Genomic DNA, 112,112 nt, shown 5'->3' on the forward strand with positions numbered 1-112,112 from the left:
TGATCGTGGTCGGTGCGGTGATGTGGCTGGGGATGCGCAAACGTTGAAGGTGTTTTGAGATATCCCTACCCCTTGGGTGAGGTTTCGAATTGCGGGGAGCGGCTTCCGCAAGGCTATCCCGGTCGGAATCGTCAGCGCCAGGGGCTGGGCTGGTGCGGCGGCGGGATCGAGACACCAGCAGAGAGCCTTCATGGATGGCTTGGGCAGCGAAGAGTACATGCCGGCTGTGAGACCTTTCGTGCTGTCACCTGCTGAAAGCTGAGCTTTGGCGCGACGTATCAAGCTGCGTCGGGCACGGCGTGAGCCGTTCTTGCGCCAGATCAAGCTTTGACTATGCCGGAGGGGCCATATTTGATCCAGCGCAAGACCGGACAGTTCAGCCGGGCCCAAGCTCGATTGCATCTCAACTCCCGAAACCTGGAGAACCTGTATGCAGACTCCGAATTCCATCCTTCTTCATCTCGATGGCTCTGCGCGCATAGGAGAAAGAATCAAACTGGCATGCCGGGTGGCAGAGAGTTTTGATGCCGAGGTGACCGCCAAGCCCTGTACCTATTCGGCGCTGATGCGCTACCCGTTCGCGATAGACGCGGGGTCGGAGGCGATCGAAGTCATGCGCAAAGTTGACCAAGAGGCGCGCGACAAGATGCATGGTATTTTTCTGGCGAACAGCGCGGGCTCGGCGCGGTTGCATTGGGAGGAGGCGGACGTCGAAGGGCCTTGGGGATTCGGCCGGCGCGCGCTTTATGCCGACCTCCTGATTCTTGGTCAGCGCGACAAGAATGATGCTGCGGATGCCGAGCTGCCAACTGATTTTCTACCCAGTGTGTTGGCGCAGAGCGGCCGGCCAGCCTTGGTCATGCCCTATGCGGGGCCGGTAGAACCGTTAGGCCGAAACATCCTCCTGGCGTGGAAGGAAACGCGCGAATCCGCGAGGGCCGTGACCGCTGCCCTCCCTTGGCTGTCCAGGGCAACGCAGGTACATGCTGTGGCGTATGGCGAAGATGCGCAGGCGTCGCTGCAGTCCTTGCGGAGTTATTTGCAGAAGCAAGGTATCCGGGATCTCTCACTGCATCGGGGCGACAGGGATGACGACGACGTTGGCAACAAGCTGCTGTCCCTGGCTTCCGATCTGGGATCGGACTTGCTTGTCATGGGCTGCTATGGCCATAGCCGCGCGCGCGAGTGGATTCTTGGTGGAGCCACACTGTCCATTCTTCAGTCGATGACATTGCCTGTATTGATGTCACACTGAGCGAGCTTGCCATGCGCATTGATTTCCTGGGCGGGACGGGTACCGTGACGGGTTCGAAGTATCTGTTGACCCACGAAGGCCGCCGGCTGCTGATCGATTGCGGGCTCTTCCAGGGGCTGAAGCAACTGCGCCTGCGCAACTGGGATGCGCTGCCGGTCGACCCTGCAAGCATAGACGCCGTACTGCTGACGCATGCCCATATCGATCACAGCGGCTTCGTGCCTAGATTAGTTCAGCTCGGCTTCAAGGGCAGGGTTTACTGCAGTGAGGCGACACGTGAGCTCTGCGAACTCTTGTTGCCCGACTCGGGCCGTTTGCAGGAGGAAGATGCCGACTATGCCAATCGTCATGGACATTCCAAACACCGGCCTGCTCTTGCGCTTTACACGGAGAAAGAGGCGCGCGCCGCACTCAAGCGCTTCGAGGTGGTTCCATTCGGGGAGGAGTGCTCCCCGTGGCCAGGGTGGTCATGGCGTTTGCGCAAAGCGGGTCATATCCTCGGAGCTGCCAGTGTGCGTGTGGGCTGGAAAAGTTCAAGTCTTCTATTTTCAGGGGATCTCGGACGCAGCAATGATCTCTTGATGCGTCCACCGGAGGCCGCCGAACCCGCTGACTATGTGGTGGTGGAATCGACCTACGGCAATCGCAAGCATCCTGCGGCAGACACCCTCACTGAACTGGCAAGCGTCGTCAACCGCACGGCTGCGCGCGGCGGTATTGTGCTGATTCCGGCGTTCGCTGTCGGGCGTGCGCAGACCCTGTTGCACTGCATGCGGTTGCTCAAGCAGGCGCGGCGCATTCCTGACATGCCGGTATACCTGAACAGCCCGATGGCAGCTGATGCAACGCGCCTTTACAGCAGGCACCTCGACGAGCACCGGTTGAGCCCTGAGCAATGTGACGCTACGAGCCTGAAGGCCGTCATTGTCAACTCCATCGAAGAGTCGCAGCGGTTGAATTCGCTGCAGTTTCCATCGGTCATCATATCGGCCAGTGGCATGGCGACGGGCGGCCGGGTTCTGCATCACCTGAAGGCTTATGCGCCAGATGCCAGAAATACCATCCTGTTTGCGGGATTCCAGGCAGCGGGCACGCGCGGCGCAAGCATGATGTCAGGCGCCGACAAGATCAAGGTCCACGGCGCCTACATACTCCTCAGGGCGGAGGTCGCTAGCCTGGAGACATTGTCGGCCCATGCTGACTGCGATGAGCTGTTGGCCTGGCTGGACGGCCTTCAGGCACCAAAGCGAGTCTTCGTGACACATGGAGAGCCCGTGGCGGCCGACGCATTGCGATTGGCCATCGAGGAACGCCATGGTTGGCCGTGCACAGTACCCGACTATCGTGAATCACAGGAACTCTGATGCGAGTCCGTGCACGCACGGGCGCATGTAGCAAACCTTAAGTTTCGCGGTGACTGGTTGGGTTTCGATGGCATTGCCAGCGGCCACTACGTTATCGGCCGATGCCTGGGGGGCCGATTTCCTGCGTTACTGGGTGGAGGCATTGGCTGAGCGCGGTATGCGAACGTCATCAGCAGGCCCGCCTGGTTTCGTTTCGTCACGCCTTCGATTGCGCTCGTTCTCATGGTTATCCCTACTATTCTTTCTATCTTGTTTATTAAATAGATAGTTGTAGTAGATGTCTGTTGATTTGTGGAAAATATCAAAAAACGATTCATTTTCAACGAATTGCGACAGATTCGCGGGTGTGCGGAACGTGTTCGGCACAGCCATCGCCAGCAGGAATCACTTGGGCCATCCGCCGCAGGCTGTGGATAGCGCCCGACTTGCCCGTTTCTTTTCCACAGACTTGCCAGGAGCCTGTGCCCGATTCAGGAAACGGCACGCGCCTGTCCGTGGCCCAAGGGCAAAAAGCTGAGGCATCAGCCCGCCCTGTACTACGATCTCGGCCATGAGCTCAATTCCCACATCTGATTCTTCTCACGGCACCGACGAACCGGACGACGTCGCCCTCGCGACGATCGAGGCGCTGGACGACGTGCTGGATGAACTGGCCGAACACCACGAGACCCTGCCGTCCTGGGAGTACTGCGAAGGCGCCATGACCGCCTTGCTGTGCACCCGCCGCCCGGTGCCGGAAGCCGAATGGTTGCCGCGCCTGCTGGATCTGGAGGCGGACACCCTGGATGCCGCCACCGGCTTTGCCAGCGAAGCCCAGCGCACCCGCTTTCTGATGAACTGGCTCGCTCGCGAGTCCCAGATCCGTCAGGCCCTGGAGTCCCCGGTCGAATCGCTGGACGATCCGCAGGCGCTTGACCCGGCGATCATGGACTTGCGCGGCCTGTACGCGTCACAGCCTGCCGAGGGGGAGGCCTTCAAGCTCGATGAAGGGGAATCTCTGCCGGCCTTCGCCACGCCCTGGGCACAAGGCTTCATGAGCGTGGTGGAGCTCTGGGAAGAAGACTGGGCGCCGCCGCGCGACAAGGAGATTGCCGCCAACATGGCCGACGCGCTGGAGTGCATTGAAGCCCTGTGCGCCGATGACACCGATCCGCCCACGCTGAACCTCTACGACGGCGACGGGCCGCCCAGCGTGAGCGAGCAGCGCATGGAGGCGTTCGGCGAGGCCATGTGGGCGGTCTATGACCTCTACACCATCGCCAAGAGCCTCGGCCCCCGCATCGACCCCGTGCGCAATGACGCCAAGGTCGGGCGCAATGACCCGTGCCCTTGCGGAAGCGGCAAGAAATACAAGAAGTGCTGCGGGGCATAGCCTAGTACGCCAACACGGAGGGCCGGCTCCCGCCTTCGCGGGGATCGCGAGAAAGAAAACAACGCGCAAAAGATCCACATGGTCCTGAACCTCGTCTGGCTAGGCTTCTTCCTTAGCGCCTTCATCGCGGCGCTGGTTCAGCTCGCTCAGGGCGATCTCACCGTGCTGCCCCGGCTGCTCACGGCCATGCTCGATTCGGCCAAGACCGGGTTCGACATCTCGATCGGCCTGGTGGGCGTCATGGCCCTGTGGCTCGGATTCATGAAGGTCGGTGAGCGCGCCGGCATGATCGATGCCTTCGCGCGCGGCGTGAATCCCGTTTTCCGCCACCTGTTTCCCGGTGTGCCCCCGGGGCATCCGGCCCAGGGCGCCATGACCATGAACATGAGCGCCAACCTGCTGGGCCTCGACAACGCCGCCACTCCGCTCGGGCTGAAAGCCATGCAGGAGCTGCAGTCGCTCAACCCCAAACCCGATACCGCCACCAATGCGCAGATCATGTTCCTGGTGCTCAACACCGCCGGGCTCACCCTGATCCCCACCTCGGTCATCGCCATCCGCCAGACCATGGCCGTCAAGCAAGGGCTGGTGGGCTTCAATGCCGCCGACATTTTCCTGCCGACGCTCCTGGCGACGGCTGGTTCGCTGCTCTCGGCGCTGATCGCGGTGGCGGTCGTGCAACGCTTGCCGCTGTGGCGTGCCGGCCTGTTGCTGCCCATGATGGCCGTCGCATTGCCGGTGGCCGCGCTGGTGATGTGGCTAGGGCGGTTTCCGCCGGACCAGGCCGCGCAGTGGATGGGCGTGATTGGCGCCGGTTTCATCGTGGCGGTGGTGGCCCTGTTTCTGATCGGTGGCGCGGTGCGGCGCGTGAACGTATACGAGGCCTTCGTCGATGGCGCCAAGGAAGGCTTTGGGGTAGCGGTCCAGATCATTCCTTACCTGGTCGCCATGCTGGTGGCCATTGCCGTGTTCCGTGCCGCCGGGCTGATGGAGATGCTCATGAGCGCCATCGGTGCCGGTGTGGCCGCACTCGGACTGCCGACCGACTTTCTGCCCGCATTGCCGGTAGGCTTGATGAAGATCCTGTCTGGCTCGGGCGCGCGCGGATTGATGGTGGACGTGATGCAGACCTATGGCGTTGATTCCTTTGCCGGCAAGCTCGCTGCCATCATCCAGGGCTCGACCGAAACCACGTTCTACGTGCTGGCCGTGTACTTCGGCAGCGTGGGCGTCAAGAACACACGGCATGCGTTGTCATGCGCGCTGTTCGCGGATGTGATCGGCATGGTGGCGGCCGTGTTGGTAGGGTACGCGTTCTTTAAGTGATCCTGTCCAACTGAGCCATGGTTTCAGTCCGGCTTCAATGGTTCACCGGACTTGTGTCCTGAGCCGAAAAATGGCGCTCGAACAAGGCTACCGTCTCGGCCAGGGCCTCGGGGGTCTCGATTCCACGGTGTGCTACGCACTGAGCCTGTGGCACCAATGTGCTCAGCTCGGCGAGATACTCATGAAGCATGTCATCGATTCCGCAGGTGAGCAACGTGGGCACGCGCAACAGGGGGAGCCGGGCTCTCTTGTCGTGCCCGAGTGCGGCGCGGTAGGGAATGTGGAAGGTTCGTGCCGCCTTCAGGACTTCCACCAGCTTGTCGTGCAGCACATGGGCGTTGGGCAGGCCTGCGGGGCGGCGGTGGGTCTTGTCCTTCCTGTACCACGGCCAGAATAGATAGGCATCGCGCACGAAAGACCAGATCAGGTGCAGGTGGCTGCCGTTCTGGTCGATGGTGACCTCAGGCACATAGTGCGCAAGCAGTTCGGCTTGCTCCTGCTCGCCGTAGAGGCCGACGCCGTCCAGAATCAGTGCCCGCACACGTGCCGGATGCGCGATGGCCAGTTCGCTGGCAATGCTGGCGCCCGTGTGAGTGCCATAGAGATCGAAGCGCTCGATCCCCAGTGCATCGAGCGCGTGCCTGTGGGCTTGCGCAAGATAGGGCACACCGACTTCGTGGTGCGCAGGCGCCGATGAATCGCCATTGCCCAGCGTGTCGGGCGCGATCACGTGCCGATGCCGGCCAAAGGCCCTCAACAAGGGCGCAAGCGTCAGCGCTGACCCCGGGGACGCGTGAATGAGGATGAGCGGCGGCGCATCAGGCACCGGCTGGCCGGCTTCGCGATAGTGAACCTGGCCGTCAGGCGTGTCGACGAATCCTCGGCGGATGCGAGGCGAAGCGTGCTCAAGGGGAGGGCTCTTCTGCATCAAAGCCCCAGTTCCCGCGCGATCAGATTCCGCTGCAGTTCGCTGCTGCCCTCGCCGAAGGTGTAAAGCCCTGCGTCCCGCCACATGCGCTGCATATCGCTTTCCATCGAATAGCCGGCGCTGGCCATGATCTGAAGGCCGGTCCGGCTGACGAATTGGAACGCCTCGGTGGCCACCAGTTTGGCCTGGGCCGCTTCAAGCCTGCATGGGCGGTTGGTGGCAATGAGCCAGGCCAGGTGGTACAAGGCCAGCCGTGCCTGGTTGACACGTACCTGCATGTCCGCCAGTTTGTGCTGGATCGCCTGGAACGATCCAATGGGTTTTCCGAACTGGCTGCGCTCCTTGGCATAGGCCACCGTCAGATCGACGGCTTTCTGCGCCTGGCCCACCGCATTCGCTGCCTGGCTCGCACGGCTGTAGTGCAGTGTCGACATCGTGTGCTTGAAACCCTGGTCAACTTCTCCCATGACGGCACTGTCGGCCACCTCGACATCCTCGAAGGCGATGTCCCAGGAGGGCATGCAGTGGTGCCCGACCTTCGCGAGCGGCGTCATCGCAATACCTGCCGTATGCCGCGGCACAAGCAGCATGGTGACGCCTTTGGAGCCTTGGCTGCCGGGCTCGGTGCGGCACGCCACCACCAGGTAGTCGGCTGCATCGGCGTTGCTGATCCACGTCTTGCGGCCATTGATGCGCCAGCCATGGCTGGTGCGGCGCGCTGCCGTGATGATGGCACCCGCGTCCGTGCCGGCCCCGGACTCTGTCAGCGCCAGCGCGAAACGCGCCTGGCCTGCCATCAGCCGCGGAAGCAGTTCGCGTTTCTGCGCCTGCGACCCATACTTGAGCAGGGACATCCCGCCGAACGAGACCGTGGTGCCGAACAGCGTGGCCGCGATACCCGCGTGGTAGGCAAGGCGCTCGATGACCAGCACCGCGCTGCGCCAGTCCTTGCCCAAGCCGCCCCACTCCTCCGGAATCGGGAGGGCAAAGAGGCCTAGCTCACCCATCAAAGGCAGCAACTGCCACGGCGTCTCGTGGCTTTCGTCGGCCTTGCGCAATTTCTCTGGCGGAAACTCGCGGGCCATCATGCGGTCGACCGAGTCGAGCAGTGCGCGGTCTTCCTCGGGAATCTCGAAGTCAATCATGGACGTGCAGGGAAATTTTTCAGAGCGGGCTCAGTCGGCTGACCAAGTCAGCCTTCACGATCTTGCCGGACGAATTTCGGGGCAGGTCATCGACGAAGAAGATCTCGCGCGGGACTTTGTAGCTTGCCAGGGCTTGCCGGCAAAGCGCAGTGAGGCTGGCCTGGTCCACTTCGCCCTTGCGTATCACGAACGCCGCGACTTCTTCGTTGAATTCGCGCGACGGCCATCCCACCACGGCGGCCTCGAGTACCGCAGGATGGCCTCTGAGCGTGGCTTCGATTTCCTGCGGATAGATGTTGACCCCGCCTCGGATGATCATGTCCTTGGAGCGTCCCTTGAGGAAGAGATACCCTTCGTCGTTCATTTCACCGAGGTCACCCGGGTAGAACCAGCCATCGCGGAAGGCTTCCTGGCTGGCTTCGGTGTCTCCGTAGAAGCTTTCGGCCATGGAGGCGCTTCGATAGCGAATATGTCCGATCGTCCCGGGGGGACTGGCTGGTGGTCGCTATCGACCACCGAGACTTCGACACCAAAGGCCGGACGGCCGACGGAGTCGCTGTAGCGCGCTTGATCACTGGGCGACAGCACGGAGATACCGCCGCCTTCCGTGGAGGCGTAGTACTCCGAGAAGTTGGCGCACAGGCTCTCGCGGATCTGGCGGCGTTCCTCGGGGGCCAGCGCCGATCCCGAGGAGATCAAGGTCTTCATGCGGCGCAGCGGAGCCAGCACCGACGGATCGCAATTCAGCAGCCGCCTCAGGAGCGTCGGCACCAGGAACATCACGCTACCCTGCGTACGCTCTACCTCGGCGGCGAGTTCTTCTGGCGTATAAGGTGGCGGGCACAGCACGGCCGTTCCGCCCGCGTACAGAGTGGACATCGTGAAGGTGCGGCCTCCGCCGAAGTACAGCGGCGTCGCATTGACATAGCGTTCCCGGCTGCCGAAACCCAGGTCGGCCCATTGGGTGTAGAAGCGGTTGATGAGCCGCTGGTGCGACAGCATCGGTCCCTTGGGGCGTCCTGTCGTGCCCGAGGAGAGCGACATGACCAAGCCTCGGTCACCATCCGGAAACCCGCTGCGCGGCTGAGCCTCGCCCACGGCGTTCAACCATGCGGTGTCCGCCTCCTGGCAGACCTGGCCATCGAATGATTCACCGGGTTCAACCATGGTCAATGACGCCTTGAAATGCTCGGCGACCCTCTGCTTTTCAAAGGGCTTCCATCGGCAATCGATGGGCAGCACCACCGCGCCGGCGCGCGCTATGGCAAAGAGCATCAGAACATGCTCGATCGTGTCCTTCAGTGCCAGACCGACCACCTCGCCGGGCCGTGTCCGGTGCTGCAGCCATGCGGCGCGCTGCGTGACTTGCGCATCGAACTGCGCGTAGTCCAACGACTGATCGCCTTGGATCAGCGCTGGCTGTGTCGGGCGCTGGCGTCCGTGCAGCGCGATTTGGTCCGCGATGTTCGGGATGCGGGTGCTCATGCTTGATCACCCTTGTCCAACCCGTAGATGCGCAGCGCATTGTCTCGCAGCAACTTTTTCTTCGCGGCGGGCCGCAGTTCCAAGGCCTCGATCTCGGCTCGTGTGCGCTCGAAGCCCAGCACCGGAAAGTCCGTGCCGAAGATCACCTTGTCCTGGCCGAAGGTGTTGATGTAGTGAACGAAGGAGGCTGGCCAGTACTTGGGGCTGTGCGCGTCGGTGCCGATATAGACGTTCGGGTGCTTCCAGGCCATGGCGATCATTTCCTCGGTCCATGGGATCCCTACGTGTATGCCGATGAGCTTGAGCTCGGGGAAATCGCAGGCCACAGCATCCAGCGCGATCGGCCGCCCCACACTGCGCAAGCGGTAATTGGGATCGTAGAGCATGGACTGGCCCACCTGCAGCTGGACCGGCACGTCGAGTTCGACGCACTTGGCATAGAAGGGGTACCACTTGGCATGATCAGGCGCCAGTTCGAACCAGTGCGGATAGAAATGGGCGCCGATGAAGCCGTATTCCTTCACGCCCTTTTCCAGCAGGCGTACGCCCGCCATGCCTTCCGTGGGGTCGAGGCCCGCGAGTCCCGAGAACCGGTCCGGGTACTGGTTGACTGCTTCGGCCACCATCTCGTAGGGAATGTGATAGGCCGCGCGGTGCTGGTAAGGGCCATTCTTGGCGGCAATGAGGAAGGAGCGTTCGATGCCGGCGACGTCCATGCGGCGCAGCATGTCTTCGTGCGTCAGCCCCTGGAGGGTTTCTTCGCTCACCTTCATCTTTCCGCCGTAGAAAGCATCCCGGGGAGGCCGGATGGCGCGGACTTCCGGAGTCCAGATATTGACGACGGTGTCGATCGCGAGGATGTCGTAGCTCATGTGTTTCCTTGGTGAAAGGGCGAGCCGCTCCGAGACCGCGCGCGGCCTGGGCTGCTCTGGATGGGGGGACAGCACCATGCCGCCTTCCGGCAGGAAGGCGGTCGGGAGGGGCTATGTCAGTTCAGTGGGCGCGGCCGTTTCAGGCGGCGCAGTGTCAGTCGAGGTGCGCCGCCTTGGCTGCGGCGGCCCACCGCGGGATCTCGGACTTGATCATGGCTGCATAGGCCTCGGGCGTCAGGGGCGCCGGCTCCATGCCGCCGTCTTTCAAGCGTGAGACGATCTCTGGCATCTTGAGGATCGCGGTGACCTCGGTATTGAGTTTCTTGATGATCTCCGGAGGCGTATTCGCCGGGGCCATCAGGCCGTACCAGCCATTGACCTCGAAACCCGGCAGTGTTTCGGCCACGGCGGGAGTCTGAGGCAGGGCGCTGGAGCGTTTGGTGGTGCTCACGGCCAGGGGGCGCAACCGGCCTTGCTGGATCAGACCGAGCGCCCCGCTGAGATTGACGAAGGCCGAGCTGATTTGGCCACCGAGGATGTCGGTCTGAATGGCACTCGATCCCCGATAGGGGACGTGAACCATCTCGACCTTGCCCGCGTCGGCAAGCATCGAGCCGGCCAGGTGCGTATTGCTGCCGATGCCGACGGAACCGTAGGACACCTTGTTCGGATTGGCTTTGGCGTAAGCGAGGAACTCCGCCAGGTTGTTGGCTGGAAAATCGCTGCGCACCACCAGAACGGCAGGGCCTGAAGCGATCAGGGTGATGGGGGCGAAGTCCTTGACGGAATCGTAGGGTGGCTTGGGCTGCAGCGATGGTGCAATGGCGATCGGGTTCAGGTGCGAGAAGAACAGCGTATAGCCATCGGGTTTGGCGCGGGCGACATAAGTGGCGCCGATGGTGCCGTTGGCGCCGGACTTATTGTCGATCACCACCGGTTGCCCAAGGCGTGTGCCCAACTCCTGGGCGATCGGCCTGATGAATGAATCCGACGGCCCGCCAGCGGCCCAGGGATTGATGATCGTCACCGCCCGCGTGGGGTAGGCGCCATTGGCGGAGGCGCCCACGCTCGCGGCCAGCAGGGCGAACAGGATGCCCCGGCGTTTCAATCCATCAAATGTGAAATTCAGCAATGACACGGAAGTCCTTTCATTAAACAGAACAGATCCAGGCAAGGCTTGCTTCAGGGGAAGGTGCCTTTATAATTCATCTAGTGAATAGCTATTTCTATAGATGAATAGTTAATTCATTCTGAGGCGAAAGATATGCCAAGTCAAGGCTTCGTTGCGAAGTAAGCTGAGAGACCTATGAGAAAGAAAACCAATGCGGGCCCTTCCGGCGCCCAGGCAGCACCCGAGACAGTGCTTGAATCGTCCAGGCCGGCTGACGAGGCAGAAGATGCCGCGGAAGCTGAAGAGCCTTTTTTGGTGACTGCGCTGGCTCGTGGCCTGAGCATCCTGCAATGCTTTACCGCGGAGCGGCGGGATCTCGGTACTAGCGAGATTGCACGGCTCACCGGGCTGCCGCAGCCCACCGTCTGGCGCCTATGCAGGACCTTGTCGCATCTGGGCTATCTGGTTCCGGGTGTGATGCCTGACCGGTTGCGTGTGGGGGCTGGTGTCCTGAGGCTGGGGCACGCGGCCATCATGCGCACAGGCATTGCGCCGGCCGCGCTGCCCTCCATGCGCAAGGTGGCTGACCGCTTCGGTATCTCGGTGTCCTTGGCCGAACGCCAAGGAAATGACATGGTGGTGATACAGCGTGTCGAAGCGCCCAGCATCCTGCATCTCAGGTTGCATATCGGTTCGACGCTTGAGCTGGGCGACTCTTCCGTGGGTTGGGTCTGGCTGGCGGCGCAATCGGCTGACAACCGCGAGGCCGCGCTCAAGCAACTGCGCAAGCACTATGGCGCCAACTGGCCCGAGATATCCGGCAAGATCGACGAAGCCCTGAAGGAGTATGCAAAGCACCGCTTTGTCTTCAACTTCGCGAAATCCCATCCCGACGTGAACGCGATCGGCGTACCGGTGATTTCTCCTGATGGTCGCCGAATCATGGGGCTGACCTGTGGCGGAACCAAATCCTCGCTTTCACCGGAGAAACTGATCGACGAAGTGGCGCCAGAGATGCTGGCGTTGGCTGAAAAGATCGCTCCGCTGCTGGATCTGTCGGTCGATCAATGAGATTCAGTCAGGGCCCTGGGGCGAATCTGATCCAAGATCCAGTGGACGGGTGCAATGCTCTACCATCCAAACTTTTGCTCCGGCAGGATCCATCCGTGAAAGTTCGAGAACGGCTTACTCCTCAATTCCTTTCATTGAGCCCTGCGCCGCAGGTGTTGGCATGACCGAGGGGGAGGATCGCCTGCCGCCATTGCCGGAGGCGGAATGGAGCGAGGCGCAAAGACGCGAGGCCCTCGAAGTCATCCAGGGCCCCCGCGGTGCGTTGATTTCCCCATTCGTTCCCCTGCTGCGCAGCCCGGAGCTCATGGGGCATGCGCAGCGGATGGGCGAGTATCTGCGCTACCGCAGCAGCCTGGGGCTGAGGCTTTCCGAGTTCGCCATTTTGCTGGTGGCCAAGGAGTGGGCGCAGCAGGTCGAATGGACGATCCATGCGCCTATTGCCGAGCGCGAGGGTGTGTCACGGACCACCATCGAATCCATCGCAGCGGGTGAGCGGCCGCCGCGGATGGCCGAAGATGAGGCGGTGATCTATGAGTTCGTGATGGAGTTGCGCGCGGCGAAGGCGGTCAGCGACCCGACCTGGCGCCGGGCTGTCGAGCTTTTCGGCGAGCCTGGTGTGATGGACCTGACCGGCATCGTGGGTTACTACACATTCCTGGCCATGGTGATGAACGTGGCGCGCACGCCGCCGCCCGAAGCCGGGAGAGATTGCCCGCCCTTGAGGCCCACGCTCCCACTATCCTGAGTTATTCGTCGCGCCACTGCAGCGCCCGCTGATACAGGGCGTTGCGCGGCTGTCCCGTGATCTCGGCGGTCAGCTTGACGGCGGTTTTGAGAGGGAGCTCGGCCAGCAGCAGGCGCAGCACCCGGTCGTCATCGCCCGGTGCGTTGCTGGTTTCGGCCGGATGCAGCACCAGTGCGAATTCGCCGCGTTGGCGCTGCGGGTCTTCGGCCAGCCAGGCGGGCAGGCCGTTGCAGGGCAGGGTGGCAATCTGTTCGAACTGTTTGGTCAGTTCCCGACCCACGGTCACGCGCCGTCCGCCCAGCGCGGCCAGTGCGTCGGCCAGTGCCGTGATGCGGTGCGGCGCTTCCAGAAGAACCACGGCCCGCGGCTCCTGTGCCAGCGCGTCCATGGCGGTGCCTCGTTCGCCAGCCTTGGCGGGCAGAAAGCCCGCAAACACAAAACCGCCGTCGCCCAGCACCCCGGCGGCGCTCAAGGCACAGATCACGCTGCTGGCGCCGGGCAAAGGCACGGCGCGCAAGCCAGCGGCATGGGTGGCGGCCACCAGCCTCGCCCCCGGGTCGCTGACCGCGGGGGTGCCGGCATCGCTCACATAGGCCACGCGCTGGCCTTCCTGGAGCCGGGCAATCACCGCCTGCGCGGCTTCGGCCTCGTTGTGCTCATGCAGCGCGATCAGTTCGTTGCCCGCGCGGTGCAGGCCCACGGCGCGCAGCAATTGTTGTGTGTGGCGGGTATCTTCGCAGGCAATGGCGTCCACCATGGAGAGCACGTGCAGGGCGCGCAGTGTCATGTCGGCCAGATTGCCGATGGGGGTGGCCACGACATACAGGGCGCCGGATGGATAATCCTGCCCCCCGGCGGCGGCGTGCGCTGCCTCCAGCGCGCGCTGGAACGATGGCTTTCCGATGGGTTGGGATTCGGGGGCGGATACGGACATTGTTTTTTAGAAAGCGGAGACAGCTTGGATGGCGCTGTGGACACAAAAACGGCCTAGCACCCGTGAGCGCGGCGAATCGGCCGAAGACACTGCATTGGCACGCCTGGAGGGGGCCGGACTGCGTCTTCTCGAGCGCAATTATCGGACGCCCGGGCGCGGTGGTGGGGAAATCGACCTCGTGATGCGGGATACGGGGGGAACGCTGGTGTTCGTGGAAGTGCGCGCCAGGGCGGGGGCCGGTCACGGCGGCGCGGCGGCCAGCGTGAGCGCAGTCAAGCAGCGGCGCATCATTTTCGCGGCCTACCATTACCTGAGGCGCTTTCGGGCTCCCCCGCCATGCCGCTTCGACGTGGTGGCGATCGACGGCGAACGCATCCAGTGGCTGCAAGGGGCGTTCGATGCGGGTTGAAGATGGACCTCTGGGGGCTGATGCGATTTGAAACGCATGCTCCTGAATTTGAACTGGCTGGCTGAGCTGAGCGCCATGTCCAGCGTTATGATTCATCCTCAATGCTCGCGCAACGCATTCAACAGCAATTCATAGACAGTGCCGACCTCCAATACCAATGGGCGGAGTCGTTGGCTGCCCCCGTGGCTGAAGCCGCGCAGGCGCTGCTCGCCTGTGTCACTGGTGGTGGCAAGATCCTCATATGCGGCAATGGCGCTTCGGGAGCGCTCGGGCAGTACCTCGCCGCCTTGCTGATTGGCGGGTTCGAGCGTCCGCGTCCGGAGCTGCCGGCCATGGCGCTGGGGACTGATGCTGCCACCCTGACGGCGGTTGCGCGGCGGGGTGAGTACGCCGATGCCTTCGCGGCCCAGGTGCGTGCGCTGGGCAACGCCGGCGATGTGCTGCTGGTTCTTTCTTCCAATGGCCGCGCCAGCAACCTCGTACGGGCTGCCCAGGCGGCGCACGAGCGCGAGATGAGCGTGATTGCGCTCACCGGCGCGGGCGGAGGCGATCTGGGAATGCTGCTGCGCGAGACCGACGTACACGTCTGCGTGCCGCACGAACGTACATCGCGCATCCATGAGGCACATCAACTGGTGCTGCATTGCCTGTGCGATGGTCTTGATATTCAACTTCTGGGCGAACAGGAGAGCTCTGGATGACTTTTTCCGTGAATCGGTTGGCAGGTGCCTGCCTGCTGGCAGCAGCGGCTGGCGCGGGGCTATCGGCCTGCGTTCCGTTGGCGATCGTGGGAGGGGCAGCGGGTGCCGGCACCCTGGTGCTGACCAGCGAGCGGCGCAGCAATGAAACCCAGACGGCCGACAACACCATCGAGCAGAATGCGCAGCAAAGCGTGATCAACGCTTTGGCTGGGCGCGGGCATGTCACGGTGACCAGCTATTACCGCAAGGTGCTGCTGACGGGGGAGGTGCCCACCGAGCAGGACCGGCAACTGGTGGAGTCTGTCGTGAAGGGCACACCCAGCGTGACGAGCATTGTCAACGAGCTGGCCGTGATGCCGAACTCGGGGCCCACGCAGCGCTCCAACGACACCTACATCACAGGCAAGGTCAAGGCCCGCTTCCTGGATGCCAATGGCGTGCCCACCAGGGCTATCCGGGTGGTGACCGAACGTGGCAGCACCTATCTCATGGGGCGCTTGACCGCGCAAGAGATGGCGGTGGCGACGGAGGTTGCCCGGCAGACGGCTGGGGTACAGAGGGTGGTGCGCGTGATCGACCTGATCGCCGATCCGGCTGGGGGAAGTGTCAGCCCCGCCGCATCTCCCGCCAGCGCGGCTACAGGTGCCGTGGCACCCGTTACCGGGGAGGCTGCGCCCGGGGTCGTGACTCAGCCGGTGGTGCAGACGACTGTACAGGAAGCGCGTCCGCCCATTGAGGTGCAGACGCTGCCGCCAGCCAAGTAGTGTTGGGTGCGGGACCTACTTCAGGCGCTTGATCAAGCTTGAAGTATCCCAGCGTCCGCCTCCCATCTGCTGCACATCGGCATAGAACTGATCCACCAGCGCGGTCACCGGTACGCGGGCGCCGTTACGTTTGGCTTCATCGAACACCAGGCCGAGGTCCTTGCGCATCCAGTCGACGGCAAAGCCGAAGTTGAATTTGTCCTGCGCCATGGTGGCGCCGCGGTTGTCCATCTGCCAGCTCTGCGCCGCTCCCTTGCCAATCACCTGCAACACTTGCTCGATGTCCAGCCCGGCACGCTGGCCGAAGGCGATGGCTTCAGACAGACCCTGCACCAGGCCGGCGATGCAGATCTGATTGACCATCTTGGTGAGCTGGCCGGCGCCGCTGGCACCCATCAGCGTGAAGGCGCGGGAGAAGGCCATGGCCACCGGCTTCACCTTGTCGAACACGGCTTCGTCGCCGCCGCACATCACTGTGAGCAGGCCGTTCTGTGCGCCAGCCTCGCCACCTGATACTGGCGCATCGATGAAGTGCAGGCCGCGGGCGCGAGCGGCCGCATCCAGTTCGCGTGCCACGGTGGCCGAAGCGGTCGTGTGATCGACGAAGACCGCATCCGGTTTCATTCCCACAAGGGCGCCGGTATCGCCCAGCACCACCGAACGCAGATCGTCATCGTTGCCCACGCAGCAGAACACGATGTCGGCATGGGCGGCAGCCTGTGCGGGGGTGTCGGCGCGCTGCGCTCTGCCGGTGGCGGCCAGTTGCGCGCAGAAGGCTTCAGATTTGGCGGGGGTGCGGTTGTAGACCGTCACGCTGTGGCCGGCCAGCGCCAGGTGGCCGGCCATGGGGTAGCCCATCACGCCCAGGCCCAGGAAGGCCACCTGGCGGGAAGGGGTGGGGTCGTAGGTTTTGGAGTTGATTGGCGTGCTCATTGGGATAAAGATGGATCAAGGAGATTCGTCATTCCCGCGCAGGCGGGAATCCAGAGGGCGTTGGCGGGGCTGCACGGGATTCCCGCCTGCGCGGGAATGACGGAGGAGAGGGTTGCCGAGTTAAAAAACATCGTTCTTTGAACACGCCTTTAGACAATTTGCAGGTGTTCGGTGCCCGCGGCCAGATCCTGCGATTTTGCACGCTTGCTGGTCAGCTTGATCTGCAGGCGGAGGTCGTTGGCCGAGTCGGCGTTGCGCAATGCATCCTCGTAGGTGATGAGGTGATTCTCGAAAGCGTCGAAGAGCGCTTGATCGAAGGTCTGCATGCCGATCTCTCGGCTTTTCTTCATGATCTCCTTGATCTCGGAGACTTCGCCTTTGAAGATCAGGTCGGAAATCAGCGGCGAATTCAGCATGATCTCGACAACCGCCGTCCGGCCTTTGCCGTCCTGCCGGCCGATCAGCCGCTGAGACACCAGGGCGCGCAGGTTGAGAGAAAGATCCATCAGGAGCTGCGGGCGCCGCTCTTCCGGGAAGAAGTTGATGATGCGGTCCAGCGCCTGGTTGGCTGAGTTGGCGTGCAGGGTGGCCAGGCACAGGTGGCCGGTTTCGGCGAATGCCACGGCATGTTCCATGGTTTCGCGGTCGCGGATCTCGCCCATCAGGATCACATCGGGCGCTTGCCGCAGCGAATTCTTCAGGGCGACTTCCCAATCGTCGGTGTCCAGGCCGATCTCGCGCTGCGTCACGATGCAGTTCTTGTGCGGGTGCACGAATTCAACCGGGTCTTCCACCGTGACGATGTGCCCCTGGGAGTTGATGTTGCGCCAATCCACCATGGCTGCCAGCGTGGTCGATTTGCCGGAACCGGTGGCGCCCACCAGAATGGCCAGCCCCCGCTTGGACATGGCCACGTCCTTGAGGATCTGGGGCATGCCCAGGTCGTCGATCGTCGGCAGCTCGGAGGGGATCACCCGCATCACCAGGCCGATCTTGCCCATTTGCACGAAGGCGTTGCAGCGGAAACGGCCGATGCCTGGCGGCGAGATCGCGAAATTGCATTCCCTGGTGCGCTCGAATTCGGCCGCCTGCTTGTCGCTCATCACCGCGCGCACCAGTGCCAGGGTATGCGCGGCCGTGAGCGGCTGCGCCGACACCTTGGTCACCTTGCCATCGACCTTGATCGCCGGCGGAAAGTCCGCGGTGATGAACAGGTCGCTGCCCTTGCGGGTCAGCATCAGCTTGAGCAGCTCATTGATGAATTTGCTGGCCTGATCGCGTTCCATGTGCGTTCCTCATTCAGTGATCATGATGATCCAAAGTCAAACTGATCCAAAGTCAAACGGCCGCGGAGCAGGCCTTTCGGGGCTGCCGCGGAGCTGGCTTTGCCCGGCCGCTGGCGGCGTCCCCTGGGGGAAGGCGCGAAGTGCCTCAGGGGGCACGTCACCCTGGGAAGTTTTCGGGGGTTTTGGCTTTGCCCCGCGCTTCTGCCACACTGATCACATTGCGCTTGACCAGATCCGTCAGGTTCTGATCAAGCGTCTGCATGCCGGCGCTGCCGCTGGTCTGGATGACCGAATACATCTGCGCCACCTTGGCCTCCCGGATCAGGTTGCGGATGGCGCTGGTGCCGAGCATGATCTCATGCGCCGCCACACGGCCCTGGCCGTCCTTGGTTTTGCACAAGGTCTGTGAAATCACCGCCTGCAGCGATTCCGAGAGCATGGTGCGCACCATGTCCTTTTCTTCCCCGGGGAACACGTCGACGATACGGTCGATGGTCTTGGCGGCCGACGAGGTGTGCAGCGTGCCGAACACCAGGTGCCCGGTCTCTGCCGCGGTCATGGCCAGCCGGATGGTTTCCAGATCGCGCAATTCCCCCACCAGAATGGCGTCCGGGTCTTCCCGCAGGGCCGATCTCAGCGCGGAGGAGAAGCTCTGTGTCGTCGAGCCCACTTCACGCTGGTTGATCAGGCATTTCTTCGATTCGTGCACGAATTCGATCGGATCTTCCACCGTGAGCACATGGCCGTATTCGTGCTCATTCAGATGGTTCACCATGGCCGCCAGGGTGGTGGATTTGCCGGAGCCCGTGGGGCCGGTCACCAGCACGAGGCCTCGGGGCTTGAGAGCCAGATCGGCAAAGATCCGGGGCGCTCCCAGCTGTTCCAGTGTCAGGATCTTGCTGGGAATGGTCCGCAGCACTGCCGCGGCGCCGCGGGCCTGGTTGAAGGCGTTGACCCGAAAACGCGCCAAGCCCTGGATTTCAAAGGAAAAATCGATCTCCAGAAACTCTTCGTACATCTTGCGCTGGGTATCGTTCATGATGTCGTAGATCATGGCGAACACCTGCTTGTGCTCAAGCGGCTCCACGTTCAGGCGCCGCACGTCGCCATGTACCCGGATCATTGGCGGCAGCCCCGCGGACAGATGCAGGTCGGACGCCTTGTTCTTGACGCTGAAAGCCAGAAGTTGCGTGATGTCCACGGGATTCCTCGATCGGGTTCGTAGTTTCAGTTTGATACGCTGTAGGGATTATGACGACGATTGCAGACAGTATTCAAAAAGTACGCGAACGGATTTCGGCAGCCTGCGAAAGCGCGGGGCGGAACGCGGCGGATGTGTCACTGCTGGCGGTGTCCAAGACCTGCGGGCCCGAAGCCATACGGGAGGCCCATGCGGCGGGGCAGCGCGCCTTTGGCGAGAACTATGTGCAGGAAGGCGTCGAGAAGATCGCCGCGCTGCGTGATCTGCCGCTGGAATGGCATTGCATCGGGCCGATCCAGAGCAACAAGACACGGCTGGTGGCCGGGCATTTTGACTGGGTCCATACGATCGACCGGCTGAAGATCGCGGAGCGGCTGTCGGCACAGAGGCCGGAGGGCATGGCGCCGCTGCAGGTCTGCATTCAGGTGAATGTGGATGGCGGGGCGACGAAATCGGGCGTGGCGCCGGGTGAGGCGCTGGAGCTGGCGCGGGCGGTGGCGGCGCTGCCTCGGCTGCGTTTGCGGGGCGTCATGAGCATTCCCGAGCCGGTGTCTGATTTTGCCGAGGCGCGCGCGGTGCATGGACGGGTACGCTCGGTGTTCGAGCAGCTTCGCGGTGCGGGCTTGCCGCTGGATACCCTGTCGACGGGCATGAGCGCAGACCTTGAAGCGGCCATCGCCGCTGGCAGTACCATGGTGAGAGTCGGCACGGCCATCTTTGGCGCCCGCGGCTGACACACTTGAACCTAGGTTGAAAGCTACCTATGTCCCATGCTCCCACTGTCAGTCTGATTGGCGCGCCGACCGATATCGGCGCCAGCGTGCTGGGGGCTCGCATGGGGCCGGAGGCACTGCGGGTCGCCGGGCTGGCCGAGGCGCTGGAACGCCGGGGTTGGCGCGTGGCCGATATTGGCAACCTGTCCGGGCCGTCCAATCCCTGCCTGCCGCCGGAGCACGGTTTCCGGCATCTGCCTCAGGTGGTGGCCTGGAACCAAGCTGTGCATGAAGCCGTGCACGGCCAACTGAAGATGGGGCGCCTGCCAGCGCTGCTGGGCGGCGATCATTGTCTGGCGGTCGGGTCCATTAGTGCCGTGGCCCGGCATTGCCGTGCCCAGGGCCGCAAGTTGCGTGTACTCTGGCTCGACGCCCATGCCGATTTCAATACTGCCGCCCTGACACCCAGCGGCAACCTGCACGGCATGCCCGTGGCATGCCTGATGGGGCAGGGGCCTGCGGAACTGGTCGGCCTGGGGGGCTTCAGCGCCGAGCAGCCGGCGCTGAAGCCCAAGGAGTTGCGGCAGATCGGCATCCGCAGCGTGGATGAGGGCGAAAAACGCCTGGTGCACGAGGCCGGTATCGAGGTGTTCGATATGCGCTTCATCGACGAGATGGGCATGCGCCATGCCATGGAGCTGGCCCTGGCGGGAGTGGCCGAGCACACCCATGTGCATGTGAGCCTGGATGTGGATTTTCTCGATCCGGACATCGCACCAGGGGTTGGCACCACCGTGCGCGGGGGCCCCACCTACCGCGAGGCGCAACTGTGCATGGAAATGGTGGCTGACACCGGCCGCCTCGGCTCGCTCGACATCGTCGAACTCAATCCCGCGCTGGATGTGCGTAACCAGACGGCGGAACTGGCGGTGGATCTGGTGGAAAGCCTTTTCGGAAAAAGCACGCTGATGCGCCAGAGGGGGTAGGTAGGATCCGGCGCGCTCAACAGCCGTTCAGATTGAAAAACTCAGTTGATTTCGCGCAGTAGCTCCATGATCCCCGTCCAGAGAATCTGCACCCCGATACAGAGCAGGATGAAGGCCGACAGGCGCAAGAACACCACCAGGCCCACTTCGCCCAGGGGGCGCAGCAGGCGGCCGGCATAGCGGTAGGTCAGCAGCACCAGCAAGCCGGTGACCAGCATGGCGGCGACGCCGCCGCCGAAGTTGGCCAGGGAATCGGACCAGCGCTGGCTGTGCAGTGCAGCGCCCACCGTGATCGCGGCGGAGATGCCCCCCGGGCCGCAGGTCAGGGGGAAAGCCATGGGATAGAACGCCTGGATACGCACGTTCTCCTGTGTCAGCGTTTCGGCCATCTCGGCCTTGTGGTCGTTCGTTATCTGCGGCGCATACAGCATGTTCCAGGCGGTAAAGGCCACGATCAAGCCGCCGGCCACACGGACAATGGGCAGCGAAACACCAAAGAAATCAAGCACGTAGGTGCCGATCAGCATGGCCCCCGTCAGCATGAGCGCCACGTTCAAACCCACGCGCCGGGCCAGCATGGCACGCGTGGGCCGGTCGAGCCCTTGCGTCAGGTTGACGAACACCGGCGCCGAAGCGGGCGGATTCACGATCGGCAGTACTGCCGCCAGGGCGAACAGGAAGCTCTTGCCGAAGGCCAGGGCGAGTGCGGGGATTTCCATGTTGTCAAAGTATGGCGGCGCTGCATGATAAGCTGAGTTTGAACGAGCTTACAAAGGTTTTGCTCTGCCGGACTTCACCGGTGGGGCGGCCTTGTGAGTCCTGCTTATTTTCTGATGGAGGCCTTCATGCCAGCCTTGTTGCCCAATATCGATCCCGATGGCCTGCTCGAATTTTCGGTGGTCTACACCGACCGCGCGCTCAATCACATGTCCAAGCGCTTCCAGGGCGTGATGAAGGACATTTCTGCGATCCTGAAAGAGGTTTACGGAGCTGACGGCACAGCCCTGGTGCCGGGCAGCGGCACCTTCGGCATGGAGGCGGTGGCGCGGCAGTTTGGCAACGATCAGAAGGTGCTGATCCTGCGCAACGGCTTTTTCAGCTTCCGCTGGTCCCAGATTCTGGAGATGGGCAAGATCACCGCACCGGAGAACATCACGGTGCTGAAGGCCCGCCGCGTGGGCGAAGGGGCTCAGGCGCCTTGGGTGCCCGCTCCGATCGAGGAAGTGGTCGCCACGATCGCGCGTGTCAAGCCGGCGGTGGTATGCGCGCCGCACGTGGAAACGGCCAGCGGCATGATCCTGCCCGACGACTACATGAAGAAAGTTGCCGAGGCCACCCATGCCGCCGGCGGCTTGTTCGTGCTGGATTGCATTGCTTCGGGCGCGATGTGGGTCGATATGCGGGCCATCGGGGTTGATGTGCTCGTGAGCGCGCCGCAAAAGGGGTGGAGCAGCTCGCCGGCCTGTGCCATGGTGGGCCTGTCCGAGCGCGCGCTCAAGGTGATGGAAGGCACCACGAGTACGAGCTTTGCCTGCGATCTGAAGAAGTGGTATCAGATCATGCAGTCCTACGAAACCGGCAGCCATGCTTACCACGCCACCATGCCGACCATGACGTTGCTGGGCCTGCGCGATGTCATGCAGGAAACGCGCCAATATGGCTTCGACAAGGTGCGCCAGGAGCAGATCGATCTCGGCCGCAAGGTGCGTGAACTGTTCGAAAGCCGGGGCTTCCCCAGCGTAGCGGCCGAGGGCTTCAAGGCGCCCGGCGTGGTGGTCAGCTACACCACGGATCCGGACATCCAGAGTGCCAAGAAATTCATCGCCGCGGGCGTGCAGAGTGCTTCCGGCGTGCCCCTGATGTGCGACGAACCGGCGGATTTCCGCACATTCCGCATTGGCCTGTTCGGTTTGGACAAATGGCACGACGTGGACCGCAGCGTGGGCCATCTGGCCGAGGCCCTGGAGCGCGTCGCGCCAGAGCAGGCGACGGCATGACACAACCCCCGCCCTTAGTCGCTTGCGCGCCTTCCACCGAAGGGGGATGGACCTAGCGGCCTGGCAAAGCCAGCTCCGCGGGTGCCCTGAGACGGCCTGCTCCGCGGCCCTTCGAGCTGTTGTGTTTCATGCGGCGTGGATGGCGCGCTGCGCCGTGGACAAGTGAGGTATCTCATGGATCACCGGAATCCCACACCCGAAGAGGCTCCACCGCGGCCGGATGAGCCGTTGGAGCCACAGAAAGGGCCGCCCGAGGAACCGGTGGTGCCGGGCGAGCCGGAGGTTTGATGTCATCCTGGGACCGCCAAGCTCCAGCTTGGCATGCAGCGTTTGCAGAGCCCCTCGATGCCAAGCTGGAGCTTGGCGGTCCCGGAGGGCGACCTCAGACCAGCAGTGCGTTCACCCTGCGCACATAGGCCGCAGGATCTTCGGGCAAACCGCCTTCAGCCAGCACGGCCTGATCAAGCAAGATGTGCGCCAGGTCCTCGAAGTGCGGGTTGCCTTCGAGCTTCTTGACCAGCGGGTGCTCGGCGTTGATTTCCAGCACGGGCTTGGCATCAGGCAGCTTTTGGCCGGCCTGCTTCAGCATGCGGGCCAACTGCATGCTCATGCCGGCATCCTTGACCACCAGGCAGGCCGGTGAATCTACCAACCGAGTGGTCACGCGCACGTCTTCCACCTGGTCTTTCAGCACGTCCTTCAGGCGTTCCAGCAAGGGCTTGACCGATTCGGCTGCCGCTTCGGCGGCTTTTTTCTCGGCTTCATCCTGTAGATCGCCCAGATCGACCGCGCCCTTGGCCACCGATTGCAACGGCGTGCCGTCAAACTCCTGCATGAACGAGAGCGACCACTCGTCGACCCGGTCGGTCATCAGGAGCACCTCGATGCCCTTTTTCTTGAACACTTCGAGCTGCGGGCTGTTGCGAGCGCCGGACACGGTGTCGGCCGTGATGTAGTAGATGGCCTTCTGGCCGGGCTTCATGCGGGTCTTGTAGTCGGCCAGCGATACGTTGACGGCCTCGCTGGCGGTCGAGGCATAGCGCAAAAGCTTGGCGATGCGTTCGCGGTTGGCGAAATCCTCGCCCAGGCCTTCCTTCAGCACGGCACCGAATTCACGCCAGAAAGTGCTGTACTTGCCTTCGCGGGCGGCGTCTTCGGCGAACTTGGCGGAGGCATCGGCGGCAGTGGGTGCGGCGTTCTTGTCGACCACGTCGGTCACGTCATTGCCTGCCAGCTCGGTGGGCTCGGGCGCGGGCGTGGAGTCGCCTGAGCCCACGTCCACCTTGCCATCGTGGCCGTTTTCGGCGACAGCGGCTTCATGCTGGGTGCCAGGGGCGGTTTCCGCCGAAGCTTCGGTCTTGGCCAGATCCTCCAGCATGGAGAGCACGCGCCGGGTGTTGCCTTCGCGGATGGAGCGTACGTCGCGGCTTTCCTGCAGCAGCTCGCGGCTCACGTTCAGTGGCAGGTCGGCTGAATCCACCACACCCTTGATGAAGCGCAGATAGCGCGGCATGAGCTGCTCGGCGTCGTCCATGATGAACACGCGCTTCACATAGAGCTTCACACCTGCCTTCTTCTCGCGGTCCCAGATGTCCTGCGGCGCGTGGGAGGGGATGTAGAGCAATTGGGTGTACTCGGTGGAGCCTTCCACGCGGTTGAGCGACCAGGCCAGCGGATCTTCCCAATCATGGGCGATCTGCTTGTAGAAATCCTTGAACTGCTCGTCGCTGATGTCTTTCTTGGGGCGTGTCCAGAGCGCGGAAGCCTGGTTCACGGTTTCCCATTCGCCGGTTTTCACCATCTGGCCGGGCTGGCCTTCTTCCTGGGCGTCTTCCCATTTCTCGCCTTCCATCTTGATGGGCAGGCTGATGTGGTCGGAGTATTTGCTGATCAGCTCCTTGAGCCGCCAGCTGTCGGCATACTCCAGCGCATCGTCGCGCAGATGCAGGATCACGCTGGTGCCGCGTTCGGCGCGCGTGATGCTTTCTTCCTCGAACTCACCTGCACCGGTGCTGACCCAGCGCACGCCCTGGTTCTCTGGCAAGCCGGCACGGCGCGATTCCACGGTGATCTTGTCCGCCACGATGAAGCCGGAGTAAAAGCCCACCCCGAACTGGCCGATCAACTGAGAATCCTGCTTCTGGTCGCCCGAGAGGCGCGAGACGAATTCCTTCGTGCCGCTCTTGGCGATGGTGCCCAGGTGCGCGATGGCTTCATCGCGGCTCATGCCGATACCGGTGTCGGTCACTGTCAGCGTCTTGGCGGCCTTGTCGAAGCTGATGCGCACCTCGAGGTTCGGCTGGTTGCCGTAGAGCGCGGGGTCGGCCAGCGCATCGAAGCGGAGCTTGTCGCAGGCGTCGGAGGCATTGGAAATCAGCTCGCGCAGGAAGATTTCCTTGTTGGAATACAGCGAGTGTGTGACGAGGTGCAAAAGCTGTGCAACCTCGGCCTGGAAGGAGTGTTTTTGCTTGCTCATGGGAGAAGGCGTATTGATAAAAAGCAACGCACAGACTGCGCACTCCCTATTTTGGGGCCAGAGCGATGATTTCAAGCTCTCCTGAGCAATAACCGGGACACCCTAGTCCAACGTCACGCCCACGGCCTTCACCAGCGCGCTCCAATCGCTCAGGTCCTGGCGGACGGTGGCGCCGAATTCCTGCGGTGTGTTGACTGGCAGGTCGGGGATATTGAGATCATTCATGCGCTGCACTACCGCCGGGTCCTTGAAGGCGGCGTTGACCGCTTCGTTGACCCGCCTGATGATGTCGGGCGGGGTGCCGGCCGGGGCAAAAAGACCGTACCAGCCGTAGTTCTTGAAAGGAAAGCCCGCCTCGGTCATGGTGGGCACGTTGGGGAGAGAAGGCAAGCGGGAGGGGCCGCTGTAGGCCACCGGCTTGACGCTGCCCGCGCGCACCACGCCCACGGTGCTGGACACGTCGGCAAAGGCCGCATCCACCTGGCCACCCATCAGGTCCTGCACGCAGGGCATGCTGCCCTTGTAGGGGATGTGCGTCATCTTCAGTCCGGCCTGCTTGATCAGGCTTTCCATGGCTAGATGGCCGCCAGAGCCCGCGCCCCAGGAGCAGTAGTTCAGCTTGCCGGGATGCGTCTTCGCATACTCGACGAATTCCTTGAGGTTGTTCACAGGCAGGTTCTTGCGTACCAGCAGCAGATTGCCGGCGCGGCCGATCTGCGCGATGGAAGCGAAATCCTTGAGCGGGTCGAATGGCAGTTTCTTGTAGAGACTGGGGTTGACCACCATCGCCGCGGCGTAGGTGAACAGGAGACGATAGCCGTCAGGCGCGGCGCGGGCTGCCTGCTCCGTGCCCAGGATGCCGTTGGCGCCGGGCCGGTTGTCGATGACGAAAGGCTGGCCTAGCGACTTGCTGAGCGCTTCGCCAAACACGCGGGCCAAGGTGTCCGTGCCACCGGCTGGCGCGGTGGGCACGATGATCGTCACCGGCTTGCTGGGATAGCGGGTGCTGTCTTGCGCCTGGGCGGGAGCGAATGGCAGCATCGCGCTGAAGGCGGCGAACGCCGTGGATGCCAGCGTGGGGCGCCGGATGTGCTTGATCTGCATAGGGAGTCTCCTTGTTTTTGATGGGTCAACTGATGCCGAATCGCGTTTGGGTGCCGTTGTCGATCATCTCGGCGCTGACGCGGTAGAGGTTGCGCGAGACGTAGCTGGGCACTTGGCGTGCGCGCGCGCGCAGCCAGGCCGCCTTCAGCCGGCGTGCCTGCGTGAGTTCCGGCGCATCGCCCGGCGCGATGGCGAGCAAGTCGATCACATGGAGCGCCATCTGCCAGCGGCCGGCGTCGGCGTGGGCGCTCGCGGCGGTGATCAATCCGGCCTTGTCCGTGATGGGGCTGGCCACTGCCTCGCCAATGGCGTCCGGCGCTTCGGGGTGCAGGGAGGTGGGGTTCCGGTCCCACCAGCCGTTTTCGGAACGATAGATGTCACGCACGATGTAGCCGGGGTCGCCGTAGGTGGGCTTCATCCACTCGACACCGAAGAGCTCGTCCGGAAAGCGGATGTCAGCCAGGATCTGGCGCTCGTTCAAACCTTCGTTCATCATGCGGACCACCTCGGCACGCAACCAGCGCAGGGCGCGCGCAGTGTGCGTGAGCACATGCCGGACATCATCCTCGCCTTCGATCGTGGGGCCGAATTCGCGCACGGCCTTGCACGCGCCCAGCGCGGCCAGCGACTCCAGCGTGCCCGCCCAGCGGACCGTATCGCGCAGGGTGCGAAAGGGCGTACCGATATTCGGAATGGAATCCAACAGTGCCGCACCGCCATACAACACGCGCTGCACGGGGCTCCACAATGCGATGGCATCGTCGGTTTCGGAGGGGGCCCACAGCAGTTCGATGCGCTGCTCGCCGCTGCCAATGGTCAGGCGGTCCTCAAAGGTTTCCGCGGGTTCATGCAAACTGAGGCGTTTGTCGAAGAATCCGGCCGGGCGGTTGAACTGGATTTCAGCCATCCGGTTTTGCAGGGGCTGCGTTTCACGGTAGCGCGCATAGCGGCGAGGCACATTGCGGTGCGCGATGACGCGCGGCGGCGGATCGCCCCGCTGCGCGGCATGCGCCAGCCATTGAGGCGCGCCGGAGTTGTAGCCGATATGCCCGTGGCTGTAGCACAGGGCATGCAGCGGGGCATCGCTGAGTTCGCGGACAGCCTCGATCATGCCCTGGGTGATGGAGCCGCCAGGACCGGCGTCGATCACCACGAGGCCGGCATCGGTCTCGGCCACGAAGGACTGGCCCTGGCCTCGCAGGATGTGAAGTCCTGGTGCCACCGTTTCAGTGCCGGTGCCTACAAGCAGGAAGGGCTTTTCGTCGTCATTGCGGGTGCTCATGAGTTCTCCTTGTGTTCATCGTCCGGGCGGGCAAGAGGCGGCCAGGGCTCAGTCCAACTGCGCCTGCAGCGGCGGAATGCGCCAGCTTCGTACGCCCTCGCGCGGGTAGTACATGCGCAGGATCAGATAGAAGCGGCCTGCCGGCGTGGGCAGCCAATTGGCGCCGTTCGCCGGGCGGGCATGGCTGAGCGTGATTTCCAGGCTGCCGTCGGCTGCGCGCCGCAGGCCTGGCGTGCGGTCGCCAATGGCGTGGCGCCGGATCTCATTGGGGTAGAGGAAGCGGTCGCTGTCGTACAGCGTGACGGACCAGAAGGCGTCGGCGGGCGGCATGTCGTCCGCTTCAAAGCGCATGATGTAGCGCTGGTGGTCACCCAGGGGCTTGTGGGCGGCATCATAGTGCGCGGCGGCGTAGACGGCCTCGCTGGTAGCCAGGGCCCCTAACCCGAGATAGGCGGTGCGTGCGCGGCCCAGGAATTCACTGCCGTAGCGGCCAGTGGCAGGGGTCATGGCCCAGGGTTGGGGGCGGTGGTTGCGGCCGATGGCCGCCACGGCGCGCACGCCTTCCGCGAAGCCTTCGATCAGTCCCGAGCGCAAAGGCTCTTCCAGAGCCTCCCAGGAGAAGGCGCGGTCCGCCTTCAGCCCGGCCTGGCCGAACCAGGCCACCAGGCCGCGGTCTTCCACGCGGCCCGGCGCCTCCGCGAGCGCATGGCAGAAATTGCTGAAGAAGGCCGGCGCTACCTGCGCGGCCGGTTCACCGTTTTCGAAAGCGGCGGCCATGGCATCCACGGTGTTTCCTGCCCACTGCTCGATAGCCGACGGGCGGCCGCCCAGCACGGTTCCCGGCGCGGGTTCCAGCAGGATGTCGGATTGCAGCGCGCGCGCGGCTGGCCAGTCGCTCTCATCTCCCGCCAGAATTCGGCCGATCAGCCAGACGAGATTCGTAGGGCATTGCACCACGCGATACTGAAGGAGGGCATCGGGGACGATGCCTCCGGGGCCAAGCAATACCACGGTTTCGCCTTCGGGCTTGCAGTTGCGCGGACCCAGGTTCTCGAAGTTTTCGGTATAGGCGTCATACAACGGCAGCACGAAATAGCGCCCGAGATGGCGCGCAGACGAGGGAACGGTGAGCAGCATCGGGCCTTGAGTGAGATCCAGCCATGCCATCGTGTAGAGAAGATCGTTGGCGGGTGTCACCACGTCGCGGTCTTCATGGGTCGATGGACGCGGTGCGTGGTGCAGGGTGTTCATGGGGGCGCGCACGTCGGAGCCTGCCGAGGCGCCGGGGCGGCGCTGTGCGCGCGGTGCCGTCTGCATGGCGCAGGTGCGGTAGATCTCGGTCAGCGGATAGCCGTAGACGAAGGCGGCCATGCCGATGGAGCGGGCCAGGGCGCGCTGGGCTTCGGCTCGTGAGAAGGTGTTTGAAGTCATAGGGTGGAGTTCCTGAAAGCAGCCTCAGTCCAGCGTCACGCCGGTGGCCTTGGTCAGCTTGAACATGACGGGGAGATAGGCTGTGTAGGCAGCCGCGGCTTCGCCGGGCGTGTTGCCTATGGGGTCGGCGCCCAGTTCCTCGATGCGGCGTCTCACGGCAGGTTCATGCAGAACGGCGGCTACCTCGCGGCCCAGCCGCTCGACGATGGCATCCGGCGTCTTCGCCGGCGCCATCAGCGAAATGGGCGCCGTGACCATGTAGATCTCGTCCTTGTAGCCCTGCTCGGCGAAAGTGGGCACATGGGGCAGCATCCTGGAGCGGGTCGGGCCGGCCATGGCCAGAGCGTGCAGCTTTCCAGAGGTGATATGGGGCAGCAGCGTGGTGACCGATCCGATGGTCATCTGGATCACGCCGCTCATCAGGTCCACGGCCATGGGCGCTTCGCCCTTGTAGGCGACGTGCATGGTCTTCAGGCCATAGGCCTTGTCCATGTACACCTGAGCCTGGTGCGGCTGGGTGCCTGGCCCCCAGGAGCCCATCGCGTACTTGCCCGGCGCGGCCTGGATGGCCGCGATCAGTTCCTTGAAGTTGCGCACCGGCACGGAGGGCGTTACTGCCAGCACCGTACGGGGGAGCGCAATGTCAGAGACCATGCGCAGATCGGTGCGCGGGTCATAGGGCAGATTCTTGTACAGCGCCAGGTTGGCCGTGATGGGGCCTGGCACTGTCAGCAAGAGCGTATAGCCGTCGGGTGTGCTCTTGGCCACATAGTCCGTGCCGATGATGCCGCCGGCGCCGCTCCGGTTGTCGACCAGTACGGGCTGGTGCAGCCGTTCGGCCAAACCTTGGGAGACGATCCGGGCCATGGTGTCGGCCGAGCCGCCGGCCTGGTACTGCACGACCAGGCGGATCGGCTTGTCGGGATAGCCGTTCTGGGCATGGGCGGGGCTGGCAGCCATGCCGAGGGCAGTGAAGGCGCAGGCGGCAGCGATGTCTATCGGTGAAGAGGGCATGGATGAATTTCCTTGGTGTGTTCGGGCCCGAAGTCCCGGTCAGGTGAGAGCGGTTGTTCCTTCCTTGGGCCGGGGTCGGCCGACGACCAGCGCATCTGCCGCCAGGCAGCCTCCCTGCTCGCGCGGGCGGGCGATCAAGGGGTTGATTTCCACGCTGTCGAGCGTGTCGCCAGCCGCCAGGGCGAAGCGTGCCAGGGCGCAGAGCGCATCGGCGATGGCGCCAAGGTCGGCGGCTGGACGGCCGCGGGCACCGGCCAGGATGGGAAAGGCGCGCAACTCGCGCACCATGGAGAGGGCTTCCTCGTGCGTGACAGGCAGCACGCGCAGGGAGACGTCGCGCAGGGTTTCGACGTGAATGCCACCCAGACCGAACATGAGGACAGGGCCGAATACCGGATCGTGCCGTACGCCAGCGATGCACTCCACACCGCCGTGCACCATGCTGGCGACCATCGCACCTTCCAGGCAGGCGCCAGGCCGTGCGGCGAGCGCGTTGGCTTGCGTCTCCTCGAAGGCGGCGCGTACAGCCTCCGCTCCTGCAATGTCCAGCACCACGCCGCCCACGTCAGATTTGTGGGGAATGTCGGCGCTCACCACTTTCACCGCGACCGCGCAGTCCAATTGCCGCGCCGCATCAGCGGCTTCCTTGGCGCTTCGCGCCAGATAGTGCGGTACTACCGGTACCCCAGCTTGGGCCAGCAGCTTGAGCGCGGCGGGCTCACTGAGCGTGCCGGCAGGCAAGACGATAGCGTGGGACGTGGCCGTGACGGCGTGGCCGGCATGTTCCTCGGAGGCAGGCTGCTTTGCCAGCGCGGCCAAGGTGCGGATGCCTTCGGAGGGATCTTCGAATACCAGGCAATGCATGGCTTCGAGCTCGGCACGGCGCTGGGGCGAGAGCAGCGTGCTCAAGGCCAGCACCGTGTCCGGAAAGGCGGCGCGCAAGGATCCGACCAACTGCTGCAGTATCGGCCAGGAGGTATCGGATGTCCCGGCGGCGGCCAGGAAACCCATCCAGGAATCGAAGCCCTGGTCTTCCAGCATGACGCGCGCGCTGCGTTCCAGCAGAGACATGTCGTTGGTCACCTGAGCTGTGATGTCCACAGGATTGCGTGGCGCCGAGAAAGGCACCCATTCCCGCAGTTGCGCTTGAGCCGCGTCAGTGAGGGCGGGGACTTCCAACCCGTGCGAGGCCGCGTCGTCGGCCATCATCGCGCCGACTCCGCCGGAAACCGTGAACAGGCCGATGCGGCGCCCGCGAGGCCGGCCGGCCACTCCTGCGCTGTGGGCCAGATCGAAAAACTCCCTCACGGTGCGCGCGCGTATGACGCCGTAGCGGCGTAGTACGGCGTCATACACGGCGTCGTCGCCGGCCAGCGCGGCAGTATGCGAGGCCGCGGCTTGAGCGCCCAGTTCGGTGCGGCCGATCTTGACCATGATCACCGGCTTACCGTTGGCCTGCGCCAGAGCCAGTGCGGCGCGCAGGCGGGGGCCATCGCGGCAGCCTTCCATGTAAGCCATGATCACATCGGTCTCGTCATCCTGTGCCAGCCAAGCGAGGCAGTCCGCCAGTTGCACCTCGGCCTCGTTGCCGGTGGTGACCCAGGTGGAGAAGCCCACGCCGCGCGCATGAGCCAGCGCATAGGCGTAGACCCCGAAGGCGCCTGACTGGCTCACCAGGCCAATGCGCCCGGGTTTGACCCGGATGGCGCTGGCGACGGGGGCGAAGGTGGCATAAATGTGTCGCTGGAGGTTCATGATCCCGAGGCAATTCGGGCCCACCAGGCGCAGCCCGGCCTCGCGTACACGCTGGCTGAGACGCTCCTGTGCCAGGATGCCCTCGCCGCCCACCTCCGCGAAGCCGGCGGAAAACAGCACGACGCTTCGGGCTTTGGCGGCGATGGCGTCCTCGATGGCCCCATGTACGGCAGCCGCCGGCACGGCCAGGATGGCCAGGTCTACGGGCTCCCCGATAGCCTGGAGGCTGGCATGCGCGCGTAAACCCTGGACCTCCGATGCGGTGGGGTTGACCGCATGCAAAGTGCCGCCAAAGCCGAAGCGCAGCGCATAGTCAATCGGGATGCCTCCGATCTTCTGGGGGTTCGAGGACGCGCCCACCACGGCAATGGAGCGAGGCGAGAAGAGGGCGGACAGATCGTCCAACTTGAAATCGAAGTCGTTCATGACAGGGGGCGGTGTAGTGAGCGCTCAGGCGGTGTACCGAAGCCATCAGCGCTCTACGTTAAGAAGAACGCTCGCCGAAATCTGTCAATCGGTGTACAAATTCGGCCAGATGTCTACGCGCTCCCCTGACCCCAAGCCTTCTCAGTCACTTCCGCGACGCATGCAATGCCCTGCGGGGACGCGTGACGAGGAACTGATCGAGCGTGCACTGAGTTGGAGCGAGCTCTTCGCGCAGTGGCCCGATGCAAGGCGCCGCGCGCTCGTGAAGTCCGCCCTTCTGGAGCGCCATCGCAAGGGCGCATTGGTGATGGGGAACGGACCCAAGTGGCGTTACATGCTTCTGGTGGTCTCGGGCAGCGTGGAGATTGGCAGCCTGAGTGAGGGCGGGCGCAAGTATCTCAACGCCTTGCTAGGGCCGGGCCAGGTGGCCCCGTTGGTACGCTTGATGGAAGATCAGCCGCTGGGCTACGAATACCACGCGCATGAGGATTCAGTGGTGATCCGTCTGCCGGTCGATGCGGTGGTGGCAGAACTCGATGCCGAGCCTATTCTTTGGCGCGAGGTGGCCCGGCTGGCATTGCATCGCCAGCGGGTCAGCATCACGATGCTGCAAGGCCTCACGTTGGGGACAGTGCGCCGCCGCGTGGCGGCCACGCTGATCAACCTGGCCGAGTTTTACGGCACCCCGCAGGACTCGGGGCTGGATCTGCGCGTCAGTTTGCCCCAGCAGGACTTCGCGGCCCTGTTGGGGCTGTCGCGCCAGACGGTCAACAAGCAGTTGCGCATGCTGGCCGATCTCGGCGTGATAGAGATGAGCTACAAGCGCCTGGTGTTGCGCGACGTCCTGGCGCTCTCGCGGTTTGCATCAGAGGACTAGTGTCCTGAATTGCAAGTTCGTTGAATAAATCTACCGAGAATCAACACCATGCGGCGTTGCAAAGCCTCGCGATACCACTCGGTATCGCTGCGTTTTGCGCCTTGCCTGATGTCGATTTCGGCAGATTTATTTATCAACGAACTTGCAACTCAGGACACTAGGGGATACGCGTCAGATCGTGGTTCTGTGCTCAGAACAGCTCGCCCTGACCGAGATAGCGCCACTGCCCTACCGGAAGCTGGCCCAGCACCACCCGCCCGATGCGCACGCGCTTCAGGCCGATCACCTTCAGGCCAACCAGTTCGCACATGCGGCGGATCTGCCGTTTCTTGCCTTCGCGCAGCACGATGCGCAGCTGTTCTTCGTTCTGCCAACTCACCTTGGCGGGTTTGAGGGGCTGGTTGTCCAGATGAAGGCCATGGCGAAGCAGCGCCAGCTTCTCTGGCGGCACGCGTGCCTGCGTGTTCTGCGGCTGCGCTTCGGGCGCATCGAGCAAGGTCACGCGCACGAGGTATTCCTTTTCTATTTCGGAATCCTGCCCGATCAGGTGGCGGGCGATGCGCCCGTCCTGCGTCAGGACCAGCAGGCCGACGGAATCGATGTCGAGCCGGCCCGCAGGTGCCAGGCCGCGCAGTTGGTGGGGCCCGAAGCGGATCTTCGAGCGGTCTTCGCGCCAATGGCTTTGCGCGCCGATCAGGCTGGCGGCTGGGGCATGGCCATCTTCAGCCTGGCCGCTCACGTAGCCTACTGGTTTGTTCAGCAGGATGGTCACGCGCTCGGCCTGCTCGCCTTCGGCCTGCTTGGCCACGGTGATGCGGTCTTGCGGCGACACTTGCTGGCCCATGCGCGCCACTTCGCCGTTCACGCGTACCCACCCACGTTCGATCCAGGCGTCGGCCTCGCGCCGCGACGCCAGGCCGAGTTCGGCCATGCGCTTGTTCAGCCGGGAGGTGGCGGCGGCTGGGGCGGCGTCCGGCGCGGGAGCGGGCGCGCGGCGGAAACGGGGTGGTTCGGACATGGGGTGACTATTGAATGAATAGCGTCAACGGTTTCGTCATTCCCGCGCAGGCGGGAATGACGAGACTTGAAGCGAAGCATCTATTCTAAGAAACCGCTCGGCGGCCTCAGCGGTTCATTCCGATCCCCAGGCGCGCAGAGCCGCCAGATCGAGGATGCGCAGGCCGCCGTACTCCACGCGAATCGCGCCGTGCGCATCCAGGGCGCGAAGGGCCTCGTTCACGCGTTGGCGCGACAAACCCACGAGGTAGGCCAGTTCTTGCTGGGTGATGCGCAGCAATTCACCCACCCCTGGAAACAGCACCGGGTTGACCAGTGCCGCCAGGTTGAGTGCCACGCGTATTTCGGGGTTGCGGCTGCGATCGGCCTCGCGTGCGCCAATGAACTGGGCCAGGCGCTCGTTGAGCTGGTTCATCACGAAGCGGTTGAAGCCGAGGGAATGGTCCAGCAGCCAGTGAAAGGTGTCCACCGGCAGGCCCGCCACCAGGCTTTGGCGCAGGGCCTGCACGTTGTAGCGGTAGGACTCCCGCTTGAGCGCGGTGCCCTCGCCGAACCAGCCACCGGGCGAGAGGCCGGAGTAGGTCATGGTGTGCCCCTGCGCGGTGTCGGTGGTCATCTTGAGCAGGCCATCGATCACGCCGAACCAGTAGGTCGCAGGCCGGCCCACGCGGAAGATCAGATCGCCCGGCTGCGCTTCGGTCACGCGAAGCTCTGATACCACGAGTTCGGCCTCTTCAGGTTTGAGGTGAGAAAGCCATGGCACACCGGTCAGCTCCTGCGGTGTCAGCAGCCGGCGGCGGTCGTGCAAGGAAGGTGGACGCATAAAAAAGCTAAGGGAAATACCCTAGTCAAATCATGATGAATTGTCGTCCAAACGACAACATGGCGTCAAAGTATCGCCTTACTATTCGCAACATGCAAGGTCCCGGCATCCCCGAGATCACCATAGTGGAGACAAAAAAACACATGGCCAACACCTTTCCCCGCCTGCTGCAAAAGCATGCTGCCGAGCGTCCGAAGGCGCCCGCATTGCGCGAGAAAGAATTCGGAATTTGGCAGACTTGGAGCTGGCAGCGCGCGCTGGATGAAGTGCGTTGGATGGCCGGCGGCCTGGCGGCGCTGGGCTTCAAGACAGGCGACAACTTCGCCATCGTTGGCGACAACCGTCCGCACCTGTATCTGGCTTTCATGGCCGTCCAGGCGCTGCGCGGTGTCCCTGTGCCCATGTACCAGGATGCAGTGGCTTCCGAGATGGCCTTCGTCCTGCAGGATGCCGAGGTGCACTTCGCCTTCGCTGAAAACCAGGAGCAGGTCGACAAAATGCTGGAACTGCGCGAAAGTGCGACCGGCCTGGCGCACATCATCTACGACGATCCGCGTGGCCTGCGCAACTACACGCAAAGCGGCTTGATCAGCGTCGATGAGCTGTTCGAGCTGGGTCGGCAATATGAGCGCGAGCACCCGGGTTTCTTCAATGCCGCCGTGGCCGAGGGCCAGCCTGAAGATGTCGCCGTCATTCTCTATACCTCGGGCACCACCGGCAAACCCAAGGGGGTGTGCCAGACGCACGCCAGCTTCATCGGCTCGGCTGAGGGCGGTGTGCGTACCGATGGGCTGAACGGTTCGGACAACGTGCTTTCTTATCTTCCGCCGGCATGGGTGGGAGATTTCCTGTTTTCCATGGCGCAGTGGATGGTGGCAGGCTTCACCATCAACTGCCCCGAATCGGCCGAGACCGTCAGCATCGACATGCGCGAGATCGGGCCTACTTATTACTTCGCGCCGCCCCGCATTTTCGAAGGCATGCTGACCTCCGTCTCCATCCGCATGGAAGACGCGGCCAGGCCCAAGCGCTGGTTGCACGAGAAATTCATGGCGGTGGCGCGGCGCGTGGGCTCCGACATTCTGGATGGCAAACCGGTGGGCCTGGGCGACAAGCTGCTCTACGGGCTGGGCAACTTCCTGGTGTACGGGCCGCTCAAGAATGCCATGGGCTTGTCGCGCATTCGCGTGGCCTATACGGCCGGCGCGGCCATCGGGCCTGATCTGTTCCGCTTTTTCCGCTCAATTGGCATCAATCTGAAGCAGCTCTATGGCCAGACCGAAACCTGCGCCTATGTCTGCATCCAGAAGAACGGCCGCGTCAAGCTGCATACCGTGGGCGAAGCCGCGCCGGGAATCGAGTTGAAGATCGCCGATTCCGGGGAGGTGCTGGTGCGCGGCGTTTCGGTGCTGAAGGAATACTACAAGCGGCCTGACGCCACGGCCGAGGTGATGGATGCCGAAGGTTACTTTCACACCGGCGACGCCGGTGTGATCGATGCCGACGGCCATCTGCGCATCATCGATCGCGCCAAGGACGTGGGCAAGATGGCCGACGGCGCCATGTTCGCGCCCAACTACATCGAGAACAAGCTCAAGTTCTTCCCGCAGATCAAAGAGGCGGTGTGCTTCGGCCACGCCCGGGATACGGTTTGTGCCTTCCTCAACATCGATTTCGAGGCCGTGGGTAACTGGGCGGAGCGGCAGGGTCTGCCTTATGCGGGCTATGTCGATCTGGCAGGCAAGCCCGAGGTGCTGAAGATGATGGCCGAATGCGTGGAGAAGGTGAACGCCGATCTGGCCGCCGAAGAGGGCATGGCCGGCACGCAGGTGGCGCGCTTCATGGTGCTGCACAAGGAGCTTGATCCTGACGACGATGAACTCACGCGCACGCGCAAGGTGCGGCGCGGTTTCATCGCCGAGAAATACGGTGTCCTGATCGATGCGCTGTACTCAGACAAGCGTGAGCAGTTCATCGAGACGGCCGTGAAATTCGAGGATGGCCGCACCGGCAAGGTCAGCGCCAATCTGCAGATCATGAACGCCAAAACGTTCGCACCATTGAAGGCCGCTGCATGAGTGCCGCATTTGCATCCACCGCGAGCGAGTTCCGGGGCGAAACGCTCTCTGTCGTCGCCGGTTCACATTCACAGGATGGCCCGGCCGGACTCAATGCCCGGCGCATTGGCGATGTCGTGCTCGAGGTGAAGAATATCAGCCTGCGCTTTGGCGGCGTCAAGGCGCTCACCGACATCAGCTTCAACGTGCGTGAGCACGAAATCCGCGCCATCATCGGTCCCAACGGTGCTGGCAAGTCCTCGATGCTCAACTGCATCAACGGGGTCTACGCGCCGAGCGAAGGCAGTATTACCTTCCGCGGCAAGACCTTCAGCCACATGAACTCGCGCCAGGTGGCTGAGATGGGGGTGGCGCGCACGTTCCAGAACCTGGCCTTGTTCAAGGGCATGAGCGTGCTCGACAACATCATGTCGGGCCGCAACCTCAAGATCAAGAGCAACCTGTTCATGCAGGCGCTGCGCATCGGTCCTGCCGAGCGCGAGGAGATCAGGCATCGCGAATTCGTGGAACGCATCATCGATTTCCTGGAAATCCAGGCGCATCGCAAGACGCCGGTCGGCCAACTGCCCTATGGCCTGCAGAAGCGGGTCGACCTGGGCCGCGCGCTGGCAATGGAGCCGCAGGTGCTGCTGCTCGACGAGCCCATGGCGGGCATGAACGTCGAGGAAAAGCAGGACATGTGCCGCTTCATTCTCGATGTGAACGACGAGTTCGGCACCACCATCGTGCTGATCGAGCATGACATGGGCGTGGTCATGGACATCTCCGACCGCGTGGTGGTGCTTGATTACGGCAAGAAGATCGGTGACGGCACCCCTCTGGAAGTGCGCAACAACGAAGACGTGATCCGGGCCTATCTCGGCACCAGCCACTGAAGAGAAAAAATGGCATTCTTTCTTGAAACACTTCTTGGCGGCCTGATGACAGGCATGCTCTATGCGCTGGTCGCGTTGGGCTTCGTGCTGATCTTCAAGGCCAGCGGCGTCTTCAACTTCGCCCAGGGGGCCATGGTGCTGTTCGCCGCCCTGGCCATGGCCCGCTTCGCCGAGTGGATTCCGGAGTGGACAGGCATCAGCAACCCCTGGTTCGCCAATGGCACGGCTTTCGTGCTGGCCGGTGTGCTGATGTTCGCCGTGGCCTGGGTGATCGAGCGCCTGGTGCTCCGGCATCTGGTCAACCAGGACATTGCCACGCTGCTGATGGCCACGCTGGGCATCACCTATTTCCTCGAAGGCCTGGGCCAGACGATTTTCGGTAGCGACATCTACAAGATCGACATCGGCATGCCCAAGGATCCCGTGTTCATTCTTGAATCGGTTTTCGAAGGCGGGGTGCTGGTCAACAAGGAAGACGTGGTGGCGGCGATCATCGCGGCGGCCCTAGTGGCCGGGCTTTCCATCTTCTTCCAGAAGACCAAGACTGGCCGGGCCTTGCGTGCCGTGGCCGACGATCACCAGGCCGCGCAGTCGATCGGCATTCCGCTCGGGCGCATCTGGGTCATCGTGTGGTGCGTGGCCGGGGTGGTGGCGCTGGTGGCGGGAATGATCTGGGGCAGCAAGCTGGGCGTGCAGTTCTCTCTCGCCACGGTGGCCCTGCGCGCCCTGCCGGTGATCATTCTGGGCGGCCTGACATCAGTACCGGGCGCCATCATCGGCGGGCTGATCATCGGTGTGGGAGAGAAGCTTTCCGAGGTGTACCTGGGGCCCTTTGTAGGGGGCGGCATCGAGATCTGGTTCGCCTATGTGCTGGCGCTGGTGTTCCTCTTATTCCGGCCGCAAGGATTGTTCGGCGAAAAGATCATTGATCGCGTATGAGAACCCCCTGAGTCGCTTACGCGCCTTCCCCCCAGGGGGACGCCTCTGGCGGCCGGGCCAAGCCCGCTCCGCGGAGGCACGCGGATGGCTTGCTCCGCAGCCGGTCGAATCCTGACGGTTTTTGGATAACTGATATGTTCTACAGAGAAAACGGACAGTTCAAGACGAGCTACCGGGCCGATCAGCAGATCTTCCCGATCGCGCAGGACCGGTGGGCGATTGTGCTGCTGCTGGCGTTGGCCTTCGTCGCCGTGCCCATGTTGGCCAGCGACTACCTGTTCCGCGCCGTGCTGATTCCCTTTGCGATCATGGCACTCGCAGCGCTGGGGGTGAACATCCTGGTGGGCTATTGCGGGCAGATCTCGCTGGGCTCAGGGGCGTTCATGGCGGTGGGTGCCTATGGGGCCTACAACTTCATTGCACGTATCGACGGCATGCCGCTGATCGTGGCGTTGATCCTGGGCGGGTTGTGCGCCACGCTCTTCGGCATCGTGTTCGGGCTGCCCAGCCTGCGGGTGAAGGGTCTTTACCTGGCAGTGGCCACACTGGCGGCGCAATTCTTCAGCGACTGGATGTTCCTGCGCATCAAATGGCTCACCAATGATTCGGCCTCGGGCTCGGTATCGGTGTCTCATCCCAACGTGCTGGGCTTTCCGTTGGAAAGCGGGGTGGCCAAGTACGTGTTCTGCATGGCTGTGCTGGTGGTCATTGCTCTGTTGGCCAAGAACCTGGTGCGCGGCGCCATCGGGCGCGAGTGGATGGCGATCCGTGACATGGACGTGGCGGCCGCGGTGATCGGCATCCGGCCCATGTACGCCAAGCTGAGCGCGTTTGCCGTGAGCAGCTTCATCATCGGCGTGGCGGGCGCGCTCTGGGGCATCGTGCACCTGGGTACATGGGAACCGGCGGCGTTCTCGGTGGAGGTGTCGTTCCGCCTGCTGTTCATGGTCATCATCGGCGGGCTGGGCTCGATTATGGGCGCGTTTTTCGGCGCGGCCTTCATCGTGGTTCTGCCGATTTTCCTGAACCAGTTCCTGCCGTGGTTCCTGGGGCTGTTCGGCCTCGGTATTTCCACTGCCGGCGTGTCGCATGCCGAGTTGATGATCTTTGGCGCCCTGATCGTCTGGTTCCTGGTCGTGGAGCCGCATGGCCTGGCCAAGCTGTGGTCCACGGGCAAGCAGAAGATGCGGCTGTGGCCCTTCCCGCATTGAGCCATCGATTTTTACCTGGTTATCCGAGAGTTCCCGCTGTGTTCATTTATTTCAAGAAGGAGACAAGCATGAAGCGAACCACCACCATGATCGCCGCGGCAGCCGTGGCCGCAGGCGCCCTGCTGACTGCAGGCAGCGCGCTGGCGCAGGCCAAGGAGCAATTCTTCCCGCTGCTGTCCTACCGGACAGGGCCCTATGCCCCTAACGGCACCCCATGGGCCAATGGCAAGCAGGACTACATCAAGATGATCAACGCGCGTGACGGCGGCGTGAACGGCGTCAAGCTCACGTTCGAGGAGTGCGAAACCGGTTATGCCACCGACCGCGGCGTGGAATGCTATGAGCGCCTGAAGAGCCGTCCTGGCGTGGCCTTGTTCGATCCGCAGGCCACGGGTATCACGTTTGCCCTCACGGAGAAAGCGCCCAACGACAAGGTGGCTTTGCTGACGCTGGGCTATGGTCTTTCCGTCGCGCAGGACGGCATGGCATTCAAATGGAACTTCCCGCTCATGGGCAGCTATTGGACGGGCGCAGACATCCTGATCCAGCACATCGGCAAAGAGCTTGGCGGCATGGACAAGCTCAAGGGCAAGAAAATCACGCTGGTCTATCACGACAGCCCGTTCGGCAAGGAGCCGATCCCCCTGTTGCAGGAGCGCGCCAAGATGCACGGCTTCGATCTGCAACTGCTGCCGGTGACCGCGCCTGGCGTGGAGCAGAAGGCCACCTGGCTGCAGGTTCGCCAGCACCGTCCGGACTTCGTGTTGCTGTGGGGCTGGGGCGTGATGAACTCCACCGCGCTGAAGGAAGCCCAGGCCACCGGCTACCCGCGCGAGAAAATGTACGGTGTCTGGTGGGCCGGAGCCGAGCCTGATGTGCGCGACGTGGGCGCGGGCGCCAAGGGCTACCATGCGCTGGCGCTCAATGGTTCCGGCCAGCAGTCCAAGGTCATGCAGGACATCATCAAGTTCGTGCATGACAAAGGGCAAGGCACGGGCCCGAAAGATGAGGTGGGCCAGGTGCTGTACACGCGCGGCGCCATCATCCAGATGCTGAGCGTCGAGGCTGTGCGCAAGGCGCAGGAACGCTTCGGCAAAGGCAAGGTCATGACCGGCGAGCAGGTGCGCTGGGGCCTGGAGAACCTGAACCTGGATCAGAAGCGTCTGGATGCGCTGGGCTTCGGCGGCGTGATGCGTCCGCTGCAGACCACCTGCGCGGACCACATGGGCTCCACCTGGGCGCGCGTGCAGACCTGGGACGGCGCCAAATGGAACATCGGCAATGACTGGTATCAGGCCGACGAGGCGGTGATCAAGCCGATGGTCAAGAGCGGTGCTGCCAAGTACCTGGCCGACAAGAAGATGCAAGCCCGGCCTGCCGGCGATTGCAATAGCTGATAAGGCACTTGACCACCATGCCTCCCGAGGTTTTGTATGGCTCCTTCCCCTTCTGGGGGAAGGTAGGGATGGGGGCTTTCACGGCGTTTGATCTGAATGGATTTCCGCTGTGTGGATCGTCTGGTGAAAGCCCCCACCCCAACCCTCCCCCAGCGGGGGAGGGAGGGAAAACCGCGCAAAGACCTGGAAGAGCATGGCACTCAAACCCTTCTCGCAAGGAAGGGGCCATCCATACCAGGCCAACACCCAAGGCATTTCGATGAGCGACAAGCCGACACCGCCCCCCTTGCTGAACGTCAACGGCATCGAGGTCATCTACAACCATGTGATCCTGGTGCTCAAGGGGGTGTCCCTGACTGTGCCCGAAAGCGGCATCGTCGCCATCCTGGGCGGCAACGGAGCCGGCAAGACCACCACGCTGCGCGCCGTGTCCAACCTGCTCAAGGGGGAGCGGGGCGAAGTCACCAAGGGCAGCATCGAATACCGGGGTGAGCGCATCGAGAATCTGAGCCCTGCCGAGCTGGTCAAGCGCGGCGTGGTGCAGGTCATGGAGGGGCGCCACTGCTTCGCCCACCTGACCATCGAGGAGAACCTGTTGACCGGCAGCTACACCCGGGCAGACAAGGGCGAGATCGCCCGCAATCTCGAGAAGGTCTACACCTATTTTCCCCGTCTGAAAACGCGCCGGACCAGCCAGGCCGCCTACACCTCGGGCGGCGAGCAGCAGATGTGCGCCATTGGCCGGGCGCTGATGGCCAACCCCAGCATGGTGCTGCTGGACGAGCCCTCCATGGGCCTGGCGCCGCAGATCGTCGAAGAGGTGTTCAACATCGTCAAGGATCTGAACGCCAAGGAGAAAACCACCTTCCTGCTGGCCGAGCAGAACACCAACATGGCGCTGCGTTACGCGGACTACGGCTACATCATGGAAAGCGGCCGCGTGGTGATGGACGGCAAAGCCCCCGAGCTGGCCAGCAACGAGGACGTGAAAGAGTTCTACCTTGGGGTCGGTGGCGGCGAGCGCAAGAGCTTCAAGGACGTCAAGAGCTACAAGCGGCGCAAGCGCTGGCTGGCTTGAATTCTTTCCCTCTCCTGCACGCGGGGGAGGGCAGGGGTGAGGGTCTCCCGCCCAGAGGGTGAGGGAGAAAACGCAAAGAGCACAGAACATCATGACCGAGTATTTCGACACCCTGGAGGCGCGCGAGCCCGCCGCCCGCGAAGCGGCGCTGATGTCGGCGCTGCCGCGCCAGATCGCCCATGCCCAGACCCACAGTGCGGCCATGGGCGAGATCCTGGCGGGCGTGCCGGCACGGGAGATCACTTCAAGAGCCGCGCTGGCGCGCTTGCCCGTGACGCGCAAGAGCGAACTGCTGGCCCGTCAGAAGGCTGCGCGCGCGGCAGGGAAAGACACCTTCGGCGGCTTTGCCGCCATCTCACGCGGCCCTGTCATGCCGCGCCTGTATGCCAGCCCGGGCCCCATCTATGAACCCGAGGGGACGTCACAGGATTACTGGCGTACGGCGCGGGCCATGGTTGCGGCGGGCTTTCGCGCGGGCGATCTGGTGCACAACGCCTTCAGCTATCACATGACGCCCGGCGCCTTCATCATGGAATCGGGTGCCCGGGCGATGGGCTGCACCGTATTTCCCGCCGGCACCGGGCAGACTGAGCAGCAGCTGGAGGCCATCGCCGATCTCAAGCCCAGGGGGTATCTGGGCACACCCAGCTTCCTGCGGATCCTGGTCGAGAAGGCCAAGGAAAGCGGTGCCGATATTTCCAGCCTCACACGCGGCCTGGTGAGCGGCGAAGCCTTCCCGCCCAGCCTGCGCGATTGGTTCACGGCCCAGGGTATGGATGTCTACCAGAGCTATGCCACCGCCGATGTCGGCCTGATCGCCTACGAAACTTCGGCACGGGAGGGGTTGGTGCTCGATGAAGGCGTGATTGTCGAGATCGTGCGCCCGGGCACTGGGGATCCGGTGGGCGAGGGGGAGGTGGGCGAGGTGGTGGTCACGGTGCTCAATCCGGACTACCCGCTCATCCGCTTCGGTACCGGCGATCTTTCGGCTGTGCTACCCGGCGCGTGCCCTACCGGCCGCACCAATGCACGGATCAAAGGGTGGCTTGGCCGGGCGGACCAGACCACGAAGGCGCGCGGCATGTTCGTGCATCCGGGGCAGGTGGCCGAGATCGTGCGGCGCTTTCCCGCTGTTGGCCGTGCCCGGTTGGTGGTGAGTGGCGAAATGGCTAACGATCAGTTGACGCTGATCATTGAGTCGGCCAGCGGAGACAGCGATGATTTGCGCCGGCAGGTGGCCGAGGCGATTCGGGATGTCACCAAGCTGCGCGGCGAAGTGCAGGTCGTGGCGCCCGGCAGCCTTCCCAATGACGGCAAGGTGATCGAGGACGCCCGCAGCTACCAGTAATAGTCATAGTCGCGCGCGGGCCATAGTGTTTTCGCGTGGCAAGGCCGGGTTTTCCCGGCCTTGTCTTTTTTACAAGTTTCGCGCAAACCCCGATGTGTCGGACCTGCCTTGTTCCTTAATATTCCTCATGCAAATACGCATTAAATTCTCTTGTATGCATCTCGAAAGGAAAGCTTTGATGAAGACTCGTTTGCCCACCTCCCTGCGCCTGTGCGCTGCCGCCGCTGCACTGGCTTGCGCAGCTGGTGCCCAGGCACAAGCTTTCCCGGCAGGGAAAACCATCACGTTCATCGTGCCTTTTGCCGCTGGCGGCCCGACGGACAAGGTGGCTCGCGATCTGGCCGAGGCCATGCGCAAACCCTTGAATGGCGCCACCATCGTGGTCGACAACGCTGCTGGTGCGGGCAGCACCATCGGTACCGCCAAGGCCTTCCGCGCTTCGCCCGATGGCTATACGTTGCTGCTGACCCACGTGGGCATGGCCACCACGCCCACGCTCTACCGCAACCCAGGTTACAAGTATGAGGAGTTCGAGTATCTGGGCCTGGTCAACGAGGTACCGATGGTGGTGGTCGGCAAGCCGGCGCTCGCCGCCAACAACTGGGCCGAGCTGAACACCTGGATCGGCCAGAACAAGAACAAGGTCAACTTGGGCAATGCCGGCCTGGGCAGCGCCTCGCACCTGTGCGGGCTGATGCTCCAGAACGCGCTCAAGACCGAGATGACCACCGTGCCCTACAAAGGTACTGCACCCGCCATGACCGATCTCATGGGCGGCCAGATCGACATCATGTGCGATCAGACCACCAACACCACCAGCCAGATCGAGGGCAAGAAGATCAAGGCCTTTGCCATGAGCACCGCCAAGCGTGTCAGCACGCCGCCCGTCTACAAGGACTTGCCGACGCTGGATGAGGCTGGCTTGAAGGGCTTCAACGTGAGTATCTGGCACGGCCTGTACGCACCCAAAGGTACCCCGCCAGCCGTGCTCAAGGTGCTCAACGACGCACTCAAAGCGGCAGTGAAGGATCCTGACTTCATCAAGAAGGAAGAGGGCCTGGGTGCTGTGGTGGTGCACGATGCCCGCAACAACCCTGCCGAACACAAGAAGTTCGTGGCCGCTGAAGTCGCCAAGTGGGGCGTAGTCATCAAGGCCGCCGGCCAATACGCCGATTGATTTGGCGCTGGACGCCCTCCTTGCCTGCAGGGCCAGGGCGGAGCTAGGGCAAAAAGGCCTGCGGAGCAGGCCGCCTTTCGGGGCTGCCGCGGAGCTGGCTTTGCCAAGCGGCTGGCGGCGTCCCCCTGGGGGAAGGCGCGTCAGCGCCTCAGGGGGAACTTAGCTAAACCCCCAGACCACATCCTTTTTCGCTTCCGCGCTTTCACGCAGCAACTCAATGAACGGCAAGGCACGCTTGCCGAGCGGGATGGGATCATCCGAGCCAGAGGCCTCGGCGTCTTCCTTTTTCTCTTCTTTCGGCAGAGCTTCCCGACGCTTGATCTCGGCCTGCAGGGCTGAGATCACTCCAGGAATCTGCTCTACGGTAATGATGCCCGTAGGCCCAGGAGTCTTGCCGGCGATCTTCAGCACCTCGTCGCCGGTGGATTGCAACATGATGACCTCAGCGGCGGCTTGGGACTTGAATTTGTACAGCATGCGGTTTCTCCTATTTTGAAGCCACCTCGGATAGCGGGCGACGCTCAGCTTGCATTTTGCCTCCAAGACGGCATGAATCTGCCTGAGTGAATTCCATCTTGCCATTTGAGCGTTCTTTCCGCTGGGAGGAAGGGGCAACAAAAACGTGAGCATCCCTAAGGGTCAATACCTACTTGAAAGCGAATCGTTGCTACTTGACATTGATTGTTTAGAGTTAAACAATCTCGGCATGAACAAATTATCCAGCGTCGTATGCGTCGGCGGCGGGCCGGCGGGCTTGTACTTCGGTCTGCTGATGAAAAAGCAGCAGCCCGATTGCCGCGTGACAGTAGTCGAACGCAATCGTCCGTTCGACACCTTCGGCTGGGGCGTGGTGCTCTCCGATCAGACGCTGGGCAATCTCCGGGTGGCTGATTTGGAAAGCGCCAAGCTGATCGGGGAGGCGTTCAACCACTGGGACGACATCGAGGTGTTTTTCAAGGGCCGAAGCGTGCGTTCTGGAGGCCATGGCTTCTGCGGAATCGGGCGCAAGCACTTGCTCAACATCCTGCAGGAGCGCTGCATGGCGCTCGGCGTCGATCTGGTGTTCGAGACGGATGTGTCGGATGAGCATGCGATCGCCGCGAAATACAACGCCGATCTGGTCATCGCCAGCGATGGGCTGAACAGCCGCATCCGCACGCGCTATGAAAACGTGTTCCAGCCAGATATCGACCAGCGCCAGTGCCGCTTCGTCTGGCTCGGCACCCACAAGACCTTCGATGCCTTCACCTTCGCCTTCGAGCAGACCGAGCACGGCTGGTTCCAGGCGCATGCCTACAAGTTCGACGGCAATACCTCCACCTTCATCGTCGAAACACCTGAAGAGGTCTGGAAAGCGCACGGCATCGACCAGATGAGCCAGGAAGAGGGCATTGCTTTCTGCCAGAAGCTGTTCGGCAAATACCTGGACGGAAACGATCTCATCAGCAATGCCAAGCACCTGCGCGGCTCGGCGATCTGGATCCGCTTCCCCCGCGTGATCTGCAAGACCTGGGTTCACCATGAAGACATCCAGGGCAAGCGCACCCCCATCGTGTTGATGGGCGATGCCGCCCACACGGCGCATTTCTCGATCGGCAGCGGCACCAAGCTGGCGCTGGAAGATGCCATCGACCTGGCGAACGAATTCGCGACCGGCGAGGATACCGATACGGTGTTGCAGGCCTATGAGGCCCGCCGCAGCGTGGAAGTGCTGAAAATCCAGAACGCCGCCCGCAACTCCACTGAATGGTTCGAGAACGTCGACCGCTATACCGGCATGGAGATCGAGCAGTTCGCCTATTCCCTGCTCACACGCAGCCAGCGGATCAGCCACGAGAACCTGCGCCTGCGCGACGCGAAGTGGCTGGAAGGATATGAGAGCTGGTTTGCCAAGGGGCCGGCGGTGCCGCCCATGTTCACGCCCTATACGGTGCGCGGGCTCACGCTCAAGAACCGCATCATCGTTTCTCCCATGGCGCAATACAGCGCCAAGGAAGGCGTGCCCGGAGACTATCACCTGGTTCACCTGGGGGCGCGCGCGCTTGGCGGCGCGGCCATGGTGATGGTCGAGATGACCAGCCCGGTACCCGAAGGCCGCATCACCCCCGGATGCCCTGGGCTCTATACAGACGAGCAGGAAGCGGCCTTCAAGCGGATCGTTGATTTCGTGCACGCCCAGAGCGATGCCGCCATCGGCATTCAGCTGGGCCACAGCGGGCCGAAGGGCTCCACCCAACTGGGCTGGGAGGAGATCGACGAACCCCTTGCGCAGGGCAACTGGCCTCTGGTGGCTGCCAGCGCCGTGCCTTATGGTGAGCAGAACCAGACGCCGGCGGCCATCAGCCTGCGGGACATGGAGACGCTCAAGCAAGCTTTCGTGGATTCGACGCGCCGTGCCGCTGCGGCCGGCTTCGACTGGCTGGAGCTGCACTGCGCGCACGGGTACCTGCTGGCCTCGTTCATCAGCCCGCTCACCAACCACCGCACCGACGCCTATGGCGGCAGCCTGGAAAACCGCTGCCGCTACCCGCTCGAAGTATTTGCGGCCATGCGCGCCGCATGGCCGCAAGACAAACCGATGAGCGTGCGCATCTCTGCGCACGACTGGGCGCCCGGAGGCACCGGACCGGATGACGCGATCGAGATCGCACGCCTGTTCAAGGCCGCCGGCTGCGACATGATCGATGTATCTTCTGGCCAGACCACGCGCGATGCCAAGCCGGTGTATGGCCGCATGTACCAGACGCCGTTCGCCGACCGCATCCGCAACGAGACCGGCATTGCCACCATCGCCGTGGGCGCGATCTCCGAGGCAGACCACGCCAACAGCATCATTGCCGCGGGCCGCGCCGACCTGTGCGCCGTGGCACGCCCGCACCTGGCCGATCCGGCCTGGACGCTGCACGAAGCCGCGAAGCTGCAAAGCCGGGCGGTCAATTGGCCCAAACCTTACCTGAGCGGCCGCGACCAGCTTTACCGCGAGATCGCGCGGCAGCAGGCCATGCAAGCCAGCCAGGCGGTGGTGGCGGACGCTGCTCCGCATGAAGGAGCTTAAATGGATCTGGAAGCCCGCGCGCACAGCGAACACCCCGAGGAGCTGCGCCTTTGGCTGCGCATGCTCACCTGCACGCAACTGGTGGAAAAAGACATCCGCTCCGGTCTTCGCGAGCAGTGGAACACCACGTTGCCGCGCTTCGACCTGATGGCACAGCTTGAGCGCTCGCCCGAAGGCTTGCGCATGAACGAGCTTTCCCGCCGGATGATGGTGACCGGAGGCAACGTGACCGGCATCACCGATCAGCTCGAAGGCGAGGGCCTGGTTGAGCGTGTGGAAGTTGAAGGCGACCGGCGCGCCTACCTGGTACGGCTGACGCCCAAGGGACGGCGCCAGTTCAACGCCATGGCCGAGGCCCATGAGGGTTGGATCGTGCAGGCCTTTTCAGGCTTGCAGGCGCAGGAGTTGCGCACCCTGCACCAATTGCTCGGCAAGGTGAAACAGCATTTTCTTCAGGAGACAGCGTGAAGCATTACATCGGCAACGGCAACCCCATGCGCGCGCAGTTCAGCGCGCAATCCACCTATGAAGCCCGGCATTTCAGCTGGCAATGCGATTCCGCAGGTGTGGCCACTGTCATGCTCAACCGGCCGGAACGCAAGAACCCGCTCACTTTCGATTCGTACGGCGAATTGCGCGACCTTTTCAACGGGCTGCGCTATGCCACCGATGTGAAGGTAGTGGTGGTCACCGGCGAGGGCGGCAACTTCTGCTCCGGCGGCGACGTGCACGACATCATTGGCCCGCTCACGAAAATGAGCATGCCCGAACTGCTGGAGTTCACCCGCATGACCGGCGATCTGGTGAAAGCCATGCGCGGCTGCCCGCAGCCTGTCATTGGCGCCATCGACGGCGTTTGCGCCGGCGCCGGTGCCATGATGGCGCTGGCGTGCGACATGCGCTATGGCACGCAGGCCACCAAGACGGCTTTCCTGTTCACCCGCGTCGGCCTCGCGGGTGCCGACATGGGCGCATGCGCGCTGTTGCCGCGTGTGATCGGCCAGGGGCGCGCCAGCGAGCTGCTGTTCACGGGCCGCGCCATGACGGCGCAGGAAGGTTTGAACTGGGGCTTCTTCAATGCCTTGCACGAGAGTGGCGAATTGCTCGGGAAAGCGCGGGCCATGGCGAGCGAGTTGGCGGCTGGCCCGACCTTCGCCCAAGGCATGACCAAGACCATGCTGAGCCAGGAATGGGCCATGACCATCGAGCAGGCCATCGAGGCCGAAGCGCAGGCGCAGGCGATCTGCATGCAGACGCAAGACTTCCGCCGCGCCTACGAAGCCTTCGCGGCCAAGCAGAAGCCGGTATTCGGGGGCGACTGATGAGCGGCGGCCTGATGCAACCCACCGCGCTCGTGCCTTCCACCGAACACCTGGCGCTGCCTTTTTTCGAGGCGGCACACAGGGACATCGCGGCCCGCCTGCCTGAGTGGGCCAATGCGCAAGGCGTAGACGAAACCGATGACCGTGCAGCCTGCCACGATTGGGTGCGCCGGCTGGGTGAGGGCGGCTGGCTCCGCTACTGCGTGGCGGCCGAGCATGGCGGTGCGTTGCCGCGGCTCGATTCGCGGGCGCTGGTGGTGCTGCGCGAAACGCTGGCGTTCTACTCGCCGCTGGCTGATTTCTCCTTCGCCATGCAAGGCCTGGGCAGTGGTGCCATCTCGCTGGGCGGCACGCCAGCGCAGCAGGCCGCTTATCTGCCCGAGGTAGCGCGCGGCGGCAAGATCGCGGCCTTCGCGCTCAGCGAGCCCGACGCGGGATCGGATGTGGCCGCCATGCAAACCGAGGCCGTACCGTCTGCCGATTCCGCAGGCGGTTGGCGTCTGAATGGCACCAAGACCTGGATCAGCAACGGCGGCATGGCCGACTTCTATTGCGTGTTCGCCAAGACCGACCGCCAGGCTGGCAGCCGGGGTATCACGGCCTTCATTGTCGACAAAGGTGCATCAGGGTTGGACGACAGCGCGCATATCCACGTGATGGCGCCGCACCCCCTGGCCACGCTGCGGCTGACTGATTGTGCGGTGGCGGGCGATGCGCCCTTGGGCGAGGTGAACGGCGGCTTCAAGCTGGCGATGCAAACGCTCGACATCTTCCGTGCCAGCGTGGCTGGCGCCGCGCTGGGCATGGCCCGCCGGGCGCTGGCTGAAGCGATCGCCCATGCGCGCCGGCGCAATATGTTCGGCCATACACTGGCCGACTTTCAGCTGACGCAAGCCAAGCTGGGCGAGATGGCTGCGCTGGTCGATGCCGGCGCGCTGCTGACTTACCGCGCCGCCTGGATGCGTGATACGCAGCAGGGTTCGATGAAGGAGCGAAGCGTGGCGGCCGCCATGGCCAAGATGACGGCGACCGAGAACGCCCAGCGGGTGATCGACATGGCGCTGCAGATGCACGGCGGCTTGGGTGTGATGGTGGGCAGCAAGGTGGAGTCGCTGTACAGGGACATCCGCAGCCTCCGCATCTACGAAGGCGCTACCGAGGTGCAGCAGCTCATCATCGGCAAGGCAGTGCTGCAGTGAATCTTGCGATCCTGCTCGTTTGGTCTTTACGCCCTCCCCCCAAAGGGGGAAAGGGGCATTCCGGAGGTACCCGACATGACCGCGCCCAGCGCTCAAACCGACCGTTTCGTTCTCGACCGCATGCCCCCGCGCGACCAATGGCCGGCGTTTCGCTACGACCTGCCCGAACTGCGTTTTCCGGATCAGGTCAACATCGCTTCCCGGTTGCTGGATGAGGCCGTTGAAAACAAAGGCTGGGCCGATCGCCCGCTGCTCCGTTCCCCGCAACTGACCCTGACCTATGCCGAGACGCGCGAGCGTGTGGATCGCATTGCCGGGTACCTGATCAATGAATTGAAGCTCGAGCCCGGCAACCGTGTGCTGCTGCGTGGAGGGAACTCCATCGGCATGGCGCTGTCATGGCTGGCGATCGTCAAGGCGGGGCTGGTGGCTGTGGCCACCATGCCGCTTTTGCGCGCGGCTGAGCTGGTTCAGGTGATCGACAAGGGCCAGCCGGCAGCCGCTATCTGCGATGCACGGCTGCTTTCCGAATTGGAGCTGGCGCGTGAAAAGCGGCCAGGTATGGTGCGCCACGTCGTCCACTTCGGTTCACCCGACGATCCCCAGGATCTGGGAGCGCTGGCCGCACGCCAGCCACCTCTCTTCAGGGCATGTCCCACGGCGGCGGATGATATTGCGCTGCTGGCTTTCACCAGCGGCACGACAGGCATGCCCAAGGCTGTGGTACACACGCACCGCGATGTACTGGCTGCGTGCGAATGCTGGCCGCGCCACGTGCTGAAAGCCGCACCTGACGATGTGGTGACCGGTTCACCGCCACTGGCTTTTACATTCGGGCTGGGCGGGCTACTGGTGTTCCCCATGTGGGCGGGTGCCAGCGTCTATTACCCCGACGCGCCTTACAACCCGGAGACCATGGTGCGCCAGATGCGCGAGCATGGCGTGACCACGTGCTATACGGCGCCTACCTTCTACCGCCAGATGGCGCCGCATGCGAAAGCCATCGGCATTCCCACGCTGCGCCACTGTGTGAGCGCGGGTGAGGCCCTGCCCGATGCCACGCGCCAGCTCTGGAAGGAGGCGACCGGCATCGAGATGCTGGACGGCATCGGCGCCACCGAGATGTTCCACATCTTCATCTCGTCGGCTGGCGCGGAGGTCAAGCGCGGTGCCATCGGGAAGGTGGTGCCCGGCTACCAGGCCAAGGTGGTGGATGACGAGGGCCGCGAAGTCCCGCGCGGCACCATTGGCAAGCTGGCCGTGATCGGGCCTACCGGCTGCCGCTACATGGAAGATCAGCGCCAGGCCAAGTACGTGCACGAAGGCTGGAACCACCCTGGCGATGCTTTCCTGCAGGACGAAGAGGACTATTTCCACTACCAGGCGCGCGACGACGACATGATCATCACTGCCGGCTACAACGTGGGCGGCCCTGAGGTCGAAGACTGCCTGCTCGCGCATCCGGCTGTGGCCGAATGCGGCGTAGTCGGCAAGCCCGATGAAGAGCGGGGCATGATCATCAAGGCGGTGGTGGTGTTGAAAGCAGGCCAGACGGGAGACCCTGCCATGGTCAAAGCTTTGCAGGATCACGTGAAGAGCCACATCGCGCCCTACAAATACCCGCGCGAAATCGAATTCGTGACCGTGCTGCCGCGCACCGAGACCGGAAAGCTTCAGCGCTTTAGGTTAAGGCAGCACACCCCCTGAGTCGCCTGCGGCGCCTTCCCCCTGAAGGGGGACAACGCCAATGGCCGGCACAGGTCCGTCCATGGCGCTCCACGAATGGCCTGCTCCGCGGCCTTCTGATTGGATAAAACATGAGGAATATCGACATGCACAAGCAACTCCAACCCGAAGGATGGGCACCCGCCAAGGGCTATGCCAACGGCGTCGCCGCGCGCGGCACGCAGATCTACGTGGGTGGCCAGATCGGCTGGAACGCCCAGCAGCAATTCGAGAGCGACGACTTCATCGACCAGTGCCGCCAGGCCTTGCAGAACATCATGGACGTGCTGCGAACCGGTGAAGCCGGCCCGGAACACATGGTGCGCATGACCTGGTATGTGATTGATCGCGTGGAGTACAACGCGCGGCTGAAAGAGCTGGGCGCGGTGTACCGGGACGTCGTGGGCCGGCATTTCCCGGCCATGACTTGTGTGCAGGTGGCGGCGTTGATGGAGGCGCGCGCCAAGGTGGAGATTGAAGTAACAGCGGTGGTGCCAGACTGAGTCAAGGCTGGCGCCGCATGGAACCTCCATGGTCTGTACTCAATGACTGATCATCCAGGGGCGCCGGCCGACCTGGGTCTTTACAGCCGCCTCTCCGGACCCCGCGGCGGCTTTGCTTCTGGGGCTGCAGCAGCCGCAGCCGCTGGGATGGCGCAAGCGGCCATAACCCCCGGGGTCCACATCGCGCGAGGAGCGCGGCGCGTGGCGGGAGCGCTCGTTCACTTCGGCGGCGCGGCGCTGCGGCGCGGTGGTGCAGGCCAGGCGGGGCGCCTGGGTCATCACGCGCGGCGAGGCCGAACCGCACCGCGGGCAAGCGCAGAGCTCGTTGCGCTGGGCAAGGCTGCGCAGCGCATCGAAGTCGCCGCAGTCCGGGCAGGCATAGTCGTAGGTCGGCATGAGCGTCTTCCGGTTCCAGGTTATTTGTCGGGCGAGATCGGCATGTCGATGCTGCCGTCAAGGTGCTTGATGGGGCCGGCCGCACTGGGGTTGATGTCGAAGTCGAAGATCTGCGTGGGCAGCCACAGCGTGGCGCAGGCATTGGGCACGTCGACGACCCCGCTGATGTGGCCTTGCACCGGCGCGGTTCCCAGAATGGAGTAGGCCTGCGCGCCGGAGTAGCCGAACTTCTTCAGGTATTCGATGGCATTCAGGCAGGCTTGCTTGTAGGCGACGTTCACGTCCAGGTAGTACTGCTTGCCGCTCTCATCCACGCTGATGCCTTCGAAGATGACGTAGTCGTTGTAGGTCGGCGTGATGGGGCTGGGCTTGAAGATCGGGTTCTTGATGCCGTACTTGGCCATGCCGCCCTTGATGAGCTGCACTTTCATGTGCACCCAGCCCGCCATCTCGATGGCACCGCAGAAAGTGATCTCGCCATCGCCCTGGCTGAAGTGCAGGTCGCCCACCGAGAGGCCCGCGCCATCCACATAGACGGGGAAGAACACCTTGGCGCCGCGCGAGAGATCCTTGATGTCGCAGTTGCCCCCATGTTCGCGCGGCGGTACGGTGCGCGCGCCCGTGGCGGCGGCCTTGTCCCGGGCTTCGCCCTGCATGGTGCCCATGTGCGCCGTGCTGGCCCAGGGCGGGTTCGCGAGGTTGCCGCCGGGGTTGGTGTCGATCAGGGCCTGCTCGCGTGCGTTCCAGGTCTCAAGCATCTTGTGGTCGGGCAGGGTGCCGATCAAGCCGGGATGGATCAGGCCCGCATAGCGCACGCCGGGAATATGGCGCGAGGTGGTGAACATGCCCTGGAAGTCCCAGATGGATTTCTGGGCTAGGGGAAAATGATCGGTCAGGAAACCGCCACCGTTCTTCTGAGAGAAGAAGCCGTTGAAGCCCCACAGGCTGTCCTGCTTGGCCCCGATGTCGAGCAGGTCCACCACCAGCAGGTCGCCGGGTTCGGCGCCTTTGACGCCCACGGGTCCGGACAGGTAGTGCACCGTCGTCAGGTCCACGTCGCGGACATCGTCCGCGCTGTCGTTGTTCTTGATGAAACCGCCGGTCCAATCGTAGGTTTCCAGAACGAAATCATCGCCGGGGTTGACCCAGCAAGCCATGGGAATGTCGGGGTGCCAGCGGTTATGCACCTTTTCATTGCTGGGCGCGGGCTGGGAAAGATCGACCTTGACGAGAGTTTCGGGCATGACGTGCTCCTGGTGTTGGTAATGGGGAAAACGGAAATCAGACGGCGAGATAGGCCTTGATGCGGTCTTCGTCCGTGTCGGCGCGGGCGGTCTCGTGCACCAGACGCCCGCCTTCAATGACGAACAACCGGTCCGCCACGTCCATGGCGAAGGAGAGCACCTGCTCGGAGACCACGATGGTCAGCCGGCGCATCGTGCGGATATCGTTGAGCGCACGCGCGATGTCCTTGATGATGGAGGGCTGAATGCCTTCGGTGGGCTCATCGAGCAGCAGTACCTTGGGGTTGGTGACCAGCGCGCGCGCGATGGCCAGTTGCTGCTGCTGTCCGCCGGAGAGATTGCCGCCTTTGCGCCCGCGCATCTCCCACAGGACGGGGAACAAGGCGAAGATCTCCTCGGGAATGGTCTTGTCCCTGGCGTTTTCCAGGCCGGTCTGGATGTTCTCCGCCACGGTCAGCGTGGGGAAGATCATGCGGCCCTGGGGTACGTAGGCAATGCCCTTGGCGACGCGGCGGAAGCTCGGGTCTTTCGAGATGTCCTGGTCCCCCACGGTGATCTGCCCGCTCTTTTGAGGCAGGATGCCCATGAGGCTCTTGAACAGCGTGGTCTTGCCCATGCCGTTGCGCCCCATGATGGCCACCGTTTCGTTGGCATGGCCCTCGAAGGAGATGCCGTGCAGCGCTTCGCTCTGGCCATAGGCCACGAACAGATCCTTGACTTTCAGCATGCGATCTCTCTCTTTCAGTTTTCCAGTGCGCTACGCGCTACCCACAAGGTCTGCAACGCCGAGGTTCGAGAGGCCGCGGAGCAGCAGGCCAAGCCAGGGCACCCGCGGAGCTGGCTTGGCCAGGCCGCTGGGTGCGTCCCCCTCCGGGGGCGCCCGGCGTAGGGGAAGGCGCGTAAGCGACTTAGGGGGTGTCATTTCAATGGCCCAGATAGACATCGATGACCTTCGGGTCGGCCTGCACTTTTTCCATGGAGCCTTCCGCGAGGATCTTTCCCTGGTGCATCACGGTGACCTTGTGGGCGATCTTCTTGACGAAGTCCATGTCGTGCTCGATCACGATCACCGCGCGGTTGCGGCAGATGCGGTGCAGCAGCTCGGCAGTGAGGTCCCGTTCCTTGGCGCTCATGCCCGCAATGGGTTCATCGAGCATCAGAAGCTCGGGCTCCTGCATGAGCAGCATCCCGATCTCCAGCCACTGCTTTTGGCCGTGCGAGAGCAGGCCAGCCTCGGTTTCGAGCTTGTCGGCCAGGCCGATCTCGGCAGCCACCGTTTCGACGCGTTCCCGCACTTCCGTGGTGCATTTGAATGCCAGTGCACCAAATACGGACCGTCCGCTCGGGTAGGAGACCTCCAGGTTCTGGAACACAGGGAGGTTCTCGTAGATGGAAGGTGTCTGGAATTTGCGGCCGATGCCCCGGCGCACGCGCACGTATTCGGGCAGGCCGATGATTTCCTCGTCCTTGAACTTGATGCTGCCGGCGCTGGCGCGCGTCTTGCCGCAGATCAGATCCAGCAGCGTGGTCTTGCCAGCCCCGTTGGGGCCGATGATCACGCGCAACTCGTTCTTGTCGATGTAGAGCGTGAGGTCGTCGATGGCCTTGAAGCCGTCGAAGGAGACCGTGAGGTCTTCCACCATCAGAGCGAAATCTTGTCTCATGTCGCAGGTCCTTCGGATGCTTCAGGCGCCCTGGCCGTTCACGCCGGGGGGAATGTCTGGCGTGGCGGGGCCGGTGGGCTCCACTCTGGGCTTGGCTTCAGGTTTGGAGACGGCTGGACTGCTCTTGCCCACGGCCGTGCGGCGCGATTTCCACCAGGGCACGATCTTGTCTGTCCACACCCCGGCCAGCCCCATCGGGAAGGCCATGGTCACGCCGATGAACAGAGCGGCCATGAGGAACAGCCAGAGATCGGGGAAGGATTCCGAGAACACGGTCTTGCCCCAGTTGACCAAAAGCGCTCCGTACACCGCGCCCACCAGGCTCATGCGCCCGCCGACCGCGGCGAAGATGACCATTTCGATGGAGGGCACGATGCCCACGAAACTGGGTGACATGAAGCCCACCTGCAGCGTGAAGAGCGCGCCGCCGATGCCGGAGAGCGCGGCCGCCAGGCAGAAGGCGAAGATGCGGAAGTTGGCGACGTCGTAACCCGAGAAGCGCACGCGGTCTTCCTTGTCCCGCATGGCCAGGAGCAGCGTGCCGAGCTTGCTGGTCTGAATCCAGCGGCACAACAAGATCGTGCCGATCAGCATGCCGACGCAGACAAAATACAGGATGTACTTGGCGCTGTCGGTACGGATGTCCCAGCCCAGCAGGGTCTTGAGATCAGTCATGCCGTTCACGCCGCCGGTATAGCCTTGCTGTCCGATGATGAGCACCGAGACGATCAGTGCCACGGCCTGTGTGATGATGGCGAAATACACCCCGCCCACGCGCCGCTTGAACATCGCGAAGCTGATTATCCAGGCCAGCAGCGTGGGCAGCGCGATCACGGCCGCCAGGGCGAATGGAAAGTGCTTGAACGGCAGCCAGAAGGTGGGCAGCTCGGTCACCTGGTTCCAGTCCATGAAGTCCGGGATGCCCGGCGTCGACTGGATCTTCGTGCTTTCAGGGTCCGAGGCCTCCAGCTTGAGGAACATGGCCATCGCGTAGCCGCCCAGCCCGAAAAATACGCCTTGTCCCAGGCTGAGCACGCCGCTGTAGCCCCACAGCATGACCAGGCCGATCGCCACGAAGGCATAGGTGAGGTATTTGCCCACCAGGTTGAGGCGGAAGATGTCCAATGAGAGGGGCAGCACCACCACGAGCAGCAGCGTGAGGAGGAGCAGGCTGCCCAGCTGGTAGCGGTTGATCAAGGCCTTGAGGGAATGCATGATGGTTTTCTCCGGGGTGATCAGCGGCGGACCTTGCTGGCGAACAAACCTTGCGGGCGGAGCATCAGGATGACCACGATGATGGACAGCGTGAGCACCTTGGCCATCGAGCCGCCCATGAAGAATTCGCTGACCGATTGCGCCTGGGCAATGCCGAAGGCCGAGACCACGGTGCCGAGCAGGCTGGCCGCGCCGCCGAAGGTGACGACCAGGAACGCATCCACGATGTAGAGCGATCCGGCGGTGGGGCCGGTGGAGCCGATGGTGGTGAAGGCGGCGCCGGCCACGCCGGCGATGCCGCAACCGATGGCGAAGGTGAACCGGTCGGTCTTCTTGGTGTCGATGCCGACCGCATCGGCCATCACGCGGTTGCTGACCGTGGCGCGCACCCGCAGGCCCCAGCGGCTCTTGTAGAGCGCGAGCAGCACGCAGGCGGTGACGACGGCGGTGAGGCCCAGCACGAACATGCCGTTGATGGGAATATCCAGGCCTTCAGCGGGTGACCATGAGCCCATCAGCCATTCCGGCAGCGTGGGGCTGACTTCCTTGGGGCCGATGAAGGTGCGGAACGCCTGTTGCAGCGCCAGGCTCACGCCCCAGGTGGCCAGCAACGTGTCCAGCGGGCGCTTGTACAGATGCCGGATCAGCGCCCATTCCATCAGCCAGCCGGCAGCGAACGAGATCAGGAAGGCGCAGGCGATGGCCAGCGGAAAATACCAGGTGGTGGCCGTGCCGCCCACCGATTCGGCGAGGGTCGAGCCCAGGAAAATCGTATAGGCGCCGATGGTCATGAACTCGCCATGGGCCATGTTGATGACGCCCATCTGTCCGAAGATGATGGCCAGGCCCAGGCCCATGAGCAGCAGCACCGCGAACAGGCTCAGGCCCGCGAAGCCCTGCATCAGGCCAATGTTGAGCATGTCGTGGAAATCCATGGTGCGGCTCCGAAGGCGAGGACGAGAAAAAATTGATCCGGCAGGAGGACCGATCGATGGAGCGGTCGATGGAAGAAGCCGCGGCGCCATCGCGCCGCGGCAAGAGGCCCTGGCCCTATTGATAGCCCTTGGGGAACGGATCGGGTTTGATCAACTCGGGTGACTCGGAGACCACCTTGAACGTGCCATCGGCTTGTCCCATCGCGATGCGCGACTTGCTCCACAGGTGGTGGTTCGCGTCGATCTTCACGTAGCCCTCGGGGGCAGTCTTGAGTTCGATGCCGGGCGAAGCGGCCGCCACCTTGTCCACATCGAAGCTCTTGGCTTTCTCGACCGCCGCCTTCCACAGCCAGGGTCCGAGATAGGCGGCCTGCGTCACGTCGCCGATGACGCCGTTGTTGCCGTATTTGGCTTTGAACGCGGCCACGAACTTCTTGTTGTTCTCGTTGTCCAGCGTCTGGAAGTACTTCATCGACGAGTAGAAGCCCTTGAAGTTTTCGCCGCCCACGCCGGTCATTTCATCCTCGGTGACGGAGAGCGTGATCAGCAATTGCTTGTCGCCGGTGATGCCGGCGGCCTTGAGCGCTTTGTAGAAGGCCACGTTGGAGCCGCCCACGACCGCACAGAAGATGCAGTCGGGTTTTTGCAACTTGATCTTGTTGACCAGCGAGCCGAAATTCATGGCGGTGAGCGGGTAGTACTCTTCGCCGACGACCTTGCCTTTCTGGAAGTTCTCGATGTGCTTGCGCGCGATCTTCATCGAGGTGCGCGGCCAGATGTAGTCGGAGCCGATCAGGAAGAAGGTCTTGGCGTTCTTTTCCTTCTTCGCCCAGTCCAGGCTGTAGAGAATCTGCTGCGTGGCTTCCTGGCCGGTATAGATCACGTTCTTGGACTGTTCCAGGCCTTCGTAGAAGGTCGGGTAGTACAGCAGGCCGTTCTCTTTCTCGAAAATGGGGAGCACGGCCTTGCGCGAAGCGGAAGTCCAGCAGCCGAAGATGGCGGCGCAGCGGTCGTTGATGAGCAGCTTCTTGCTCTTCTCGGCGAAGGTGGGCCAATCCGAGGCGCCGTCTTCCTTGATGACCTTGATCTTGCGGCCCAGGATGCCCCCGGCCGCATTGATCTGGTCGATGGCGAGCTGTTCGGCCTGGATGGATCCCGTCTCGGAGATGGCCATGGTGCCAGTGGACGAATGCAGGATGCCCACCGTCACCTCGCTGTCGGTCACGGCCAGCTTGGTGGTGTTGACCGAGGCGGTGGGCTGCCCGAAACTCCAGGCCGGCAGGCCCGCCAGACCGGCGGCGCCCAGCGCCTGGAGTATGCGGCGGCGGCTGGCTTCGGGCGTCTCAAGCAGGGGCGCTGCGGACTCGGTGGAAAACTTGTTCATGCGCTTAACTCCTAGGGCTGGTTGAGGAAGCCGCTGCTCGTGGTGGGCGGCTTGGCGCTAGATTAGGGAAGACCCTCATTCGCGCCCATACGTCAAATAACGTAAGCGGGGCGCGCGTTCGCTGGGCACGTTTCTTGCAGCTTGTGCCGCACTGGCTTGAAGCTGATGAACCGGACCGACCGCACCATTCCCATCGTCCCGCAGCAGATCTTCGGATCGCGGCGCAAGTACAACTCGTGGGTGGCCGACGAGACCATGGAGGACTACGCCCTGCGCTACACGCCGCGCAGCTTCCGCAAATGGAGCGAGTGGCGGGTGGCCAACACGGCGTTCGGCTCGCTCTCGTTCCTGGCGCTCGAAGCCATCGGCGGCGCCATCGCCGTGAACTACGGGTTCTCCAATGCGATGTGGGCCATTCTGGTGGTGGGGCTGCTGATCTTCCTGACAGGGCTGCCCATCGCCTACTACGCGGCGCGGCACGGGCTGGACATGGATCTGCTGACGCGGGGGGCGGGCTTCGGGTATTTGGGATCCACGATCACCTCGCTGATCTATGCCGTCTTCACTTTCATCTTTTTCGCGTTGGAAGCGGTGATCATGGGATTGGCGGTGCAGATGGCCACGGGTTGGTCATTGCCGCTGTGCTATTTGCTCTCGTCGCTGGTCGTGGTGCCGCTGGCGATCCGCGGGGTCACCCTCATCAACCGGTTGCAGGCCTGGACCCAGCCGCTGTGGTTGTTTCTGCTGGTGCTGCCTTTCATCTGGATAGGCCTCTCGCAGCCCGGTCTCTACCGCGAGTTCGCCAGCCTCTCGGGCCTGAAGTCCGGCTCCAGCGAATTCTCTCCACTGATGTTCGGCGCCGCTGCCACGATCATCTTCGCGCTGGTGGTGCAGATCGGCGAGCAGGTGGATTTCCTGCGTTTCCTGCCGGAGAAAAACCATGAGAACCGCTGGCGCTGGTGGGGCGCCGTACTGGTCAGCGGGCCAGGCTGGATCGCCATGGGCATGCTCAGGATGGCGGGCGGCGCTTTCCTGGCCTTCGTGGCCATGCAGTTCGAAGTCTCTCCCGGGCGCGTCACTGAGCCTACCCAGATGTATCTGATCGGCTTCACGCAGTCGATAGGCATGCCAGCGGTGGCGGTGGCCGTCACGGTGGTTTTCGTCATCGTCTCGCAGATCAAGATCAATCTCACGAATGCCTATGCCGGTTCGCTGGCGTGGTCGAATTTCTTCGCGCGCATCACGCGCAGCCACCCGGGCCGCGTGGTCTGGCTGGTGTTCAACGTCGCCCTGGCTACCTTGCTCATGCTGCTGGGCGTGTTCAGCGGCCTGGAGAAGGTGCTGGGCCTGTATAGCAATGTGGCTATCGCCTGGGTGGGCGCGCTGGTGGCCGATCTTGTCATCAACAAGCCGCTGGGCCTGAGCCCTCGGGGCATCGAGTTCCGGCGCGCTTACCTCTACGACTTCAATCCGGTTGGCATCGGCGCGATGCTGGTAGCTGCCGTGGTAGCTTCCACGGCCTACGCGGGCCTGATGGGGGAGGCCGCGGCAGCCTTCTCGCCTTTCATCGCCCTGGGCCTAGCCATGGTGCTTTCGCCACTGCTGGCCGTGCTGACCCGCGGGCGCTATTACCTGGCCCGCGTGCCGCGGGACGAATGGACGCCCGGTCAACCGGTGCGCTGCGCGGTCTGCAACAACCAATTCGAATCCGAGGACATGGCCACCTGCCCCGCGTTCGGCGCGCCGATCTGCTCGCTGTGCTGCTCGCTCGAGTCGCGTTGCCACGACCGCTGCAAGGTCGACGCGCGAGGAGCCGACCAGATCCGGCTCTGGCTTCTTGCGCTGCTGCCGGACCGGTTGGCCGCACGGGTGAACTTCCGGCTGGGGCAATACCTCATGGTGTTCATGACGCTGAGTGCCGTCATGGCCTTCTTTTTCGGCGTTGTCTTCGCGCAGGAAAGCGCGCATGGCCGCGCCGCCGAGCTGCAATGGCCCTTCCTGAAGGTGTTCGCGCTGCTGGCCGCGCTGGCTGCCGTGGCGGCCTGGTGGATCGTCCTCACCAACGACAGCAGGCGCATCGCGCAAGACGAGTCGGAGCGGCAAACGCAATTGTTGCTCAAGGAGATCGATGCCCACCGCCGCACCGACGCGGAACTGCAATCGGCGCGCGACCATGCTGAAACCGCCAATCTGGCCAAGACCCGCTATGTGGCCGGCATGACACACGAGCTGCGTACCCCGCTCACCAGCATCCTGGGCTATGCCCAGCTTCTGCTCAGGAACCCCGAGGTCGAGGGGCCTGCGCGCGACATGGTCGCCACCATGCAGCGCAGCGGCCAGCACATGCATGCGCTGATCGACGATTCCCTGGACCTGGCGCGCATCGAGGCCAATCGCTTGAGGCTCGATCCCTCGCCCCTGCCGCTGGGGCCTCTGATTGAAGACGTGGAACGCATGGTGCGCTTGCAGGCCGAAGCCAAGGGCTTGCGCTTCGTGATAGCGATCGAAGGTGAACGGCCGGACTGGATCAGCGCGGACGCCAAGCGCCTGCGGCAGCTTCTGATCAATCTGCTGAGCAATGCCGTCCGTTTCACCGAGCGGGGCGAAGTTTGCCTGCGCATGGATTTCCGGCAACAGGTGGCCCGTATTGAAGTGGCCGATACCGGCATCGGGATCGCCGAGCAGGACCAGGAGCGCATCTTCATGCCTTTCGAGCGCGGTTCGGCCGGCCGGCGCTCGGCCGAAACCGGCACCGGCCTGGGCCTGACCATTACCCAATTGATCGCGCAGATGATGGGCGGCGAGCTGTCCCTGCGCAGTGCGCCCGGGCAGGGCAGTGTGTTCACCTTGCGCCTGTATCTGCCCCGTGTGGCGTCCGAGGCGGTTCCTCCGGAGCGCGCCGCCCAGGTCTTGCGGCCGGTGACGGGTTACGAAGGCCCGCGCCGTACCCTGCTCGTGGTCGACGATCAGCCGTTGCACCGGCAACTGCTGGCTGGGTTGCTGGTGCCGCTGAATTTCGAGGTGCGCGAGGCGGCCAGCGGCCAGGAATGCCTGGAAATCCTGGAGCGGGCGCTGCCTGATCTGCTGCTGCTGGATATATCCATGGATGGCCTTGATGGCTGGGAGACTGCGCGACGCGTGCGCGACCGCCTGGATGCCGCTCAACTGCCGGTGGTCTTTGTCTCGGCCAACCTGTTCGACAACCAGAGCGATGACATCCGCCAGGCCAGGTGCCAGGGATTTATCGCCAAACCGGTGATGGAGTCGGAGCTGCTGGAGACGATCGAAAACGTGCTGGGTTTGCGCTGGACACGCGACGAGCCTGTTACCCCTGTTGCCCCTGTTACCGTGGCCACGCTGAGCGCCGATGCGCCGCTGGCGGGGCTGCCGGCCGAGTGGCAAGGCGATCTTTTGCGCATGGCGCGCCAAGGCCGGGCCGCTGCCCTGCGGCAACGCCTTCGCGAAGCCGGTGCAGGGCAGCCTCCCGTCGAGGCGGCTGCGCTGGCGGTACTCCAGGCGCGCCTGGACCGGTTCGATTTTGATGGCCTGATCGGCCTGCTTCAACTTTCACACGACTCTCTCCATGACCACTCCTCTCCCTGATCTTCCGCCTGCCCAGCCTGTGATCCTTGTCGTCGAAGATGCGCTGGATACGCTTCAATTGTTGTGCGAGGCGCTGACCTTGGAAGGCTATGACGTGCTCGCTGCCCGCGATGTGGACGAAGCGCTCGAACGCTTCATGGTGACCGTGCCCGACGGCGTACTGCTGGATGCCGTGATGCCAGGCCGCGATGGCTTCTCGCTGTGCGCGCAGATCAAGGCCACGCCAGCCTGGACGCATGTGCCGGTGCTCTTCATGACCGGGCTTTCAGATACCGATCAGATCATCAGAGGGTTCGCGAGCGGCGGTGTGGACTACGTGGTCAAGCCTTTGCGCTTGCCGGAGGTGATGGCGCGGCTGGCTACCCATGTGCGCAATGCGCGGGTGTCCCGGCTCGCTCAGGAGGCGGTGGAGGTGGCCGGCATGGGGAGTGTGTTGCTCGATTCGCAGGGCCGCGTGGCCTGGTGCTCTCCGCAAGTCCGCGACTGGCTGGGCGACCCCACACTGCCTGCCTCCACGGAGTGGCTGCGGCGGGCCGTGATCCACGGCGAGGCCAGCGGTGGTTCGGGCCCCAAGGGCCGGCTGTTGGCACGCTACATGGGCCAGGGCCATCCTGGTGAATCCATGCTGCTGCTGACCCCGCAGCGGACAACAATCCCGCTGCCGACCGCTTGCGCCAGGCCTCGCTGACGCCGCGAGAGACCGAGGTGCTGAGTTGGCTGGCCAAAGGAAAGACCAATCGCGATATCGCGGATATTCTGGGTATGAGTCCGCGCACGGTGAACAAGCATCTCGAGCATGTGTTCGCCAAGCTGGGGGTGGAGACGCGCAGTGCGGCGGTGGCGATCGCGGCGGCACATGGGGGTGTGGGGGGATGAGGGGCGCGCTTGTCTCTACCCTGCAAACGATAACTATCCCCGCATGGCATTGCGAACCTCCGCGAATCTCCCCCAGAACGCCGCATCCTGCGTAGTAGCGAAGTTGATGCGCATCAAGGTGCTGGGCCTCCTCTCGGCATGGAACACCGCGCCGGGGGCCAGCAGGTACCCATCGTCCAGCATACGCACCGCCAGTTGATCCGTATCCACCCCCGTATCGACCCAGCCGAACATGCCCGCCGGCTCGGCAGCCAGCGTGCAGCCATGCTGCAGCGCTAATTTCACGCTGCGGCTGCGCGCGGCATCCAACCGGGTGCGGATGCGCTGGGCATGGCGGCGCAGAAGGCCTTGCTCGATGCAGTGCGCCAGCGCGCGCTCCAGCAGGCTGGCCGTGGTGAGGGTCGAGAGCAGCTTGGTGTCCAGCAGCGGCTCCAGCAGGCCGGGCGGCGCGGCCAGAAAACCAATGCGCCAGTTGGGCGCCAGGATCTTGGCGAAGCCGCCCACATACAGGGTGCGCCGCAGGCCGTCGAGTTGCGTCAACCGAGTGGCGTGCACGGGAGCCAGGTGGCCATAGCAGTCGTCTTCGGCAATATGAAAATCATATTGCTCGGCCAGGCGCAGCAGTTGATGCGCATTGGTGGGGGTGATGCTGCCGCCGGTCGGGTTGTGCAGCACGCTCACGCTGATGAAGAGGCGAGGGGCAGCAGGCGTGCCGGCATGGGCCTGGCAATAGCGCTCCATCACCTCGAGATCCGGCCCGTCAGGGCGGCGCGGCACGGGCAGCATACGAACGCCCAGGGCGGCCAGGCGGGTGAATTCCACCGACCAGCCCGGCTCTTCCACCATCACGCTGTCGCCTGGTTTGAGCAGCGTGCGGCTGATGATGTCCAGGGCGTTCGTGGCGCCCACGGTGGTGATGATCCGCTCAGGGTCCGCGGCAATGCCCATGTCTCCCAGACGTGCAGCCAGCACGCGGCGCAGCCAGGCATCGCCCATCGGGTCTCCGTAGCGCACGCTCACATCGCGCAGGGCTGAGCTGCTGGAGACCTTGCGCAGGGAAGTTACCAACGGGTCGGTGGCGATCCATGCCGGGGGGAGCATGCCAACACCCGGCTGCGGCTTGTCGTCCTGATAGGAGAACATGCCGCGCATGAGCGTGGCGGCGTTGATCCCCGCGGCATACTGGGGAGCGGCGCCCGGCGCGTGGATCAGTCTTGGCGGGATGGCGGCGGCGGCTGGAGGGCTGGATACATGAGGGGGCTTCCGCGCCCGGTCCCGCACGAAGAAGCCCCGGTTGCGGCGGGCTTCCACCAGGCCTTGCGCCAGCAATTGGTCGTAGGCCGCGACCACGGTGGACGGGCTCACCCCCTGCTGCTCGGCGCACTGGCGCACGCTGGGCAGGCGGGTGCCCGGGGCCAGCAGGTGGTCGCGGATGTGCGCCGCGAAGCGGGCGGCCAGTTGGTCGGACAGCGGCTGAGAGGCAGAACGCAGCAGCATGCGGATTCCGTGTGTTGTGAATAGACTCTATGGGAGCTCGCGCTCCTGGCGGGCGCGGCCATCCGGACTTGGCGAGCTTTCTTTGGCGCAAGTCCTGCTCCGAAAACTGTGTGGCCGCCGCAAACAATACAGTCAATATTCTGACCCTGTCAACTGTATTGCTTGTGTACTGAAATATTCGCTACATTGGATACCATGCCGCCGAACGAATTCGCCGCGCTGCTGATGCTGGCTACTGCCGCCAGCTTCACACCCGGACCCAACACCACCCTGGCTACCGCGCTGGCGGCCAACAGGGGCTTGGGTGGCGCCATGCGCTTCGTGTGCGCAGTGCCTGCCGGCTGGGCAGCGCTGCTGGTGCTGTGTGTGCTGGGTTTGGGCGCGCTCCTGGTGGCCTGGCCGCCGTTGCACTGGGCGGTGCTGGCCTTCGGGGTCGGCTATATGCTGTGGCTGGCGGCGCGGTTGGCGCGTTCCGACCGGCTGTCCCAGGCCGACGAGGCCCGCCTCGATGTGAACTTCCGGGAAGGCGTGTTCCTCCAATTCCTGAACATCAAGGCCTGGATGCTGGCGCTGTCCATCGTAGGCGGCTGGATTGCTGGCCGCCCTGACTGGGGCACCCGCACCCTGCTGGTGCTGCCGGTGATGATGGGGTTCGCCTTTTTCAGCAATCTCAGCTATGCCCTGCTGGGCTCGCTGCTGCGCCAGTGGCTGGCGCAGGGGCGGCGCCTGCTGTGGTTCAACCGCTTGATGGCCTTTGCGCTGCTGCTAACCGCCATCTGGATGGTGTGGAGCGTGGCGGGGAGCGCTTCTCATGGGTAATACGACGTCAGCTTCCGCTCTGCAGGGCGACGCGCGCCTGCTGGCTGGTTTCTGGCTCGGAGTGCTGGGCGTGGCTTGCTTTGCCATCACGCTGCCGGCCACCCGGCTGGCCACGGGCACGGAGGCCGATCCACAACTCACGCCCGCCTTTGTCACGCTGGGGCGCGCGGCACTGGCGGGGCTGCTTTCCGTGGCTTTCCTGGTCTTGACACGCTCGCCTTGGCCCAAGCGCGAACACTGGCCGGCGCTGGGGTTCGCCATCGCGGGCAACGTCGTGGCCTACCCCCTGCTTCTTGCGCTGGCGCTGCGCAGCGTCACGGCCACGCATGCGGCTGTCATCACGGCGCTGTCACCGCTGGCCACGGCGGTCGTGGCGGCCTGGGCGCTGGGCCAGCGTGCCCGCCCGGGTTTCTGGATCTGCGCCGTCGTGGGAAGTGCGCTGGTGGTCGTGTTTGCCTGGATGCGGGCCGATACCCAGGGCGGCTTCGGCTTCGACAAGGCTGATCTGCTGCTGATGGTGGCTGTCGTGTCAGCATCGATCGGCTATGTGTATGGCGCCAAGATCACCCCGGAGCTCGGCGCCGAGCGCGTGATCTGCTGGGTATGCGCGGGCGCGCTTCCCTCACGCTGCCCGCCGCGATATGGCTTTGGCCGGCCGAGGCGGGCGCCATCAGGCCGGCGAGCTGGGGCGCGTTTGCATACGTCGGCTCGGTCTCGATGTGGGCCAGTTTCTTCGCGTGGTATCGCGGCCTCGACTGGGGCGGTGCCCTGCGCGTGAGCCAGACGCAGCTTCTGCAGCCGTTCATTTCCATGCTCTTTGCCTGGCCGTTGCTGGGTGAGCGGCTGGATGCGATCTCGGTCGGCTTCGCGCTGGCCGTGGTGGCCACTATTTTCATCAGCCGGAGGGTGCGATGACTCCGATGAGTCCCTTTGCCCTGAATCTCAAGCCGCCTTATTACGCGGTCATCTTCGCCAGCCAGCGCACGGAGGGCGACGATGGCTACGCCGCCACGGCGCAGCATATGGCGGAGCTGGCGGCCCGGCAACCTGGTTACCTCGGGGCCGAAAGCACGCGCGACGAGGCTGGCTTCGGTATCACGGTGGCCTATTACGACAGCCTGGAGGCCATTGCCGCCTGGCGCCGCCATGCCGAACACACGCTGGCGCGCGAACAGGGCCGCGAGCGCTGGTACCAGCACTTCGAGGTGCGCATCGCCAAGGTGGAGCGCGCCTACAGCTTCGATCGCGGCGCGGTCTCCTGACGCCCACCGGATTTTCCTGACACTCCCACCTGCCAAGACCTTTCAGTCCCACTACCCATCATGAACGCGATTGCTCCCACCTCTCCCTGGTTCCTGGCCGAACGTGCCCATTCCATGAACCCCTCGGCCATCCGTGAAATCCTCAAGGTGACCGAGCGTCCGGGTATTCTCAACTTCGCGGGCGGCCTGCCTTCACCGGAGACTTTCCCCATCGACGCCATGCGCGCGGCCTGCGCCAGCATCCTCGCAGAGGGCAGCGCCATCGCCAAGCCCTCGCTGCAGTACGCCGCGAGCGAAGGCCTGCCGGAGCTGCGCCAGTGGGTGGTCACGGAGATGGGCAAGCACGGGGCGGTGATTTCGCCCGACCAGGTGCTGATCACCACCGGCAGCCAGCAGGGGCTGGATCTGATCGCCAAGGTGCTGATAGACAAGGGTGTGCCGGTCATGGTCGAGACGCCTACCTATCTGGGCGCCCTGCAGGCCTTCTCTCCCATGGAGCCACGCATTGAAAGCGTGAGCAGCGACGATGAAGGTGTGCAGCCCGAAGCCCTGCGCGAACAACTCAAGGGCATGGCCGAGCGGCCGCGCTTCATGTATCTGCTGCCCAATTTCCAGAACCCCACGGGCCGCACCATGCCGGAAGCCCGGCGTGAGGCCGTGCTGGCCGTCTGCCGCGAGCATGGGCTCCCGATCGTTGAGGACAATCCCTATGGCGAGTTGTGGTTCGATCAGGCGCCGCCCAAGCCGCTGTTGGCCCGCTGGCCGGAAGGCGTGATCTACCTGGGCTCGTTCAGCAAGATCCTGGCGCCCGGCTTGCGCCTGGGCTTCGTGATCGCGCCGCCCGCGCTGTATCCGAAGCTGCTGCAAGCCAAGCAGGCCGCTGATCTGCACACGCCAGGCTTCAACCAGCGCCTGGTCGCTGAAGTGATCCGCGACGGCTTCCTGGACCGGCATGTCCCCACCATCCGCGCGCGCTATCACGCTCAGCGCGACGCCATGGTGGCGGCCCTGGCGCGCGAGTTGGGGCCTACGGGCGCCAAGTGGACGGAGCCGAGCGGCGGCATGTTCATCTGGGTACGCCTGCCCGAGGGGTTGAACGCCCAGGCGCTGCTGCCTGCAGCGGTCGATGCAGGCATGGCCTTCGTGCCGGGCGCTCCGTTCTATGCCCAGGAGCCGGACACACGCACCATGCGCCTTTCGTTCGTGACTTCCACGCCGGATGAGATAGATCGTGGCATGGCGGCGCTGAGCAAGGTGGTGCGGCAGGCGCTTGCCGTTGGCGGTAAATCGCCATGACGCGGCACCGCCCTTTCGCGCAAATCGACGTTTTCAGCGCGGTCCCTGGCTATGGCAACCCCGTGGCCGTGGTGCTGGACGGCAGCGGCCTCGACGATGCGGACATGCAGCGCTTCGCACGCTGGACCAATCTCTCGGAAACCACCTTCGTGCTGCCGCCGACCGATCCTCAGGCGGACTATGCCTTGCGCATTTTCACGCCAGGCGGCGAGCTGCCGTTCGCCGGCCACCCCACGCTGGGATCGTGCTTTGCCTGGCTGGCGGGAGGCGGCCGGCCCAAATCCGCCGGACGGATCGTGCAGCAATGCGCCAACGGGCTGGTGCCGATTCGCCGGGAGGGCGAGCGCCTGGCCTTCGCTGCGCCGCCCAGCCGGCAAGAGGCTCCATCACCGGCCATGCTGGCCAAAGTAGCGCAAGCGCTGGGTGTTCAGGCCGGGCAGGTGCTGCGCGCGCAGTCGCTGAACAACGGGCCGGTGTGGCTCGCCCTCCAGTTGGACAGCGCCGATACCGTGTTGGCGCTCGAGCCGAACCATGCGCAACTGGCCTCTCTGGGGCAGAAGATCGGTGTGGTTGGCCTCCACCAGCCGCAGGCCGCCACGCAACTGATATCCAGATCAAGCCGTGAAGCGCGTGCCTTCGGTAACGGCGGCCACCGCGAGGCGCCTTTGATCGAAGTGCGCGCCTTCGCTGCGCCTATTGGCGTGGCAGAGGATCCGGTGACGGGCAGCCTCAACGCCAGCCTGGCGCAGTGGCTGATCGAGGCGGGCGAGCTGCCCGCGAGCTACACCGCCGCGCAGGGGACGGCACTGGGCCGCGCCGGCCGCGTTCATGTGTCGCGCGACGACGAAGGCCAGGTCTGGGTGGGCGGCGACTGCGTCGGCCTGATCCGGGGCGAGGTATTTTTGTAGAAAGGGTTGATGATGTTCACGCTGTCGGAGTTGCTGTTGTTTGCGGTTGCGGCGCTTGTGTTGGTGCTCACGCCTGGGCCCAATATGGTGTATTGCGTCTCGCGAAGTCTTGTCCAGGGGCCGCGCGCCGGGTTGGTATCGTTGACGGGGGTGGTGCTCGGCTTTGTCGTGCACCTGCTGGCGGCTTCGCTGGGCCTCACGGCACTGTTGATCGCCGTCCCCATGGCCTTTGATGTCATCCGCATTGCAGGCGCGGCTTACTTGCTGTGGCTGGCCTGGTCGGCGGTCAAGCCGGGCGGCGCGGCGCCGTTCGAGCCGCGCGCGTTGGCGCCCGATGGCCCGCGCAAGCTGTTCGCAATGGGTTTCATGACCAACCTGCTCAATCCGAAGGTGGCCATGTTCTACCTGTCGTTCTTTCCGCAGTTCCTGCACCCTGAACGCGGGAACTGGCTGTTGCAGTGCCTGTTGCTCGGTGCATTGCAGATCGGTATCAGCGGTGGCGTCAATGCGCTGCTGGTACTGGGTGCGGGCGGTGTGTCGCGGTTCCTCAATCGCAGCCCGCGCTGGATCGCCGCGCAGCGCTGGGTGATGGGCGGCGTGCTGACCGCATTGGCGCTGCGCCTGCTGACTGAAAAACGCCCTGCAGCCTAAGAACGTGTTTACGATCTCCTCGCGGGTCCGTTGCGCCCGTTGCACGGCGCCCGCAAAAACCGCGTCTGCGGCGTTGAAAATACTCGCGATACCACGAGGTATCCCTGCGTTTTTCGCCTTGCAGCCACCATTTTTCGATCACAACGGCCCTCGCGCCGAGATCGTAAACACGTTCTAATGGCACATCCTGAAACCGCGGCGCTGCCCACGCTGGCCCAGATCGAAGCTGCCGCCAGCGTCGTCTACCGCGAATTTCCGCCCACACCTCAATACCGTTGGGCACTGCTTTCAGAGCGGCTGGGAACGGATTGCTGGGTGAAGCACGAAAACCATACCCCGGTCGGAGCGTTCAAGATCCGCGGCGGCTTGACCTATTTTCATGAGTTGGCCAGGCAGGGTGAGCTGCCCAAGGAGGTGGTCAGCGCCACGCGCGGCAACCACGGCCAGAGTATCGGCTGGGCGGCGCGTGCGCATGGAGTAGGCTGCACCATTGTGGTCCCGCGCGGGAATTCGGCCGAGAAAAATGCCGCCATGCGCGCGCTTGGCGTGCAGCTCATCGAGCACGGTGACGATTTCACCGAAAGCGCCGACTATGCCCGCCAACTGGCTGCCGAGCGTGGGGCGCTGATGGTACCCAGCTTCCACATGGATCTGGTGCGCGGCGTGGCCACCTATTGGTGGGAATTCCTGCGCGCGGTGCCGGATCTGGAGGTGGCCTACGTGCCTATTGGCTTGGGCTCGGGAGCCTGCGCCGCCATCGTGGCCAGGCAAGCCTTGAATCATCCGGTGCGCATCGTGGGCGTCGTGAGCGCGCATGCCAGAACATACGCGGATTCGATCGCGGCTGGCCGTGTCGTCGAGGCCGCTGTCAGTACCCGGCTGGCTGATGGCATGGCGGTGCGGCGAGCCGACGAGCGGGCGCTCGAGTTGCTGGCGCGCCATCTCGATCATGTGGTGGCGGTCACCGATGAAGAAGTCGCCGCATCCATGCGTGCGCTCTACGAAGACACGCACAACCTGGCCGAAGGCGCGGGGGCCGCGGCATTTGCGGCGGCGCTTCAAGAAAGAAGCCAACTGGCCGGCCGCCGCGTTGGCGTGGTGGTCACGGGGGCCAACGTGGATGCCTCCCTGATGAGTGCTGTGCTGAACGAAGGCTGATCGCTCTTAGAACGTGTTTACGATCTCGGCGCAACGGACCCGCGAGGAGATCGTAAACACGTTCTTAGGTTCATGCGTCGCCAACGATCTCCGAAATGTTGACGGCTGAATTCAGCACAGCCCTGCTCAATTGCTCGATATATTTCTCGTCATATCTGTCCGACAAGCCGCCCACGCCCACCGCGATGTAGGGCGGGGCGCCGCGCTTTAGAACGGGCGCGGCTACAGCGGTCATCCCCATGACCGATGCGTTGGTGGACACCGCGAAACCGCGTTTGCGAATGAGCGCGAATTCTTTCAGAAGCGCGGGTATATCGAGCGTGTCTCGCACCGAGGCAGGCAGCTGATGGAGCAGCGTTGCAGGGTCGGGCTGGAACGCCAGAATGGCCTTGCCTGAAGCCGTCCGGTGGGCAGGAACCCGCCTGCCAGCGGTGACCTGCGCAACGAGCGGGTAGGGTGCGTCGAGGCTGTCAAGATACAGCACCTCCATTCCTTGCAGCACGGACAAATAAGGGCTCTCGTTGGTCTGCTGCCTCAGCATGCGCAGTATGGGCTGGCCTGCCCGCTTGATCGGATGCCGCCCAATGATGGCCGAGCCCTGCTCCCACAGCTTGAGAGTGGCGGAATAGCGGCCGGTGTCATCGTCCTTCTGCACGTATCCCAGGTCCAGCAGCGTGTTGAAGATGCGGTGGACATTGCTTTTGTCCAGATCCAGGGCGCGCGCAACGGCGCTGACCCCCACGGGGGTATCCGATCGGCTGAGGATTTCCAGCGACGCCACCACCTTCGCGATCACCGAATCCATGCGCGGCCGTTCGGCATCTTCCGCGTCCTCGATGTCGACTTTGCCTTTCATTCCCATATTTGCTTTCCCAATGTGCGTCCCGAAGATTCGGCTGCAACAGCGTTTCAAGAAGTCTTGACGGGTGAGTCTAGCCGGAGCGGCGTATTCGTTGCCGGCGTACGTGGCGCCCCATATCCCGGTGGTGAGTAAAGCCAGCGTCTGGTCTTGAATAAAGGGAAAACCCTTATTTTTGATGGTTGCAAGATCAGTTTAAAGAACTATCATATCTTTCATTGCAACGATGTTTTATTCAATACAACAATGGATTTTGAGAATCTTCAATATTGCCGTGCCGCCCGCAACGGCCGCATCCTCGAAGTCACGTTGAACCGCCCCGAGGTCATGAATGCCCTGTACTCTCCGGCGCATTTCGAGTTGAGCCGGGTCTGGGATGCGTACGCGGCCGATCCTGAGCTCTGGGTCGCCATCGTCACGGGCGCGGGTGACCGCGCTTTCAGCGCAGGAAACGATCTCAAGGCCACCGCGGCCGGTGTCAAGCGTGAATACGTACCCGATGGATTCGGCGGCCTTGTTTCGCGTTTCGATCTCCAGAAGCCGGTGATTGCGGCGGTCAACGGCATTGCCATGGGCGGCGGTTTCGAGTTGGCCTTGGCCTGCGATCTGATCATTGCTTCCGAGCACGCGTTCTTCGCCCTGTCGGAGCCGCGGGTGGGTCTGGCTGCGATCGGCGGTGGCATGCACCGCCTGGTTCGTTCTCTGCCCATGCAGACCGCCATGGGTATTCTGCTCACGGGGCGCCGCGTGACTGCTCAGGAGGGGCTTCAACTGGGCTTCGTGAACGAAGTCGTGCCCATGGGGCAGGCCATGGAGGGGGCCCGGCGATGGGCAGCCCAGATTCTGGAGTGCTCACCCGTTTCCATCAGGACCACCAAGACAGCGGCCTTGCAGGGCTTGTCGGCCACGGATCTCGAGTCGGCATTCCGTACCCAATACCCAGTGGTGATGGAAATGATGCAAAGCGAGGACTTCATCGAAGGCCCTCTCGCATTCACCGAGAAACGCAAGCCGGTCTGGCGCAACCGCTAAAGGAGCGATCCCTTGACGCAGGAAACCAAAAGCTCATCGGAGATGCCGATGGCCGGCATGCGGGTGCTGGACCTCACGCAAGCCTATCTCGGCCCTTACGCCACCTTCCTCATGGCCAAGGCTGGGGCGGAGGTCATCAAGGTCGAACCTCCCGGCGGCGAGATCACACGGCTGCGCTCGGCCGTGAACCCTGGCGCCACTTTGCCATTTGCGCTGATCAACACGAACAAGCGCAGCATGACATTGAACCTGAAGTCTGAAGGGGGCCGCGCGCTGTTCCTGGCACTGGCGCGGGAGGCTGACGTGGTGATCGAGAACTTCGCGCCGGGTGTGATGGACAGGTTGGGGGTGGGCTGGGAAGTCCTGCGTGCCATCAATCCCAGGCTTGTCTATGCAAGCGGCACGGGCTTTGGCTTGAGCGGAGAGGGGCGGGACCGGCAGGCGATGGATGTCTGTATCCAGGCTGTCTCGGGGGTCATGAGCATCACCGGAGCGCCTGATGGCCCACCGATGAAGGCAGGCCCGGCCCTGGCGGATTTTCACTCGGGCATCCACTTGTATGCGGCGACCGTGACGGCTTTGCTGCGCCGTGCCCGTACGGGCGAAGGAGGGCTGGTGGAGGTGGCGATGCAGGAAACCATGGTGCCGGCCTTGGCATCCAGCCTCGGGGTGCTGCACGAGACGGGGGAGCCGCCACCGGCTACCGGCAACCGCCATGGTGGCCTTGCCCTGTGTCCGTATTCCGTGTACCCGGCACGCGATGGTTGGGTGGCCATCGCGGCAGTCACTGATGGCCATTGGCAGGCGCTGGCCCGCACGATGGAGCAGCCCGGGCTTGCGCAGGATGAACGCTTCCGCCACACGGCGGAGCGCTGCAAGCGCATGGAGGAGGTCGACGGACTCGTGGGTGAATGGACATCGGCCCTCGGCAAATACGAAGTAGCGGAGCGTTTGGCTCGGGCGCGCGTGCCTGTGGCACCGGTCCGCAATCTGAAGGAGGTCATGGAGGATCCGCAGATGCTGGCGCGCGGCATGCTGGAGCGGATCGAAGACCCTTTGCTCGGCACGATCACCGTGCCCTCCACGCCTTTGCGGCTGCACGGCGTCCCGCTTCCCGCCACGGTTCGGCGGCCGGAAGTTGGCGAGCACACCGAACAGGTCCTGCACGAAGTGCTGGGGCTCGGCACGGCGGCGGTGACCGAGCTGCGAACCGCGGGGGCGCTCTAGGAACGCGACCACGTTCCAAGGCTTCCCGGCCACACGACTTAGAAATCAAGGAGACATCATGCGATTGAAATTCGCCCTTTCGGCCACCTTGTTGGCGCTGTTGGCGTCAACCACAGCCTTGGCGCAGCCTGGCGCCGCCTATCCCGACCGGCCCGTCAAGGTGGTCGTGCCCTTCGCCCCGGGAGGGGGCGGCGATATCGCCGCCCGGGTCATCAGCGAGCAGCTTCACAGGACACTCAAGGTGCCGGTGATCATTGAAAACCGTCCTGGCGGCAACGGCATCGTGGGGGCGGGCTACCTGGCCAAAGCCCCGCCGGATGGCTACACCATCGGCTACAGCACCAACACGGTTCACGCTGGCGGCCTCGCGGTTTTCAAGACCATGCCGTTTCATCCTGTTGATGATTTCGCGCCTGTCGCATTGACCGTCAGTTCGCCGCTGGTTCTTGCCGTCAAGGGCGAGAATCCCGCGAAGACGGAGGCCGAGCTGCGTGCCTGGATTCAAGCCAATCCCAAGGATGCAAGCTATAGCTATCATAATGGTAGCAGCCAGACCCTGGGCAATCTGTACATGAAGAGAATCCAGGCGGCAGGGTTGGCCGTGCCCTATGTGTCGCCCGTGGCGGCGTTGACCGACGTGAGCGGTGGCGTCACGGCATTTGGCTTCTATGAGCCAATGGCCGCCAAACCGCTCATCGATTCGCAGCGTGTCCGCCCGCTGGTGGTCTCTTCTCATGCCCGGCTGCCCATGCTTCCGGCCGTGCCGACCCTGTTGGAGGTCGGCCTGCGCGATATCGAAGTGCGGTCCTGGGGCGGCTTCTTCGCACCGGCTGGAACACCGCAGCCCATCATCAAGGCATTGGCCGAGGCCGTGAAAGGCGCGCTTGAGCAGCCCTCGGTGAAAGCGAAACTCCAGGGGCTTGGCATGACGGTGGAGTATTTGCCGGACACCAAGTTCCGGGATTTCATCGCCGCGGATTCGCGCCAATGGAAGGCGTGGTATCAGGAAGCAGGGATCCAGCCGCAATGAGCGCTCCATTCATGGCAATTCTTTCCCGAACCGGGGGAGCCGCATCATGATGCATGCAGCATTGACTGGCGCTGCCAGCACCTCTGTCGGACGCTTGCCGGACAGCAGCTGCAAATCGCTGCACCTGAAGGCGAGCCAGGCGGCCGTCGCGGATGCGGGCTTGTCGCTGAACGACATCGATGGCCTGCTGTGTGCCTACTCGACGACAGAGCCCCACATGATGCTGTCCTCGGTGATGGCTGAATACATGGGTATCCGTCCCGGATTTATGAGTTCCGTGTCCATGGGCGGTGCCACCGCGGCCATTCTGGTCATGACGGCGGCTGCGCTCGTGCAGCAGGGCTACTGCCGGCATGTGCTTGTCGTGACGGGAGACAACCGGCTTTCCGGCATGGGCCGCGCCGCGCAAACCATGTTGGCGGGCGGTACCCTGCAACAGTTCGAGCAGCCCTATGGGCTGTCCGTGCCGGCAGCCTATGCGCTCGTCGCGCGGCGGTACATGCATGAATACGGCGTGACCGAGGAACACCTGGCCGCGGTGGCCGTGACGCAGCGGCATTATGCCGCCGCCCACCCGAAAGCGCACTTCACCGCGCCGCTCAGCATGGAGCAGGCCCTGGCCGCCCGGTATGTGGCTTCGCCCCTGAGGCTGTATGACTGCTGCCCGGTGTCCGATGGCGCGGCGGCGGTGATCGTCAGCAGCGCCGCTGCGATGCGCGATGGCCGCGCGCCGGGAGTGCGTTTGCTGGGGGCCGGGCAGGGGCATACCCACGAGCATCTTGTCGCGGCCCCTTCGTTGACGGATTTCGGCTGCCATCAAGCTGCGGAGACCGCCTTCGCCCGGGCGGGGGTCCGTCCGGACGAGATCGACGTCGCGCAGATCTACGACTCGTTCACCATCACGCTGCTTGTGGAGCTGGAGTCCATGGGGTTCTTCGAACGCGGAGAGGCAGGGCCTGCCGCGCTGGCGGGTGAGCTGGGCCCCTCTGGCCGGCTGCCTTGCAATACCCATGGCGGATTGCTGTCGTACGGGCATTCCGGGGCCGCTGGCGGCATGTTCCATATCGTCGAAGCCGTGCAGCAGCTGCGCGGACAAGCCGGCGCGCGCCAGATCGACGATGCCCGCCTCGCCTTCGTGCATGGCGATGGCGGGATTCTTTCGGCGCACTGTTCCCTTGTTCTGGGGAGGGATTGACTTTGTCACCTGAAACTTCCATGAAACCGGTGCCCGTGCCGACGCCCGAGACCGAGGCCTTCTGGGAAGGCTGTGCGCAGGGGCGTTTTCTGCTCCAGCACTGCGGCCACTGCGGCCACGTGCAGTTCTATCCGCGCCCGCTCTGCATGCAGTGCCACGGCACAGGCCTGGAATGGCGAGCCGCCGGCGGCGGCGGGTGCATCCACAGCTACACCGTTGTCCATCGCGGTCCGGGGCCTGCCTTCGATGCGGATGTGCCCTATGGCCTGGTTCTGGTGGATCTCGACGAGGGCCCACGAATCATGGCCAACCTGCGCGGAGCCTGCGAGGACATCGAAATCGGCAGCCGTGTACGGCTGTACTTCGAAGAGCGCGGCGGCATTCATCTTCCGCAGGTCGAACTCAACACCGTGCCATCACACCATCCGAAGACCTCAGAAAAATTCTCCCCATGACGCAGACCTTACCGGGCCTCATGAGCCACGCACCCCTGCTGGTGTCCTCCCTGATCGACCATGCGGCAAGGCACCACCGGGGTGGTGAGATCGTTTCCCGCCTGGGGGACGGCAGCCTGCATCGCTACCGCTACCCTGACTGCCGGCGCCGCGCGATGCGCCTGGCTTCCGCGCTCGAGCGCTCCGGCCTGCAGCCGGGCACGCGCGTGGCCACCATTGCATGGAATGGATTCCGTCACCTGGAGTTGTACTTCGGAGTCGGCGGAATGGGCGCAGTTTGCCACACCATCAATCCCCGGCTGCATCCTGATCAGATTGCCTACATCATTCGCGATGCCGCGGATCAGATGGTGTTCTTCGACGTGGAGTTCGCGGGCCTGGTTGGCGAGATCGCAGGTCTCTGCCCGGAGGTCCGGCACTGGGTCGCGCTATGCGATGCGCACGAGGTACCCGCTGGCGCGAAGCTTCCCTGGAAAGCTACGAGGCCCTGTTGGAGAGAGGTTGCGAAGACTACCAATGGCCGGTGTTCGATGAGTCCGCGGCTTGCGGCCTTTGCTACACATCAGGGACCACCGGCCAACCCAAGGGCGTCCTGTACACGAACCGGTCCACGGTGCTGCATGCCTATGCGGCCTCGTTGCCCAACGCCATGAACCTATCGTCGCACAGCGTGGTGATGCCCGTGGTGCCCATGTTCCATGTCAACGCCTGGGGCATCCCCTACGCGGCGCCGTTGAATGGTGCCAAGCTGGTTCTGCCGGGGCGCATGCTCGATGGCGCCTCGCTGCATGCTCTGATCGAAGCCGAGGGCGTGACTTTCGCCGCGGGCGTTCCCACTATCTGGCTATCGCTTCTGGAGCACGTGGAGCGGAATTCCGGAAGGTTTGATGCCTTGCGGGAAGCCGCCATCGGCGGCTCGGCATGCCCTGCCTCCATGGTGGACCGTTTCCACGCGCTTGGCGTGGACGTCGTGCATGGCTGGGGCATGACGGAGACATCCCCTCTTGGGTGCCTGTCACGGCTGAGTCCCGGCCATACGGATCTGCCGCTGGAAGAACGGCGCCGCATCCTGCAGAAGCAAGGCCATGCGCTTTTCGGAATCGACATGAAGATCGTGGATGGACGCGGGGCGGAGCTGCCCTGGGACGGCCGCAGCTTCGGCGACCTGATGGTCCGCGGGCCCTGGGTGCTGGAGCGCTACTACGGGGCGGATCGCCCAGCCGGGGAGGGTGGTTGGTTCGCGACCGGAGACGTCGCCACCATCGATCCCGGCGGCGCGATGCAGATCATGGACAGAACCAAGGACATCATCAAGTCAGGGGGCGAGTGGATCAGCTCGATCGATGTCGAAAGCATTGCCATGGCGCATCCCGATTTGCTGGAGGCCGCCTGCATCGCGGCTGAGCATCCCAAGTGGGGCGAGCGCCCGCTCCTCATCGCCGTGGCGCGCCCTGGCGCTGAAGTTTCCGCAGGCGATGTGCTTCGCTTCTTCGAAGGCAAGGCCGCCAAGTGGTGGATTCCAGACGAGGTCGTTTTCGTCGAAAGCCTTCCACACAACGCCACCGGCAAGGTGCAGAAGCGTGATTTGCGCGAGCGCTACGCGGGGCTTCTCGCATGAACAACCACGAAACCAACCAGGCCCACGAGGCCGATGAAAGGTGAATCCATGAGACTGCTCAATCTATTCGCGGGAGCGCTGATGATGGCGGGCGCGTGGTCAGGCCAGGCATTTGCCGCAGACTATCCGGAGCGGCCGATCAAGGTGGTCGTGCCGTTTGCGGCGGGAGGCGGTGCAGATGTCAACGGCAGGGTCGTGATAGACGAGATGAAGTCGGTCCTGGGTGCCACGATGCTGGTGGAAAACCGCCCGGGAGCAGGCGCGACCATCGGCGCCGAGCAAGTGGCCCGCGCGGCCCCCGATGGCTATACGCTGCTTTTCACCACAGGAACTTCGCACTCCGCGGCGCCTGCGCTGTTCAAGAAGCTGTCGTTCGATCCCATCAAGGATTTCACGCCCGTCGCCTTGGTCAACACGGGGCCGCTCATGCTGCTGGTCAATTCGAGTTCGCCTGTACGCGATCTGAAGGAACTGCTGGCCTGGATGAAGGCGAATCCGGCTCACGCGTTCTACGGCTACAGCAGCAGTACGTCTCGTGTGGCGGGCAATGAGATTGCGAAACGGTCGGGAATACCCCTCACGGCGGTACCGTACAACGGTGCCTCGCAGGTCATGACGGACCTGGCAGGCGGGGCGGTGGGCTTCACCTTTGTCGATATTGCCGCCGCGCGTCCTTTCCTGGAGGGCAAGCGGCTCAAGGCTATCGCAGTGACCTCTCTTCAGAGAACGGCCAGCTTTCCCGAGATTCCCACTGTCGCCGAAAGCGGCTTCGCGGGCTTCGAGACCATTGCCTGGGCTGGATTCTTCGCGCCAGCGGGAACCCCGAGCGCCATCGTGAACAAGCTCAGCGCATCGGTTCGTGTGGCGCTGGAGAAAACACGGGTCCGCGTGCACATGATTGCCGCTGGAGAGCCGGCCTACCTTCCTCCGGCGGAAATGGCCAGGTTCGTTCAGGCGCAACTTGTGTTCTGGACACAGAAGATCCGCGAAGCAGGGATCGAGCCTCAGTAGCGCGAGCGTTCAGCAGGAGGTCCCACATGAACTCAGCAACCTGGAGGCAGGAGTGGCAGGCGATGATCGATTCGGTCGGAACCGACTTCGGTGCTCAATACAACCAGCAAGGAGCCGATGCCGTCGAGGCGGGGGCTATCCGGCGTTTTCTCGAACCCCTGGAGTTTGACTGCGCTCTGCATCGCGACCCGCAAGCTGCCCTAGAGCACGGGTACCGCGGCATCATTGCGCCCTACAGCTCCCTGATGACCTGGATTACCCCCGCCTTGTGGGAACCTGGGCGGCAAGTATGGGACGCCGCAGGGAGTGACGCTCAGCCGAACGCCGCCATGCGCTTTCCCTGGATCGGCGACCACATTCCCCAGCCTCCAACCACCAGGTCATTCGCCACGGACCTTCAGGTGGAGTATGTGGAGCCGATCGTCGTGGGAGACCACTTGTCAATATCCGGTGCAAAGCTGCTGGCGTGCAAACCCAAGGAAACGTCAGTGGGACGAGGCGCTTTCCTGATGTGGCAGAGCGAGGTCCGCAACCAGAACGGAAGCCTGGTAGCCCGGGTCTGCTTTGAGCGGTATTGCTACAACCCGGTGGCCCGGTCAGCGCAGGAATCCGCGGCCACGCCAGAAGCAGGAAGAGGGACACATGGCGGCAACTGAGCAAAGATACTGGGAAGACGTGGCCGAAGGCGACCCGCTGGAAGAAGTTTCCATCCCGCTGTCCCTGCATCGGCTGGTGGTGGCGGCAGGCGGAAACCGCGATTTCAATGCGATTCACCACAACCCGAAGATCGCCCGGCAAGGAGGCGCCCAGGACGCCTACGCCAACAATCTCTTTCTTCAGGGCATGTGGGAGCGATGCGTCAGGGCCTATATCGGAAATGCGGGCGTGATCGTCAAACTCGCCTCGTTTCGCATGTCCAGTTTCAATCTGGCTGGCGACACCGTGGTGACGAAGGGAAAGGTGCTTCGCAAGTGGACGAACGAGAAGAAGAACCTCGTCGAGCTGGAGATGCGGTGCGAGAACGACCGGGGAGTCTCGGTCGCACCTGGCTCTGTCATCGTCGCTTTGCCAAAGCGGCCTTGAACATGCTCTCAGAGACTGAGAACCAGTTGAGGCGTGTGCGCGCGCGAGCAGCAAGGCGTGAACTGATCGTTCCTGGCTCGTTCCGCATCTGTCATGAACTGGTCGCGATGGTCGGGCACACCTTCAACGACCGTTGTGAGGCAACTTCCGCAGATACCGCTTTCGCAGGAGTAGGGCACGTCGACTCCAGCATCCAGTAGTACCTGTAAAGCGGTCATTCCTTCTTCTACATCGAGCAGGCGCCCATCGCTCAGGAGCCGGATCTGGAAGAAACAGCGACCATTCTGCTCGGACACTGCAGCGAAGCTCTCACGATGAATCCGGTCAGTCGCCCAGCCAATTGTCTGCGCGGCGGATTGCACGTAGTCGATGAATCCGGTGGGCCCGCAAATATAAAGCCGCGCATCCGGTGGAGAGTCGCGCAGGATATTCATTGCGTCAAAAGGACGGCTGTTCACGCCTTCATCGCTGAAGTAGAACTGGACTGCATCGCTGAAGTTGCCGGACTTGAGTTCGTCGTGGAATGCCATGACCTCGGGTCGCTTGGCGCAATAGTGCAACTCAAAGGCTTTGCCTGCAGCGGCCAGTGCTCGGGCCATGGCCAGAATGGGCGTGATCCCGATTCCTCCAGCCACCAGGATCGCAGGTGCTGACTCGTCCAGTCTGAAGAGGTTCCTTGGCATCCCGACCTGCAGGATGGTGCCGATCGGCGTTTGTTCGTGTATGGCTCGAGAGCCGCCGCGAGACTGTGGCTCTTCGAGAACGGCGATCCGCCAGGAGGGGGCACCGGGGTCACCGCAAAGCGAGTACTGGCGCATGAAACCACCGATGTTCACGTCTATATGCGAGCCCGGCTCGTACCGGGGCAACGGCTCGCCGTCTTCCGTGGCCGCCAACTCGAGGCTGATGATTCGCTCGGCCTCCCGCCTACGGCCGACAACCTGGACACGGAAACCGGTCCTGTCTGTGGTGTGCTGGCTCATGCGGTCTCGGCAGATGCAGATGCTAAGGAGACAGCGGACGGTATTGACGCAGCCTGCTCTGCGGCAACGAGCTCTCGGATGATGCGCCGAGCTTGAATGGCGCCGGCATCGATCCCCAGATCGACCCACCGCTTATCAGGAGTTTCCCGCATGCGTTGGAACTGCGCGTTGATGACGACTCGATCCTCCTCAAAGGTCGCGATGGTGTCAGCGTGCAGGGAGTCTGTCATGCCGGGATTGCTGGGCACTGCTTCGTGCGCTACCGACCAGAAATAGTGCGACGTGTGTGCAGTCTCCGGTGTAATGGCGTTGAATACACGCTGCTGGAACCCCCCGCTTGATTACCCTCCGTGCGCAGGGTGCCCGCTGGGACTGAGCCTGAGTAGATGGTGATAAGGCCGGGAATGAAATGGATCCTCTGCCAGCGGTCTACTGGATTTTCATAGCCATTCAGACGCATGTGAGTCGGCGGGGGGTGACCGAGCGCATGAAGCGTTCCACGGTCACAGAGCCATCGCCTCGCGTGGTGCGCATCTCGGCGTTCATGTGGGTGTTTGGATCACCGCCGATCGTTTGCACATGCACGTATCCCAGGTGGCTCAAATCCAGCAAGTTGTCGTTGATTAACTCTTGAGGGGCCTCGTAGTGGAAAAGCCCTCCCTTCCAGAGCCAATCCCCATGCCAGGGATAGTCCGGAGGGCTGCATGCTGGCGCGGCGTCGCCGCACCAGATCCAGACAAGCCCATGCTGTTCGACCAGCGGCCAGGATTTGACGCAGGCCTTCTTGGGAATGTTTGCTTGCCCCGGAATCTCGATGCACGAGCCGTTGCGGTCATACTTCATACCGTGGTAGCCGCAGCGCACAGTGCCGGCCTCTACGCGGCCCATTGAGAGCGGCAGGCCGCGGTGGCAACACTGGTCATGCAATGCCGCCGCGGCATTGTTTTGATCTCGGAAAAAAACGATGGGTGTATCCAGGATACGCCGTGCCAGCAGCTTGCCCCAGACGACTTCAGAAGACCAAGCCGCCACATACCAATTGTTCCTGACGAACATCCTGATGATCCTTCAGTCAATCGGCCTTGATGGCCAGTTCGCGAATGACGGGGCCGAAGGCCGCCCGCTCGCGTTGCGCAATCGCCTTGATATCTGCGGCGCTCATGGGCACGGGCTCAGCGCCGAGCTCCCGATACCTCGCTTTGAGCGAAGGGTCGGCCAGTGCCCGGTTCACGGCTTCATTGATGCGGTTGACAATCGCTTGTGGGGTGCCGCTTCGCACATACAGCGCGAACCAGGTGTCGTAGTCGAGCCCAGGGAATCCCAGTTCCGTGAGTGTGGGTGTATCTGGTAGCAGTGCCGAGCGAGATCCGCTCACCACGGCATAGGCTTTGAGCCGTCCGGCCTTCACGTGCGGCAGTGAAAGTCCGGGATCAAACATGAAGTTCACGTGGCCTGCAAGCAGATCCTGTATGGCGGGTGCCGCGCCTTTGTATGGGATATGCGTTGCCTTGAAGTTGGCACTGCGCTTGAACATCTCGGCCAATAGATGCGGTGAACTTCCCGCACCGGCGGACCCATAGGTCAGCGGTACTGAACTGGCTTTGGCGTGAGCCACGAAGTCCGCGACCTTCGACGCGGGAAAGTCGGGCTTGGTAACAAGAAAGGCTTGGATGCGGCCGGTGGCGGCAGCGGGGCGGACATCGGCCAATGGGTCGAAGCCCATTTTCTCGTAGAGGAATGGATTGACCGACTCGATGACTGTCGAACACAGACACAGCGAGTAGCCGTCAGCGGGTTGTTTCGCTATGAACTCTCCTGCCAGGTTGCCGTTCGCCCCAGGCTTGTTGTCGACCACTACAGGCTGCCCCAAGGTCTCTGACATCAACTGCGCCACAGATCTCGCCATCACATCGGCCAAGCCGCCGGCCGGGTATCCGACATAGACCTTCACCGGCTTGGCCGGCCAGGCTTGTTGAGCAGAGGCCGTTGATGCCATCGCCAGAAAAATGGTGCCGGCTTTCGCAAGCCGTGCAAGCAGTGATTTCACGTGGGTCTCCTATGTATGGTTGTAGCCGTCCCGACTTGCGGCTTTACCGGATTCTAGGAATCGCGCGATCACTGTGGGTACACTTTGAGAGATTTGAAATATCTCTAATAACGATGAAAATAGCGCGCTTCGACCTGAATCTGGTGCGTATCCTGCTCGCGTTGGATCAGGCGCGAAATGTGACTTTGGCAGCCCGTTCGCTCGGGTTGAGCCAGTCAGGATTCAGTACCGCTCTGGCGAAACTCAGACGTGAATCGGCGGACCAATTGTTTGTGCGCGGCCCGCATGGCATGGAGCCGACCAGCAGAGCCCAGGAGCTCATCGTCGCGGGGCGCGAGCTCGTAAGCAGATTCGAGGCCGAACTTCATGGCGCGCGCGTTTTTGACCCCGGAGCTGACCGTACGGAGTTCAGGATTGCCATGTCCGACATCAGTGAGATGGCGTTGTTGCCGAAACTATTGAGAGAAATCAGCGCGCTGTCGCCCCAGTGCTCGATCCGTACCTTGTCGGTTTTTCCGGACGAGATGGCGGCGGGGCTTGAGTCCGGACAGATCGACTTGGCCATCGGTTACATCCCCGATCTCAATAGCGCCGGGATCTATCAACAGCAACTGTTCATGCACACGTTTACATGCCTTCTGCGAAAGGACCATCCGCTCCGGGGACCCAAGCTCTCCAAGGCGCAGTTTGAGAGCCTGGACCACGTCATCGTGATGACACCCATTCGCAGCCAGGAACTTGTGGACCGCACTATTGAAGCCAGGAAGATTCGGCGCAACATTGTCATCAGGACGCCTCACTTTCTCAGCCTTCCTTACGTGCTCGCTCAATCCAACTTGTGTGCGACGGTCCCCGCCGCAGTCGGGGAAGCGCACACGTCAACCGGTCTGGTCAGAACCGTCGAGCCGCCATTTGTCGCCCCGAAGTTCGCCGTGCATCAGCATTGGCACCGGCGCTTCGCCAACGATAGCCGCAACAAGTGGCTACGCAGCATGATCTTCAGGTCATTGGGCCCGCAATGAAGGATAGAACGGGAAGACCTTTGATATGAGGGGAAAGATGCCGCAACGGATCAGTTCCCGTGCGGCGCAGCCCCGGACGTGACACGCAGCGCCTTCACCTGCGCAGGCGTGACATCCGCAGGCTGCCCGCCGTGCACACTGCGCAGGTAGTTGGCCAGTTGCGCCAATGCCGCGTCATCAAGCTCGCGCGCGAAGCCGGGCATGTCCTGCATGGCTTCATGGCCTGGGAATTTCTGCGCTTCGATGCCGTCGAGAATGGATACGATGAGGTTGTTCGCGTCAGCGTAGCGCACGGTGGAATTGCCATGCATGGCCACCGCCACGTGCGGCTTTCCTTCGCCCTCGCGTCCGTGGCAGCCGGCGCATAGCGCGAGATATTGCTGGTGTCCCTCGACTTTCCGGGCGGCGTCGGCTGAAGGCGCGGGTAGCGGCTTCGGTGCGGGTGGCGTGTCGCCCAGCAGGTAGGTGGCGAGGGCAGTCAGGTCGTCCGGCTTGAGGTATTGGGTGCTCAGGTGGATGACTGGGTACATCTCGCCGAAAGCCGAGCCTTGGGGCGCGACGCCGGTGCCGAAAAAGCTGCGCAGGTCTTCCAGCGTCCAGCCGCGCGCGGCCAGGCCTTCGGGGGTGATGTCGGGGGCTGCCACGCGTGCCAGGGCGGCGCCTTTCAAGGGCAGGGCGCTGTCGAGCCGGCCCATCAGGGCGCGGGGCGTATGGCATTCGGCGCAATGGCCCAGTGCATTGGCCAGATAGCGGCCGCGCAGCCAGGCGTCGGTCTGTCCCTTGGAGGCATCTGGCAACTGGTCTTTCAGGAACAGGAGGTTCCAGCCGGCCATGGCCAGGCGAATGTTGTAGGGGAACGAGAGTTCATGCGGCTTGTTCGGCACGGCTGCCGGTTTCAGCTGCATCAGGTAGGCGTAGATGGCGTCGCTGTCGCCGCGCGAGAGGCCGCGGTACGAGGTGTACGGCATCGCGGGGTAGAGATGCTTGTCGGGCGTCACGCCGTCATGCAGGGCCTTGTAGAAATCGTCCGCGCTCCACTGGCCGATGCCGTGCTTCTTGTCAGGGGTGATGTTGGTGCCGTAGAAGGTGCCGAACGGAGAGGCCAGCGGAACACCACCGGCAAATGAGGCGCCCTGCGGTGCCGTGTGGCAGGCTGCGCAATCGGCGGCGCGGGCGAGGTAGCGGCCGCGCTCGATCTTCTGGGCATCGGTAAGTGCTTGCGCGGGGGCTGGTCGGCCGCCGGCGGGATCTCCGGGCCGTTACCACAGGCGGCCAGCGTGAGCACCACAGCGGGGAGCGCAAGGGCGCGGCTGAGATGGTGGGCAAGGCGGCGCATCATGACTCCTTCACCAGGCCAGGGGTGGAAAGGATCACGTCTTTCACCGCCTCGTAGTAGCGTACATAGCCGGTGCAGCGGCAGATGTGGTCGTTCAGTGCGGCGGTGATGGTTTCTTCAACCTTGTCCTTGGCAATGGGCTGGCGCTTGAGGCGTTCCACCAGCACGGTGGCGCCATTGACGAAGCCCGGTGTGCAGTAGCCGCACTGGAAGCTGAAGTGATCGAGAAACTTTTGCTGGATGGGCGAGAGCGCGACCACTTCGCCTTTCTCGTTGCGCTGGGCATGGCCTTCGACGGTGCGCACCTTCTTGCCGGCGAAGAAGTGCGCGCCGGTAATGCAAGTGCGCTTTTCCTCGCTGGTGCCGTCGTCATGGTCGAGGATCAATACACAGGCACGGCACACGCCCTGGCCGCAGCCCAGGCGCGAACCGGTGAGGCCCATGTACTCGTGCAGGAAGTCGATCATCATCAGTCCCTCCGGGACATCGATGGGACCGACCGCCTTGCCGTTGACGGTGAGGGAAAGGGGCTGAATCGGTATAGCCATTTCAGTTCTCCATGGCGCTGCGCGCCGCCCGCGATGCATGAAACGAAAGAGCCGAACGGCCGCAGAGCAGGCCATGCGGGGAACGCCGTGGCCGGACCTGCGCCGGACACTGGCGTTGTCTCCCTCCCAGTGAGAGAGGGGGAAGGCGCCGAAGGCGACTCAGGGGGTGTTTCATGTCAACACTTCCTGGATACGCTGAGGGGTCACCGGCAGTTCGGTGAAACGGTGGCCGATGGCGTGTGCGATGCCGTTCACGATGGCGCCCACCACGGGGATCATCACGACTTCGGCAATGCCCTTGGGCGGGTCGGTTTCGGACAATGGGGGCAGCGCCTGGCCAGTTTGAGTCCAGACGGCCACGTCGCGCGCCAGGGGCAGGTGGTAGCGGTTGAAGTTCCAGGTGCCGTTGCCGGGGCCTTCTTCATAGAGCGGCAGGTATTCATGCAGCGCGTGGCCAATGCCCATGGCCACGCCACCCTGCAACTGGCCGGAGACCAGCTCGGGTGAGAGCTGCGTGCCGCATTCCATGATGGAGTGGTGTTTGAGAACGCTCACCTGGCCGCTGGCCTCGTGCACCGCCAGCTCGATCAAGGTGGCGAGCGCGGAGTAGTAGGTTACGGCTGCGTTGTTGCGCTGCACCGGCGGGATATAGACTTTGCTGCGGTCCAATACATGCCAGCTGGTGTCCGGGGCCGCGCCCTCTGAGGGCGTGCTATTGGTGGTATTGGTGCTACTGGTGTTATTGGAAGCGGAAGCATCCTTCTTGGGGGCATAGCGAAGAGACAAGCCATCGATGGGCAGCCGGACCATCTGCCCGTTGATCTCGAAATCGGCCTCGCTCCACTGCCAGCGGTTGAAGACATGCACCGCGGCACCGGTGACCAGGCCTTGCTCATGCGCGGCCTGGGCCAGCTGTTCCAGCGGCAGTGGTTGCAGGCCTCCTGCGGTCAGCTTGCCATCTACCCAGCGAGCGTCTTCCACGCGCACGACGAGCGGCGCGGCCTGGCCGCCACCGATGCCCTGGCTCCATATCGAGAGGGCCGCCGGCCACAAGCCTTGCATGAATATCACCCGGGCCGCTTCCCGCGTGCTGTGGGTGTAATAGTAGGCCGAGTTGGTGGCACTGGCTGGCGAGACGTAGGCGGGTGACCAGCGCGGGTTGGCCGAGAGCTTGTCCTGTTCTTCCTGGCTCATCAGGTAGGGGTCGCCGCTGGTGACGACGGGTAGCTCGGGCCAGTCGGTGATCGCCACGCGAACGTCGCTGGCGGGCTTGCCCAGCCAGCGCGCCACGGCCACTGCCTGGGAGGTGGACATGCCTGTTCCGATCTCGGCGCCGGAGTGATGCAGGGCGATGCGTCCGTCGGCCGCCACTTCCACCCTGGCGAGCGAAGATTCGGCTCCGGTGCCGAAGTCTTTCTGCACGCAGGCAAAGCCTACGCCATACCGCCAGCCCGGATGGCCGGCCTCGTAGGCGGTCTTGCGCTGGCCCCGTTCCTTCCAGATCGGGTGCGCCTGGGCGGCCAGCAATACTTCATCCGCCCGTACCGCGCCGCCCGGTATGGCCCCTTGCGTGTTCTTCATGCCCGAGCGCAGCGCGTTGCGGAGGCGGAATTCGATGGGATCGAGCTTGAGTTGCTCGGCGAATTCGTCCGCCATCACCTCCATGGCCGCCATGCTCTGCAGCGTGCCATAGCCGCGTGCCGAGCCGGCGTCGATGGCGCGCGAGGCGATGGCCACCGCGCTGAGATCGCTCTTGGGAAAGTAATAGATCGACTGCGCCGCCGTGGCGCCTACCATGGCCACTGAAGGGGAGAAGTTGGCGCGGCCGCCGCCGTTGCACTCGAGGTCTCCCTGGAAGGACTGGAATAGGCCGCTTTTCCTGTCTACCGCAACGCGGTAGCGCATAGTGAATGCATGGCGCTTGATCGATGTCTGGAATTGCTCGTAGCGGTCGTTGGCCAGGCGCACCGGCTTTCCATCGGCATACAGCGCGGCCGCGAGGCCATAGAAGGGAAAGTTGTAGTGGTCCTTCGAGCCATAGCCGACCGTGTAGCAGGGGTGCACCACGATCTTCTCGATGGGAAAGGCCGCCTGGGCCTTGGCGGCCATCTCGGCGGCGCTTTCAACCACTTCCGAGGGGGACTGGGTGGCCGCTACCAGGTGCATCGTGCGGGTGGCGCGGTCGTACCAGCCGTTGGCGTTGTCCGGCTCCAGGGCTGCGGTGTCGACGGATTGGGTTTTGTATTCGCGCTCCAGCACCAACCAGTCGGCTGGCGGCTGGGCCAGCTCCTTGCGGATCGCACCGGCGTGTGCCATGCCTTGCTCGCCCAGCTGACCGTGGTCGTTGCCGTCGGGCCACACGGGCTGGTGTTTGCGCATCATGCTGGGAAAGACCGGTGCATCCTTCAGGCTGGAGAACACATCGTCCGCGAAGGGCGTGGCACCGCCGACCCGTACAAAGCGGAACGTGCCCCAGGGGTCGCGTTCCAGGGGGCCGGTCTTCTCGCCGTAGCGGATCACCTTGTCCTGGAACTTGAGTTTGTCCTTGGCAAAGCGAAAGCGCGCGAAGTCGTGGTAGATCAGTATGGCGACGGCATGGCCGAGGTAGGCCGGTGTCTTGCCGGGGGGAAGCAGCATGTCCTCGCCGTAGAAGGCAGGAAAGGCCACGCCATCGCGCGCCAGGTCTTCGGCGGTGACCACGCGATCGGGCTTGAGCTCCTCGCCCAGCAACCCGAGGTCGAACCCCTGATAAAGTCTGTCGGCCTGGGTGGCGCGCAGGATGAAGGCATGCGACTGCTGCTGGGGCCAGTGGGGCATGTCGCGCGCGCGCACATCGCGGGCGAACACTTTCTCGCCGGTGACCTTGGCCATGCCGTCCACGCGAAAGCGCGGGGCGCCGGTCTTCGGATCCACCTGCACTGGCCGCAGGATTTTTTCCTCGAACAGCGCCGCGAAGGCTTGGCTGCCCAGCGGCGCGATGTAGACCGATATGCCGGCGATGACGCTACTCTTGAGCAACGCCCTGCGAGACATGGGCAGGTTCGGCATGGCTATATCCTTCCGTATTGGCTTTGCACGGTTCTATGACCCATTGTCCGTGAAAGACTCCCTCATGGGCAATTTTGCGGACAGAGAATCCGCGCCGGCTCTGAGCACTGCCGCTGGATTCCCGCCTACGCGGGAATGACAGGAAACGAAAGCCCAAAAAACCAAAAGGTCAAAAGGCCAAAAGGCCGCGGAGCAGGCCAAGCGTGGAGCGCCATGGACGGACCTGTGCCGGCCATTGGCGTTGTCCCCCTCCCGAAGAGAGAGGGGGAAGGCGCCGAAGGCGACTCAGGGGGTGTTATTGCGCTACAAAGCCGCTCTCTTTGATGATTTTTGCCCAGACGTCGGTATAGGCGCGTTCACGCGTGGCGAGCTGGCGGGGAGACATGTAGCCTACGTTGAGACCCATGTCCGTCAGCTGTTTGTGCACCTCGGGCATGGCCACGGCCTTTTCCAGGGCGCGCGTGAACGTATCGATGAAAGCGGCCGGCGTGCCCTTGGGCGCCCAGATGCCGTAGAAGGGCTCGTCTTCCAGGCCCTTGAAGCCGAGCTCGCTGAAGGTCGGGACATCGGGCAAGGCGCCCTGGCGGCGTCCGCCCAGCACGCCGATCATGCGCAGCTTGCCGGCGCGGTGATACTCGATGAAATCGGGTACCGAGCCGACGCCAGCGGCGATCTGGTTGCCCAGCATGTCGGCCATCATGGGGGCGCTGCCTTTGTAGGGCGCGGCCACCAGATCGAGGTTGTACTTCTTGGCCAGGAGCTGCACCAGGAATTCAGGCGTGGAAGCCGGCGCGGGGATGCCCACGGCGCTCTTGCCGCCCTTTTGGGTTTTTACCCATTCCACGTAGTCGGCCACGCTCTTGGCTGGCGTGCCGGGTGATACCGCAAGGCCATTGACGAATGTGGCGATGCCGCCCACGTTCACGAAATCGGCATCAGGCGCGAAGCCGGGCTTTTTGACCACCTGGGGCAGGATGGAGATGGTGTGGTCGTGCGAGAGAAACAGCGTGGTGCCATCGGCAGCCGCGGCCTTGAGCAGTTGCGCCGCCACTTGGCCGCCAGCGCCAGGACGGTTGTCCACCAGCACATTGCGGCCCAGGAGGTCTTTCAATTTTTCAGCCAGCAGACGTGCGATGGCGTCCGAGCCGCCGCCGGCAGGGAACCCGACCAGCAGATGTATCGGCCGCTGATCGTCCGCGGCCCATGCGGGCGCTCCGGCGATACCTAGCGCGGCGGAGGCCAGCAGTCGGGTGGAGAAAGTGCGGCGATCGATCATGGCAAAGCTCCGATGGGTAAGTTTGATGATTCTAAGAGTGTGTTTACGAATTCATACAAAACTGCTTCTGGAACGGCCAACCGTTCGAACTGAGCTTGCCCCGCCCAGGGCTAGGCCTCTATGGGGCAGCCAGAGTCCCGGCCGGCAATTGGTCAATTTCTGCCAGCAATAACGCCAGTGCGCGGCCCGTGCTTTCCAATAGCGCATGGCCGTCTTCGGCCGTGGCTGCCGCCGCGTTGCCCATGGCACCCGCCGGGTTGTAGTCTTGCGCGGCCCAGGCGAGTTTGGCGCTTTTGCCATTGCCCAGGGTCGGGAATTTCGCGGCCCGGTCCCTGGAGGTCGAATGGAAATCACGCGCCGCCTCCATGCGCACCTGTCCGGGCTTGAGGGCACGCATCATGGCGGTCTCGATCTGCCCGGCATGCACGCCGAAACGATGTTCATCCGCGGAGAAACGCGCGCTCACGTCTTCACCATCCGCTCCTCGCAGCGGCAGGTTGAACCAACTGCTGGTGTAGACCAGCAGCCCAAGCCTTGCCCGCAGATCGCGCGCCACGATATCCAGCAGGCCGACATTGCCGCCATGGGTGTTGAAGATCAACAGCTTCTTCACGCCACTGGTCGCCACGCTTTCCGCGATATCTGTCCAGAGGCGGATGACCGTTTCGGCTTTCAGGGTCAAGGTGCCGGCAAAGGCGGTGTGCTCGGGGCTGTAGCCGATGGCCTGTACCGGCAGGAACAGCGCGGGCAGCTCAGGCGGAAGATGCGGCAGCGCCGCGCAGACGATGCCCTGCGCCAGATCGGCATCGACCGAGAGCGGCAGATGCGGGCCGTGCTGCTCGGTGGCGGCCACAGGCAGTATCGCGATCGTGCGCTCCAGATCGAGTGTGGCGAAGTCGGTGGTGGCCAGGTCGTGCCAGAAACGGGAGGGCGTGGGCATCGGCACAGTTTACCGTCCGGAACGTGTCTACGATCTCCTTGCGGACCCTCCGAAAATGTGTGCTGGCAGCTCAGGCCTGCGGCGCGTACATCCAGCGCCGTGACCACGGTTGGGTCTGCGCGCTTTGCCCTGCGCGGCGGCACAGCACCTGAAAGAGCGAGATCTCGTCGTGCTCGAACGCCCATTGGCTGCCTACCAGGTAGACACGCCAGATGCGCCAATGCTTTTCATCCACGAGCGATCGCAGGTGCTCGCCCTTGGCTTCGAACGCTTCGCTCCAGCATTGCAAGGTACGGGCGTAGTGGCGGCGCAGGCTTTCCGCATCCATCGCCTCCAGCCCGCCTTCCTGCATGGCCGTGAGCACGGTCCCGATGTGCGGCAGCTCTCCCTGCGGGAATACGTAGCGGTCGATGAAGCGGCCACCGCCGTGGCTGGTTTCGCCGTTCTGAGGGTCGGTGCTGGTGATGCCGTGGTTCAGCGCCCAGCCGCCGGGGGCTAGCAAGTCATGGATGATGCGGAAGTAGTTCTTCAGGTTCTTCAGGCCGACGTGCTCGAACATCCCGACGCTGCTGATGCGGTCGAACGGGCCTTTCACATCGCGGTAGTCCTGCAGGCGAATGTCGATCTTGTCCTGCAGCCCGGCGGCGCGCACGCGCTCGGTTGCCAGCTCGAACTGGTTCTTCGAGAGCGTGATGCCGACGCAGCGGGCACCGAATTTCTGGGCAGCCCGGAGCACTAATGCACCCCAGCCACAGCCGATGTCCAGCAGTGTCTGCCCAGGCTGGAGTTGCAGCTTGGTCAGGATATGGTCGATTTTTTTCTGTTGCGCCTCCGCCAGGGTCTCATCGCCGTTCTCGAAATAAGCGCACGAGTAAACCATCGCCGGATCGAGCCATTCGGAGTAGAACTCGTTGGAGACGTCGTAGTGGTACTGGATGGCTTCGCGGTCTTGCTCGCGGGTGTGGCTGGCGGCGTCCGCGATGCGGTGGATCAACCGGCTGACCAGGCCATCGGAGTGTTCGTCTTCGCCGCCATCGGCCAGGCGGTGCGCCATGTCGACGATATCCTGCACCGAGCCCGTGACATTCAGATGCCCTTCCACATAGGCGCGGCCCAGATTGTCGAGGGTGGGAGAGAGCAGAGCGGTGGCGCCGGCAGCGTTCAGAACGTCTAGCGTGACGCGCGGGGTATCGAAATCACCCAGCTTGAGGCCCTGGCCGCCTTGCCAGCGCACCATCAGCGGCAAATTGAGGCGGCGGCGCAACCGTTCCGCCCAAGGAGAAAGGGCGGAAGCCATACCGGAAGAATCAAGGCTCAGTCTCATGGGTCTCGCGGCTCCTGTTGATCTTGTATGTGAGGAGAAGAAAGACGCGCCTGACGCAGGGCGCCAGCGCCCGGTTTTTATTTGCTTACATCGTACCGGATAGAAAAAAGTTGCCACGTTCATGCGGGTTTTGCTGGTAAGAGAATTTTTCATCGCCGGGCCGTTCCCAAGATGAAAAGCGCCCCCTTGGGGGGCAGCGGACCATGCGGAGCAGGGGAGCGTGGGGGTCATTTTTTCATCGCCGGGCCGTTCCCAAGATGAAAAGCACCCCTCGGGGTAGTGGTTCACGCAAAAGCCTATAGTCGGGGGCGAATGGTTCGCGGCGCCGGGAACCATATGCTTTTGCCGATAGTCATAGGCTGTTGGTCTCCCATTTGTCGTCATGAGCCGAACGTTATCCTTTCTCGGCAGCGTGCTGATCGCTGTCTTCGCCGTGGCCGGTGCCGCCAGTTCCACGATGGCGGTGGCGCAGACGCACGCTGCCAAGTCCACGGTCACCACCGATCAGGTGCGCGCGGAACTGGTGGCGCATGCGCCGCAAGGCGTGCCGACCGGTCCTGGCGCCGACACTGCCGGCCAACCTGTATGGCTTGGGCTGCAACTGACCCACGCGCCCGAGTGGCACACCTATTGGAAGAATTCAGGCGATTCCGGCTTGCCGACGGAACTCGAGTGGGAGCTGCCCCCCGGCGTCATGGCCGGTGACATCGCCTGGCCGCTGCCCAAGAAGATTCCCATCGGTGATCTGGCCAACTACGGCTATGAGGGGACCGTCCTGCTGCCGGTGCCGCTGACCATCACGCCTGAATACAAGCCGCCGGTACTGGCCAATGCCCTGGATGTGAAGCTCAAGGCCAGTTGGCTGGTCTGCCGGCAGGAGTGCATTCCGCAGGAGGGCGAATTCGCACTGCAGATTCCGTTGCGCAGCTCCACGGCCTTGAACGGCTCGGCTTTCGATGCCGCGTTGAAGAACCAGCCGAAGCCCGTGCAAGGCCGGCAGAGCGTGCAGATCGCCCCGGATGGCAAGCGCCTGACCGTGCGCGTGGAGGGCTTGCCGCCTGCCGTGCGTGGCCAGACGCTGGAGCTGTTTCCCGAAACACCGCATGTGCTGCTGACAGCGGCCAAGTTGGCGCCCGAAGGCCAACCGGCTACGCCGGCCACCTGGTCCCAGCGCTGGGAAGGCGGCGTATGGTCTGCTGACCTGCCGCTCTCCCCGGATCGGGCGGAGAGCCCTCGCATGATGCCCCTGGTGCTGGTGGGAGACGGGCAGGGCTGGCGCGCCGAGGCGGCTGTACAAGGAGAGTGGCCGCCATTGGCGCCGCTGGCGGGCGTATCGCCCGCGTTGGAGGCTGCCCTCAAGGCCAATTCGGCGAATTCGGCCAACGCCCAGGCGGCGCCCATGCCGCCGGCTGAAGCGGTGCCGATGGGGACTTTCCTTCTGGCGCTGCTGGGGGCTCTGTTGGGTGGCATGGTGCTGAACCTGATGCCCTGCGTATTCCCGGTCCTGGCGATCAAAGTGCTGGGCTTTACGGGCCAAGCGCAGGACAAACGGGCTCATCGCGTGAGCGGTCTGGCTTATACCGTGGGGGTGGTGCTGTCGTTCCTGCTGCTTGGCGGCCTGATGCTGGGCCTGCGCGCTGCGGGCCAGCAATTGGGCTGGGGTTTCCAGTTGCAGTCGCCCGCCGTGGTGGCCGGGCTCGCCGCGCTGTTCACGGTGATCGGCCTGAACCTGGCGGGTTTGTTCGAATTCGGCAGCTTCCTGCCCAGCAGCGTGGCCACCATGGAGGCCAAGCATCCGGCGGTCAACTCGTTCCTGACCGGCATCCTGGCGGTGGCCGTGGCTTCGCCCTGCACCGCGCCTTTCATGGGGGCTTCTCTGGGTTTGGCGGTGGGCCTGCCGGCGGCACAGGCGCTGCTGGTGTTTGGCGCCATTGGCCTGGGCATGGCACTGCCTTATCTGGCGGCGAGCTGGGTGCCGGCGGTGGCGCGGCTCCTTCCCCGGCCGGGCGCCTGGATGCAGGTCTTCAAGCAGTTCATGGCCTTTCCTATGTTCGGTACGGTGGCATGGCTGCTGTGGGTGCTGGGGCAGCAAAGCGGGATTGATGGCGCCGCCGCACTGCTCGCGCTGCTGGTGGCGCTGGCGCTGCTGCTCTGGGCGCTCGGCCTGGCCGGCCGCACGCGCATGGTGATGGCGGCATTCTCGGCCGCGGCCCTCGTGTGGCTCGCTACGGGTATCGGCCCCAACGTCACCAAGCCGCTGGAGCCGGCGCAGGCCTCTGCCATGCCGCAGGCCGGTGAGCGCTGGAGGCCTTGGTCGCCTGAGCGCGTGGCTCAAACGCTCGAAGCGGGCCAGCCGGTCTTTGTCGATTTCACGGCTGCCTGGTGCGTGACCTGCCAGTACAACAAGAGAACCACGCTGAGCAACAGCGAGGTGCTCGCCGCGCTTGACGCCGCCAAGGTGCGAACCCTGCGTGCTGACTGGACGCGGCGCGACGCCACCATCACGACCGAGTTGCAGCGCCTGGGGCGCAGCGGCGTGCCTGTGTATGTGCTGCAGGCCCCGGGCAAGGCACCGATCGTGCTGAGCGAAGTGCTGAGCGTGACGGACGTGAAGGCGGCGCTGGGGAAGCTCTGAGCGTGAGCTCTCGAGTTCTTCGCGTTTCCTACCCGCAGATATAGCTCGACGCCGCGAACGGATCGCCGCTCTGGAAGACCGCGCGCTGTGGATAGGGGCACATGGGTTGGCTCTTGCTGAAGGGCACCGCGCTCGGCGATTGGAGATCGACCCGCTGGGGCTCGATGCCTTTTTCAACCCAGTCTGTAAGCAGTTTGTAGACTTGCCCGCGCGCGGGGACCGGTGGGTTGGCCTGGGGGTTGGCCGTTCCATTTGGCGTCGAGTGTCCCATGCCGGGAACGAGGTAGAGCTTGTAGAAGCTCTGCACGGCGGAAAGACCGCCAAGCTGCTGCGCCACGCGGTTGTAGTAGTTGATGCTGCCTTGGGGGAAGATGACTTCGTCGTTGAGACCGTGGACGGTAATCATTTTTCCTCCCCGGACGCGGAATGCCGAAAGATCAGGGTCGTCCGTATTGATATTGGCGAATCTTGACTGCAAGGCGATACCTTGATCAAAAGCGTTATTCAGTGCCGCGTAGCTGAGCGCTTTCCAGCCGTCCTGCCCGCTGCCTCGGGCATTTCTGAATCCCGCGTCGCCCAGCGTCGGATCCTGCAACTCGAGAGCCACCATCTGCGTGGCAATCGAGAATGCCGCTTCCGGCATCGCAACGCCGAAGAAGCTGCCGAATGACGTGCCTCTGGTAATACCGTACCAGCGCTGCAGGCCAGAGGGCTCAAGGCTCCATCCGTTGTCCACGGAGGGCGACGGCGCGCTGCCATCGCTGGTCATGCCGTACCAGATCTTGTTGGCAACCTGTGCCTGCGCAGTGCTGACACAGGCTGCGGTCGTGTTGGTGCCGCCGGAGGAGGTGCACAAGACTTCTGGATCGGAGACGGGGTCATAGCGGCACTGATCAGGCGCCAGCAGGTACCCCAGGTGCTGCCCGCCCACGACGTCGCAAGCCTTGATGGCGGCGTTGGAGACGAGGTCTGATTGGGCATGAGTCAGCGCCATGCCACCCAGGTCTCGTTGATAGACGACTTGCGGGTACAACTCCGCAGTGATGAATTTGGTCCAATGGATGGCGGGATAGGCCGCCGCGATCCCGTCGAAATCCGCCGGGTTTACCTGGGCTTCCTTCAGGCCCTGCCGCCCGCCAGTGGATCCTCCGTCCCAGTAAGAATACTTCGGCGGTGTGCCATAGTAGGCCGTCGCGAGCGCCTTGGCCTTGACGGCCATTTCGTGGATGCCGCGCTCGGCAAAATCCTTCCATAAAGCATCGTTGATGGCTCCATCGGGATTCATGGCAAACGATCCCGAACCGCCCGGGTCCTGGTGTCCTGTGTCCGTCGTGGCGGACACGGCTCCTTCATTCTGAGCCACTTCCCATGGGGTCATCAGCGGAGCGACATCGGAACTGGAGGTGTTGTATGTACCCTGCCAGCCGCCCCCGCCTAGTGCGTGAAAGCGCTGGTTCCATTTCTCGGAAGAAGGCAGCCAGATCTGAATACCGATGCCAGGTGAGGTCGACGGCGCATCCGCTGGTCCCGGATGGCCCGGGCCGACTCGCAACTCGACGGCGCACAAGTCCTGCGTGGCCTTGGGCGTGGTGGGCGTGGCCTCGCCTGTCAGGATCAATGGATCGCCGGCCTTGAATGACTTGACGGCCACCACGGTCGTGAGCGCATCAGGTGCGAACTGCGACTTCATGGTGTCATTGCATGCCAACAGGGCGACGGGAACGGGATCGTCGCTGCCTCCGCAGCCTAGAAGCGCGCTGCTCGCACAGATTACCGCCGTGATGGTGCGGCATGCACGTGAGCGACCGGAAGGATTCCGGCGTAGTAGGACATGGTTCATGAGGTCTCCTTCATGGGGTGAATGTTTGATGCATTAAAGTGCATATGTCACTGTGCCGAGTCCTTTGAACCACGTCTATCGAGTGGCGGGGTGAAACTATCCAAGTTTTGCTTTTTTGGGTTGGGGAATTCCCTGGCTTTCCTCTTGGTTGGTGATCTGGTTATTCAGGTAACATTTAACAGGGTGTTTGGCCCGTAGGCTGCAATGCGCACAAAATTGCATGTTTGGTGGCAGATGAGAAGATGCCAGGAGGTGCCATGGAGTTCGATTCGGATCAGGAATACGCTGCAATTCCGGCTCCGTGCTATGTCCCGCCTCCTGAGCCTTTGATGTGCTCGCCGGAGACGTGGCGCGGCCCGCCCATTCGACTCTGGTGCTTGCCGGACGACGCTTGCTTCGAAGCGACTTATCAGGCCGAAGCGCACGTCGCGGTCTCTCTTTCGGGTCGTGGTCGGCGCTGGTTCGGGCTAGGCGGGCGTTGGCGGGAGCTGTCGACCACGCCGTCCATGGTCGAGACCTACCAGGGTGGCTTTCAACTCGACCGGTCTAGATTTTTAGGCGAGGCAGGCGAAATCATCGATATCGAACTACCTGCTGCGATGGTTGCCCGCATGATGCCCAGCGAAGGCCAAGCTTTCAACCTCAAGACGCAGCACGAGCTTTGCGATCCGACGCTTGAAGGAATCATGCGCGCGATGTGGCTGGAGGCCCAGACTGGGTCTTTGCGTGGACCGTTGTACACGGAAGGGTTGACCATTGCGCTGCTGGGATTGCTGGTGCAGCATAGGCATGCGGGCTCCGGAGAAAGAAAAGCCCTGTTCGTACCTTGAGCGCGTCCCAGCGCAATTGCCTGCTGGAATACATTGAATCGGAAATGGCCAGCGAACTCAACCTGGAGCGGCTGGCGAGAGCCGTGAACATGAGCCCATATCATTTCTCCCGTCTTTTCAAGGCCACGTTCAACCAGTCGCCGCATGCTTTCGTGATCGAGCAGCGGCTTCAAGCTGCATGCGGTTTGCTGCGGGTGGAGGCCGAGCGTTCGATCGCGGACATCGCTGCTAGCGTGGGCTTTTCCAGCCACTCCCACTTTGCGGAAGCGTTCCGGCGGCGGATCGGGACTACACCCACGGCATGGCGGCACATGGGGCACCCATGCCCTCGCGATAGTCCTGGGACCGCCAAGCTCCAGCTTGGCAGACAGCGCGTGCAGGAGACGCTATGGCCAAGCTGGAGCTTGGCGGTCCCACGGGGATTATTCGGCCAGCTCGTTGAGCAGCATGAACAGCGTTCCCATGCCCGCTACCGCGCCAGGCAGTGCCCAGCCGGATTTGGCGGGTGTGAGTTCAGGGGCGATCGGCTCCAGATCAACGCCTGCTTTCGGCCGGCGCGCATCGAGTGCCATCCGGGCGCCCGTTTCAAGGCGCAGCTTGCGTGTCAGATCGAGCAGCGGTAGCTCGGCGGACCTGGTTTCCACGGTGCCGCCATCCTTTTCCAGCAGGGGGCGCAGCGTGGCGAGGGTATCGGAGAGCCACCCTGAGCGCCTCAAATGACGCATCTCGGCGCTCATCCAGCGGCTGGCGTGGCGTGTCAACGGGGGTACGCAGCCCACCATCAACCAGCGGCGCGGCCCGTCGATGGCTTTGCCGGCGGGCGCGGCTTGCTGCCGGGCCAGGAATTCGGCTGCATAGGCAGCATCGTCGACATAAAGGATGACGGTTTCCATGCTGGGCTCCTGCTTCTGGGTTGAAAGGGCCGGTGATGCCGGCTGAGGGGTGGTTGCGGCTATTCTGGCCGCATTGTCCAGGGACGGACTCAGGGGGCGCGCTCGGCTTCGGGCGCGGCAGGTACATCTACATCTTTCTTCGATCGGCGGTTGGTCAGCCAGGCACCGCCCAGCACGCCGGCGATACAGAGCGCCATCACCAGCCAGCGAGCCCATTCAATGGGTGCTTCCTTCGTGCCGAACCAGTTCGAGAGCAAGGATTCGCTGACGAGCATCGATCCTGCTGTATAGGCCAGCACGGCCGCGCCCAGGTAGATGATGATCGGAAAACGCCCCACGAGCTTGAGCACCATGGTCGAGCCGAACACCATGATCGGAATGCTGATCAACAGGCCCGCCACCACAAGGTCAATGGCGCCGTGTGCAGCTCCTGCCACGCCCAGCACGTTGTCCATGCCCATCAGGGCGTCAGCGATCACGATGGTCTTCATGGCACCCCAGAAGGTGCTGGCGGCCGGGCCGTGCTCGTCCTCGCCGCTGTCGTGCTGAGTCACGAGCTTGTAGGCGATCCACATCAGGCCGAGGCCCCCGACGAGCATCAACCCGGGGACTCTGAGCAGCCAGACGACGGCCAAGGTCATGGCTGTGCGTACGACGATGGCGCCCACGGTGCCCCAGACGATGGCTTTTTGCTGCAGGTGCTTGGGCACGTTGCGTGCTGCCAGCGCAATGACGATGGCGTTGTCGCCTGCCAGAACCAGATCGATCAAGACAATGGTCAGCAGGGCGGACCACCAGGGTGCGGAAAGAAACTCCATGACAGCAAGACCTCGATAACGGAATACCAGAACCCATCCGCTGGATTCGGCCGAGGATGCTGCTGCTTTTTTGGGGCTTGGAAAACAGCCGGAAAACAAGAACAGCCTCGATCAACCGCCTCATGCGGAATTCAGGCAATACTGAATAAGTTTTAGGTCAACTTGCTCAGCGCTACCCTAGATCGAAGGTCTTGCTCGGCGGGGGTATCACGTGCCGTGCATACCCGCCAGGCAGGCCGGAGGTTTTATCAACCCCGTGCTGACGACCTGCCAAACGCCCTGCGCGGCATCTGCCGGCATGGCGGGAAGCTACTCCCCTTCAGACAGCTTCATTAAAGCACTGTCCGCGGGCGGAGGCAAACGGGTTTCCCCCTTGGGAAACCCTGAGAATACTCACATTCCTACTTCGCGTAGTTGTAGACGCCTTGGCCCGTTTTGCGGCCCAGCAGGCCAGCGGCGACGTATTCGCGCAGCAGGGGGCAGGGGCGGTATTTGCTGTCGCCGAACTGCTCCAGGTACACCTCCATCACGGCCAGGCAGACATCCAGGCCCACCATGTCTGCCAGGGCCAGCGGGCCGATGGGGTGGTTGCAGCCCAGCCGCATGCCGGCGTCGATGTCTTCAGGCGTGGCGAGGCCTTCGGCCAGCACGAAGAAGGCTTCGTTGATCATGGGCACCAGGATGCGGTTGACCACGAAACCAGGGGCGTTCTTGACCGTGATCGGCGTCTTGCCGAGCTTCACGGCCAGATCCTTCACGGTATCGTGCGTGGCGTCGGAGGTCTGCAGGCCGCGGATGATCTCCACCAGCGCCATCATCGGCACCGGGTTGAAGAAGTGCATGCCGACGAACCTCTCGGCGCGCTTGGTCACGGCGGCCAGCTGCGTGATGGAAATGGACGAAGTGTTGGTGGCGATGATGACTTCTGGCGCCAACAGATCGTCGAGCTGCTTCAGGATCTTGTTTTTCAGATCGTGGTTTTCGGTGGCGGCTTCGATCACCAACTGCGCGCTTTTCAGATCGTCGTAGTTCGTGCTGCCTTTCACGCGGGCCAGGGCGGCCGCCTTGTCGGCTTCAGTGATCTTTTCCTTCTGCACCAGGCGGTCCAGGCTCTTGCTGATGGTGGCGACGCCCTTGTCGACCGCGGCCTGCGCGATATCGACCATGACGACGTTGACGCCCGAAACCGCGCAAGCCTGCGCGATGCCATTGCCCATGGTGCCGGCGCCGACGATGCCAACGGTGGTGATGCTCATGTGTACTCTCCTTTAGGGGATAAAAAAGGCCTTTTTAAGAACGTAGGCACGTTCCGGCGCAACCCTGAATCATATTAGGCCTGTCGCTGGCTTTGGGGCCGAAGCAGGGCGCTTTGCCTTGTCCTGGGCGCGAATGGGGGTGTTCGTGCAAAATCTGCTGCATCCATACTATTTCCGAAAGCAGCCGGGAGCCGGTTTCCCGACGCTTTTCTCCTTACCTGCCATGCCGCTGTCTCCTGCTGCTGCCCGACGCGAAGTCCACCACCGCGTGATCGATATGAAAACCTATGCCCGGGAAGACGGGCTGTTCGATGTCGAAGCGCACCTGGTGGATACCAAGCCTTTCGATTTCGTGCCTTTGGCGTTGCCCAAGCCCGTGTTTGCCGGCCAACCTATCCACGATATGTGGATCCGCCTGACAGTGGATGGCAGCTATGTCGTGAGGGCGATCGAAGCCGCATCGGATACCACGCCGTATCCCGTCTGCAAGGGCGCGCAAGACACGCTGTCCGTGCTGGTGGGAGAGCCGCTGGCGAAAGGCTGGTCGGCCAAGGTGAAAGAGCGGCTGAGGGGGCGGCGAGCTGCACGCACCTCATGGAAATGCTGATCTCCCTGGCCACGACGGCGCTTCAAGGCATCTGGGGCACGGATACATCCCGGCTCCAGAGGCTGGCGGGCGAGGGCGGAGAGGGTAAGCTCGACAGCTGCTACGCCTATGGCCGCAGCCGGGAGGTGGTGAAAATGCAGTGGCCGCAGTATTACGTGCCGGCCGATGAGCGCGATGCGTGACGGTGGTGGCGTGATGGTTTGAGCGGAGTGGGCGGGTTTCAAACCCGCCCGCTTCCAGCCCATCCCGGGGCGCCGCTCTCAGTTCCTGAAACGCCGCCGCGTCAGCGCCAGGGCAATCCAGAAGGCCCCCACGGCATAAACCGCCAGTACCGCCGCGTTGCGCCAGGCGTGCTCAGGCCACTGGTCGAGAAACAGCGGCCGCACCAGATCAATGGCGGCGGCGAGCGGCAGCCAGTCGGCAATGGCGCGCACAAAACCTGGCAACTGCTCACGCGGAAAGAAAACGCCGGAGAGAAACATCATCGGCGAGAGGCCGAGCGTGAAATAGTATGTGAAGAAGTCGTAGCCCTTGGCCAGCGCGTTGAAGATCAGCGCGATGCAGCTGAACGTGATGCCTACGCCGAGCAACACAGGCCACGCCACCAGCAGCTTGGGGCTGTGGCTGATCGACAGCGCCAGCATCACGCACAGGATGGCGGTCACGGAGAACAGCGCCTTGAAGGCGGCCCACAGCATTTCGGCCAGCACGACGTCGTCGAGCCGGACGGGCGCGTTGAGAATGCCGTCCCAGGTCTTTTGCACATGCATGCGCGAGAAGGCGGAATACAGCGCTTCGAAGCTGGCTGCGTTCATGGCGCTCATGCAGATCGAGCCGCTGGCCAGGAACAGGATGTAGGGTACCTGCTGTCCCTGGATATTCACCTGCCCGACGAGGGCGCCCAGGCCGTAGCCGAAGGCCACCAGCCAGATCAGCGGCTCGGCGATGTTGGCCAGCAGGCTCGGCACGGCCAGCTTGCGCCACACCAGCAGGTTGCGCAGGAAAACGGGCCACCAGCGTGCCGACAGACGGGGCACGCCCCAGATGGACGGCTGCGGATGCACGGTGGCGGAATCGGTTTGTACGGTCTGCATACGTCTATTGTGCGGCGTCGGCCACAATCGGCACTGTCCCTCTTTTTCTCCGGAACACCCATGACGACCCTCGGAACCCCTCTTTCGCCCCATGCCACCAAAGTCATGCTGCTGGGCTCAGGCGAGCTGGGCAAGGAAGTACTGATCGCGCTGCAACGGCTGGGCGTGGAAACGATCGCCGTCGATCGCTATGACAATGCGCCCGGCCAGCAGGTGGCCCACCATGCGCGCACCGTCGTGATGAGCGACCCGGCGCAGCTCAAGGCCGTGGTCGAAGCAGAGCGGCCTCACCTGGTGGTGCCGGAGATCGAGGCCATCGCCACGCCCATGCTCGAGGAGCTGGAAGCCGAAGGCACCGTGCGGGTCATTCCTACGGCCCGCGCCGCGCGCTTGACGATGGACCGTGAAGGCATTCGCGTGCTGGCCGCCGAGACGCTGGGCCTGCCCACCAGCCCTTACCAGTTCTGCAATTCGCTGGACGAATTGCGGGCCGCCATCGAAGGCCCGAAAGAGGGCGATTCCGGCCGCCGAGGCATCGGCTACCCTTGCATCATCAAGCCCGTGATGAGCAGTTCCGGCAAGGGTCAGAGCCGGATCGACGGCCCGGACGACGTGCAGAAGGCTTGGGACTACGCCATGGCCGGCGGCCGCGTGAGCCATGGCCGCGTGATCGTCGAAGGCTTCATCGATTTCGACTATGAAATCACTCAGCTTACTGTGCGGGCCGTGGGCGCCGACGGCCAGATCGAGACTCAATTCTGCGATCCGATCGGGCATTTGCAGGTCAGCGGCGACTACGTGGAAAGCTGGCAGCCTCATCCCATGCGCCCGGCCGCGTTGGCGGAGTCGCGCCGGATCGCCAAGGCCGTGACGGACAACCTCGGAGGGCAGGGTATCTTCGGGGTGGAGTTGTTCGTGAAAGGTGATGAAGTCTGGTTCAGCGAGGTAAGCCCGCGTCCGCACGACACTGGCCTGGTCACGCTATGCACCCAGCATCAGAGCGAGTTCGAATTGCATGCGCGCGCCATCCTGGGCCTGCCGGTGGACACCAGCCTGCGCAATCCGGGCGCCAGCGCCGTGATCTATGGCGGCGTGGAGGCGCAGGGGATCGTATTTGACGGTGTGGATGAGGCTCTGCGTGTACCCGGCACCGACCTGCGCCTGTTCGGCAAGCCCGAGAGCTTTGCCAAGCGCCGCATGGGCGTGGCGCTGGCGCGCGCGGCCGACGTGGAGACGGCGCGTGGCAATGCCAAGCTGGCGGCGGGCAAGGTCAGGCCGCGCAAGAGCTGACAAGCTAAGAACCATGCTTTTCAAGGTCTTTGCCATGCGGGGGTTCCTTCGCTCGTAGGGAGTTCTTCCCGCGCGGGGTTTTGCTCCCTCTCCCCTTGGGAGAGGGCTGGGCGGGGCAGGTCATCCTGTGAGGGCTTTCACTGTCGGTTGATCTGAACGGCCTTCTGCTTCCTAATGACCTTCAGCTGTTTGATTTGAGGTCGGAGGCCGGGATTGCCCCCGGCGGTGCAGTCACCTTCTTTTGCGTCGCCAAAAGAAGGTAACCCAAGAAAAGGCGACCCCACTGCCCGCGTCCCTGCGCTGCGCTCCGGGCAGCCTGCGATGCTCGGTCAAGGGGCGGTGCTGCAGAACTCGCTACGATCGCTTCGCTCACTGCGCTCAAACAGCTGCAGCAAGCTAGAGCACGAAGCAAGGGCATCTTGCAGTGCCCTTGCCCGCCCCTTGCCCTGCGCTTCTCAGCGCGGGCAGAGGGGACCCGTGGCTCGGGCCATTGCTGCGCTCGGCCCGCGAATCAACGGGCTTCGCTACGCTCCGCTGTATTACTCCTTCCCCCACTGGGGGAAGGTTGGGAAGGGGGCTTTCACGGCGCCACTTCCACCCGGCTGTTCCTTTTCCAATCTCCTCATTACAGTGCCCGACACCCATCCGAAAATAACGGACCGCCAGCATTCACACCCAGTGGCGCAGGGCGCTATCCAAAGACCTTGAAAGGCATGGAGCTAAGAACGTCCTAGGCGTCTTCCCGGATCTGCCGTCCGGTGAGTTTGAGGAACAGATCCTCCAGGTTTGCCGGGCGGTGCAGAGTGCGCAGCTGAGGGTGCGCCTCGAGCGCCTGCAGCAGCGGCCGCGCGTGGCTGGTGTAGAAGAACACTGTCTCGCCGCTGCGTTCCACGCGCGCGGCGTGCTGCGACAGGGGCGACTCGGCGAGCGCCAGCGCCCCCTGGCCGTACACCTCCACCACCTCGGGCTCGAGATGCTGTGCAATGAGCTCGCGCGGTCGCCCTTCCGCGATCTTGCGGCCGTGGTCCAGCACCAGGAGGCGATTGCACAGGCGCTCAGCCTCGTCCATGAAATGGGTGGTCAGCAGGATCGACTTGCCGCTTTGCAGCAGCATCTGCAGCCGTTCCCACATGAGGTGGCGTGCCTGCGGATCGAGCCCTGTGGTTGGTTCATCGAGCAGCAGCAGATCAGGGTTGTTGATCAGCGCGCGCGCCAACGACAGGCGCCGCCGCATGCCGCCGGAAAGCTCGCCCGGCTTGGCCTGCGCCTTGTGGCCTAAAGCGGCGAAATCGAGCAACTGTGGCACGCGTTCGGTCAAGGCAGAGCGCCCGAGGCCGAAGTAGCGGCCGAAGACAAACAGATTCTCGGCGCAGCTGAAATCAGGGTCGAGTGAATCGAACTGGCTCACCACGCCCAGCCTCGCCTTGATGGCCAACGCATCCTGAGGCATGGCCCAGGCGGAGCCATCGGGCCGCGTGAAATAGTGGATCTGCCCTTCATCCGGACCGGTCAGGCCCAGGCACATGCGGATGGTGGTGGTCTTGCCGGCGCCATTGGGGCCGATCACGCCCAGACACTCGCCCGGCGCAATGGAAAAATCCACGCCATCCACCACGCGTGCCTCGCCATAGCGTTTGACGAGGCCCTGTACATCCAGAAGAGTCATGGCGCTCATTTTGCACGGATTGGCGCGCGGACCATGAGCGTCTCCCGGCGTGCTTGCACGCACCTGGCCTAGTCCCTAGAATAATAAGTGAACATATCAATTGCTGAGAAAATTGCTGTCATAGTGAGGCAGCCCAAGGAGACACGCCGTGGATGCATTGGATGCCGTCAACTCGCTCGGTCACGTGGAGTCGCTCGGGCGGCTGGAAGATTTGCCGCCCGAATACCTCAAGGCCATCAATGATTTGTCGGTCGCGCCGCTGTGGCCGCAACTGCGCGGCCTGCTGCCCCGCCACAAGCCGGTGCGCAGCACGCAGCCTTTCATGTGGCGCTACGAGGACGTGCGGCCTCACCTGCTCCGCGCGGGCGAGCTGACGCCCATTGAGAAGGCAGAGCGCCGCGTGCTGGTGCTATGCAACCCCGGCCATGGCATTGACAAGCTGGTGGCCACACCGACGATCTACGTCGGCCTGCAGCTCATTCTGCCGGGCGAGGTGGCGCCCAACCATCGGCATACGCCCACGGCGGTGCGTTTCGTCATCGAAGGCAGCGGCGGCTACACCACCGTCAACGGGGAGAAATGCCCGATGGAAAAGGGCGATCTGATCCTGACGCCCGCGCTCAACTGGCACGAACATGGCCACGAGGGCAGTGGCCCGGTGATCTGGATGGACACGCTGGATCTGCCGATGGTCTATGCCATGGAGGCCTCCTATGCCATCGAGGGCCCTTCGCAGAAAACCAGGCCTGAGCCTGATGCCTCGCAGAACAAGTACCGCCGCGCCGGCCTGCTGCCCTATGCATCGCTCGGCCAGCTGCAGCGGCCCAAGTATCCCCAGATCCGCTTCCCCTGGACCGATGTGCGCGAGGCGCTGGGCCTGCTGGCCGGCGTGACGCCGGCCGACGAGGCGGTGCAATTGGCCTACGTCAACCCGGAGACCGGGCAGTCCTGCCTGCCCACGCTGGGTTTTTCCGCGCAGTTGCTACGCGCCGGGCAGGATTGGCGGCCGCGCAAGCGCTCGGCCAGCAGCGTGATTCATGTCATCGAAGGCCGGGGCGAATCCGTGATCGACGGCACCTTGCTGCAATGGAGCGAGGGTGACACCCTGGCGGTGCCCACACACGCCGAGGTGACGCACCGCGCTTCAGGGCAGGAGGCCTATCTGTTCCACGTGGACGATGCGCCCATGCAGCGCGCGTTGGGCTTCTACGAGGACTTTTGAGTCATTCCCTTAATATCTTCTTCAAACCGCGTCCAGAGAACCCTTGATCCGCAGCAGCACCATGAGCACTTACGTCTTTCCTCCCGCTCCCCAAGCAGCCGTACCCGTACGCGGCGGCAGCCAGCAATACGCCGTGAGCCGCATCTTCTGCGTGGGCCGCAATTACGCGGCTCATGCGCGCGAGATGGGTTTCGATCCCGACCGCGAGCCACCGTTTTATTTCAACAAGACCCCGCTCGATCTGGTGATGACCGGCAGCGCCATCCCCTATCCGCTCGGCACCAAGAACTACCACTATGAAATGGAGCTGGTCATTGCCATCGGCAAGCCCGCCTTCCGCGTGTCGACGGAAGAAGCGCAAGAGTGCGTCTGGGGTTACGCCTGCGGGCTCGACATGACGCGGCGCGATCTGCAGATCAAGTCGCGTGAAATGGGCCGCCCCTGGGATTTCGGCAAGGATTTCGAGAACGCCGCCGTGATGAGTCCTCTGGTGCCTGCCAGCGAAATCGGGCATCTCTCGAGCGGTAATATCCAGCTTTCCGTGAACGGGGTGCTCAAGCAGAACGCCGATCTGAAAGACCTCATCTGGAGCATTCCAGAGGTCATTTCCAATCTCTCGGAGTATTACCACCTGCAGCCGGGCGACCTGATCTACACCGGCACGCCTGAAGGTGTGGGCGCAGTGCAGCCGGGCGACAAGATCACCGGCAAGATCGATGGCGTGGGCGAGATCGCACTCTCCATCGGCCAGCCTGAGTAGGAGACAGCATGACCAGACCCGTTCCCACGATCGTGCCCTGCAAGCGTATGGGCCGCGCGGCGGCGGCGCTGGTCCTGGCGGCTGCGAACCTCTTCATGGCGGCGCCCGCGCAGGCGCAAGGTGCGTTTCCCGCCAAGCCGGTCAATATCTTCACTCCTTTCCCGCCGGGCAGCGGGCCGGATGCCTTGTTGCGCACGATCACGGACAAGCTTTCCAAGCTCTGGGGCCAGCCAGTCCTCGTGCAGAACCGCCCCGGCGCCGGCGGCTTCGTCGTCTTCGAGGCCACGCGCCGCCTGCCACCTGACGGCTATACGCTGGTGCAGCTCGACAGCGAGCAACTGGCGGCGTTGCCGCTGCTTTACAAGTCACGCAACTTCAATACCCTGCAGGCGTACGACCCGGTAGCCTCGCTGTACAACACGCCCTTTTTGGTGACCGTGCCGGTGAATTCGCTCTGGAGGAGCATCGGCGATCTGGTGGCGGCCGCCAAGGCGGAGCCGGGCAAGATCAACTATGGATCCTGGGGCGTTGGCAGCCCGGGCCATTTGGGCGGCGAGCAGTTGGAGCTGGCCACGGGCATCGAGATGCAACACATCCCGTTCAAGGATTCAGGGCAGATGTTCACTGCCCTCGCGGGCAACGAGATCGCCTGGGCGTTTGGGAGCATTCCGTCCAGTCTGGGGGTGTATCAGTCGAAGAAGGTGCGCTACTTGGCAGTAGCGACGCCCAAGCGTATTCCGCAGATGCCTGAGGTGCCCACGGTCGCCGAGGCCGGCGGGCCGAAAGAGTTCACCCAAAGCTCCTTCGTCATCCTGGCAGCGCCCAAGGGTATCGTTCCGGCCGTGCAGCAGAAGATTGAGCAGGACGTTGCCAAGGTGCTGCAGGACGCCGACATCCGCGAGCGCATGGAAACCTTCGCCTTCGAGCCGATCAATTGGTCTCCCCGCGAGATCCGTCGGCAGGCGCTTGAGAAGGGCAAGCTCTACGAGCAACTCATCAAGCGAAAGAACATCTCGCTGGAGTGAGCAGGCGCCTCCATGACGCGCACCACATCTCCATGTGGCGGCCGGGCTGCAGTTGTCTGGTCCTTATCCGCGCGACAGCAGCCATAGAGCGATGCCGGCGGCGACAGCCGGCAACGCGAAGACCAGAAGCAGGATGGGGAACTCTTCGCGCACGCTGTAGCCTGCATGGTGCACACCTACCCACATGTTGACTGCGGCCACGGCCAGCCAGGCTGGCACGAAGAATTTCGCTGCCAGAGCCATGCCGCTGGCGCTGGCTCCCCACAGCCAACCAAAGAGCAGGAACAAGCCCAGTAAAACCACACCGCCCGCGATCACGAGAATGACATGCATGGGTTGTCCTTTAGGTTGAATCTCTTAGATGAGAAGAACTATTTCGTGGTGTAGCCACCGTTGATCAGGATGGTCTGGCCCGTGATCCACCAGCCGTCGCTCACGAGATGGCGGATGAAGGGGACCACGTCTTCGATATCGGTGAGGCCCGTCTTACTGAAGGGTGAAAGTGCCGCCGCGGTCTTGTGATAGGCCTGCGCGTCGGCGCTTTCCTGGCCGTAGAAGAAGGACGTGTCCATCGGGCCAGGGCCCACGGCCGTCACGGAGATGCCGCGTGCGCCGAATTCCTTGGCGGCCGCCCGGGTGTAGTGTTCCACGGGGGCTTTGGTTCCCGCGTAAGAAGCATAGAACGGCGTAAAAGCGCCCAGGAGCGAGGTGACCAGCGTCACAACCTTGCCGTTGTCGTTGACATGCTTGCCTGCCTCCTTGAGGAAGAAGAAGGCGGATTTGCTGTTGACGGCCGTCATTTCGTCGTACTCCGCCTCGCTGATTTCAAGCAGCGGCTTCTTGAGCACTTTGCCTACGGTATTGATGGCGATATCTGGCCGGCCCACTGCGGCTACGGTGTCCGCGAAGAGTTTTTCCATGGCGCCGGCGGTGGTCAGGTCGGCCTGCAAGGCGACGGCTTGGGCGCCCGCTTTCTTGAGATCGGCCACGGTGGCGTCGGCGTCGGCCTTGCTGGCGGCGCTGTTGTAGTGAATGGCTACGGCCTTCGCGCCTTGGGCGACGAGATCACGGGCGATCAGGCCGCCCAGGTTTTTGGCGCCGCCCGCAATCAGAGCGACCTTGCCTTGGATACTGTGTTTGGACATGAAAACTCCTGTTGTCGATGGGTGAGGGGAAGAGGTTTCATGAATATATTAGGCAAGTTTGCGAGAATAAAGCTTTGGTTTTTTACAGAACTATCCAGAATTCAGTACCAAAATGCCCATGGACCGCATTGATCAATTACGCATCTTCATCCGGGTGGCGCAGAGTGGCGGCTTCACGGTGGCGGCCGATCAGCTCGGCCTGCCACGGCCCACCGTCTCGCTGGCGGTCCAGCAACTCGAGGCACGGCTGGGCGCGCGGCTACTCAACCGGACAACCCGGCGTGTGAGCCTGACGCAGGACGGCGAGGCCTTGCTGGAACGGGGCATGGCTCTGGTGGCTGACAGCGAAGAGCTGGAGCAGCTCTTTCATCCGCAAGCCCAGGCCTTGCAGGGCCGCTTGCGTGTCGATCTGCCCAGCCGCATTGCCCGGCACCAAGTGGCGCCAGCGCTGCCGGGCTTCTTTGCCCGGCACCCGAGGCTCGAACTGAATCTGGGCTCCAGCGACCGTGCCGTCGATCTGGTGCATGAGGGGATCGACTGTGCCCTGCGCGTGGGCGAGATGGCCTCCAGCAGCCTGGTAGCGCGTCCGCTGGGCGCATTTCGCATGATCAATTGTGCGAGCCCTGCTTATCTGACCCTTCATGGTGTGCCCGAGCGGCCCGCCGAGCTGCCCAGGCACTTCGCCGTCAACTATGCGTCACCTGGCAGCAACCGGGCGGCTGCCTGGGAATGGGTAGAAGAAGAGCGCCTCCACACCCTACCGATGCAAGCACAAGTCGCAGTCAACAATGCCGAAACCTACATTGCCTGCTGCCTGGCGGGCCTGGGGCTGATTCAGATTCCGGCGTTCGATGTGCGCGAGCATTTGGAACGGGGGGAACTGGTGGAGGTGCTGCCGGGATGGCGAGCCCCCTCCATGCCGGTGCAGATCATCTACCCGCATCGGCGCCACCTGTCACGCCGGGTCAAGGCCTTCAGCGACTGGCTGGCTGACCTCATGGGGCAGTGCGTGGAGTGAGGCGCTCAAAGGGCCGCCCAATGAACTGATCATCGTCCTTGAAAGCGAGGTTGGCGTTTTTCAGCGAAAGCGCGGCGGCCTTCGATCCGGTCTCCTGAATCGCGCAGGTTGCCGAAGCTCTGCTGCTCCAGTTCGAGCCCGGCTGCCAGCGGTAACTCACCGCCGATATAGGCGAGCCGCTTGGCGGCCACCACTGCGAGCGGGGCGTTGGCTGCGATGCGGCTGGCGATCGAGCGCGCAGCCGCTGCCAATTCCGCTCCCGGCACGACTCGGCTGACCAGCCCGATGCGCAGCGCTTCCCGGGCATCGATACGTTCACCTGTCAGCAGCATCAGCATGGCATCGGACTGGCCAATCGCAC

The 112,112-nt window shown here is 63.4% G+C and carries 100 protein-coding genes and 5 pseudogenes (2 of these 105 only partly in view); 57 read left to right on the forward strand and 48 right to left on the reverse strand.

The features are described 5' to 3' along the window. From WJU18_RS05300 to WJU18_RS05320, 5 genes are all read left to right on the forward strand, one after another. Positions 1–47: the 3' end of an EamA family transporter gene (locus WJU18_RS05300; RefSeq protein ID WP_423459083.1), read on the forward strand. The gene continues 865 nt to the left of window position 1, outside the view; 47 of the gene's 912 nt are visible here — the last part of the coding sequence; its start codon lies beyond the left edge, outside the window; the stop codon is at positions 45–47. Positions 48–430: 383 nt separating this feature from the next. Then, a complete protein-coding gene (locus tag WJU18_RS05305) occupies positions 431–1,255 on the forward strand; it encodes a universal stress protein (RefSeq protein ID WP_423459084.1) in 825 nt (274 codons plus the stop codon). Positions 1,256–1,266: 11 nt separating this feature from the next. Then, complete coding sequence (locus WJU18_RS05310) at positions 1,267–2,619, forward strand: MBL fold metallo-hydrolase (RefSeq protein WP_423459085.1); 1,353 nt, start codon at positions 1,267–1,269, stop codon at positions 2,617–2,619. A gap of 550 nt (positions 2,620–3,169) precedes the next feature. Further along, on the forward strand, positions 3,170–3,991 hold the full coding sequence (locus WJU18_RS05315; protein ID WP_423459086.1) for a UPF0149 family protein: 822 nt from the start codon (positions 3,170–3,172) through the stop codon (positions 3,989–3,991). A gap of 78 nt (positions 3,992–4,069) precedes the next feature. Further along, positions 4,070–5,317: a nucleoside recognition domain-containing protein gene (locus WJU18_RS05320; RefSeq protein ID WP_423459087.1), complete on the forward strand. Its 1,248-nt coding sequence runs from the start codon at positions 4,070–4,072 to the stop codon at positions 5,315–5,317. Positions 5,318–5,351: 34 nt separating this feature from the next. On the opposite strand, the gene WJU18_RS05325 is transcribed toward WJU18_RS05320, so the two are convergent. The 6 genes from WJU18_RS05325 to WJU18_RS05350 all read right to left on the reverse strand — a co-directional run bounded on the left by WJU18_RS05325 (position 5,352) and on the right by WJU18_RS05350 (position 10,885). Next, complete coding sequence (locus tag WJU18_RS05325) at positions 5,352–6,245, reverse strand: alpha/beta fold hydrolase (protein ID WP_423459088.1); 894 nt, start codon at positions 6,243–6,245, stop codon at positions 5,352–5,354. Further along, on the reverse strand, positions 6,245–7,390 hold the full coding sequence (locus tag WJU18_RS05330; RefSeq protein ID WP_423459089.1) for an acyl-CoA dehydrogenase family protein: 1,146 nt from the start codon (positions 7,388–7,390) through the stop codon (positions 6,245–6,247). Before WJU18_RS05330 ends, WJU18_RS05325 begins: the two co-directional genes overlap by 1 nt. 19 nt (positions 7,391–7,409) lie before the next feature. Next, a complete protein-coding gene (locus WJU18_RS05335; RefSeq protein ID WP_423459090.1) occupies positions 7,410–7,838 on the reverse strand; it encodes a class I adenylate-forming enzyme family protein in 429 nt (142 codons plus the stop codon). After that, entirely contained in the window at positions 7,751–8,875 is a 1,125-nt protein-coding gene (locus WJU18_RS05340; RefSeq protein WP_423459091.1) for a class I adenylate-forming enzyme family protein, read from the reverse strand. The genes WJU18_RS05335 and WJU18_RS05340 overlap by 88 nt, the downstream gene beginning before the upstream one ends. Continuing rightward, a complete protein-coding gene (locus WJU18_RS05345; protein ID WP_423459092.1) occupies positions 8,872–9,747 on the reverse strand; it encodes an amidohydrolase family protein in 876 nt (291 codons plus the stop codon). The genes WJU18_RS05340 and WJU18_RS05345 overlap by 4 nt, the downstream gene beginning before the upstream one ends. A gap of 154 nt (positions 9,748–9,901) precedes the next feature. Further along, the gene (locus WJU18_RS05350; protein ID WP_423459093.1) at positions 9,902–10,885 is read right to left on the reverse strand and encodes a Bug family tripartite tricarboxylate transporter substrate binding protein; all 984 of its coding nucleotides are present in this window, start codon (positions 10,883–10,885) and stop codon (positions 9,902–9,904) included. A 168-nt stretch (positions 10,886–11,053) separates the two neighbouring features. Between WJU18_RS05350 and WJU18_RS05355 the strand changes: the two genes are divergently transcribed. Both WJU18_RS05355 and WJU18_RS05360 read left to right on the forward strand, forming a co-directional pair. Further along, positions 11,054–11,929, forward strand: a complete 876-nt coding sequence (locus WJU18_RS05355; RefSeq protein ID WP_423459094.1) for an IclR family transcriptional regulator — start codon at positions 11,054–11,056, stop codon at positions 11,927–11,929. Positions 11,930–12,089: 160 nt separating this feature from the next. Continuing rightward, complete coding sequence (locus WJU18_RS05360; RefSeq protein WP_423459095.1) at positions 12,090–12,674, forward strand: carboxymuconolactone decarboxylase family protein; 585 nt, start codon at positions 12,090–12,092, stop codon at positions 12,672–12,674. A 1-nt stretch (position 12,675) separates the two neighbouring features. On the opposite strand, the gene rsmI is transcribed toward WJU18_RS05360, so the two are convergent. After that, entirely contained in the window at positions 12,676–13,608 is a 933-nt protein-coding gene (gene rsmI, locus WJU18_RS05365; protein WP_423459096.1) for a 16S rRNA (cytidine(1402)-2'-O)-methyltransferase, read from the reverse strand. A 28-nt stretch (positions 13,609–13,636) separates the two neighbouring features. Here rsmI and WJU18_RS05370 point away from each other — a divergent pair, with 28 nt between their 5' ends. From WJU18_RS05370 to WJU18_RS05380, 3 genes are all read left to right on the forward strand, one after another. Next, a complete protein-coding gene (locus tag WJU18_RS05370) occupies positions 13,637–14,017 on the forward strand; it encodes a YraN family protein (RefSeq protein ID WP_423459097.1) in 381 nt (126 codons plus the stop codon). 101 nt (positions 14,018–14,118) lie between these two features. After that, on the forward strand, positions 14,119–14,718 hold the full coding sequence (locus WJU18_RS05375) for an SIS domain-containing protein (protein ID WP_423459098.1): 600 nt from the start codon (positions 14,119–14,121) through the stop codon (positions 14,716–14,718). Then, entirely contained in the window at positions 14,715–15,482 is a 768-nt protein-coding gene (locus tag WJU18_RS05380) for a BON domain-containing protein (RefSeq protein ID WP_423459099.1), read from the forward strand. Before WJU18_RS05375 ends, WJU18_RS05380 begins: the two co-directional genes overlap by 4 nt. Before the next feature lie 15 nt (positions 15,483–15,497). Here WJU18_RS05380 and WJU18_RS05385 read toward each other — a convergent pair whose 3' ends face one another. From WJU18_RS05385 to WJU18_RS05395, 3 genes are all read right to left on the reverse strand, one after another. Next, complete coding sequence (locus tag WJU18_RS05385; RefSeq protein WP_423459100.1) at positions 15,498–16,415, reverse strand: NAD(P)-dependent oxidoreductase; 918 nt, start codon at positions 16,413–16,415, stop codon at positions 15,498–15,500. 149 nt (positions 16,416–16,564) lie between these two features. After that, entirely contained in the window at positions 16,565–17,701 is a 1,137-nt protein-coding gene (locus WJU18_RS05390; RefSeq protein ID WP_423459101.1) for a PilT/PilU family type 4a pilus ATPase, read from the reverse strand. A 157-nt stretch (positions 17,702–17,858) separates the two neighbouring features. Continuing rightward, positions 17,859–18,902 carry a type IV pilus twitching motility protein PilT gene (locus WJU18_RS05395; protein WP_423459102.1) on the reverse strand — a complete coding sequence of 348 codons (1,044 nt, stop codon included), beginning with the start codon at positions 18,900–18,902 and terminating at the stop codon, positions 17,859–17,861. Between the two features lie 50 nt (positions 18,903–18,952). Between WJU18_RS05395 and WJU18_RS05400 the strand changes: the two genes are divergently transcribed. Both WJU18_RS05400 and rocF read left to right on the forward strand, forming a co-directional pair. Further along, entirely contained in the window at positions 18,953–19,636 is a 684-nt protein-coding gene (locus tag WJU18_RS05400) for a YggS family pyridoxal phosphate-dependent enzyme (RefSeq protein WP_423459103.1), read from the forward strand. Between the two features lie 29 nt (positions 19,637–19,665). After that, the gene (gene rocF, locus WJU18_RS05405; RefSeq protein ID WP_423459104.1) at positions 19,666–20,601 is read left to right on the forward strand and encodes an arginase; all 936 of its coding nucleotides are present in this window, start codon (positions 19,666–19,668) and stop codon (positions 20,599–20,601) included. Between the two features lie 41 nt (positions 20,602–20,642). Here rocF and WJU18_RS05410 read toward each other — a convergent pair whose 3' ends face one another. Further along, a complete protein-coding gene (locus WJU18_RS05410; RefSeq protein ID WP_423459105.1) occupies positions 20,643–21,320 on the reverse strand; it encodes a MarC family protein in 678 nt (225 codons plus the stop codon). A gap of 126 nt (positions 21,321–21,446) precedes the next feature. On the opposite strand from WJU18_RS05410, the gene WJU18_RS05415 reads away from it, so the two are divergent. Beyond that, on the forward strand, positions 21,447–22,598 hold the full coding sequence (locus WJU18_RS05415) for an aminotransferase class V-fold PLP-dependent enzyme (RefSeq protein WP_423459106.1): 1,152 nt from the start codon (positions 21,447–21,449) through the stop codon (positions 22,596–22,598). 382 nt (positions 22,599–22,980) lie between these two features. On the opposite strand, the gene htpG is transcribed toward WJU18_RS05415, so the two are convergent. The 6 genes from htpG to WJU18_RS05445 all read right to left on the reverse strand — a co-directional run bounded on the left by htpG (position 22,981) and on the right by WJU18_RS05445 (position 32,086). Beyond that, positions 22,981–25,074: a molecular chaperone HtpG gene (gene htpG, locus WJU18_RS05420; RefSeq protein WP_423459107.1), complete on the reverse strand. Its 2,094-nt coding sequence runs from the start codon at positions 25,072–25,074 to the stop codon at positions 22,981–22,983. Positions 25,075–25,176: 102 nt separating this feature from the next. Next, a complete protein-coding gene (locus tag WJU18_RS05425; RefSeq protein WP_423459108.1) occupies positions 25,177–26,178 on the reverse strand; it encodes a Bug family tripartite tricarboxylate transporter substrate binding protein in 1,002 nt (333 codons plus the stop codon). Positions 26,179–26,203: 25 nt separating this feature from the next. Beyond that, complete coding sequence (locus WJU18_RS05430; RefSeq protein ID WP_423459109.1) at positions 26,204–27,460, reverse strand: alkyl sulfatase dimerization domain-containing protein; 1,257 nt, start codon at positions 27,458–27,460, stop codon at positions 26,204–26,206. 48 nt (positions 27,461–27,508) lie between these two features. Further along, positions 27,509–28,891 (reverse strand): DUF1254 domain-containing protein, encoded by a 1,383-nt coding sequence (locus WJU18_RS05435; RefSeq protein WP_423459110.1) that lies wholly within the window; start codon positions 28,889–28,891, stop codon positions 27,509–27,511. A gap of 24 nt (positions 28,892–28,915) precedes the next feature. Next, entirely contained in the window at positions 28,916–29,905 is a 990-nt protein-coding gene (locus tag WJU18_RS05440; protein ID WP_423459111.1) for a Bug family tripartite tricarboxylate transporter substrate binding protein, read from the reverse strand. A 39-nt stretch (positions 29,906–29,944) separates the two neighbouring features. Beyond that, positions 29,945–32,086 (reverse strand): acetate--CoA ligase family protein, encoded by a 2,142-nt coding sequence (locus WJU18_RS05445; RefSeq protein ID WP_423459112.1) that lies wholly within the window; start codon positions 32,084–32,086, stop codon positions 29,945–29,947. 160 nt (positions 32,087–32,246) lie between these two features. On the opposite strand from WJU18_RS05445, the gene WJU18_RS05450 reads away from it, so the two are divergent. Further along, positions 32,247–32,963, forward strand: coding sequence for a Crp/Fnr family transcriptional regulator (locus WJU18_RS05450; protein ID WP_423459113.1), 717 nt, complete (start codon positions 32,247–32,249; stop codon positions 32,961–32,963). 190 nt (positions 32,964–33,153) lie between these two features. Here the strand turns inward: WJU18_RS05450 and WJU18_RS05455 are convergent, their stop codons facing one another. Both WJU18_RS05455 and WJU18_RS05460 read right to left on the reverse strand, forming a co-directional pair. Then, positions 33,154–33,981, reverse strand: a complete 828-nt coding sequence (locus WJU18_RS05455) for a pseudouridine synthase (RefSeq protein ID WP_423459114.1) — start codon at positions 33,979–33,981, stop codon at positions 33,154–33,156. Between the two features lie 114 nt (positions 33,982–34,095). Next, positions 34,096–34,803, reverse strand: a complete 708-nt coding sequence (locus WJU18_RS05460) for a Crp/Fnr family transcriptional regulator (RefSeq protein ID WP_423459115.1) — start codon at positions 34,801–34,803, stop codon at positions 34,096–34,098. Positions 34,804–34,946: 143 nt separating this feature from the next. Between WJU18_RS05460 and WJU18_RS05465 the strand changes: the two genes are divergently transcribed. The 8 genes from WJU18_RS05465 to WJU18_RS05500 all read left to right on the forward strand — a co-directional run bounded on the left by WJU18_RS05465 (position 34,947) and on the right by WJU18_RS05500 (position 44,906). Next, on the forward strand, positions 34,947–36,881 hold the full coding sequence (locus tag WJU18_RS05465) for an AMP-dependent synthetase/ligase (protein ID WP_423459116.1): 1,935 nt from the start codon (positions 34,947–34,949) through the stop codon (positions 36,879–36,881). After that, positions 36,878–37,756, forward strand: a complete 879-nt coding sequence (locus WJU18_RS05470; RefSeq protein ID WP_423459117.1) for an ABC transporter ATP-binding protein — start codon at positions 36,878–36,880, stop codon at positions 37,754–37,756. Before WJU18_RS05465 ends, WJU18_RS05470 begins: the two co-directional genes overlap by 4 nt. Before the next feature lie 9 nt (positions 37,757–37,765). Next, positions 37,766–38,695 (forward strand): branched-chain amino acid ABC transporter permease, encoded by a 930-nt coding sequence (locus WJU18_RS05475; RefSeq protein ID WP_423459118.1) that lies wholly within the window; start codon positions 37,766–37,768, stop codon positions 38,693–38,695. A gap of 134 nt (positions 38,696–38,829) precedes the next feature. After that, positions 38,830–39,906, forward strand: coding sequence for a branched-chain amino acid ABC transporter permease (locus tag WJU18_RS05480; RefSeq protein ID WP_423459119.1), 1,077 nt, complete (start codon positions 38,830–38,832; stop codon positions 39,904–39,906). Positions 39,907–39,974: 68 nt separating this feature from the next. After that, on the forward strand, positions 39,975–41,303 hold the full coding sequence (locus WJU18_RS05485) for an ABC transporter substrate-binding protein (protein WP_423459120.1): 1,329 nt from the start codon (positions 39,975–39,977) through the stop codon (positions 41,301–41,303). Between the two features lie 259 nt (positions 41,304–41,562). Then, positions 41,563–42,381 (forward strand): ABC transporter ATP-binding protein, encoded by an 819-nt coding sequence (locus tag WJU18_RS05490; RefSeq protein ID WP_423460941.1) that lies wholly within the window; start codon positions 41,563–41,565, stop codon positions 42,379–42,381. A 91-nt stretch (positions 42,382–42,472) separates the two neighbouring features. Then, on the forward strand, positions 42,473–43,729 hold the full coding sequence (locus tag WJU18_RS05495) for a phenylacetate--CoA ligase family protein (RefSeq protein ID WP_423459121.1): 1,257 nt from the start codon (positions 42,473–42,475) through the stop codon (positions 43,727–43,729). Positions 43,730–43,907: 178 nt separating this feature from the next. Next, positions 43,908–44,906 carry a tripartite tricarboxylate transporter substrate-binding protein gene (locus WJU18_RS05500; protein ID WP_423459122.1) on the forward strand — a complete coding sequence of 333 codons (999 nt, stop codon included), beginning with the start codon at positions 43,908–43,910 and terminating at the stop codon, positions 44,904–44,906. A 159-nt stretch (positions 44,907–45,065) separates the two neighbouring features. On the opposite strand, the gene WJU18_RS05505 is transcribed toward WJU18_RS05500, so the two are convergent. Continuing rightward, the gene (locus WJU18_RS05505) at positions 45,066–45,488 is read right to left on the reverse strand and encodes a DUF1840 domain-containing protein (RefSeq protein WP_423459123.1); all 423 of its coding nucleotides are present in this window, start codon (positions 45,486–45,488) and stop codon (positions 45,066–45,068) included. Positions 45,489–45,612: 124 nt separating this feature from the next. Between WJU18_RS05505 and WJU18_RS05510 the strand changes: the two genes are divergently transcribed. The 6 genes from WJU18_RS05510 to WJU18_RS05535 all read left to right on the forward strand — a co-directional run bounded on the left by WJU18_RS05510 (position 45,613) and on the right by WJU18_RS05535 (position 52,710). Then, positions 45,613–47,961: a bifunctional salicylyl-CoA 5-hydroxylase/oxidoreductase gene (locus tag WJU18_RS05510; RefSeq protein WP_423459124.1), complete on the forward strand. Its 2,349-nt coding sequence runs from the start codon at positions 45,613–45,615 to the stop codon at positions 47,959–47,961. Then, entirely contained in the window at positions 47,962–48,429 is a 468-nt protein-coding gene (locus tag WJU18_RS05515) for a MarR family winged helix-turn-helix transcriptional regulator (protein WP_423459125.1), read from the forward strand. After that, a complete protein-coding gene (locus WJU18_RS05520) occupies positions 48,426–49,283 on the forward strand; it encodes an enoyl-CoA hydratase family protein (RefSeq protein WP_423459126.1) in 858 nt (285 codons plus the stop codon). Before WJU18_RS05515 ends, WJU18_RS05520 begins: the two co-directional genes overlap by 4 nt. Positions 49,284–49,297: 14 nt before the next feature. Then, a complete protein-coding gene (locus WJU18_RS05525) occupies positions 49,298–50,482 on the forward strand; it encodes an acyl-CoA dehydrogenase family protein (RefSeq protein ID WP_423459127.1) in 1,185 nt (394 codons plus the stop codon). A gap of 75 nt (positions 50,483–50,557) precedes the next feature. Continuing rightward, complete coding sequence (locus WJU18_RS05530; protein WP_423459128.1) at positions 50,558–52,189, forward strand: AMP-binding protein; 1,632 nt, start codon at positions 50,558–50,560, stop codon at positions 52,187–52,189. A gap of 125 nt (positions 52,190–52,314) precedes the next feature. Then, complete coding sequence (locus WJU18_RS05535; protein ID WP_423459129.1) at positions 52,315–52,710, forward strand: RidA family protein; 396 nt, start codon at positions 52,315–52,317, stop codon at positions 52,708–52,710. 39 nt (positions 52,711–52,749) lie between these two features. Here the strand turns inward: WJU18_RS05535 and WJU18_RS05540 are convergent, their stop codons facing one another. The 7 genes from WJU18_RS05540 to urtA all read right to left on the reverse strand — a co-directional run bounded on the left by WJU18_RS05540 (position 52,750) and on the right by urtA (position 59,548). Continuing rightward, the gene (locus tag WJU18_RS05540; RefSeq protein ID WP_423459130.1) at positions 52,750–53,106 is read right to left on the reverse strand and encodes a zinc ribbon domain-containing protein; all 357 of its coding nucleotides are present in this window, start codon (positions 53,104–53,106) and stop codon (positions 52,750–52,752) included. A gap of 20 nt (positions 53,107–53,126) precedes the next feature. Next, positions 53,127–54,350: a formamidase gene (fmdA, locus tag WJU18_RS05545; RefSeq protein ID WP_423459131.1), complete on the reverse strand. Its 1,224-nt coding sequence runs from the start codon at positions 54,348–54,350 to the stop codon at positions 53,127–53,129. A 37-nt stretch (positions 54,351–54,387) separates the two neighbouring features. Next, positions 54,388–55,077, reverse strand: a complete 690-nt coding sequence (gene urtE / locus WJU18_RS05550; RefSeq protein WP_423459132.1) for an urea ABC transporter ATP-binding subunit UrtE — start codon at positions 55,075–55,077, stop codon at positions 54,388–54,390. Between the two features lie 196 nt (positions 55,078–55,273). Next, positions 55,274–56,014: an urea ABC transporter ATP-binding protein UrtD gene (urtD, locus tag WJU18_RS05555; RefSeq protein ID WP_423459133.1), complete on the reverse strand. Its 741-nt coding sequence runs from the start codon at positions 56,012–56,014 to the stop codon at positions 55,274–55,276. A gap of 21 nt (positions 56,015–56,035) precedes the next feature. After that, positions 56,036–57,229: an urea ABC transporter permease subunit UrtC gene (urtC, locus tag WJU18_RS05560; RefSeq protein ID WP_423459134.1), complete on the reverse strand. Its 1,194-nt coding sequence runs from the start codon at positions 57,227–57,229 to the stop codon at positions 56,036–56,038. A gap of 20 nt (positions 57,230–57,249) precedes the next feature. Further along, positions 57,250–58,164, reverse strand: coding sequence for an urea ABC transporter permease subunit UrtB (gene urtB, locus WJU18_RS05565; protein WP_423459135.1), 915 nt, complete (start codon positions 58,162–58,164; stop codon positions 57,250–57,252). 115 nt (positions 58,165–58,279) lie between these two features. Further along, on the reverse strand, positions 58,280–59,548 hold the full coding sequence (gene urtA / locus WJU18_RS05570) for an urea ABC transporter substrate-binding protein (protein ID WP_423459136.1): 1,269 nt from the start codon (positions 59,546–59,548) through the stop codon (positions 58,280–58,282). 165 nt (positions 59,549–59,713) lie between these two features. Here urtA and WJU18_RS05575 point away from each other — a divergent pair, with 165 nt between their 5' ends. Together WJU18_RS05575 and WJU18_RS05580 are read left to right on the forward strand one after the other, a co-directional pair. Next, the gene (locus WJU18_RS05575) at positions 59,714–63,151 is read left to right on the forward strand and encodes an ATP-binding protein (RefSeq protein WP_423459137.1); all 3,438 of its coding nucleotides are present in this window, start codon (positions 59,714–59,716) and stop codon (positions 63,149–63,151) included. Then, positions 63,132–64,027 (forward strand): annotated as a pseudogene (locus WJU18_RS05580) (response regulator). Before WJU18_RS05575 ends, WJU18_RS05580 begins: the two are co-directional and overlap by 20 nt. Before the next feature lie 33 nt (positions 64,028–64,060). Here the strand turns inward: WJU18_RS05580 and WJU18_RS05585 are convergent. Continuing rightward, positions 64,061–65,524, reverse strand: a complete 1,464-nt coding sequence (locus tag WJU18_RS05585; protein ID WP_423459138.1) for a PLP-dependent aminotransferase family protein — start codon at positions 65,522–65,524, stop codon at positions 64,061–64,063. A gap of 195 nt (positions 65,525–65,719) precedes the next feature. On the opposite strand from WJU18_RS05585, the gene WJU18_RS05590 reads away from it, so the two are divergent. From WJU18_RS05590 to WJU18_RS05620, 7 genes and pseudogenes are all read left to right on the forward strand, one after another. Beyond that, positions 65,720–66,343, forward strand: coding sequence for a LysE family translocator (locus WJU18_RS05590; RefSeq protein ID WP_423459139.1), 624 nt, complete (start codon positions 65,720–65,722; stop codon positions 66,341–66,343). Then, positions 66,336–67,258 (forward strand): annotated as a pseudogene (locus WJU18_RS05595) (DMT family transporter). Before WJU18_RS05590 ends, WJU18_RS05595 begins: the two are co-directional and overlap by 8 nt. 5 nt (positions 67,259–67,263) lie before the next feature. Beyond that, positions 67,264–67,605, forward strand: coding sequence for an antibiotic biosynthesis monooxygenase family protein (locus tag WJU18_RS05600; RefSeq protein ID WP_423459140.1), 342 nt, complete (start codon positions 67,264–67,266; stop codon positions 67,603–67,605). A 60-nt stretch (positions 67,606–67,665) separates the two neighbouring features. Beyond that, positions 67,666–68,901, forward strand: a complete 1,236-nt coding sequence (locus WJU18_RS05605; protein ID WP_423459141.1) for a PLP-dependent aminotransferase family protein — start codon at positions 67,666–67,668, stop codon at positions 68,899–68,901. Beyond that, complete coding sequence (locus WJU18_RS05610; RefSeq protein ID WP_423459142.1) at positions 68,898–69,809, forward strand: PhzF family phenazine biosynthesis protein; 912 nt, start codon at positions 68,898–68,900, stop codon at positions 69,807–69,809. The genes WJU18_RS05605 and WJU18_RS05610 overlap by 4 nt, the downstream gene beginning before the upstream one ends. A gap of 12 nt (positions 69,810–69,821) precedes the next feature. Next, positions 69,822–70,460 carry a LysE family translocator gene (locus WJU18_RS05615; protein ID WP_423460942.1) on the forward strand — a complete coding sequence of 213 codons (639 nt, stop codon included), beginning with the start codon at positions 69,822–69,824 and terminating at the stop codon, positions 70,458–70,460. A 177-nt stretch (positions 70,461–70,637) separates the two neighbouring features. After that, on the forward strand, positions 70,638–71,618 hold the full coding sequence (locus tag WJU18_RS05620; RefSeq protein WP_423459143.1) for a threonine dehydratase: 981 nt from the start codon (positions 70,638–70,640) through the stop codon (positions 71,616–71,618). 70 nt (positions 71,619–71,688) lie between these two features. On the opposite strand, the gene WJU18_RS05625 is transcribed toward WJU18_RS05620, so the two are convergent. Further along, positions 71,689–72,474: an IclR family transcriptional regulator gene (locus tag WJU18_RS05625; protein WP_423459144.1), complete on the reverse strand. Its 786-nt coding sequence runs from the start codon at positions 72,472–72,474 to the stop codon at positions 71,689–71,691. Positions 72,475–72,723: 249 nt separating this feature from the next. On the opposite strand from WJU18_RS05625, the gene WJU18_RS05630 reads away from it, so the two are divergent. The 9 genes and pseudogenes from WJU18_RS05630 to WJU18_RS05670 all read left to right on the forward strand — a co-directional run bounded on the left by WJU18_RS05630 (position 72,724) and on the right by WJU18_RS05670 (position 81,128). After that, a complete protein-coding gene (locus tag WJU18_RS05630; RefSeq protein WP_423459145.1) occupies positions 72,724–73,509 on the forward strand; it encodes an enoyl-CoA hydratase-related protein in 786 nt (261 codons plus the stop codon). A 12-nt stretch (positions 73,510–73,521) separates the two neighbouring features. Further along, positions 73,522–74,736: a CaiB/BaiF CoA transferase family protein gene (locus WJU18_RS05635; RefSeq protein WP_423459146.1), complete on the forward strand. Its 1,215-nt coding sequence runs from the start codon at positions 73,522–73,524 to the stop codon at positions 74,734–74,736. A 58-nt stretch (positions 74,737–74,794) separates the two neighbouring features. Further along, positions 74,795–75,766, forward strand: coding sequence for a Bug family tripartite tricarboxylate transporter substrate binding protein (locus tag WJU18_RS05640; RefSeq protein ID WP_423459147.1), 972 nt, complete (start codon positions 74,795–74,797; stop codon positions 75,764–75,766). Between the two features lie 43 nt (positions 75,767–75,809). Then, the gene (locus WJU18_RS05645; RefSeq protein WP_423460943.1) at positions 75,810–76,961 is read left to right on the forward strand and encodes a thiolase family protein; all 1,152 of its coding nucleotides are present in this window, start codon (positions 75,810–75,812) and stop codon (positions 76,959–76,961) included. A 20-nt stretch (positions 76,962–76,981) separates the two neighbouring features. Further along, positions 76,982–77,416 (forward strand): Zn-ribbon domain-containing OB-fold protein, encoded by a 435-nt coding sequence (locus tag WJU18_RS05650; protein WP_423459148.1) that lies wholly within the window; start codon positions 76,982–76,984, stop codon positions 77,414–77,416. Beyond that, a pseudogene (locus WJU18_RS05655) lies at positions 77,413–79,034 on the forward strand (3-(methylthio)propionyl-CoA ligase). Before WJU18_RS05650 ends, WJU18_RS05655 begins: the two are co-directional and overlap by 4 nt. 48 nt (positions 79,035–79,082) lie before the next feature. Continuing rightward, positions 79,083–80,045, forward strand: coding sequence for a Bug family tripartite tricarboxylate transporter substrate binding protein (locus WJU18_RS05660; RefSeq protein WP_423459149.1), 963 nt, complete (start codon positions 79,083–79,085; stop codon positions 80,043–80,045). Between the two features lie 26 nt (positions 80,046–80,071). Further along, a complete protein-coding gene (locus tag WJU18_RS05665; RefSeq protein WP_423459150.1) occupies positions 80,072–80,701 on the forward strand; it encodes an FAS1-like dehydratase domain-containing protein in 630 nt (209 codons plus the stop codon). Continuing rightward, a complete protein-coding gene (locus WJU18_RS05670) occupies positions 80,688–81,128 on the forward strand; it encodes a hypothetical protein (protein ID WP_423459151.1) in 441 nt (146 codons plus the stop codon). Before WJU18_RS05665 ends, WJU18_RS05670 begins: the two co-directional genes overlap by 14 nt. A gap of 8 nt (positions 81,129–81,136) precedes the next feature. Here WJU18_RS05670 and WJU18_RS05675 read toward each other — a convergent pair whose 3' ends face one another. The 4 genes and pseudogenes from WJU18_RS05675 to WJU18_RS05690 form a co-directional block, all read right to left on the reverse strand. Beyond that, on the reverse strand, positions 81,137–82,111 hold the full coding sequence (locus WJU18_RS05675) for a PDR/VanB family oxidoreductase (protein ID WP_423459152.1): 975 nt from the start codon (positions 82,109–82,111) through the stop codon (positions 81,137–81,139). Beyond that, positions 82,108–82,434, reverse strand: a pseudogene (locus WJU18_RS05680) (hypothetical protein); the annotation flags it as partial. The gene WJU18_RS05675 and the pseudogene WJU18_RS05680, both read right to left, overlap by 4 nt. A 127-nt stretch (positions 82,435–82,561) precedes the next feature. Beyond that, a complete protein-coding gene (locus WJU18_RS05685) occupies positions 82,562–83,167 on the reverse strand; it encodes a Rieske 2Fe-2S domain-containing protein (RefSeq protein ID WP_423459153.1) in 606 nt (201 codons plus the stop codon). Between the two features lie 16 nt (positions 83,168–83,183). Next, entirely contained in the window at positions 83,184–84,158 is a 975-nt protein-coding gene (locus tag WJU18_RS05690; RefSeq protein ID WP_423459154.1) for a Bug family tripartite tricarboxylate transporter substrate binding protein, read from the reverse strand. Between the two features lie 113 nt (positions 84,159–84,271). Between WJU18_RS05690 and WJU18_RS05695 the strand changes: the two genes are divergently transcribed. Further along, a complete protein-coding gene (locus tag WJU18_RS05695) occupies positions 84,272–85,180 on the forward strand; it encodes a LysR family transcriptional regulator (RefSeq protein ID WP_423459155.1) in 909 nt (302 codons plus the stop codon). A gap of 50 nt (positions 85,181–85,230) precedes the next feature. Here WJU18_RS05695 and WJU18_RS05700 read toward each other — a convergent pair whose 3' ends face one another. From WJU18_RS05700 to WJU18_RS05725, 6 genes are all read right to left on the reverse strand, one after another. Beyond that, a complete protein-coding gene (locus WJU18_RS05700) occupies positions 85,231–86,376 on the reverse strand; it encodes a c-type cytochrome (RefSeq protein ID WP_423460944.1) in 1,146 nt (381 codons plus the stop codon). Between the two features lie 139 nt (positions 86,377–86,515). After that, positions 86,516–87,103 carry a (2Fe-2S)-binding protein gene (locus WJU18_RS05705; RefSeq protein ID WP_423460945.1) on the reverse strand — a complete coding sequence of 196 codons (588 nt, stop codon included), beginning with the start codon at positions 87,101–87,103 and terminating at the stop codon, positions 86,516–86,518. 132 nt (positions 87,104–87,235) lie between these two features. Next, positions 87,236–90,112 (reverse strand): xanthine dehydrogenase family protein molybdopterin-binding subunit, encoded by a 2,877-nt coding sequence (locus WJU18_RS05710; protein ID WP_423459156.1) that lies wholly within the window; start codon positions 90,110–90,112, stop codon positions 87,236–87,238. Between the two features lie 295 nt (positions 90,113–90,407). Then, positions 90,408–91,388 carry a Bug family tripartite tricarboxylate transporter substrate binding protein gene (locus WJU18_RS05715; RefSeq protein WP_423459157.1) on the reverse strand — a complete coding sequence of 327 codons (981 nt, stop codon included), beginning with the start codon at positions 91,386–91,388 and terminating at the stop codon, positions 90,408–90,410. Between the two features lie 118 nt (positions 91,389–91,506). Further along, the gene (locus WJU18_RS05720) at positions 91,507–92,328 is read right to left on the reverse strand and encodes a creatininase family protein (RefSeq protein WP_423459158.1); all 822 of its coding nucleotides are present in this window, start codon (positions 92,326–92,328) and stop codon (positions 91,507–91,509) included. Between the two features lie 70 nt (positions 92,329–92,398). Next, complete coding sequence (locus WJU18_RS05725) at positions 92,399–93,652, reverse strand: class I SAM-dependent methyltransferase (RefSeq protein WP_423459159.1); 1,254 nt, start codon at positions 93,650–93,652, stop codon at positions 92,399–92,401. 457 nt (positions 93,653–94,109) lie between these two features. Here WJU18_RS05725 and WJU18_RS05730 point away from each other — a divergent pair, with 457 nt between their 5' ends. Then, positions 94,110–96,287 carry a protein-disulfide reductase DsbD family protein gene (locus WJU18_RS05730; RefSeq protein WP_423460946.1) on the forward strand — a complete coding sequence of 726 codons (2,178 nt, stop codon included), beginning with the start codon at positions 94,110–94,112 and terminating at the stop codon, positions 96,285–96,287. Positions 96,288–96,315: 28 nt separating this feature from the next. On the opposite strand, the gene WJU18_RS05735 is transcribed toward WJU18_RS05730, so the two are convergent. Beyond that, positions 96,316–98,127: a tannase/feruloyl esterase family alpha/beta hydrolase gene (locus tag WJU18_RS05735; RefSeq protein ID WP_423459160.1), complete on the reverse strand. Its 1,812-nt coding sequence runs from the start codon at positions 98,125–98,127 to the stop codon at positions 96,316–96,318. A 257-nt stretch (positions 98,128–98,384) separates the two neighbouring features. Here WJU18_RS05735 and WJU18_RS05740 point away from each other — a divergent pair, with 257 nt between their 5' ends. Beyond that, entirely contained in the window at positions 98,385–98,957 is a 573-nt protein-coding gene (locus tag WJU18_RS05740) for a hypothetical protein (RefSeq protein WP_423459161.1), read from the forward strand. A 44-nt stretch (positions 98,958–99,001) separates the two neighbouring features. Continuing rightward, positions 99,002–99,256 (forward strand): annotated as a pseudogene (locus WJU18_RS05745) (helix-turn-helix transcriptional regulator); the annotation flags it as partial. Positions 99,257–99,379: 123 nt separating this feature from the next. On the opposite strand, the gene WJU18_RS05750 reads toward WJU18_RS05745, so the two are convergent. From WJU18_RS05750 to WJU18_RS05760, 3 genes are all read right to left on the reverse strand, one after another. Further along, a complete protein-coding gene (locus WJU18_RS05750) occupies positions 99,380–99,850 on the reverse strand; it encodes a hypothetical protein (protein WP_423459162.1) in 471 nt (156 codons plus the stop codon). Between the two features lie 89 nt (positions 99,851–99,939). Further along, entirely contained in the window at positions 99,940–100,668 is a 729-nt protein-coding gene (locus WJU18_RS05755) for a TerC family protein (protein WP_423459163.1), read from the reverse strand. A 401-nt stretch (positions 100,669–101,069) separates the two neighbouring features. Then, complete coding sequence (locus tag WJU18_RS05760) at positions 101,070–101,924, reverse strand: 3-hydroxybutyryl-CoA dehydrogenase (protein ID WP_423459164.1); 855 nt, start codon at positions 101,922–101,924, stop codon at positions 101,070–101,072. A 223-nt stretch (positions 101,925–102,147) separates the two neighbouring features. Here WJU18_RS05760 and WJU18_RS05765 point away from each other — a divergent pair, with 223 nt between their 5' ends. Both WJU18_RS05765 and WJU18_RS05770 read left to right on the forward strand, forming a co-directional pair. Then, positions 102,148–102,531 (forward strand): DUF2889 domain-containing protein, encoded by a 384-nt coding sequence (locus tag WJU18_RS05765; RefSeq protein ID WP_423459165.1) that lies wholly within the window; start codon positions 102,148–102,150, stop codon positions 102,529–102,531. Then, the gene (locus WJU18_RS05770) at positions 102,519–102,713 is read left to right on the forward strand and encodes a hypothetical protein (protein WP_423459166.1); all 195 of its coding nucleotides are present in this window, start codon (positions 102,519–102,521) and stop codon (positions 102,711–102,713) included. Before WJU18_RS05765 ends, WJU18_RS05770 begins: the two co-directional genes overlap by 13 nt. Positions 102,714–102,791: 78 nt before the next feature. Here the strand turns inward: WJU18_RS05770 and WJU18_RS05775 are convergent, their stop codons facing one another. Beyond that, positions 102,792–103,625, reverse strand: a complete 834-nt coding sequence (locus WJU18_RS05775) for an ABC transporter permease (RefSeq protein WP_423459167.1) — start codon at positions 103,623–103,625, stop codon at positions 102,792–102,794. A gap of 60 nt (positions 103,626–103,685) precedes the next feature. Here WJU18_RS05775 and purT point away from each other — a divergent pair, with 60 nt between their 5' ends. Next, positions 103,686–104,915 (forward strand): formate-dependent phosphoribosylglycinamide formyltransferase, encoded by a 1,230-nt coding sequence (gene purT, locus WJU18_RS05780; protein WP_423459168.1) that lies wholly within the window; start codon positions 103,686–103,688, stop codon positions 104,913–104,915. A gap of 730 nt (positions 104,916–105,645) precedes the next feature. On the opposite strand, the gene WJU18_RS05785 is transcribed toward purT, so the two are convergent. Beyond that, positions 105,646–106,581: an ATP-binding cassette domain-containing protein gene (locus tag WJU18_RS05785; RefSeq protein WP_423459169.1), complete on the reverse strand. Its 936-nt coding sequence runs from the start codon at positions 106,579–106,581 to the stop codon at positions 105,646–105,648. A gap of 148 nt (positions 106,582–106,729) precedes the next feature. On the opposite strand from WJU18_RS05785, the gene WJU18_RS05790 reads away from it, so the two are divergent. The 3 genes from WJU18_RS05790 to WJU18_RS05800 all read left to right on the forward strand — a co-directional run bounded on the left by WJU18_RS05790 (position 106,730) and on the right by WJU18_RS05800 (position 109,588). After that, positions 106,730–107,803: a cupin domain-containing protein gene (locus tag WJU18_RS05790; protein WP_423459170.1), complete on the forward strand. Its 1,074-nt coding sequence runs from the start codon at positions 106,730–106,732 to the stop codon at positions 107,801–107,803. Positions 107,804–107,864: 61 nt separating this feature from the next. Beyond that, positions 107,865–108,563, forward strand: a complete 699-nt coding sequence (locus WJU18_RS05795) for a fumarylacetoacetate hydrolase family protein (protein ID WP_423459171.1) — start codon at positions 107,865–107,867, stop codon at positions 108,561–108,563. A gap of 8 nt (positions 108,564–108,571) precedes the next feature. After that, a complete protein-coding gene (locus WJU18_RS05800) occupies positions 108,572–109,588 on the forward strand; it encodes a Bug family tripartite tricarboxylate transporter substrate binding protein (RefSeq protein ID WP_423459172.1) in 1,017 nt (338 codons plus the stop codon). A 63-nt stretch (positions 109,589–109,651) separates the two neighbouring features. Here the strand turns inward: WJU18_RS05800 and WJU18_RS05805 are convergent, their stop codons facing one another. Both WJU18_RS05805 and WJU18_RS05810 read right to left on the reverse strand, forming a co-directional pair. After that, on the reverse strand, positions 109,652–109,921 hold the full coding sequence (locus tag WJU18_RS05805; protein WP_423459173.1) for a hypothetical protein: 270 nt from the start codon (positions 109,919–109,921) through the stop codon (positions 109,652–109,654). Positions 109,922–109,959: 38 nt separating this feature from the next. Beyond that, complete coding sequence (locus tag WJU18_RS05810) at positions 109,960–110,733, reverse strand: SDR family oxidoreductase (protein ID WP_423459174.1); 774 nt, start codon at positions 110,731–110,733, stop codon at positions 109,960–109,962. 118 nt (positions 110,734–110,851) lie between these two features. On the opposite strand from WJU18_RS05810, the gene WJU18_RS05815 reads away from it, so the two are divergent. Further along, on the forward strand, positions 110,852–111,751 hold the full coding sequence (locus WJU18_RS05815) for a LysR family transcriptional regulator (protein ID WP_423459175.1): 900 nt from the start codon (positions 110,852–110,854) through the stop codon (positions 111,749–111,751). Between the two features lie 29 nt (positions 111,752–111,780). Here WJU18_RS05815 and WJU18_RS05820 read toward each other — a convergent pair whose 3' ends face one another. Beyond that, positions 111,781–112,112, reverse strand: partial view of an enoyl-CoA hydratase/isomerase family protein gene (locus WJU18_RS05820; protein ID WP_423459176.1) — the end only. 445 nt of this gene lie beyond the right edge of the window; the window shows 332 of its 777 coding nt (coding positions 446–777); the start codon falls outside the window, past its right edge; the stop codon is at positions 111,781–111,783.

Source organism: Ottowia sp. VDI28 (genome assembly GCF_049532675.1).
Classification (GTDB): Bacteria; Pseudomonadota; Gammaproteobacteria; order Burkholderiales; family Burkholderiaceae_C; genus Ottowia.

Excerpts from the sequence above, each read along its gene's own strand:
- WJU18_RS05535 (WP_423459129.1), top strand. The coding sequence starts at position 52,315 with ATGCACAAGCAACTCCAACCCGAAGGATGGGCACCCGCCAAGGGCTAT.
- WJU18_RS05400 (WP_423459103.1), top strand. The coding sequence starts at position 18,953 with ATGACGACGATTGCAGACAGTATTCAAAAAGTACGCGAACGGATTTCG.
- WJU18_RS05425 (WP_423459108.1), bottom strand. The coding sequence starts at position 26,178 with ATGCAGATCAAGCACATCCGGCGCCCCACGCTGGCATCCACGGCGTTC.
- WJU18_RS05320 (WP_423459087.1), top strand. The coding sequence starts at position 4,070 with ATGGTCCTGAACCTCGTCTGGCTAGGCTTCTTCCTTAGCGCCTTCATC.
- WJU18_RS05575 (WP_423459137.1), top strand. The coding sequence starts at position 59,714 with ATGAACCGGACCGACCGCACCATTCCCATCGTCCCGCAGCAGATCTTC.
- WJU18_RS05695 (WP_423459155.1), top strand. The coding sequence starts at position 84,272 with ATGAAAATAGCGCGCTTCGACCTGAATCTGGTGCGTATCCTGCTCGCG.
- urtD (WP_423459133.1), bottom strand. The coding sequence starts at position 56,014 with ATGAGACAAGATTTCGCTCTGATGGTGGAAGACCTCACGGTCTCCTTC.
- WJU18_RS05470 (WP_423459117.1), top strand. The coding sequence starts at position 36,878 with ATGAGTGCCGCATTTGCATCCACCGCGAGCGAGTTCCGGGGCGAAACG.
- WJU18_RS05765 (WP_423459165.1), top strand. The coding sequence starts at position 102,148 with ATGCCGCTGTCTCCTGCTGCTGCCCGACGCGAAGTCCACCACCGCGTG.
- WJU18_RS05665 (WP_423459150.1), top strand. The coding sequence starts at position 80,072 with ATGAACTCAGCAACCTGGAGGCAGGAGTGGCAGGCGATGATCGATTCG.
- WJU18_RS05355 (WP_423459094.1), top strand. The coding sequence starts at position 11,054 with ATGAGAAAGAAAACCAATGCGGGCCCTTCCGGCGCCCAGGCAGCACCC.
- WJU18_RS05505 (WP_423459123.1), bottom strand. The coding sequence starts at position 45,488 with ATGGCAAGATGGAATTCACTCAGGCAGATTCATGCCGTCTTGGAGGCA.
- WJU18_RS05435 (WP_423459110.1), bottom strand. The coding sequence starts at position 28,891 with ATGACTTCAAACACCTTCTCACGAGCCGAAGCCCAGCGCGCCCTGGCC.
- WJU18_RS05495 (WP_423459121.1), top strand. The coding sequence starts at position 42,473 with ATGACCGAGTATTTCGACACCCTGGAGGCGCGCGAGCCCGCCGCCCGC.
- WJU18_RS05310 (WP_423459085.1), top strand. The coding sequence starts at position 1,267 with ATGCGCATTGATTTCCTGGGCGGGACGGGTACCGTGACGGGTTCGAAG.
- WJU18_RS05585 (WP_423459138.1), bottom strand. The coding sequence starts at position 65,524 with ATGCTGCTGCGTTCTGCCTCTCAGCCGCTGTCCGACCAACTGGCCGCC.
- WJU18_RS05390 (WP_423459101.1), bottom strand. The coding sequence starts at position 17,701 with ATGGAACGCGATCAGGCCAGCAAATTCATCAATGAGCTGCTCAAGCTG.
- WJU18_RS05410 (WP_423459105.1), bottom strand. The coding sequence starts at position 21,320 with ATGGAAATCCCCGCACTCGCCCTGGCCTTCGGCAAGAGCTTCCTGTTC.
- WJU18_RS05760 (WP_423459164.1), bottom strand. The coding sequence starts at position 101,924 with ATGAGCATCACCACCGTTGGCATCGTCGGCGCCGGCACCATGGGCAAT.
- WJU18_RS05455 (WP_423459114.1), bottom strand. The coding sequence starts at position 33,981 with ATGTCCGAACCACCCCGTTTCCGCCGCGCGCCCGCTCCCGCGCCGGAC.
- WJU18_RS05770 (WP_423459166.1), top strand. The coding sequence starts at position 102,519 with ATGGAAATGCTGATCTCCCTGGCCACGACGGCGCTTCAAGGCATCTGG.
- WJU18_RS05670 (WP_423459151.1), top strand. The coding sequence starts at position 80,688 with ATGGCGGCAACTGAGCAAAGATACTGGGAAGACGTGGCCGAAGGCGAC.
- WJU18_RS05370 (WP_423459097.1), top strand. The coding sequence starts at position 13,637 with ATGGCGCTGTGGACACAAAAACGGCCTAGCACCCGTGAGCGCGGCGAA.
- WJU18_RS05330 (WP_423459089.1), bottom strand. The coding sequence starts at position 7,390 with ATGATTGACTTCGAGATTCCCGAGGAAGACCGCGCACTGCTCGACTCG.
- WJU18_RS05795 (WP_423459171.1), top strand. The coding sequence starts at position 107,865 with ATGAGCACTTACGTCTTTCCTCCCGCTCCCCAAGCAGCCGTACCCGTA.
- WJU18_RS05735 (WP_423459160.1), bottom strand. The coding sequence starts at position 98,127 with ATGAACCATGTCCTACTACGCCGGAATCCTTCCGGTCGCTCACGTGCA.
- WJU18_RS05805 (WP_423459173.1), bottom strand. The coding sequence starts at position 109,921 with ATGCATGTCATTCTCGTGATCGCGGGCGGTGTGGTTTTACTGGGCTTG.
- urtA (WP_423459136.1), bottom strand. The coding sequence starts at position 59,548 with ATGAACAAGTTTTCCACCGAGTCCGCAGCGCCCCTGCTTGAGACGCCC.
- WJU18_RS05755 (WP_423459163.1), bottom strand. The coding sequence starts at position 100,668 with ATGGAGTTTCTTTCCGCACCCTGGTGGTCCGCCCTGCTGACCATTGTC.
- WJU18_RS05340 (WP_423459091.1), bottom strand. The coding sequence starts at position 8,875 with ATGAGCACCCGCATCCCGAACATCGCGGACCAAATCGCGCTGCACGGA.
- WJU18_RS05430 (WP_423459109.1), bottom strand. The coding sequence starts at position 27,460 with ATGAGCACCCGCAATGACGACGAAAAGCCCTTCCTGCTTGTAGGCACC.
- WJU18_RS05750 (WP_423459162.1), bottom strand. The coding sequence starts at position 99,850 with ATGGAAACCGTCATCCTTTATGTCGACGATGCTGCCTATGCAGCCGAA.
- urtC (WP_423459134.1), bottom strand. The coding sequence starts at position 57,229 with ATGCATTCCCTCAAGGCCTTGATCAACCGCTACCAGCTGGGCAGCCTG.
- urtB (WP_423459135.1), bottom strand. The coding sequence starts at position 58,164 with ATGGATTTCCACGACATGCTCAACATTGGCCTGATGCAGGGCTTCGCG.
- WJU18_RS05620 (WP_423459143.1), top strand. The coding sequence starts at position 70,638 with ATGGCACATCCTGAAACCGCGGCGCTGCCCACGCTGGCCCAGATCGAA.
- WJU18_RS05490 (WP_423460941.1), top strand. The coding sequence starts at position 41,563 with ATGAGCGACAAGCCGACACCGCCCCCCTTGCTGAACGTCAACGGCATC.
- urtE (WP_423459132.1), bottom strand. The coding sequence starts at position 55,077 with ATGCTGAAAGTCAAGGATCTGTTCGTGGCCTATGGCCAGAGCGAAGCG.
- WJU18_RS05715 (WP_423459157.1), bottom strand. The coding sequence starts at position 91,388 with ATGATCGATCGCCGCACTTTCTCCACCCGACTGCTGGCCTCCGCCGCG.
- WJU18_RS05730 (WP_423460946.1), top strand. The coding sequence starts at position 94,110 with ATGGCGGTGGCGCAGACGCACGCTGCCAAGTCCACGGTCACCACCGAT.
- WJU18_RS05485 (WP_423459120.1), top strand. The coding sequence starts at position 39,975 with ATGAAGCGAACCACCACCATGATCGCCGCGGCAGCCGTGGCCGCAGGC.
- rsmI (WP_423459096.1), bottom strand. The coding sequence starts at position 13,608 with ATGTCCGTATCCGCCCCCGAATCCCAACCCATCGGAAAGCCATCGTTC.
- WJU18_RS05610 (WP_423459142.1), top strand. The coding sequence starts at position 68,898 with ATGACGCGGCACCGCCCTTTCGCGCAAATCGACGTTTTCAGCGCGGTC.
- WJU18_RS05725 (WP_423459159.1), bottom strand. The coding sequence starts at position 93,652 with ATGAGACTGAGCCTTGATTCTTCCGGTATGGCTTCCGCCCTTTCTCCT.
- WJU18_RS05325 (WP_423459088.1), bottom strand. The coding sequence starts at position 6,245 with ATGCAGAAGAGCCCTCCCCTTGAGCACGCTTCGCCTCGCATCCGCCGA.
- WJU18_RS05335 (WP_423459090.1), bottom strand. The coding sequence starts at position 7,838 with ATGGCCGAAAGCTTCTACGGAGACACCGAAGCCAGCCAGGAAGCCTTC.
- WJU18_RS05605 (WP_423459141.1), top strand. The coding sequence starts at position 67,666 with ATGAACGCGATTGCTCCCACCTCTCCCTGGTTCCTGGCCGAACGTGCC.
- WJU18_RS05650 (WP_423459148.1), top strand. The coding sequence starts at position 76,982 with ATGAAACCGGTGCCCGTGCCGACGCCCGAGACCGAGGCCTTCTGGGAA.
- WJU18_RS05510 (WP_423459124.1), top strand. The coding sequence starts at position 45,613 with ATGAACAAATTATCCAGCGTCGTATGCGTCGGCGGCGGGCCGGCGGGC.
- WJU18_RS05440 (WP_423459111.1), bottom strand. The coding sequence starts at position 29,905 with ATGCCCTCTTCACCGATAGACATCGCTGCCGCCTGCGCCTTCACTGCC.
- WJU18_RS05815 (WP_423459175.1), top strand. The coding sequence starts at position 110,852 with ATGGACCGCATTGATCAATTACGCATCTTCATCCGGGTGGCGCAGAGT.
- htpG (WP_423459107.1), bottom strand. The coding sequence starts at position 25,074 with ATGAGCAAGCAAAAACACTCCTTCCAGGCCGAGGTTGCACAGCTTTTG.
- WJU18_RS05450 (WP_423459113.1), top strand. The coding sequence starts at position 32,247 with ATGCAATGCCCTGCGGGGACGCGTGACGAGGAACTGATCGAGCGTGCA.
- WJU18_RS05480 (WP_423459119.1), top strand. The coding sequence starts at position 38,830 with ATGTTCTACAGAGAAAACGGACAGTTCAAGACGAGCTACCGGGCCGAT.
- WJU18_RS05775 (WP_423459167.1), bottom strand. The coding sequence starts at position 103,625 with ATGCAGACCGTACAAACCGATTCCGCCACCGTGCATCCGCAGCCGTCC.
- WJU18_RS05540 (WP_423459130.1), bottom strand. The coding sequence starts at position 53,106 with ATGCCGACCTACGACTATGCCTGCCCGGACTGCGGCGACTTCGATGCG.
- WJU18_RS05380 (WP_423459099.1), top strand. The coding sequence starts at position 14,715 with ATGACTTTTTCCGTGAATCGGTTGGCAGGTGCCTGCCTGCTGGCAGCA.
- WJU18_RS05385 (WP_423459100.1), bottom strand. The coding sequence starts at position 16,415 with ATGAGCACGCCAATCAACTCCAAAACCTACGACCCCACCCCTTCCCGC.
- WJU18_RS05515 (WP_423459125.1), top strand. The coding sequence starts at position 47,962 with ATGGATCTGGAAGCCCGCGCGCACAGCGAACACCCCGAGGAGCTGCGC.
- WJU18_RS05525 (WP_423459127.1), top strand. The coding sequence starts at position 49,298 with ATGCAACCCACCGCGCTCGTGCCTTCCACCGAACACCTGGCGCTGCCT.
- WJU18_RS05675 (WP_423459152.1), bottom strand. The coding sequence starts at position 82,111 with ATGAGCCAGCACACCACAGACAGGACCGGTTTCCGTGTCCAGGTTGTC.
- WJU18_RS05625 (WP_423459144.1), bottom strand. The coding sequence starts at position 72,474 with ATGAAAGGCAAAGTCGACATCGAGGACGCGGAAGATGCCGAACGGCCG.
- WJU18_RS05305 (WP_423459084.1), top strand. The coding sequence starts at position 431 with ATGCAGACTCCGAATTCCATCCTTCTTCATCTCGATGGCTCTGCGCGC.
- WJU18_RS05600 (WP_423459140.1), top strand. The coding sequence starts at position 67,264 with ATGAGTCCCTTTGCCCTGAATCTCAAGCCGCCTTATTACGCGGTCATC.
- WJU18_RS05360 (WP_423459095.1), top strand. The coding sequence starts at position 12,090 with ATGACCGAGGGGGAGGATCGCCTGCCGCCATTGCCGGAGGCGGAATGG.
- WJU18_RS05500 (WP_423459122.1), top strand. The coding sequence starts at position 43,908 with ATGAAGACTCGTTTGCCCACCTCCCTGCGCCTGTGCGCTGCCGCCGCT.
- WJU18_RS05660 (WP_423459149.1), top strand. The coding sequence starts at position 79,083 with ATGAGACTGCTCAATCTATTCGCGGGAGCGCTGATGATGGCGGGCGCG.
- WJU18_RS05345 (WP_423459092.1), bottom strand. The coding sequence starts at position 9,747 with ATGAGCTACGACATCCTCGCGATCGACACCGTCGTCAATATCTGGACT.
- WJU18_RS05720 (WP_423459158.1), bottom strand. The coding sequence starts at position 92,328 with ATGCCCACGCCCTCCCGTTTCTGGCACGACCTGGCCACCACCGACTTC.
- WJU18_RS05315 (WP_423459086.1), top strand. The coding sequence starts at position 3,170 with ATGAGCTCAATTCCCACATCTGATTCTTCTCACGGCACCGACGAACCG.
- WJU18_RS05810 (WP_423459174.1), bottom strand. The coding sequence starts at position 110,733 with ATGTCCAAACACAGTATCCAAGGCAAGGTCGCTCTGATTGCGGGCGGC.
- WJU18_RS05465 (WP_423459116.1), top strand. The coding sequence starts at position 34,947 with ATGGCCAACACCTTTCCCCGCCTGCTGCAAAAGCATGCTGCCGAGCGT.
- rocF (WP_423459104.1), top strand. The coding sequence starts at position 19,666 with ATGTCCCATGCTCCCACTGTCAGTCTGATTGGCGCGCCGACCGATATC.
- WJU18_RS05460 (WP_423459115.1), bottom strand. The coding sequence starts at position 34,803 with ATGCGTCCACCTTCCTTGCACGACCGCCGCCGGCTGCTGACACCGCAG.
- fmdA (WP_423459131.1), bottom strand. The coding sequence starts at position 54,350 with ATGCCCGAAACTCTCGTCAAGGTCGATCTTTCCCAGCCCGCGCCCAGC.
- WJU18_RS05415 (WP_423459106.1), top strand. The coding sequence starts at position 21,447 with ATGCCAGCCTTGTTGCCCAATATCGATCCCGATGGCCTGCTCGAATTT.
- WJU18_RS05740 (WP_423459161.1), top strand. The coding sequence starts at position 98,385 with ATGGAGTTCGATTCGGATCAGGAATACGCTGCAATTCCGGCTCCGTGC.
- WJU18_RS05590 (WP_423459139.1), top strand. The coding sequence starts at position 65,720 with ATGCCGCCGAACGAATTCGCCGCGCTGCTGATGCTGGCTACTGCCGCC.
- WJU18_RS05685 (WP_423459153.1), bottom strand. The coding sequence starts at position 83,167 with ATGTTCGTCAGGAACAATTGGTATGTGGCGGCTTGGTCTTCTGAAGTC.
- WJU18_RS05630 (WP_423459145.1), top strand. The coding sequence starts at position 72,724 with ATGGATTTTGAGAATCTTCAATATTGCCGTGCCGCCCGCAACGGCCGC.
- WJU18_RS05710 (WP_423459156.1), bottom strand. The coding sequence starts at position 90,112 with ATGCCGAACCTGCCCATGTCTCGCAGGGCGTTGCTCAAGAGTAGCGTC.
- purT (WP_423459168.1), top strand. The coding sequence starts at position 103,686 with ATGACGACCCTCGGAACCCCTCTTTCGCCCCATGCCACCAAAGTCATG.
- WJU18_RS05375 (WP_423459098.1), top strand. The coding sequence starts at position 14,119 with ATGCTCGCGCAACGCATTCAACAGCAATTCATAGACAGTGCCGACCTC.
- WJU18_RS05475 (WP_423459118.1), top strand. The coding sequence starts at position 37,766 with ATGGCATTCTTTCTTGAAACACTTCTTGGCGGCCTGATGACAGGCATG.
- WJU18_RS05615 (WP_423460942.1), top strand. The coding sequence starts at position 69,822 with ATGTTCACGCTGTCGGAGTTGCTGTTGTTTGCGGTTGCGGCGCTTGTG.
- WJU18_RS05785 (WP_423459169.1), bottom strand. The coding sequence starts at position 106,581 with ATGACTCTTCTGGATGTACAGGGCCTCGTCAAACGCTATGGCGAGGCA.
- WJU18_RS05800 (WP_423459172.1), top strand. The coding sequence starts at position 108,572 with ATGACCAGACCCGTTCCCACGATCGTGCCCTGCAAGCGTATGGGCCGC.
- WJU18_RS05705 (WP_423460945.1), bottom strand. The coding sequence starts at position 87,103 with ATGCATCGCGGGCGGCGCGCAGCGCCATGGAGAACTGAAATGGCTATA.
- WJU18_RS05530 (WP_423459128.1), top strand. The coding sequence starts at position 50,558 with ATGACCGCGCCCAGCGCTCAAACCGACCGTTTCGTTCTCGACCGCATG.
- WJU18_RS05445 (WP_423459112.1), bottom strand. The coding sequence starts at position 32,086 with ATGAACGACTTCGATTTCAAGTTGGACGATCTGTCCGCCCTCTTCTCG.
- WJU18_RS05640 (WP_423459147.1), top strand. The coding sequence starts at position 74,795 with ATGCGATTGAAATTCGCCCTTTCGGCCACCTTGTTGGCGCTGTTGGCG.